This is a genomic window from Bordetella muralis, from assembly GCF_054781015.1.
In genome coordinates this window covers 572995-664545 of the sequence record NZ_BAAGVF010000002.1, presented here as the reverse complement: position 1 = coordinate 664545, position 91551 = coordinate 572995, and the positions used below count along the sequence as shown (strand labels likewise).

The 91551-nt window shown below is 61.1% G+C and carries 83 protein-coding genes and 6 tRNA genes (1 of these 89 only partly in view); 37 read left to right on the top strand and 52 right to left on the bottom strand.

The features are described from left to right. Window positions 1-459: 459 nt before the first annotated feature. The 3 genes from ACYVIT_RS05150 to tkt are packed head-to-tail and all read right to left on the bottom strand — an operon-like array spanning window position 460 to window position 4722. The gene (locus ACYVIT_RS05150) at window positions 460-1653 is read right to left on the bottom strand and encodes a phosphoglycerate kinase (RefSeq protein WP_415808710.1); all 1194 of its coding nucleotides are present in this window, start codon (window positions 1651-1653) and stop codon (window positions 460-462) included. A 6-nt stretch (window positions 1654-1659) separates the two neighbouring features. Further along, complete coding sequence (gene gap, locus ACYVIT_RS05145) at window positions 1660-2670, bottom strand: type I glyceraldehyde-3-phosphate dehydrogenase (RefSeq protein WP_415808709.1); 1011 nt, start codon at window positions 2668-2670, stop codon at window positions 1660-1662. A 15-nt stretch (window positions 2671-2685) separates the two neighbouring features. Then, complete coding sequence (gene tkt / locus ACYVIT_RS05140; RefSeq protein WP_415808708.1) at window positions 2686-4722, bottom strand: transketolase; 2037 nt, start codon at window positions 4720-4722, stop codon at window positions 2686-2688. A 228-nt stretch (window positions 4723-4950) separates the two neighbouring features. On the opposite strand from tkt, the gene ACYVIT_RS05135 reads away from it, so the two are divergent. Beyond that, entirely contained in the window at window positions 4951-5691 is a 741-nt protein-coding gene (locus ACYVIT_RS05135; RefSeq protein ID WP_415808707.1) for a 16S rRNA (uracil(1498)-N(3))-methyltransferase, read from the top strand. A 41-nt stretch (window positions 5692-5732) separates the two neighbouring features. Here ACYVIT_RS05135 and ACYVIT_RS05130 read toward each other — a convergent pair whose 3' ends face one another. The 4 genes from ACYVIT_RS05130 to ACYVIT_RS05115 all read right to left on the bottom strand — a co-directional run bounded on the left by ACYVIT_RS05130 (window position 5733) and on the right by ACYVIT_RS05115 (window position 10916). After that, entirely contained in the window at window positions 5733-6197 is a 465-nt protein-coding gene (locus ACYVIT_RS05130; RefSeq protein ID WP_415808706.1) for a barstar family protein, read from the bottom strand. After that, window positions 6194-7357, bottom strand: coding sequence for a patatin-like phospholipase family protein (locus tag ACYVIT_RS05125; protein ID WP_415808715.1), 1164 nt, complete (start codon window positions 7355-7357; stop codon window positions 6194-6196). The genes ACYVIT_RS05130 and ACYVIT_RS05125 overlap by 4 nt, the downstream gene beginning before the upstream one ends. A 46-nt stretch (window positions 7358-7403) precedes the next feature. Next, window positions 7404-9692, bottom strand: a complete 2289-nt coding sequence (locus tag ACYVIT_RS05120) for an NADP-dependent malic enzyme (protein ID WP_415808705.1) — start codon at window positions 9690-9692, stop codon at window positions 7404-7406. Window positions 9693-9839: 147 nt separating this feature from the next. After that, complete coding sequence (locus ACYVIT_RS05115) at window positions 9840-10916, bottom strand: hypothetical protein (RefSeq protein ID WP_415808704.1); 1077 nt, start codon at window positions 10914-10916, stop codon at window positions 9840-9842. A 31-nt stretch (window positions 10917-10947) separates the two neighbouring features. Between ACYVIT_RS05115 and ACYVIT_RS05110 the strand changes: the two genes are divergently transcribed. The 7 genes from ACYVIT_RS05110 (at window position 10948) to ACYVIT_RS05080 (ending at window position 19054) form a co-directional block, all read left to right on the top strand. After that, on the top strand, window positions 10948-12102 hold the full coding sequence (locus tag ACYVIT_RS05110) for a pyridoxal phosphate-dependent aminotransferase (protein WP_415808703.1): 1155 nt from the start codon (window positions 10948-10950) through the stop codon (window positions 12100-12102). 242 nt (window positions 12103-12344) lie between these two features. After that, entirely contained in the window at window positions 12345-13823 is a 1479-nt protein-coding gene (tcuA, locus tag ACYVIT_RS05105; RefSeq protein ID WP_415808702.1) for an FAD-dependent tricarballylate dehydrogenase TcuA, read from the top strand. A gap of 30 nt (window positions 13824-13853) precedes the next feature. After that, window positions 13854-15230, top strand: coding sequence for an FAD-dependent oxidoreductase (locus ACYVIT_RS05100; protein ID WP_415808701.1), 1377 nt, complete (start codon window positions 13854-13856; stop codon window positions 15228-15230). 5 nt (window positions 15231-15235) lie between these two features. Continuing rightward, window positions 15236-16045: a hypothetical protein gene (locus ACYVIT_RS05095; protein ID WP_415808700.1), complete on the top strand. Its 810-nt coding sequence runs from the start codon at window positions 15236-15238 to the stop codon at window positions 16043-16045. Further along, window positions 16038-17021 carry an electron transfer flavoprotein subunit alpha/FixB family protein gene (locus ACYVIT_RS05090; protein ID WP_415808699.1) on the top strand — a complete coding sequence of 328 codons (984 nt, stop codon included), beginning with the start codon at window positions 16038-16040 and terminating at the stop codon, window positions 17019-17021. Before ACYVIT_RS05095 ends, ACYVIT_RS05090 begins: the two co-directional genes overlap by 8 nt. A 40-nt stretch (window positions 17022-17061) precedes the next feature. Beyond that, a complete protein-coding gene (locus tag ACYVIT_RS05085; protein ID WP_415808698.1) occupies window positions 17062-18057 on the top strand; it encodes a Bug family tripartite tricarboxylate transporter substrate binding protein in 996 nt (331 codons plus the stop codon). A 16-nt stretch (window positions 18058-18073) separates the two neighbouring features. After that, window positions 18074-19054: a Bug family tripartite tricarboxylate transporter substrate binding protein gene (locus ACYVIT_RS05080; RefSeq protein WP_415808697.1), complete on the top strand. Its 981-nt coding sequence runs from the start codon at window positions 18074-18076 to the stop codon at window positions 19052-19054. Here the strand turns inward: ACYVIT_RS05080 and ACYVIT_RS05075 are convergent. From ACYVIT_RS05075 to ACYVIT_RS05060, 4 genes are read right to left on the bottom strand one after another with little or no spacing between them, the layout of a single operon-like run. After that, window positions 19041-19643: a cysteine hydrolase family protein gene (locus ACYVIT_RS05075; protein WP_415808696.1), complete on the bottom strand. Its 603-nt coding sequence runs from the start codon at window positions 19641-19643 to the stop codon at window positions 19041-19043. The genes ACYVIT_RS05080 and ACYVIT_RS05075 overlap by 14 nt on opposite strands. Before the next feature lie 33 nt (window positions 19644-19676). Next, entirely contained in the window at window positions 19677-20441 is a 765-nt protein-coding gene (locus tag ACYVIT_RS05070; protein ID WP_415808695.1) for an SDR family oxidoreductase, read from the bottom strand. A 9-nt stretch (window positions 20442-20450) separates the two neighbouring features. Continuing rightward, the gene (locus tag ACYVIT_RS05065) at window positions 20451-21809 is read right to left on the bottom strand and encodes an MmgE/PrpD family protein (protein ID WP_415808694.1); all 1359 of its coding nucleotides are present in this window, start codon (window positions 21807-21809) and stop codon (window positions 20451-20453) included. 8 nt (window positions 21810-21817) lie between these two features. After that, window positions 21818-23263 (bottom strand): FAD-dependent oxidoreductase, encoded by a 1446-nt coding sequence (locus ACYVIT_RS05060; protein WP_415808692.1) that lies wholly within the window; start codon window positions 23261-23263, stop codon window positions 21818-21820. A 136-nt stretch (window positions 23264-23399) separates the two neighbouring features. Between ACYVIT_RS05060 and ACYVIT_RS05055 the strand changes: the two genes are divergently transcribed. Next, window positions 23400-24353 carry a LysR family transcriptional regulator gene (locus ACYVIT_RS05055; RefSeq protein WP_415808691.1) on the top strand — a complete coding sequence of 318 codons (954 nt, stop codon included), beginning with the start codon at window positions 23400-23402 and terminating at the stop codon, window positions 24351-24353. Here the strand turns inward: ACYVIT_RS05055 and ACYVIT_RS05050 are convergent. Both ACYVIT_RS05050 and ACYVIT_RS05045 read right to left on the bottom strand, forming a co-directional pair. Further along, window positions 24301-25110 carry an aspartate/glutamate racemase family protein gene (locus ACYVIT_RS05050; protein ID WP_415808690.1) on the bottom strand — a complete coding sequence of 270 codons (810 nt, stop codon included), beginning with the start codon at window positions 25108-25110 and terminating at the stop codon, window positions 24301-24303. The two genes, ACYVIT_RS05055 and ACYVIT_RS05050, sit on opposite strands and share 53 nt — an antisense overlap. A 22-nt stretch (window positions 25111-25132) precedes the next feature. After that, window positions 25133-26116 carry a tripartite tricarboxylate transporter substrate binding protein gene (locus ACYVIT_RS05045; protein ID WP_415808689.1) on the bottom strand — a complete coding sequence of 328 codons (984 nt, stop codon included), beginning with the start codon at window positions 26114-26116 and terminating at the stop codon, window positions 25133-25135. 229 nt (window positions 26117-26345) lie between these two features. Here ACYVIT_RS05045 and ACYVIT_RS05040 point away from each other — a divergent pair, with 229 nt between their 5' ends. Further along, window positions 26346-27326: a Bug family tripartite tricarboxylate transporter substrate binding protein gene (locus tag ACYVIT_RS05040; RefSeq protein WP_415808688.1), complete on the top strand. Its 981-nt coding sequence runs from the start codon at window positions 26346-26348 to the stop codon at window positions 27324-27326. Window positions 27327-27340: 14 nt separating this feature from the next. Here ACYVIT_RS05040 and ACYVIT_RS05035 read toward each other — a convergent pair whose 3' ends face one another. Then, complete coding sequence (locus ACYVIT_RS05035) at window positions 27341-28174, bottom strand: lytic transglycosylase domain-containing protein (RefSeq protein WP_415808687.1); 834 nt, start codon at window positions 28172-28174, stop codon at window positions 27341-27343. Window positions 28175-28259: 85 nt separating this feature from the next. Here ACYVIT_RS05035 and ACYVIT_RS05030 point away from each other — a divergent pair, with 85 nt between their 5' ends. Then, window positions 28260-29804: a UbiD family decarboxylase gene (locus tag ACYVIT_RS05030; protein ID WP_415808686.1), complete on the top strand. Its 1545-nt coding sequence runs from the start codon at window positions 28260-28262 to the stop codon at window positions 29802-29804. Between the two features lie 93 nt (window positions 29805-29897). Here ACYVIT_RS05030 and ACYVIT_RS05025 read toward each other — a convergent pair whose 3' ends face one another. The 5 genes from ACYVIT_RS05025 to ACYVIT_RS05005 form a co-directional block, all read right to left on the bottom strand. After that, the gene (locus tag ACYVIT_RS05025; protein WP_415808685.1) at window positions 29898-30308 is read right to left on the bottom strand and encodes a hypothetical protein; all 411 of its coding nucleotides are present in this window, start codon (window positions 30306-30308) and stop codon (window positions 29898-29900) included. A 3-nt stretch (window positions 30309-30311) separates the two neighbouring features. Continuing rightward, the gene (locus ACYVIT_RS05020; protein WP_415808684.1) at window positions 30312-30791 is read right to left on the bottom strand and encodes a phage holin family protein; all 480 of its coding nucleotides are present in this window, start codon (window positions 30789-30791) and stop codon (window positions 30312-30314) included. A gap of 41 nt (window positions 30792-30832) precedes the next feature. Beyond that, on the bottom strand, window positions 30833-31150 hold the full coding sequence (locus ACYVIT_RS05015; protein WP_415808683.1) for an ElaB/YgaM/YqjD family protein: 318 nt from the start codon (window positions 31148-31150) through the stop codon (window positions 30833-30835). Between the two features lie 119 nt (window positions 31151-31269). Further along, window positions 31270-31935 carry a hypothetical protein gene (locus ACYVIT_RS05010; RefSeq protein WP_415808714.1) on the bottom strand — a complete coding sequence of 222 codons (666 nt, stop codon included), beginning with the start codon at window positions 31933-31935 and terminating at the stop codon, window positions 31270-31272. A gap of 263 nt (window positions 31936-32198) precedes the next feature. Next, the gene (locus tag ACYVIT_RS05005) at window positions 32199-33116 is read right to left on the bottom strand and encodes a LysR family transcriptional regulator (RefSeq protein ID WP_415808713.1); all 918 of its coding nucleotides are present in this window, start codon (window positions 33114-33116) and stop codon (window positions 32199-32201) included. Between the two features lie 214 nt (window positions 33117-33330). Between ACYVIT_RS05005 and ACYVIT_RS05000 the strand changes: the two genes are divergently transcribed. Together ACYVIT_RS05000 and cysG are read left to right on the top strand one after the other, a co-directional pair. Beyond that, window positions 33331-34536: an MFS transporter gene (locus tag ACYVIT_RS05000; RefSeq protein ID WP_415808682.1), complete on the top strand. Its 1206-nt coding sequence runs from the start codon at window positions 33331-33333 to the stop codon at window positions 34534-34536. 336 nt (window positions 34537-34872) lie between these two features. Then, on the top strand, window positions 34873-36288 hold the full coding sequence (gene cysG, locus ACYVIT_RS04995) for a siroheme synthase CysG (RefSeq protein ID WP_415808681.1): 1416 nt from the start codon (window positions 34873-34875) through the stop codon (window positions 36286-36288). A 156-nt stretch (window positions 36289-36444) separates the two neighbouring features. Here cysG and upp read toward each other — a convergent pair whose 3' ends face one another. Together upp and dacB are read right to left on the bottom strand one after the other, a co-directional pair. Continuing rightward, a complete protein-coding gene (gene upp, locus ACYVIT_RS04990; protein WP_415808680.1) occupies window positions 36445-37083 on the bottom strand; it encodes a uracil phosphoribosyltransferase in 639 nt (212 codons plus the stop codon). Between the two features lie 186 nt (window positions 37084-37269). After that, window positions 37270-38715 carry a D-alanyl-D-alanine carboxypeptidase/D-alanyl-D-alanine-endopeptidase gene (gene dacB / locus ACYVIT_RS04985; RefSeq protein ID WP_460478158.1) on the bottom strand — a complete coding sequence of 482 codons (1446 nt, stop codon included), beginning with the start codon at window positions 38713-38715 and terminating at the stop codon, window positions 37270-37272. Window positions 38716-38990: 275 nt separating this feature from the next. On the opposite strand from dacB, the gene queA reads away from it, so the two are divergent. The 5 genes from queA (at window position 38991) to secF (ending at window position 44816) form a co-directional block, all read left to right on the top strand. Next, window positions 38991-40043 carry a tRNA preQ1(34) S-adenosylmethionine ribosyltransferase-isomerase QueA gene (gene queA / locus ACYVIT_RS04980; protein WP_415808711.1) on the top strand — a complete coding sequence of 351 codons (1053 nt, stop codon included), beginning with the start codon at window positions 38991-38993 and terminating at the stop codon, window positions 40041-40043. 2 nt (window positions 40044-40045) lie between these two features. Then, window positions 40046-41182: a tRNA guanosine(34) transglycosylase Tgt gene (gene tgt, locus ACYVIT_RS04975; protein ID WP_415808679.1), complete on the top strand. Its 1137-nt coding sequence runs from the start codon at window positions 40046-40048 to the stop codon at window positions 41180-41182. Between the two features lie 292 nt (window positions 41183-41474). Next, window positions 41475-41816 carry a preprotein translocase subunit YajC gene (yajC, locus tag ACYVIT_RS04970; RefSeq protein WP_415808678.1) on the top strand — a complete coding sequence of 114 codons (342 nt, stop codon included), beginning with the start codon at window positions 41475-41477 and terminating at the stop codon, window positions 41814-41816. A 136-nt stretch (window positions 41817-41952) separates the two neighbouring features. Next, window positions 41953-43833 (top strand): protein translocase subunit SecD, encoded by a 1881-nt coding sequence (gene secD, locus ACYVIT_RS04965; protein ID WP_415808677.1) that lies wholly within the window; start codon window positions 41953-41955, stop codon window positions 43831-43833. A gap of 50 nt (window positions 43834-43883) precedes the next feature. Next, the gene (secF, locus tag ACYVIT_RS04960; RefSeq protein WP_415808676.1) at window positions 43884-44816 is read left to right on the top strand and encodes a protein translocase subunit SecF; all 933 of its coding nucleotides are present in this window, start codon (window positions 43884-43886) and stop codon (window positions 44814-44816) included. A 499-nt stretch (window positions 44817-45315) separates the two neighbouring features. On the opposite strand, the gene ACYVIT_RS04955 is transcribed toward secF, so the two are convergent. The 4 genes from ACYVIT_RS04955 to ACYVIT_RS04940 form a co-directional block, all read right to left on the bottom strand. Then, window positions 45316-46674, bottom strand: coding sequence for a c-type cytochrome (locus tag ACYVIT_RS04955; protein WP_415808813.1), 1359 nt, complete (start codon window positions 46672-46674; stop codon window positions 45316-45318). A gap of 10 nt (window positions 46675-46684) precedes the next feature. Beyond that, complete coding sequence (locus ACYVIT_RS04950; RefSeq protein WP_415808814.1) at window positions 46685-48454, bottom strand: GMC family oxidoreductase; 1770 nt, start codon at window positions 48452-48454, stop codon at window positions 46685-46687. Between the two features lie 3 nt (window positions 48455-48457). Then, complete coding sequence (locus ACYVIT_RS04945) at window positions 48458-49156, bottom strand: gluconate 2-dehydrogenase subunit 3 family protein (protein ID WP_415808815.1); 699 nt, start codon at window positions 49154-49156, stop codon at window positions 48458-48460. A 264-nt stretch (window positions 49157-49420) separates the two neighbouring features. Then, window positions 49421-50200, bottom strand: a complete 780-nt coding sequence (locus ACYVIT_RS04940) for a phosphatase PAP2 family protein (protein ID WP_415808816.1) — start codon at window positions 50198-50200, stop codon at window positions 49421-49423. 169 nt (window positions 50201-50369) lie between these two features. Between ACYVIT_RS04940 and miaB the strand changes: the two genes are divergently transcribed. From miaB to lnt, 5 genes are all read left to right on the top strand, one after another. Further along, window positions 50370-51869 carry a tRNA (N6-isopentenyl adenosine(37)-C2)-methylthiotransferase MiaB gene (gene miaB, locus ACYVIT_RS04935; protein WP_415808817.1) on the top strand — a complete coding sequence of 500 codons (1500 nt, stop codon included), beginning with the start codon at window positions 50370-50372 and terminating at the stop codon, window positions 51867-51869. A gap of 8 nt (window positions 51870-51877) precedes the next feature. Further along, entirely contained in the window at window positions 51878-52900 is a 1023-nt protein-coding gene (locus ACYVIT_RS04930) for a PhoH family protein (protein WP_415808818.1), read from the top strand. 134 nt (window positions 52901-53034) lie between these two features. Further along, window positions 53035-53517, top strand: coding sequence for an rRNA maturation RNase YbeY (ybeY, locus tag ACYVIT_RS04925; protein WP_415808837.1), 483 nt, complete (start codon window positions 53035-53037; stop codon window positions 53515-53517). A gap of 149 nt (window positions 53518-53666) precedes the next feature. After that, window positions 53667-54569, top strand: coding sequence for an HlyC/CorC family transporter (locus ACYVIT_RS04920; protein WP_415808819.1), 903 nt, complete (start codon window positions 53667-53669; stop codon window positions 54567-54569). A gap of 120 nt (window positions 54570-54689) precedes the next feature. Further along, on the top strand, window positions 54690-56324 hold the full coding sequence (gene lnt, locus ACYVIT_RS04915; RefSeq protein WP_415808820.1) for an apolipoprotein N-acyltransferase: 1635 nt from the start codon (window positions 54690-54692) through the stop codon (window positions 56322-56324). Between the two features lie 29 nt (window positions 56325-56353). Here lnt and ACYVIT_RS04910 read toward each other — a convergent pair whose 3' ends face one another. The 11 genes from ACYVIT_RS04910 to ACYVIT_RS04860 form a co-directional block, all read right to left on the bottom strand. Beyond that, a complete protein-coding gene (locus ACYVIT_RS04910; RefSeq protein ID WP_415808821.1) occupies window positions 56354-57058 on the bottom strand; it encodes an ABC transporter ATP-binding protein in 705 nt (234 codons plus the stop codon). After that, window positions 57045-57905 (bottom strand): ABC transporter ATP-binding protein, encoded by an 861-nt coding sequence (locus tag ACYVIT_RS04905; RefSeq protein WP_415808822.1) that lies wholly within the window; start codon window positions 57903-57905, stop codon window positions 57045-57047. The genes ACYVIT_RS04910 and ACYVIT_RS04905 overlap by 14 nt, the downstream gene beginning before the upstream one ends. Then, complete coding sequence (locus ACYVIT_RS04900; protein ID WP_415808823.1) at window positions 57902-58954, bottom strand: branched-chain amino acid ABC transporter permease; 1053 nt, start codon at window positions 58952-58954, stop codon at window positions 57902-57904. Before ACYVIT_RS04900 ends, ACYVIT_RS04905 begins: the two co-directional genes overlap by 4 nt. 13 nt (window positions 58955-58967) lie before the next feature. Next, window positions 58968-59840 (bottom strand): branched-chain amino acid ABC transporter permease, encoded by an 873-nt coding sequence (locus tag ACYVIT_RS04895; RefSeq protein ID WP_460478157.1) that lies wholly within the window; start codon window positions 59838-59840, stop codon window positions 58968-58970. A 68-nt stretch (window positions 59841-59908) separates the two neighbouring features. Further along, window positions 59909-61060: an ABC transporter substrate-binding protein gene (locus tag ACYVIT_RS04890; RefSeq protein ID WP_415808825.1), complete on the bottom strand. Its 1152-nt coding sequence runs from the start codon at window positions 61058-61060 to the stop codon at window positions 59909-59911. A 59-nt stretch (window positions 61061-61119) separates the two neighbouring features. Next, the gene (locus tag ACYVIT_RS04885) at window positions 61120-62259 is read right to left on the bottom strand and encodes an oxamate carbamoyltransferase subunit AllG family protein (protein WP_415808826.1); all 1140 of its coding nucleotides are present in this window, start codon (window positions 62257-62259) and stop codon (window positions 61120-61122) included. Beyond that, window positions 62256-62981: an SRPBCC family protein gene (locus ACYVIT_RS04880; RefSeq protein ID WP_415808827.1), complete on the bottom strand. Its 726-nt coding sequence runs from the start codon at window positions 62979-62981 to the stop codon at window positions 62256-62258. The genes ACYVIT_RS04885 and ACYVIT_RS04880 overlap by 4 nt, the downstream gene beginning before the upstream one ends. A 4-nt stretch (window positions 62982-62985) precedes the next feature. Further along, window positions 62986-63492: a (2Fe-2S)-binding protein gene (locus ACYVIT_RS04875; protein WP_415808828.1), complete on the bottom strand. Its 507-nt coding sequence runs from the start codon at window positions 63490-63492 to the stop codon at window positions 62986-62988. After that, window positions 63489-64304, bottom strand: coding sequence for an FAD binding domain-containing protein (locus ACYVIT_RS04870; protein ID WP_415808829.1), 816 nt, complete (start codon window positions 64302-64304; stop codon window positions 63489-63491). The genes ACYVIT_RS04875 and ACYVIT_RS04870 overlap by 4 nt, the downstream gene beginning before the upstream one ends. Beyond that, the gene (locus tag ACYVIT_RS04865) at window positions 64301-66679 is read right to left on the bottom strand and encodes a xanthine dehydrogenase family protein molybdopterin-binding subunit (RefSeq protein WP_415808830.1); all 2379 of its coding nucleotides are present in this window, start codon (window positions 66677-66679) and stop codon (window positions 64301-64303) included. Before ACYVIT_RS04865 ends, ACYVIT_RS04870 begins: the two co-directional genes overlap by 4 nt. Before the next feature lie 8 nt (window positions 66680-66687). After that, window positions 66688-67944 carry an amidohydrolase/deacetylase family metallohydrolase gene (locus ACYVIT_RS04860; RefSeq protein ID WP_415808831.1) on the bottom strand — a complete coding sequence of 419 codons (1257 nt, stop codon included), beginning with the start codon at window positions 67942-67944 and terminating at the stop codon, window positions 66688-66690. A 390-nt stretch (window positions 67945-68334) separates the two neighbouring features. On the opposite strand from ACYVIT_RS04860, the gene ACYVIT_RS04855 reads away from it, so the two are divergent. The 7 genes from ACYVIT_RS04855 (at window position 68335) to ACYVIT_RS04825 (ending at window position 69730) form a co-directional block, all read left to right on the top strand. Then, window positions 68335-68844, top strand: coding sequence for a MarR family winged helix-turn-helix transcriptional regulator (locus ACYVIT_RS04855; protein WP_415808832.1), 510 nt, complete (start codon window positions 68335-68337; stop codon window positions 68842-68844). Between the two features lie 235 nt (window positions 68845-69079). Further along, window positions 69080-69155: transfer RNA gene (locus tag ACYVIT_RS04850), tRNA-Ala, on the top strand. A 33-nt stretch (window positions 69156-69188) separates the two neighbouring features. Beyond that, a tRNA-Glu gene (locus tag ACYVIT_RS04845) sits at window positions 69189-69264 on the top strand. 40 nt (window positions 69265-69304) lie between these two features. Beyond that, window positions 69305-69381 (top strand) — tRNA-Asp (locus tag ACYVIT_RS04840). 60 nt (window positions 69382-69441) lie between these two features. Further along, window positions 69442-69517: transfer RNA gene (locus ACYVIT_RS04835), tRNA-Ala, on the top strand. Between the two features lie 21 nt (window positions 69518-69538). Further along, window positions 69539-69614: transfer RNA gene (locus ACYVIT_RS04830), tRNA-Glu, on the top strand. Between the two features lie 39 nt (window positions 69615-69653). Beyond that, a tRNA-Asp gene (locus tag ACYVIT_RS04825) sits at window positions 69654-69730 on the top strand. 54 nt (window positions 69731-69784) lie between these two features. Here the strand turns inward: ACYVIT_RS04825 and ACYVIT_RS04820 are convergent. Both ACYVIT_RS04820 and ACYVIT_RS04815 read right to left on the bottom strand, forming a co-directional pair. After that, the gene (locus ACYVIT_RS04820; RefSeq protein ID WP_415808833.1) at window positions 69785-70435 is read right to left on the bottom strand and encodes a fused MFS/spermidine synthase; all 651 of its coding nucleotides are present in this window, start codon (window positions 70433-70435) and stop codon (window positions 69785-69787) included. Between the two features lie 215 nt (window positions 70436-70650). Next, window positions 70651-71547, bottom strand: a complete 897-nt coding sequence (locus ACYVIT_RS04815; RefSeq protein ID WP_415808834.1) for a LysR family transcriptional regulator — start codon at window positions 71545-71547, stop codon at window positions 70651-70653. A 163-nt stretch (window positions 71548-71710) separates the two neighbouring features. On the opposite strand from ACYVIT_RS04815, the gene ACYVIT_RS04810 reads away from it, so the two are divergent. From ACYVIT_RS04810 to ACYVIT_RS04800, 3 genes are all read left to right on the top strand, one after another. Next, complete coding sequence (locus tag ACYVIT_RS04810) at window positions 71711-72682, top strand: Bug family tripartite tricarboxylate transporter substrate binding protein (RefSeq protein ID WP_415808835.1); 972 nt, start codon at window positions 71711-71713, stop codon at window positions 72680-72682. A 6-nt stretch (window positions 72683-72688) separates the two neighbouring features. Next, a complete protein-coding gene (locus tag ACYVIT_RS04805) occupies window positions 72689-73891 on the top strand; it encodes a CaiB/BaiF CoA transferase family protein (protein WP_460478156.1) in 1203 nt (400 codons plus the stop codon). 319 nt (window positions 73892-74210) lie between these two features. Then, window positions 74211-75089: an HpcH/HpaI aldolase/citrate lyase family protein gene (locus ACYVIT_RS04800; RefSeq protein ID WP_415808409.1), complete on the top strand. Its 879-nt coding sequence runs from the start codon at window positions 74211-74213 to the stop codon at window positions 75087-75089. A gap of 99 nt (window positions 75090-75188) precedes the next feature. Here the strand turns inward: ACYVIT_RS04800 and ACYVIT_RS04795 are convergent, their stop codons facing one another. Next, on the bottom strand, window positions 75189-76265 hold the full coding sequence (locus ACYVIT_RS04795) for a sensor histidine kinase (RefSeq protein WP_415808410.1): 1077 nt from the start codon (window positions 76263-76265) through the stop codon (window positions 75189-75191). Between the two features lie 186 nt (window positions 76266-76451). On the opposite strand from ACYVIT_RS04795, the gene ACYVIT_RS04790 reads away from it, so the two are divergent. From ACYVIT_RS04790 to ACYVIT_RS04780, 3 genes are all read left to right on the top strand, one after another. Further along, window positions 76452-77141, top strand: coding sequence for a LytR/AlgR family response regulator transcription factor (locus ACYVIT_RS04790; protein ID WP_415808411.1), 690 nt, complete (start codon window positions 76452-76454; stop codon window positions 77139-77141). A gap of 437 nt (window positions 77142-77578) precedes the next feature. Further along, window positions 77579-78544 carry a biotin synthase BioB gene (gene bioB, locus ACYVIT_RS04785; RefSeq protein WP_415808458.1) on the top strand — a complete coding sequence of 322 codons (966 nt, stop codon included), beginning with the start codon at window positions 77579-77581 and terminating at the stop codon, window positions 78542-78544. A 77-nt stretch (window positions 78545-78621) separates the two neighbouring features. Then, on the top strand, window positions 78622-79491 hold the full coding sequence (locus tag ACYVIT_RS04780) for an EamA family transporter (protein WP_415808412.1): 870 nt from the start codon (window positions 78622-78624) through the stop codon (window positions 79489-79491). A gap of 40 nt (window positions 79492-79531) precedes the next feature. Here ACYVIT_RS04780 and ACYVIT_RS04775 read toward each other — a convergent pair whose 3' ends face one another. From ACYVIT_RS04775 to ACYVIT_RS04730, 10 genes are read right to left on the bottom strand one after another with little or no spacing between them, the layout of a single operon-like run. Then, entirely contained in the window at window positions 79532-79858 is a 327-nt protein-coding gene (locus ACYVIT_RS04775; protein ID WP_415808413.1) for an NIPSNAP family protein, read from the bottom strand. A 28-nt stretch (window positions 79859-79886) separates the two neighbouring features. Then, complete coding sequence (locus tag ACYVIT_RS04770) at window positions 79887-80276, bottom strand: cupin domain-containing protein (protein ID WP_415808414.1); 390 nt, start codon at window positions 80274-80276, stop codon at window positions 79887-79889. Between the two features lie 6 nt (window positions 80277-80282). Beyond that, window positions 80283-81188 carry an NAD(P)-dependent oxidoreductase gene (locus ACYVIT_RS04765; protein WP_415808415.1) on the bottom strand — a complete coding sequence of 302 codons (906 nt, stop codon included), beginning with the start codon at window positions 81186-81188 and terminating at the stop codon, window positions 80283-80285. Continuing rightward, window positions 81185-81598, bottom strand: coding sequence for a carboxymuconolactone decarboxylase family protein (locus ACYVIT_RS04760; RefSeq protein WP_415808416.1), 414 nt, complete (start codon window positions 81596-81598; stop codon window positions 81185-81187). Before ACYVIT_RS04760 ends, ACYVIT_RS04765 begins: the two co-directional genes overlap by 4 nt. A gap of 56 nt (window positions 81599-81654) precedes the next feature. Then, on the bottom strand, window positions 81655-82872 hold the full coding sequence (locus ACYVIT_RS04755; RefSeq protein ID WP_094822568.1) for an ABC transporter substrate-binding protein: 1218 nt from the start codon (window positions 82870-82872) through the stop codon (window positions 81655-81657). 47 nt (window positions 82873-82919) lie between these two features. Then, entirely contained in the window at window positions 82920-83627 is a 708-nt protein-coding gene (locus ACYVIT_RS04750; protein ID WP_460478161.1) for an ABC transporter ATP-binding protein, read from the bottom strand. Further along, window positions 83620-85395, bottom strand: coding sequence for a branched-chain amino acid ABC transporter ATP-binding protein/permease (locus tag ACYVIT_RS04745; protein ID WP_415808418.1), 1776 nt, complete (start codon window positions 85393-85395; stop codon window positions 83620-83622). The genes ACYVIT_RS04750 and ACYVIT_RS04745 overlap by 8 nt, the downstream gene beginning before the upstream one ends. Continuing rightward, window positions 85395-86366, bottom strand: coding sequence for a branched-chain amino acid ABC transporter permease (locus ACYVIT_RS04740; RefSeq protein WP_415808419.1), 972 nt, complete (start codon window positions 86364-86366; stop codon window positions 85395-85397). Before ACYVIT_RS04740 ends, ACYVIT_RS04745 begins: the two co-directional genes overlap by 1 nt. Window position 86367: 1 nt before the next feature. Then, on the bottom strand, window positions 86368-87753 hold the full coding sequence (locus tag ACYVIT_RS04735) for an MmgE/PrpD family protein (protein WP_415808420.1): 1386 nt from the start codon (window positions 87751-87753) through the stop codon (window positions 86368-86370). A 31-nt stretch (window positions 87754-87784) separates the two neighbouring features. Then, window positions 87785-88528 carry an SDR family NAD(P)-dependent oxidoreductase gene (locus tag ACYVIT_RS04730; protein WP_415808421.1) on the bottom strand — a complete coding sequence of 248 codons (744 nt, stop codon included), beginning with the start codon at window positions 88526-88528 and terminating at the stop codon, window positions 87785-87787. Window positions 88529-88723: 195 nt separating this feature from the next. On the opposite strand from ACYVIT_RS04730, the gene ACYVIT_RS04725 reads away from it, so the two are divergent. Continuing rightward, window positions 88724-89539, top strand: a complete 816-nt coding sequence (locus tag ACYVIT_RS04725; RefSeq protein ID WP_415808422.1) for an N-acyl homoserine lactonase family protein — start codon at window positions 88724-88726, stop codon at window positions 89537-89539. Here ACYVIT_RS04725 and ACYVIT_RS04720 read toward each other — a convergent pair. From ACYVIT_RS04720 to ACYVIT_RS04710, 3 genes are all read right to left on the bottom strand, one after another. Beyond that, a complete protein-coding gene (locus tag ACYVIT_RS04720; protein ID WP_415808423.1) occupies window positions 89536-90435 on the bottom strand; it encodes an NAD(P)-dependent oxidoreductase in 900 nt (299 codons plus the stop codon). The two genes, ACYVIT_RS04725 and ACYVIT_RS04720, sit on opposite strands and share 4 nt — an antisense overlap. 79 nt (window positions 90436-90514) lie before the next feature. Continuing rightward, entirely contained in the window at window positions 90515-91498 is a 984-nt protein-coding gene (locus ACYVIT_RS04715; RefSeq protein WP_415808424.1) for a Bug family tripartite tricarboxylate transporter substrate binding protein, read from the bottom strand. 51 nt (window positions 91499-91549) lie between these two features. After that, window positions 91550-91551 carry a 2-nt sliver of an MmgE/PrpD family protein gene (locus ACYVIT_RS04710; RefSeq protein WP_415808425.1) on the bottom strand. The gene runs 1381 nt beyond the window's last position, so a 2-nt sliver of its 1383-nt coding sequence is all that appears in the window; its start codon lies beyond the right edge, outside the window; only part of the stop codon is in view: it crosses the right edge, with 2 bases visible at window positions 91550-91551.

Below are 91551 nucleotides of genomic sequence, written 5' to 3'. Positions count from 1 at the left end.
CGCACTCAAGCAGATCTTCCAACCAGGCACCACGCCACCCCTACCGCATGCCCGGACCGATCGCTTGAGGGGGACGCGCAGGGCGTCCCCCGAAAGCAGCACCGCAAGATCTTCCTCTCTACCACCGCGGCTGCAGAAAAACGCCAAGCAAGAAAGTCGTGCCAGCGATGCAGAGAATTCTAGTTGCTGCCAGTCGAGCCGAGGCAATCGGCCCGGCCGGGCGCCTCAAAGTCGAGTGGAGCGGACGTCGAAGGGAGCGCGAACGCGCGGACGAGACGAGCGAACACGGTGTCCGGCGCCCGCGCGCCGGACCGACTTTGTGAAGCCCGGCCGGGCCGATTGCCTCGGCTCGACGACCAATAGAACCCTGAACACCGATCAGCACAAAAAAAAATGCCAAGCACATCACATGCCTGGCATTTCTCCAGCTAACAACAACAGCGACAAGCCATCGAACAATCAGCCAGCACGTTCCTCGAGAATAGCCACAGCCGGCAAGGACTTGCCTTCCAGGAATTCCAGGAATGCACCGCCCCCAGTGGAGATATAGCCGACCTTGTCAGCGATCCCGTATTTGGCGATGGCTGCCAGCGTGTCGCCACCGCCTGCGATCGAAAACGCAGGTGATTCGGCAATCGCTTTGGCGAGGACTTCGGTGCCGTTGGCGAACGCATCGAACTCGAACACGCCCACGGGGCCGTTCCAGACGATGGTGCCTGCCTGCTGCAGAATCCCAGCCAAATGCTGTGCGGTCTGCGGGCCAATGTCCAGAATCAGATCATCGTCAGCAACCGCGTCAGCCGCCTTGACGGTGGCTTCGGCATCAGCGGAAAACGACTTGGCGCACACCACATCCGTCGGGATGGGGACTTCTGCGCCGCGCTTTTTCATGATGTCGATCACGGCACGGGCCTGCTCGACCTGGTCGGGCTCGGCCAGTGATTTACCAATGGACAAGCCAGCCGCCAGCATGAAGGTATTGGCGATACCGCCGCCCACCACCAACTGATCAACCTTGTCGGCCAGCGACTGCAGGATGGAGAGCTTGGTCGAGACCTTGGAGCCGCCGACGATGGCTACCAACGGGCGCTTCGGTTCGTGCAGAGCACGGCCCAATGCGTCCAGCTCGGCCTCGAGCAACGGACCCGCGCAAGCGATCGGCGCAAAACGCGCGATGCCGTGCGTGGTGGCCTCGGCACGGTGTGCCGTCCCGAAAGCATCGTTGACGTAGACGTCGCACAATGCCGCCATCTTGCGCGACAAGGTTTCGTCGTTTTTCTTTTCGCCGGGATTGACGCGGCAGTTTTCCAGCAACACGACCTGGCCCGGATTGACGGTCACGCCGTCGACCCAGTCTTTGACCAACTGCACGGGCATGCCCAGCAGTTGCGACAAACGCTGGCCCACACGGTCCAGCGAGTCGGCTTCGGTCAGTACGCCCTCGGTGGGGCGTCCCAGGTGCGAGGTCACCATGACAGCGGCGCCGCTATCGAGCGCCAGACGGATGCCCGGCACCGAAGCGCGGATACGCGTGTCTTCGCTGATCTGACCCGCGTCGTCAAACGGCACGTTCAGATCGGCGCGGATGAACACCCGCTTGCCATGCAGCGCGCCAGCCTTGGCCAGCGCGGACAGGGTATTGACCTTGGCCATGGCGGATTACTTGGCGGACATCAGCGCGACGGTGGTGTCGAGCATGCGGTTCGAGAAGCCCCACTCGTTGTCATACCACGACGAGACCTTGACCAGCTTGCCCGAGACCTTGGTCAACGTGGAATCGTAGGTGCTGGAAGCCGGGTTGTGGTTGAAGTCAACCGAAACCAGGGGCTCGGTGTTGTAGTTCAGGATGCCTTTCAGTTCGCCTTCGGAGGCGGCCTTGAGGATGCTGTTGACTTCGTCGACGGTGGTTTCGCGCGAGGCCACGAACGACAGATCGACCAGCGACACGTTGATGGTCGGCACGCGGATCGCAAAGCCGTCGAGCTTGCCGTTCAACTCGGGCAACACCAGACCCACGGCAGCAGCGGCGCCGGTTTTGGTCGGGATCATGCTCATGGTGGCCGAACGGGCGCGGCGCAGGTCTTCGTGATAGACGTCGGTCAGAACCTGGTCATTGGTGTAGGAATGGACCGTGGTCATCAGGCCGCTTTCCACACCCAGTTTGTCGTGCAGCGGCTTGACCAGCGGGGCCAGGCAGTTGGTGGTGCACGAAGCGTTCGAGATGACGGTGTCGGTGGCTTTCAGCACGCCGTGGTTCACGCCGTACACAACAGTGGCGTCCACGTCTTTGCCGCCGGGAGCCGAGATGATGACTTTCTTGGCGCCGCCTTTCAGGTGGGCGCTGGCTTTTTCTTTCGAGGTGAAAAAGCCCGTGCATTCCATCACGACGTCGACTTTCAGCTCGCCCCAGGGCAATTCGGCTGGGTTGCGATTAGCCAGGACGCGGATCTTGTCGCCATTGACGATCATGTAATCGCCTTCGACCTCGACCGTGCCGGGGAACTTGCCGTGGGCGGTGTCGTAGCGCGTCAGGTGCGCGTTGGTCTTGGGGTCACCCAGGTCGTTGATGGCAACGATCTCGATGTCGTGTTTTTTACCGCCCTCGTAGTGGGCACGCAGGACGTTGCGGCCGATGCGGCCGTATCCGTTAATGGCGACGCGAATGGTCATGACTAAGAGCTCCTTTTACAAAACTTGCTTGACAGTCTCGGCTACCTTGTCGGCAGTCAGACCGAAGAACTTGAACAAGGCTCCCGCAGGTGCGGATTCGCCGTAACGGTCGATACCGACCACGGCGCCCTCCAGACCCACGTATTTGTGCCACAGCGCCGTGGTGCCCGCCTCGACGGCGACGCGCGGCAATCCCGGCGGCAATACGCTGCGTTTCCACTCGGCATCCTGACGATCGAACACGTCAGTGCTGGGCATGGACACCACGCGTACCGCGATCCCCTCTGCGGCCAACTGCTCTTGTGCAGCCAGCGCGATAGCGACCTCGGAGCCCGTGGCGATGATAACGGCACGCGCGCCTTCTGCGTCTCGCAGAACGTAACCACCGCGGACAATCGCTTTCAGCGTGTCAGCGTCGCGCGGGACGAAAGGCAGGTTCTGGCGCGACAGCAACAGCGCAGTCGGACCGCCATCGTGCACATCCATGCCGATGCTGGCCGGACGCGACACGGCGGTGGCCCAGGCCACGGCTGTCTCCGTGGTATCGCAAGGACGCCATACCGACAGATTCGGAATCAAACGCAGGCTGGAGGCGTGCTCGATCGATTGGTGCGTAGGGCCGTCTTCGCCCAGGCCGATGGAGTCGTGCGTGAATACGTGCACCACACGTTGTTTCATCAACGCGGCCATGCGGATAGCATTGCGCGAGTAATCGGAGAACGTCAGGAACGTCCCGCCGAATGGCAGGTAACCGCCATGCAGCGCGATGCCGTTCATGACGGCGGACATGCCGAACTCACGCACGCCGTAGTTGATGTGGCGGCCAAACTGAATGCCCTGCTCACCGGCGCGCACCGGTGCAACGCCCTTCCAGTCGGTGTAGTTCGAGCCCGTCAGGTCGGCCGAGCCGCCCAGCAGTTCGGGCAATGCAGCAGCCAGTGCCGCAATGGCGAATTGAGAGGCTTTGCGGGTAGCGACCGTCTCGGCTTTTTCGTCGGTGGCCTGGATGAAGGCCTGAAGTTTTTCGGCGATGTCTGCGGGGAGCTCGCCCTTCATGCGGCGGGTGAACTCAGCCGCCTCGGCGGGGTACTGGGCCGCGTAGGCATCAAAGCTGGCTTGCCACGCAGTTTGCGCCTCGGCGCCGGCCTGGCGGGCATCCCAGCCCTCGCGCACGGCTTGCGGCAACTCGAACGGCGCCGCGGTCCAGCCCAACGCCGCACGCGTCGCTGCGATTTCTTCGGCGCCCAACGGTGCGCCGTGCACATTGTGCGTACCCGCCATCGTGGGTGCGCCCTTGCCGATGATGGTGCGGCAGATGATCAGCGTGGGCTTGTCAGACTGCGCGCGCGCCTGGGCAATCGCGGCATCGACGGCAGCCACATCGTGGCCATCGACGCCACGGATGACGTTCCAGCCATAGCCCTCGAAACGCTTGCCGGTATCGTCGCCAAACCAATGTTCGACATGGCCGTCGATGGAAATGCCGTTATCGTCGTACAGGACCACGAGCTTGGAGAGCTTCAGCGTGCCGGCCAAGGAACAGGCTTCGTGGGAAATGCCTTCCATCAGGCAACCGTCGCCCACGAATGCATAGGTGTAGTGATCTACGATCGGCAGGCCAGGCTTGTTGAATTCAGCGGCCAACAGCGCCTCGGCCAGCGCCATCCCCACGGCATTGGCCACGCCTTGGCCCAGAGGACCGGTGGTGGTCTCGACGCCCGGGGTGATGCCAACCTCGGGGTGGCCCGGCGTGCGGGAATGCAATTGACGGAATTGTTTCAACTCCTCGATCGGCAGATCGTAGCCGGTCAGATGCAGCAGCGCGTAGATCAGCATCGAGCCATGGCCGTTGGACAGCACGAAGCGGTCGCGGTTGGCCCAGGCCGGATCGGCCGGATTGTGGCGCAGGTGGCCCAGCCATAGTGCCTGGGCAATTTCCGCCATCCCCATCGGGGCGCCGGGATGCCCCGAGTTTGCTTGTTGGACAGCATCCATGGCTAGAACGCGAATGGCGTCGGCCAGGGCCAGGGGTTGGGCAGTGGATGGGCTCATGCGGAAAAGGCTCGTAGACTCCGGCCAGCCAAAAATGGGGCCAGGTGACAGGAATTGTGAAGCTTACGATTTTAGCATCCGGGGATACCCGGACGCGACGCCGGGCCGAAGCCGGACGATATCGAGACGGGATGCCGTGCCGGCACGCCTGAATTTGGCCGATCAGAGTGGTAGGCTACGCATATTCTTGCCCGCCCGCGCTCTAGAGCGTCCTGTTATTTCATCGCCATGCCGTTGCCGCGTTTTTTCTGCGATACCCCGCTTTCTCCGGGCACCCGCCTGTCTCTGCCCGATGCGTTGGCGCATCATGCCGTACGCGTGCTGCGTCTGCGCGACGGTGCACCCATTGTGCTCTTTAACGGCCTGGGCGGTGAATACCCCGCGACGCTGGGCATTGACGGCAAATCGGCCTGGGCGCAATTGGGCGATCACGACCCTCGCGAAGCTGAGCTCGCAGGCAGTGTCACGCTGGTGCAGGGCTTGCCTTCGGGCGACAAAATGGACTGGGTGATAGAAAAGGCCGTCGAACTCGGTGCGAGCCGCGTCACGCCCATCGCCGCGCAACGCAGTGTGTTGCAACTGAGCGGCGCTCGCCTGGAGAAACGGGTATCCCATTGGGCTCGCATCGCGCAATCCGCCGCGGAACAATGCGGGCGCAATCGGCTCATGGATGTCGATGCGCCGATGGGATTACGGGAATGGCTGGAACAACCTGCCACGGGCCTGCGTCTGCTCTGCCATCCGGATGCGGTTCCAACGCTGGCCGATGCGCTCGCCACGTCAGCTGGACGCGAACCGCTGCAATCGCTCAATCTGCTCGTTGGGCCGGAGGGCGGGTGGTCAGAGGCTGAGCTGGCGCTGGCCGCTCAATATGGCGTTCAATCTGTGCGGTTCGGACCACGTGTGTTGCGCACCGAAACGGCGGGGCTTGCCTTGATCTCGGCGGTGACGGCGATACTCGGCTGGTAATGCAGCGCAAAGTGTTACTCCGGCAGAGCAACACCCCGCGCTCAGCCTTCTCCGTAGCGTGCTGCAGCCACTCCCGGTTCAGGATCCGGATGCTTGCCCGCATGCTCGACGATGTAACTGAACGAACGCCCGTTCTCCTGCGCAAATGTCACTACATCCGCGCACACGGATTCGATCTGCGCTGCATCATCGGCCAACGCGGGATCCCCTGAATGCAGTTTCACCAACCACAACACGAAGCCGGTTTTTTGATCTAAGACCGTGTCACATAAACAGTCATAGAGCGCATCGAAATTCCCGCCAAAATATTCAGGAAAATCGACCGCTTTGGCAATCGCCCGCAATACCGCCGACCGGCTGCGCGCCCGGTCGCACTCGGCCACCATGAACGCTAACCCGAGTTCACGCGCAGCCTCATCCACGGCATCTTTCTGCAGATCGCCATGATCGATCGCGCCACCGCTGCTCAATTGGCGCTGCAACGTAGACTGGCCATTGTGCGTCATGCCTGGCCCTCCTTGAAAAAACCCGCGACATCTTCGCTACGCCGCATCGTATCGGCATACCCCAGTTCAATCAATCGTTGTGTGTAAGCGCCTTCGAACAATAAATAAGACAACAACGCGCCACCACCCGAACGATCAGGGTCGGACGATACACCGAGTACGCGAAAAAGGGTACGGGCTTCGAGAGGCATTTCAGATAAATAATCGAGCGCCAACAGGTCCAACGACTGACTCGGTGTCAAGGTCAGGACGTTCACCCGCCGGACACCCCCACCTACTGCCGGATCATGGCCGATGTAGGTGACCAGTTCGTTAATCCGTTCCAGACGCTCCAAATCCATTGATAAGCCATCTAAAAAGATGCTGGAGAGTACATGTCCGCCCACCTGCGCCAGGCTGGGATAAGGCGGCGAGGCCTCGCGTTTTTCGGGATGCGTCTCATCACGAAAACTGGTGCCTATTACCAACACCCGGGCAGCCCCCAAATGGATCGCCGGACTGATGGGGGCCAACTGTCGCATGGAACCATCACCGCACCACTCGCGCTGGCCCTGCACGTCAACAGGTTGCGCAGGAAAGACAAATGGAATGGACGAGGACGCCATCAGATGCTCGACACCGATGCGTACGGACAGCGCCCGCCGCAATGAACGGTGCCAGGGATCAATCGCGTGGTTCGCCTGATAAAAAGTCAGATGCTCGCCGCTGGTAAACCCCGAGGCGGTAATCGCCAAGGCGTTTAAGGCGTTGTGCTGCAAGTTGGCATGCAAATGCTCGAAATCCAGCACGCGCGTCAACAACTCGGCCAACGGTTTATTGTCCAGCAACGACCGGGGCCGCTCGCGGCCCAGACCGGAAAACATCCATCCCAGGGCCAGCAAGCCCAGCCAACGCACACCGGTCTTGATCAAGCCCGGCGCGTCGGCCCGGTACACCATGCTGGTGTGCAAAGATTCCCAGAGGCGCTGAATGCGTCGCACCGCGAGGTGCGGACGATCGGCACGGCACGCCAAAGCGGTGGCATTGATGGAGCCCGCCGAGGTGCCGCAAATGATGGGAAACGGATTGTGAAAACCCGGACGGGATTCTGGATCAAGAATATCCAACACGGCGCGCAGCGCACCTACTTGGTAGGCCGCGCGCGCGCCGCCGCCTGTCAACACCAGCCCCGTCGGAGAACGAGGCTGGCCGACGGCCTGGGCGATGCTATTTGGGGATGTTGGCATCAACGACGACCAGGGCGGTCATGTTGACGATACGGCGCACCGTGGAACTGGACGTCAAAATATGCACGGGCGCATCGGCCCCCAGCAAGAACGGTCCCACGGCGACGTTGCCGCCCGCCGCTGTCTTGAGCAGGTTGTAGGCGATATTGCCAGAATCCACGTTGGGGCAAACCAACAGGTTGGCGGCGCCTTTGAGGGTCGACGAGGGCAGGATGCGGGTACGCAGCGCCTCGTCCAATGCGCAATCGCCATGCATCTCGCCGTCGATTTCCAGGTCCGGGGCGGCCTCGCGCACCAGGGCAAGCGCTTCGCGCATTTTCGCGCCCGAGGACGAACTGCCCGTGCCGAAATTCGAACGCGACAGCAGCGCGATCTTGGGCGCCAGATTCAGGCGCTTCATTTGCTCGGCTGCGGCAATGGTGATCTCGGCGATCTGTTCGGCCGTGGGATTGTCATTGACGTGGGTGTCCACCAACGCCACCACGCGCTCGTCGAGCAACAGGACGTTCATGGCGGCGTAAACGTTGGCGCCGGGGCGCTTGCCGATCACTTCGTCGATGAAACGCAGATGCTCGGCGTAGGAACTGACCACACCGCAGATCATGCCGTCCGCCTCGCCACGATGCAGCATCATGGCGCCGATCAGCGTCAGGCGGCGGCGCATTTCGACACGCGCCATTTCCTTGGTGATGCCGCGGCGGCACATCATTTCCCAGTACGTGGTCCAGTACTGGTGGAATCGCTCGTCGTATTCGGGGTTGGTGACCTCGACGTCCTCGCCCAGGCGCAGGCGCAGGCCATACTTTTCGATGCGGGCAGCCAGCACTGCCGGGCGTCCCACCAGGATCGGTTTGGCCAGCCCCTCGTCGACCACGACCTGCACCGCGCGCAACACACGTTCGTCCTCGCCTTCGGTAAAGACGACTCGCGCCTTGCCGCCCTCGCGCACCAGGACCTTGGCCGCCGAGTACAGGGGTTTCATGAAGGCGCCCGAGTGGTACACGAACTGCTGCAGTTGCTCGACGTAAGCCTCCAGGTCGGCCAACGGACGCGTCGCGACGCCGCCTTCCATGGCGGCCTTGGCCACGGCCGGCGCGATGCGGGTGATCAAACGCGGGTCGAACGGCTTGGGAATCAGGTATTCACGGCCAAAGCTGATGTCGTACGTGCCATAGGCAGCGGCCACGACCTCGTTTTGCTCTTCCTGGGCGAGTTTGGCGATGGCGTGCACGGCCGCCATTTCCATTTCACGCGTAATCGTAGTGGCGCCCACGTCCAGCGCGCCGCGGAAAATATAGGGGAAACACAGAACGTTGTTGACCTGGTTCGGATAGTCGGACCGGCCGGTCGCCATCACGACGTCGTCGCGCACGGCATGGGCGTCTTCGGGCAGGATCTCGGGATTGGGGTTGGCCAAGGCCAGGATCACTGGGCGAGCCGCCATCGAGGCGACCATCTCGGGCTTGAGCACCCCGCCCGCCGACAGGCCCAGGAACACGTCTGCGCCCTGGATGACCTCGGCCAGCTTGCGCTGTTCGGTTTTTTGAGCAAAGCGGGCTTTGTCGGGGTCCATCAGCGCGACGCGCCCTTCGTAGACTACGCCCTCGAGGTCGGTCACCCAGATGTTTTCAATGGGCACGCCGAGATCCACCATCAGGTCCAGGCAAGCCAGCGCGGCCGCGCCAGCGCCCGAGGTCACAACCTTGACCTGATCGATCGCTTTACCCACCACTTTCAGGCCGTTGATAAAGGCTGCCGACACGCAGATGGCCGTGCCGTGCTGATCGTCGTGAAACACCGGGATTTTCATGCGCTCGCGCAGCTTGCGCTCGACCGTGAAGCACTCGGGGGCCTTGATGTCTTCGAGGTTGATGCCGCCAAACGTCGGCTCCAGCCCCGCAATGATTTCGACCAGCTTGTCGGGATCGGTTTCGTTGATTTCGATATCGAACACGTCCAGGCCGGCAAACTTTTTGAACAGGACGGCCTTGCCTTCCATGACGGGCTTGGACGCCAGCGCACCGATGTTGCCCAGGCCCAGCACAGCGGTCCCGTTGGTGATCACGCCGACCAGATTGCCGCGCGCCGTATAGCGCACCGCATTGACGGGGTCGCTGACGATTTCTTCACAGGCTGCCGCCACGCCGGGGGAGTAAGCCAGCGCCAAATCACGCTGGTTCGACAACTGTTTGGTCGGCGTGACAGCGATTTTGCCGGGGCGGCCGGACTCATGATAATCAAGTGCGGCTTTGCGAAAATTGGCATCCATATTGCGGGCTTACTCGGTTGATCGACGAAAGTGGGGAATTCTAGCTTAGAGAGGCGATTATCTTACTGCCAGATGACACGGGCCTCCGGTAAAAAACGGCAGCGCAAGCACGGCACACCGGACGCAGGATGGGCACGGCGCTCCGGCTCAGTCCCCGTACAGATCCAACGGATCAAATGCGTTTTTCATACGGATCTGCAGCCGTCGGGCGGCATTGGCCACTTTCTCGTCTGACAATGCCTGGCCCTGCATGGCGCCGACACCGGACGGCGTGCCGGCAGGACACGGCGAGGCAACGGGCAACGCCCCCGGATCAGCCATCGCCGGCTCCACTGGCCAGGCGCCGCCAGGATGACTCGGAATCAGTGTGACAGATTCCACCCATGCCAGCGTACCACCGTGTCCCAGTAACAATTGGGCGAGATTGACCTGTGCCGGCGCAGTGGGCTGCAGTGCATCCAATCGATAACGACATGGCCACTGAGGAGCCTCGCGGCATATCACGGCGTCCGGGGACGACGACAATTGAAAGAGCGCAGGCACCAGGCGCTGCACCATCGCTGACCGCAGGGGCCTCACATCGGATGCGCCAAATGCCCCCAGCGACTCGACCGTGCCGTCGGAGAACAGCAGCTCGGCCTGTACCACGCCGCTCATCGCAGTGGCGCCGGGCATCCAGCCGCGAGATCTCGCCAACCAGGCAGCCAAGGTCCATTCAGGCGGCGCGCCGCGGAATTGCAGCAGCCCGGATGCCGCCAGCTCGCCGACGCGGCATCCGGGCTGAGCCACCCATTGCCCGCTCTCGGGGTCATGGGTGACCATGTCCAGGCTGGACGGATCGACCTCCAGCACATCGCCCTGAGCCAGGGCATTTGTATATTTCTGACCAGGTCCGTCAACGGCAGCAGCATCCCACGGGTCTCGCGCACCCGCCTGAGGCACCGCGGATCGCGTGTCATCGGCCAAGCCAGCGAGTTGCAGCACCACGCCGTATTCCGCGCACAACGCCCGCGCTTGCCGCACGTCCTCGCGATGCACGGCGGTCAGGCGGGCGCGATTCGGCACCTCGGTTCCGGGGTTGTGCCCCAGCGGTTGACCGGCCCTCTCTGCCCCGAGGTTGCTCACCCGCCCCTGTACGAGCCGCCCCAGACGCTGCAAAAAGGCGTCCCAGGGCGTGCGTGGCGTTTGCCGGCCAAACAGAAATGCGCGCCGCGATGGCTGCATCTACAATTCCTTTTTCGTTACGAGAACTGCCATGTCGCGCCTTGCCTCACGCGCCCAAGAATTCCTGACCTTTCACGCTGTCGAAGTCTTTAAAGAGGCTCAGGCACTGCAAGCCGCCGGCCGTGACATCGTCAGCCTCGGAATAGGCGAGCCGGACTTTACCGCGCCCGCGCAGGTCGTGGAAGCCCTGGACCGCGCCGCGCGAGCCGGCCTGAGCGGATACAGCGCCCCCGCCGGCCTGGCCGGATTGCGCGAGGCCATTGCCCAATTCTACGCAACTCAGTTCGGCGCCAAGATCGACCCCGCGCGCGTCATCGTCACCGCAGGCGCTTCCGGCGCCCTGTCGCTGGCATGCGCTGCCATGGTGGACACCGGCGCGGAAGTCCTGATGCCCGATCCCTCGTACCCGGCCAACAGCAATTTCATTCTGGCCGCCGGCGGCCGTCCCCGCCTGATCCCCAGTACAGCACAAAAGCGGTTCCAGCTATCGGCGCAGGACGTGCGGGACCACTGGACGCCCGCCACACGCGGGGTGCTGGTCGCCTCCCCCAGCAATCCGACCGGCACCAGCATCGCGCGCGATGAGTTGGCTGCCCTGCTGCATGCCGTGCGCGAGCGCCAGGGCTTTGCCATTGTCGACGAGATTTATCTGGGACTCAGTTACGAAAACGAGGCGCGCTCGGCGTTGACGCTGGACGATGACATCATCGTTATCAACAGTTTCTCCAAATACTTCCACATGACAGGATGGCGGCTCGGCTGGATGATCGTGCCCGAGCGCCTGGCCGGCCCTATCGAAAAAATGGCCGCCAGCCTGGCGATCTGCGCGCCCACCTTGGCGCAGCATGCCGCCCTGGCCTGCTTCGCGCCCGACACGCTCAAGATTTATGAGCACCGCCGCGAGGCCTTTAAACAACGCCGCGACTATCTGCTGCCCGAATTCGAACGGCTGGGTTTACCTGTGCCGGTCAAACCCGACGGCGCGTTTTACATTTATGCGGATATTGCTGCCATGGGCGTAGACAGTTCGGTCTTCGCCAAACGATTGCTGCATGAGGGCGGCGTCGCCGCAGTGCCCGGGCTGGATTTCGGTCCGGCGCATGGGCACCACACGATGCGATTTTCGTATGCGACGGGATTGGACCGCCTGCAAGAAGCCGTGCGACGCATCGGCACAGTGCTGTAGGCATCAAGGTGCAGGGGTTGCTGATTCAAATGCGCATCCCCTTGCGCCGACACACCCGGGTTCGGGCCATCGGCGTCATCTTGGCCGACTAAGTTCAATTAAATCGAAAAAAGCTTTCGACTAGTCGGGATTCCTCACAGAAACACCACCCCGCACAATCGTCCCTGATCTGTTGTCCAGTGTGAACTGGCATTCATACCGACAAGCCGGCGCACGCGACGCCAGCTATCAGGAGACGAAGCGTGGAAACTTTTGATGTAGCCGTCATCGGCGGTGGCAATGCGGCCTTGTGTGCGGCCATTTCAGCCCACGAATCCGGTGCCCGCGTCGTGCTGATCGAACGCGCTCCCAGGGAAAACCGCGGAGGCAACTCTGCGTTTACTGGCGGTGCATTCCGCATCGCCTACGAAGGGAATGAGGACCTCAGGACCCTGATCCCCGATCTGTCACCAGAGGAACTGCGCGACAACGATTTCGGCTCCTATACCGAAACGCAGTTTTTCGAAGAAAGCCTGACCATGAGCGGCTACCGCGCCGATGCCGACGTGCTCGATGTCGTGGTCAAGGAAAGCATGCCAACGATGCATTGGATGCGCGGCCACGGCGTGCGCTTCATTCCGATCTACGGCCGTCAGTCGTTCAAAGTAGATGGCAAAAACAAGTACTGGGGCGGCCTCACCGTAGAGGTATCGGGTGGCGGCCTGGGCTTGATCGATGCGCTCTTTGCCCGCGCCGAAAAGCTAGGCATTGACATCCGCTACGGCGCCCGCGCCCATGGACTGGCCCGCGATGGCGAAACCTGGAACGTGACCCTGCAACAAGATGGCCAGGACAACTCGTTGCGCGCTCACGCTGTGGTGCTGGCCAGTGGCAGTTTCCATGCCAATCTGAAGCGCCGCGCAGAATACCTGGGCCCCAACTGGGATCTCGCCAAGGTGCGCGGCTCGCGCTACAACACCGGCGATGGCATCGACATGGCGCTGAGCGTGGGCGCCGTGGCACACGGCAACTGGACCGGCTGCCATGCCGTGTTCTACGACCTCAATGCCCCGGCCTATGGCGATATCAACCTGCTCAACCAGCAAAAAAACTATTACACACTGGGCATTGTCGTCAATGCGGACGGCCAACGTTTCGTCGACGAAGGCACGGATTTCCGTAACTACACCTACTCTGGCATGGGCGCGCGCGTACTGTCACAACCCGGCGCGGTGGCTTGGCAAGTGTTTGATGCAAAGACGTCGAACCTGCTGCCCGACGAATACCGGGTGCGGCATGCCACACGGCTGGTGTCTGACACGTTGGACGGCCTGGCCGATCAGATGGACGGCATCAACAAGCAGGCCTTTTTGCAAACGGTGTCCGAATTCAACGCCGCCGTAGATCAAAGCGTGCCGTACAACCCTGCCATCAAGGATGGACGCTGCACGCGTGGGCTGGCTATTCCCAAATCAAACTGGGCGTCTCCCCTCGACACTGGCCCCTACGTGGCTTATGCCGTCACCTGCGGCATCACATTCGCCTACGCCGGCGTCAAGGTGAACACGCATGCCCAAGTGCTGGACGACACCGATCTGCCTATTCCAAACCTGTACGCGGCTGGCGAAATGGTAGGCGGCCTGTATTACGTGAAATACGCGGGTGGCATTGGATTGACCGCCGGCTCGGTGCTGGGCCGCAAGGCGGGTGCTCACGCTGCCGCCCGCGCTCGCCAAGCCTGAAATCCCTATGTTCAATCAATCGCAAACACTATGAGCAACAACGATATCCAGACCGACTTGGTCGTGGTCGGCGGCGGCATGGCGGGCTTTGCTTGCGCGCTGCAAGCCGCGCAAGACGGCGCCGACGTGGTCCTGCTGGAAAAGCTCGGAGAGATCGGGGGATCCTCCGCCATGAGCGGCGGCTGCCTGGCGTTTGCCGGCACCGATCTGCAAAAAGCCAGCGGTATTGCAGACTCCAGCGAGCTGCTCTATGCCGACCTGATCGAGGTGGGTAAGCACGAGAACGATCCCGCCCTGGTGCGCGCCTACGTGGACCACCAGCTCGACACCTACGGCTGGCTCAAACAGGCGGGCGTCGAGTTCAGCCCCGTCATGGAAACCTCCTCGGGTCAATCCGTGCCGCGCGTTCATACCGTAGACCCGGCCGATACCGTGCGCGCCCTGGCGGGCCGGGCCAAGGACACGGGCAAGGTGCGGTTGCTGCTGAACACCAGCGCGCAGCGCCTGATTCGAGATGCGCACGGCAAAGTCGTCGGCGTGAGCGCCGAGCGAGAAGGCAAGGCGTTCGTGGCATCGGGAAAGCATGGTGTAGTGCTAGCCAGCGGGGGCTTCTGCAAAAACCCTGAGCTGGTACACCGCTACGCGCCACAGTATGACGACGCCGTGTTCATCGGCGGCGAAGGCAATGTCGGTGACGGACTGAAGATGGCGTTGCTCATCGGCGCCGATTGCCGCGACATGATCTACATCAAGGGCACCTACGGCAAACATCCCACCGACGAGACCAACCATCACAGTCTGCTGGCCGTCTACAAAGGCGCGATCGCCGTCAACCAAGACGGTAAACGCTACGTGGATGAGTCCATCTCGTACAAGCTCCTGGGGGACGCGTGTATCGCCCAGCCCTACGGCGCTACGTTCCAGATTTTCGATCATCCCATCATGCAAAGCGGCGACAACGCCGTGCGCATCCTCGACATCGAACGGCGCCTGGAAGAAGGCCTGGTGATCCAAGCCGATACGCTTGAAGCACTGGCCGAGCAGATTGAGGTGCCAGCACATGTGCTGATAGATACCGTGAACACCTATAACGGCTACGTGGATGCGAGACATGACCCCGACTTTGGCCGAGCGCACCTGGTTCACCAGCACGGCGAACTCGTGCGCATCGAGACCGGCCCGTTCTATGCTTATCCATCCACCGCGGCCGTGTATGGCACCTACTGCGGCTTGTGTGTGGATGCCGCCATGCATGTCCTGGATGTATATGGCGACGCGATTCCCGGCCTGTATGCCGCTGGCGAAATGGTGGGGGGGCTGCACGGTGCCGCATATATGACCGGCTCTGCACTGGGCAAGGCCGCGATTTTCGGTCGAATCGCTGCTCGCAGCGCCACTCGGATCTGATCGCCATGCATATCGCCGTATTACTGGCTGGCGTCGCGGATCCAAAGAAACTGCTGCCCAAGCCTGCTTCAAGCCACTGGCGCGACCTCCCTGCCGACACGGCGGTCTCGTACAAGCTGAGTCCCTTTGACGAAGCCGCATTGGAAATCGCGCTCAAGCTGCGCGACCAAGGCGTCGCGACACGAGTCACCGCCATCGTCACCGACGGCGCCCACGATGCGACGCTGCTTCGCGCCGTGGCGGCACTCAAGCTCGACACGGTTCGTGGTCTCAATCCCCCGCAGCGCCAACGCGGCAACCCGGCGTGGTTGGCGACGCACGCCGCCAGCCTGCTGCGTAAAGACGACACCTGGCCCGACCTGGTGCTCATCGGCCGCGAACATGGCGACCTGGACGATGGCATGACAGCCGCCTATCTGGCCGATGCCTGGCAACTGCCGTATGCAGGCCAAGCCCTGCAAGTACGGCCCTCGCCCGATGGCGGCTGGACCCTGTTGCGCAGCGGAGCGCTGAACGACGAATCGCTGCACTTGCCCGCTCCCGCATTGGCCAGCATCAGCAACGACAAGAGCAACCGACTGCGTCATCCATTGATGAAGAACGTGGCACTGGCCAAACAGATGACGTTCTCACAAACGGCGCCTGATGGCGCCTCGCCCGAGCCAGCCGTCGCCCTGGCCGACGCGGCACTCCCACAGGCCGTCGCGCGTGGGGAGAACGCCTGCCGCATGCTGTCCGGATCCGTGGAAGAACAAGCCGCCGCACTGGCCGCCTATCTGCGCGCGCCCCTCGCACAGGGAAACGACCATGCCTGACAATCGTCCGATCTACGCGCTTATTCCCGCGTGCGGCACCGACACTCACGCCGAACTCGCGCTCATGGCCGAGGCTCGCAAGCTGGCAGATCGGCGCGGCGGTCATGCTCATGTCCTGATGGCAGGATCAGACACGGAACACGCCGTGGCTCAAGCGCGCGCTGCAGGTCTGGATCATGCGTGGCACATGGCCACACCCATTGACCTGCAAGTCCACCAATACGTCGATGTGTTTGCCACGGCGCTGCAGACGCCGGGCCTGGCCGATGGCCTGCGCGAAGCGCTGGTGCTGGTAATCGCCAATCCGGACAACGAGGCTCTCGCTGGCGCGCTGGCCGCACGGCTCGGCGGTGCGCCGTTAGGCCGCTGTACGGGCTTTGTCTTTGACGAGCCAGGCGGCATAGCCGCGCAGCGCAGCGCCTACGGCAATCGCTTGGACATCACACTGTCGGCCAACGCCGGGCCAGCCATTGCCGCGGTGCGTCCCCAAGCGCAGCCCTCGAATCAAGACAGACCGACGGAGATCCATTCACTCGAGGCCTGCGACGCGCGCGCCGCCTATCCAGTGAACACCGTACCACGCACCGAACCGCATGCAGCTCTGGAAGGCGCGAGCATCGTCGTCTCGGGCGGACGCGGCAGTGGCGAGGCGGCCTTTCCCGCGCTGTACGAACTGGCCGCCAAGGTAGGCGGAGCCGTGGGCGCCAGTCTGCCTGCGGTGGATGCGGGCTGGGCGCCAGTCACCCGCCAGATAGGCATCTCCGGCAAATACGTCAGCCCGCACATTTACGTGGCCGTCGGCATTTCCGGCACGCCCCAGCATTTGGCCGGCATCGATCCACATACCCGTATCGTGGCCATCAATAAAGACGCGGACGCGAACATCTTCAACGTGGCGCAGATCGGCGTCGTGGCTGAGTGGCAGAGTCTCATCCCCGCGCTGATTCAGGCACTGGAGATTTCCCCCGCGCGCTAGCGCATCCCCCTCGTCATTAATAACAACACAGGAGACTTCCATGCAGCCCAACCGCGCCATCCGCCGCCGCACGCTACGTGCCCTAGCCGGCGTCATCATCGTCACACCACTGCTGAACGCCGGTCCCGTCCTGGCCAGCGAAACCTACCCTACCAAGCCGATCCGGCTGATCGTCGGCTACCCACCCGGCGGCTCGAACGATATTGCCGCGCGCATCATCGCCCCCGAACTCAGCCAATTGCTGGGCGTATCGGTAGTCGTTGAGAACAAAGCCGGCGCCAACGGCGTGATCGGGGCCGACCACGTCGCCAAAGCGGAACCCGATGGCTACACCCTGCTGCTATCAAGCATGAGTCCCGTGATCCTGGCGCCGCAGACCATGAAGCAGCCGCCCTTCAATACCCTCAAGGACCTCGCGGCTGTCAACATGATGGCGCTCACGCCTGAAGCCATCGCCTTGGGGCCAAAACGCCAAGGCATCAACACACTGCCCGAACTGCTCGATCTGGCCCAGAAAGAGCGCATCACGTTGTCATCATCAGGCTCGGGCGGGCTGCCCCACCTGACCATCGAGTTGCTCAAGAAAGTACGGCCCAATATCGAACACGTCCCCTACAAGGGAGCAGGTCCCGCGCTGACCGACACGCTCGCGGGTCACGTTGACGGCATCGTCATGGATCTGCCGCCGCTTTACAGCCAAATCAAGGAAGGCAAGCTCAAGGCTCTGGCAGTCACCAGCGAGCAACGCGTGAGTTTCCTCTCGCAAGTGCCCACCGCACAAGAGTCCCTGCCCGGTTTCAACGTAGAGAACTGGGTGGGTATTTTCGCCCCGGCCAAGACACCTGCCAACGTATTGACCACGCTCGATCAAGCCGTGCGCAAAGCCGTCACTCAACCCAAGGTGAAGGCCGCATTGGAGGCCGTCGCGCTATCGCCCGTCACACAGGACTCGCCGGCCGCCTTCCAGAAGCAGGTCGCTGACGACTATGTCCGCTGGGGCAAGATCCTGCGCGACGCGGGCGTGGAAATGAACTGAAGCGGAGCACAAGATCATGCATAGCAAATACGGTAAATACACCTTGCGCACGCTGCTGGCCGCGTGCCTGACCTCGGCCAGCCTGGGCGCAGTGGCAGCGACATATCCCACGCACGCCCTCAAGTTCGTCGTGCCCTATAACGCGGGCGGTGGCACCGACGTGCTGGCCCGTGCCGTAGCCCAGGGCACATCCAAAGTACTGAACCAGTCCATCGTGGTCGACAATCGCCCCGGCGCCAGCGGCATGATAGGCGCGGACATGGTCGCAAAGGCTGCGCCAGACGGCTACACGCTGGTGGCCACGGCGTCGGACACGCACACCATCAATCCCCACGTCTACCCCAAGATTCCCTACAACGCACCGAAGGACTTCGTCCCCGTGGCGCGTGTGGGTTACCTGCCTTATGCCATGGTGGTCAACACACGCCTGGGCATCAAAGATATCCAAGGCTATATCGACCTGGCCAAAAAGAACCCGGGCAAACTCACCTATGCCTCATGGGGCGTAGGCAGCTCCAGCCATGTGGCCATGGAAATGCTGAACGTCAACCAACAGCTAGACGTGCTGCACGTACCCTATACCGGTGCAGCGCCCGCCATGACCGCACTCATCGGCGGGCAAGTCGATGCCTTGTTCGTGCCTTTGAGTCTGGCCAAGCCGAACGCCGACGCGGGCAAGGTCATGATCATGGGTCTGGCCGCGCCCAAACGTTTTGTGGACGCGCCCGAGGTGCCCACCATGGTCGAACAAGGCATCCAGGTCATTGCGTCGCCATGGATAGGCATCCTGGCGCCCACCGGGACACCGGCTGACAACATCAACGTGCTGTCCGACGCGATCGTCAAAGCCACTGCCATCCCCGAGGTCGCCGCAGCCCTGACCAAAGGCGGGCTGGAAATCGCCCCACAAAACGCCAAAGATTTTGGCGCCTACCTCGTCGAAGACTACAAGGCCTGGGGCGATACCGTTCACGCAGCCAATATCAAAGCTGAGTAGGATTGGAGAACATCACGGCGTCCGTGGTCTCAGCCTTGCAAAATCTCGCAAGGCTGCCCATAGAATTAGCATGTTCCTGTTCGCTGTGCGCAGCGCATGCGTCCTCCAGGACGATCACTTCATAGTCCCGGTCATGAGCGTCGCGTACCGTAGCCTGCACCACAGCCTGCGTAGACACCCCAGAGCAATAAATACGCTGCACGTTGTTGGCACGCAATTGCGCTTCGAGCGTAGTGGCATAGAACGGGCTGACGCGGTGCTTGGTCACCTGAATGTCGCCGACTCGCTGTTCGAGATCGGGATGGATTTCCGTCCCCCATGCGCCTAACTTGAATATGCCGGCCTTGGGTGCGCCCGAGAACACCTGAGACCCCTCGGGGCACTCGGGGTAGCCTTCTGAGAAGCCCACGCGCACAAACCCCACCAGGACATCGGCCGCACGCGCCTTGGCGATGGCCTTGGCCGTCTTGGCCAGAATCTGGCGGCTTTGTACCTGTTCGCCCAATGGGCTCTTGCCGTTGGGGCCTTCGGCGTGAACGAGATCATTCTGCATATCGAGCACGAGATAGATGGAACGGGGAGCTTTCATATCGAATACCTATGTCAGTTGAAAAGGAAAAAATCAGTCGCACCAGATGCCGCCATTGACGTCCAGCACCTCACCGGTGATGAAACCCGCCTGCGGCGATGCCAGGAACAGCACCGCCGCGGCGACCTCATCTGCGGCTCCCATGCGGCCCACGGGAATCAGATTCTTTAGCGATGGCGGAAAATTAGTGGTCATGGCCGAGGCTACCGGGCCAGGCGCCACGGCGTTTACCGTAATGCCCGACGCGGCCAGTTCCTTGGCCAGAAATGAAGTCATGATGTGCACACCCGCCTTGGATACACCGTAGGCCACGTTGCTGGCACGCTCCTGTTCGGCGGGATCGATCCACGGACGCGGGTTGCCGCCATTTTTGCCGATGACCGAACCCAGATTGATGATGCGTCCACCGCCCTGGCGCCGCATCGGCTCGATGGCAGCCTGGCAGCATAGAAAGGTGCCTTTGAGATTGATGTCAATGACGCGGTCCCACTCGGCCTCCTGCAAATGCTCGGCGCTGCCCATCGACACCACACCAGCCACGTTCACAAGAATATCAAAACGGCCCAGCGTGGCGGTAATGTCCGCCATCACGCGCGCCACATCATCACGCCGGGTCACGTTCAAACGCAGCGTCTGCACGTCGGTACATGCAGGGTCAATCCGGTCGGCGCCATCGAGGTCGGCAGCCACTACGCGTGCGCCATGCGCGGCCAGCGCAGCGGCCACCGCCCGGCCTATGCCACCCGCGCCACCCGTTACCAGCGCCACCTTGCCAGCGTATAAATCAGCCGTAAACATGGAGTCCTCTCATGATGCACAAATGGATGAAAACGCGGATTGGACCTTGCCCTGCATCAACGCTTGCCACAGCGCTTGCGTGTCCCTCTCGCGTCCTGCATGGCGCAGGCAATCGATGAACTTCGCTTGCACGCGCCGCTCGTCGAGTTGCAGGTCCAGCGGATCGAATACGGTTCGATGCAAAGCCCGGGAACCCGATATCAACGTGAGCACAGCCTGCGGATGACCGGGGTTGTCAGGCAGGCCGTCTTCCAGTTCGATGCGATCCGCCACATCCAGTACTTTGTCATCGCGCAACACGTCGTGCGCAAAGCCACTGAGTGTCGGCTCACCATGCACGAGCGCGTAGGCCGTCATGAACGGGATACTGTACTTGGCATCCTGCAACGTGCGTGGACGCCGGCGTTGGGCCAGCGGGCGGCACAAGCGCCCAGCCGATGCGTTTACCGCGACGCGAACATTCGCAGCAGGATGACGTGCGTAACTGTCGCGCGCAGCCAGCGCCACGGCCACATAGGGATGCGACAGGCGGCAACAGGGCCAGGGTTTGATATCGACCTGCGCCGCATGCCACACCGAAAAATCCAACAGCGTGCGGCGTTGCCGGCTGGACAGCGCACCCGCCAGGTAAAGACGGAACATACTCGCCTCGCCATCGAGCGCCCCGGCCGGCCCCGCCACGCCAGCCTCGGCGAGCAGCGCGGCCTGCAGGCCGCCTTGTGCCGCAAAGGCGGGATAGATGCCCCGCGCCGTAGCGCCCGTGCTGAACCCCGCCTCCTTGCCGCCAGCAAGCTGCATATAGGCCAATCCGAAACACGACACCAGCGCTGGCGTGTCCAACCCCAGTACCAGCCCAGCGCCCATGGCCGCGCCCAAATAACCAAATAGCTGCGTGAGGAACCATTCCGAGCCCGGCCCCTCGCCCTGCGGTGCGCAGGCCATACCGAGACGGCACATCAGCTCGTTGCCGATCGCTACAGCGTCAACGACTGCCTCGTCATCCACATCGCGCAACGCGGCGGCGGCCAACACAGCCGGAATCACGCAGGCGGACGGATGCAAACGGCCGGCGTCATGAATGTCGTCGTAATCCTGGATATGAATCAGCGCGGCGTTGACGAACGTGGCAGCCAGCGCCGAAGCCTGGCCGCCACCGATCAAGCCATGACGTCCGTCTCCGGCACCCAGGCGCTGCGCGGCAAGCACTTGCCGCGCCAGCTCCGTATCGTGCGCCGCCAACCCAATTCCCATCGCGTCGGCGATATGCAAACGGGTCTTGGTCCGCATCGACTCCGGTACGCCGGCCCGATACGTTTGCAGCAGCGCATGGGTCAGTTCTGCACTGAGCGAGATAGGCTCATCGACCATGGCTGCCCCTATTGCGCATTCGCGATATGCTGCGCCGCCAAACGGCCGAACACCAATCCCTTGAGGACAGATGTAGCACCGGTATAGTTGGTGTAGTACATACCGACCGTTTCCCCTGCCGCGTAGAGGTTCTTCATCGGATTGCCATCAGTGTCCAGCACCTGGCCCGACGCATCGATCTTCAGGCCGCCAAAGGTAAAGACATTGGCCGAGATGATGGGATAGGCCATGAACGGCCCCTGGTCAATGCGGCGCGACCAGTTCGATTTGACCGGCGACAAGTCCCGGGTCGCCAGGCCATCGAGTTCCAATGGCTTGAAACCTTCATCACCCGGGCAGGCCTCGTTGTAACGCGCCACCGTCGCTTCGAGTTCGCCTGCCGGCATACCCAGTTTCGTCCCCAACGCTGCCAGGCTATCGGCCTCGATGGCGGGTTGATCCGTGCGGATGGCCAAGCGATAGTTCGGCACATCCTTTACGCGCTGATCGAGGATCACATAGGCAATGCCTTCTTCCTGCTCGTAAATTCGCCGCGTCACGCGCTCGTAATAAGCATCCACCGTGCCCGGCGCCTCGTCGGTAAAACGCTGGCCACCCTTGTTCACCAACACCCCATACGGGAAGATAAATATCGAGGGTTCGGACACGCCCGAACGCGGATCCACAGGCTCGGCATGATAGCTCCCGAACTCGCCGCAAGGCGCCGCGCCTGCGTCCAACGCCATCTCGATTCCTTCGCCGCGATTGAAATATGCCCCCTTGCACACCGGACGCAGATACACCGAACGCGGACCCACATAGCGAGCCATCATGGCCGGGTTGCCTTCAAAACCACCGCAGGCCAACACCACCTTGCCCAGGAAACGCACACCGCCTTCGTTGGCGCGATACGCTTGCAGTCCCTGCACCTCGCCGCGTTCGTCCAGCAGCAAATGCCGTGCGGTAGTGTGATAGAAAAACACCGCCCCCAAACTCTCGGCGCGAGCCGCCAATGCCTCTACCAGCGCCTCGCCGCCTCCGACCGGCAACAGACGCGGTTGCGTCTTGGTCAGAAACTGGGTGGGCAGAAAATCGAACTTCACGCCCAACTCCTGCAACCAGCCGATAGTGCCCGGCACCTGATCCGCGAAACTCATGATGAGCTCGGGATCGGGCGAAGCCAGCGCACGCGCCGCATGCGACCACCCTGCACGATCACCGCCCATCTCGGCCGCAAAATCCGGGTCCATATACACGCCGGCGTGCTCGGCCAGGTGCGTCTCGAAATCGTCCGACACCTGATCGATCGCCTTCATCCGCAGATAGGCCTCGGTATAGCGGCTTTGCCCGCCGCGCTCCTCGCGACTGGCCCGCTCCAGCACGGCCACCTTCAGCCCCAGTTCCGCCGCGGTCACCGCGGCCGACAGGCCAGCCACGCCACACCCCGCCACGACTACATCAAAACGTTCTTCCATGCTCTCCACCTTTGTCGTATACCGATGCTTCGCCGTATCATCGTCGTTAAATGCAGCGGCTAGGTTAGGCTTATGGCGGCGCTTGCGTTAGACATCGGCGCCTAATGCGCTATTTAAAAAAATCGAAAGGAGACGTATGGACAAGCTCTGGGCCATGGAGGTGTTTGTGCGAGTGATGGAATGCGGCAGCCTATCTCGAGCCGCCGAGTCTCTCGACTTGGCCAATGCCACTGTCACGTCGAGCCTGCGCAATCTGGAAAAGCACCTGGGCACCACGCTGATACAGCGCAACTCGCGCCACCTGCGCCTCACCGAAGAAGGTCAACTATTCCTACCGCGTTGCCAGGAAATCCTGCGCAACGTGGCGCGTGCCGAATCCGAGATCACGACGCGTACGGCCGACATCAGCGGCCACCTGCGCGTGGAGGCCCCTTTCGCCATCGGTCAGAATCTGCTCTGCCCTGCATTGGTCGAGTTCTCGCATCGTTATCCAGGATTGTCGGTGGCACTGACACTCACCAACTCGCCACACAATCTGATCGAACACGCCACCGACGTGGCCATACGCATGGACAAGGTGGAAGACGCCGATCTGGTTGGCCGCCCTATTTACGAAGCCAAGTATCTCGTGTGCGGCACGCCCGCACTGGTGAGCTCACTGCAAGCCGTCTCGCCAAACGATCTGGACCCTACTCTATGCCTGGGCTTGTTTCCGGAAGGCGGCCATACTCCCAACCCCTGGGTCTTTACGCGAGGTGACGAAGAAGTCGTAGTGCGCCCGCGGGGGCCATTGAGCTTTAACAACACAGAGTCGTTGATCCACTGTGCGCTGCAAGGCCGTGGATTGATATGTGTGCTGGACATTTTTGTTGCCCAACTGATCGACGAAGGCAAGCTCACGCCCATATTTTCGGAATGGGACACCGCCAAACGCACCTTTCACCCCGTCACGGTGAAATCACGCTTCGCGGCGCCTAAAGTGCGGACGTTTGTCGATTTTCTGCTCGAAGTCTTCGACTCGCGCCGCCGTCCTGATATCAAGACGATTGTTCCAATCGGTTCAGACCGTAAAAAGAAAAAATCTCGTTGACCCTGTCTGGATCGGGCAGGCGATGGTAATAGCCCTTGCGGCAGGCCTTGATGCCGCACAGGCGATGCAGGTCTCCTAAAGTCTCCGCCTGCTTGACCCATGTCGCCAGCGAATCCAGCACGGGCACGCCATCGACCTCGGACACCCCATTACGAGCCAACAAGACATTCATGGGCGCCTCGCCGGGAATGATCACATCGGCGCCACGCGCAATCAGTTTTCGCGCGGAGTCACGAAAGGCCTCGATCAACTCTGAAGGATCCTCGAAGGCCGCCAGCACATCGTTGAACGTGAACCCCACCGGCTGCGCGCCCGCGAAGCGCGACTCCAGCCCATGCCGCAGCGCGTTCTCCGTAATGAGCTCGTCCATATCGTCGATGAACAACAACACGCCGAACTTCCGTCCCAGCATGCAGGCCGTCAGCATGGCGGATTCGCCATAACCCACCACGGGGATATCCACCAGCGCGCGAATCTCGCGCAGCGCCGGCTCAGGCAAGGTACTCAGGGCGTACACATCGTAGCCCTCTTGCTGAGCTTTGACCGCCGCAGCCATGAATTGCAGACCATGCACGTACTGAAAGGCCGCGTGTCGAATATCCGAGCCCGGATAGTTGCTGCGGTATGTGCCCGGCTGCATGCCATGCATCACAATCTCGGTATCTGGGCGCGCCACGCGGGCGAAATGCTGCTTGAGGGCGTCGTTGTATGCGCCCAGATCACTCAGAACCGTAAAGCTTTGATGCCAGATTTTCATGATGTCCTATGTCGGAGAGTAGCTAATCGAGTTGCACATTGGCCCGTTTGACCACTTGTGCCCATTTGTCGACTTCGGACTTGAAGAACGCGTCGAACTCGCCCGGTGTCGAACCTATTGCCACGCAGCCCAAGCTGTCGAGCTTGGCTTTCACGTCGGGATCCTGCGCAGCCTGGCGAGCGGCATCGCTGAGTTTTTCCACCACGTCGGTGGGCGTGCCCGCCGGCACAAACAAACCAAACCATGCCGTGGCGTCATAATCCGGCAGACCGGACTCAGCCAGCGTCGGCACCTGGGGCAAGGCTGGCGAGCGCGTTTTGGTACTGATGGCAAGCGCGCGCAATTGCCCGCTCTGGATCAGGGGCAAGGTCGTAACCATGTTGTCGAACGTGATCGGCACGCGGCCGCCCAACACATCAGCCATGGCCGGCGCCGCACCACGGTACGGCACGTGCTGCAGCTTGATGCCGGCCTGCTCGGCAAATAATTCGGTAAACAGATGCGCGCCCGACCCGTTGCCCGCGCTGGCAAAATGCAGCGGCTTATCGCCCGCGGCCTTGGCGGCGGCAACCAGATCGGCGACAGAGCGATAAGGCGTGCTGGTATTGGTCACCAGCATGAAAGGCGTAGAAGCCACCTGCGATACCGCCTCGAGATCCTTGAGCGGGTCGTAGCTGAGGCTGCGGTACAAACTCGGATTCACCGCGAGCGAAATCGTCCCGAACAACACGGTGTAGCCGTCCGGCGCCGCTTTCGCGACGGCGTCCGACGCAATATTGCTGGCCGCGCCAGCTTTGTTCTCGACCACGATAGGTTGGCCCAGCAAGCGGCTCATCTTCTCGGCCACCGCACGCGCCGCCACATCGGATGCGCCCCCGGCAGGGAACCCCACCATCAGCCTGAGCGGCTTTTCAGGATAGCTGGCCAGGCTGGGACTCGTAGCCGCCAGCGCCAACAGGCTGCCAGCCAACAGGACTCGCGCAACAGCGCAACCGATACGACACATAGCAAAGGTCTCCTTCCTCATTTTTCGCCATTTTGCCCATAACAACGCAGGTCAAACATGGCAAGAACATGAAGACAGGATTCACTAATCTTGAAAGTGCCGGCGCTGCGGAGTTTTCGAGATTCTCGAAATCGGCATTCGAACATGCGCCCTTCTTTATGGCACACCCTCCCGCGCACAATGAGTGCCATCCATAAACAAGGGCATCCATGCCCTGGAGGAGATCGACATGAGAACTACCCGGCGCCACTCTCTGGCCTACTTGTGCGCGGCCATCCTGGGCGTGACGATCGCCGGCACATCGGCGCACGCTGCCTATCCCGACAAGCCCATCAAAATCATTGTCCCCTGGGCGCCCGGCGGCAGCACCGACATCCTGGCCCGCAGCACCGCGGAGCGCTTGAGCCAGGCGCTCAAGCAGCCGGTCATCGTGGAGAACCGCGCTGGCGCCAGCGGCAATATCGGCGCCGAGGCGGCAGCGCGTGCAGCGGCCGACGGCTACACGCTGCTCTTTACCAGCACGAACCTCACCCTCAACCCTGCCGTCATTGCACATACCCCCTACGACCCGGTAAAGGACTTCACCGGCATCACGATGGTGGCATTCGCGCCCATGATGCTGGTGACCAAATCAGGCTTTGCCGGCGATACGCTGCAAGGTCTGATGGACTATGGCAAAGCCCACCCGGGCAAGCTCAATTTTTCGAGCAGCGGGGCAGGCGGCGCGCCACATCTGGCAGGCGAGATGTTCAAGCGCGCGGCGAAGCTGGACATGGTGCACATCCCCTACTCCGGCGCGGCGCCAGCGCTGGCCGACGTATTAGCCGGCCAGGTGCAAATGACGTTCACCACCTATATCTCGGCCCAGGGTCAGCTCGCCGCTGGTGCGCTCAAGGCATTGGCCGTAGCCAGCGACCAGCGATTGCCGGTGCAGCCCGACGTGCCTACCTTTGCCGAAAAAGGGCTGGATATCGAGATAGGAACCATGTTCGGCCTGCTGGCGCCCGCAGGCACGCCCGCGTCCGCCGTGGACACGCTGTATCAAGCCCTGAAACAGGCCAGCGCCGACCCTGCTTTTAATGCAAGCATCATCAAACAGGGCGGACGCATGGTGATGAACACGCCACAGGACTACAACGCCTATCTGCGTGAGGACACCCAAAAGTGGAAGAACCTGGTGCAGCAGATCGGCGGCGTGGACACGAACTGAGCGCAGAACGCCGATCAATCGCGTGCCAACGCGATCCCGGCCGCCAAGGCCAACCGGCGACGTTCGGCCTGGACCTTGGCGCCATAGCCGCCATCGCTGGGACCTGTCGCCCCCACGTAGCAAGCCAAACCGCCTTCCACCGATCCGCGACGCGTGATGCAGTCTTTGAGGATGGTGCTGCCGACGCGGATATTCGAAATCGGATCGAGCGCATTGGCGCCCTCGCCCAATTTGTCGAATTTGTCCTGGTGCACGCGCGTCATGACCTGCATCAGGCCTTGCGCCCCCACCGAGCTCTCCGCAAAGGGGTTATAACGGGATTCGATAGCAATGACCGCCAACAGCAATAGCGGATCCAGATCTTTTTCGCGCGCGACACGATACGTCGTGTTAACCAAGACACCGGTCGCGTCATACGCCACGCGGTACTTGCGCGAGATATAGTTGCGCAGCGCCTCGGCCTGGGGGCCGGACACGGCGGTACGTAACACCTTTTTAGGCGGAGCCGGAGGCAGTTCGCTGCGCAGTGGACCCAGAAAGCCGGTGGCGTTACTGAGCGGCGCAGCGGGAATCGCCATGGCTACCACTGAAGGGGTGTCATAGAGAGGGTCGTCGTTGGCATCGGCGAGCGAGCTGGACGGTACGGATGTAGGCGCTAAAGCGGTCAACAAGGCTTTGTGCACCTGCAGGGCCTGGTCGCGCAAACCGGGCAAAGCGAGGCTCATACTTATGGTGACAATGACGGCAATACCCAGATAGGTACAGCAGATACGCAACCATTCAGCAAGACGGTGGTGCACTCCTTGGGCGGACTGACGGAACAGGCCTGCCACTGACGCATCGGGCATGGTGACCTCCTGCGTGATAAAGAAGAGGCCTGGATGTTAACCTCTCTTCTGACTTTAAAATGTAACGAATTGACCTGGATCTGTAGTGAAATACCGTGACCTGAGAGACTTTTTACAGCAACTGGAGCAGCGCGGTGAGCTCAAACGCATTGCCACGCCAGTATCGACACATCTTGAAATAACTGAGATCGCCGATCGCGTTTTACGCGCCGAAGGGCCTGCCTTGCTGTTCGAAAACGCCGTCCACAACGGCACGCGGGCCGAGATTCCGGTGCTGGCCAACCTGTTTGGCACGCCCAGGCGCGTCGCCTGGGGCATGGGAGCCGAGGACGTCAGCGCCCTGCGCGAAACAGGAGAATTACTGGCCTCGTTACGCGAGCCCGAGGCTCCGCGCAGCCTGCGCGATGCCTTCGGCAAAGTCGCCATGCTGAAATCCGCGCTCTGGGACATGGCGCCCAAACGCGTGCGCAGCCCGGCCTGCCAGGAAATCGTCTGGGAAGGCCAGGACGTGGATCTTGGCCGGCTGCCGCTGCAAACCTGCTGGCCCGGCGATGTAGCGCCGCTTTTGACCTGGGGCCTGGTCGTCACGCGCGGGCCGAACGCGCGCCGCCAGAATCTAGGCATCTATCGCCAGCAGCCGATCGCGCCAAACAAACTGATCATGCGCTGGCTGTCGCATCGTGGCGGTGCGCTGGATTTTCGTGAGCACGCGCGCGCCTATCCGGGCACGCCCTTTCCCGTCGCGGTTGCCTTGGGCGCAGACCCGGCCACGATCCTGGGGGCCGTCACACCGGTGCCGGACAGCCTGTCCGAATATCAATTCGCCGGCCTGCTGCGCGGCTCGCGCACAGAGGTTGCCCAGGCCATCGGCAGCGAGCTCTCGGTACCGGCCTGGGCTGAAATCGTCCTGGAAGGCCACTTGTTGCCCGCTACGGATCCGCGCGCCGTTGCACCCACGGTCCCTGACGGGGTCCCGCCGCCACCAGATACAGGCTACGAAATGGCGCTCGAGGGGCCCTATGGCGACCACACCGGCTACTACAACGAGCAGGACTGGTTCCCCGTCTTTACGGTGGACCGCATCACCATGCGCCGCAACCCGGTCTATCACTCGACCTACACGGGCAAACCGCCGGACGAACCGGCGGTTCTGGGGGTGGCGCTGAATGAAGTCTTTGTGCCGCTATTGCGCCGTCAATTCCCGGAAATTGTCGATTTTTACCTGCCGCCAGAGGGTTGCAGCTATCGATTGGCCGTGGTCTCGATGCGCAAGCAATACGCCGGACACGCCAAGCGCATCATGTTCGGCATCTGGAGCGTGCTGCGCCAATTCATGTACACGAAATTCATCGTCGTCGTGGACGAAGACATTGATGTGCGTGACTGGAAAGAGGTCATCTGGGCCATCACAACGCGCATGGACCCGGTGCGCGATACCGTCATGGTCGAGCGCACACCGATCGATTACCTGGACTTTGCCTCGCCGGTATCAGGTCTGGGCGGCAAAATGGGGCTGGACGCCACCAACAAATGGCCAGGTGAAACCGACCGTGAATGGGGCCGACCGATCACCATGGATCAGGACGTCAAACAACGCGTGGATGCGATGTGGGGTGAATTGGGGCTATAACAGCACCGGGAATCGCAGGAGCCAGTGCTCCAAAGCATTGGCTGAACCCGCATCCCGCCGATAATCGGGCGGCAAGCACTCCGGTATCGGGAATCAGTCCTGATCGTCGCGCCTCACCCGCTCACGAGACGGGCTGACGTCATCCTCGACATCAGACGATGACGTCCCACGCGAATCGCGCCAGGCCTTGAAGGCCTGCCACCCCAACAACGCGCCCCCCGCCAGCTTGATCAAACCCGAGCGCTTGCCACGCCCCATGACCAGTGCAGAAAGTGTGGAACTGACAAAAGGATAGCGCCGGGCCAGCGTAAAGCCCTGCCATAACAGTTTGGATAGATTGCCCTGCGTCAAACTCGGCAGCCAACGCTTGACGAGATTACCAGGCCGGAGCGAGCGGGTCGTTGACACGATATCGTGCGCCAGCGATTCTCGTTCGAGCGCAGCCCGAGCACGCAGCAGCTCAATGCGAACGGCACGGTCAACAGCAGTCGTGGGTTTCGCCATAGGTCAGCTCCGTGCCCGTCGAGCAGCGGCCTGCCGGGCACGCGTGGCGCGCGCCTCTTGCTCGGCTCTCTCGTCGCGTTCGTCCTGCTCGGCTTGTTCGGCCTCGTCCTGCGCGGCACGAACACGATCCAGCAGCTCGGCATCACGGCCGAGTTCTTCGACCGTTGCCGCGAAAGGCATCGGACCGAACAGCAACTGACGACGTATGGATAGCAGCAATACGAGACCGACCAAGGCATATACCGCAGCTAACAATCCCAGCGCTACGTAACGATTTTCCGTAGGCCAGAACGCCACCGCGATGGTGACCGTGAACACCAGCACCGCCAACGTCAAAAACAGCAACGCCGCAAATGCCGAGCCCAACAACTTGATCAACCGCGTTTTTTCTTCGGCTGCTTCGAGGGAGAATAATTCCAGGCGCGTACGCAGCATCCCTACCAGGCTGCTGGCCACGCTGGATACAGAAGTCCGCAAGCCCATAATAAGACCAGGCCAGCCTCAAGAAAGGCCGGCCCGTGCCTTTATCGGCGAGCGATCAGCAAACCGAGCAGCAGGCCGGTCACGCCTGCAACGCCGATGGCTTGCCAGGGATTGTCGTGCACATAATCATCGGTCGCGCGTGCGGCCTTGCGACCGCGTTCCAATACGGCGTCTTGCGCGTCGTACAACGCCTCGCGCGTGCGTTTCAGCGAGGCCAATGCGCGATCGCGCAATTCGGAGGCCTTGTCGCCGGAACTGGATGCGGCCTCGCGCAGCAGGTCTTCGGCATCGCTCAGGCTGCTTTTGACGCTATCGATGAGTTTTTCTTTAGCGGCTTCCTCGGAACGTCGTGTAGGCATAAAAGCTCCCTATGAGTAAGGTCGATGACAGGTTCATCATACCAGCCTGCTGCGACTCTCGCAGCCAGGCCGTGACGATATATATGTAAGGCATGTAGCGGGTTTCACAAGCCCTGTTTTTATTTGACCTGGGTAATTTCCACCGCGGATTTCACACCGCCCTGATCGATGTCCTGCCGCATGACCAGATTCACCCCCGGACAAAACCAGTCGGTGACGGTGGTGTTCATACCTGGGATCGGCAAGGTCAGTCCCTTGAACGTCGCCATCGTGGGATCGGTATCGCGCGTATAACGGATCGGCCAGCATGATTGACGTCCCAATGCGGTATCCAGCGTGGATTTGGCGCCGACGGTTTTCTCGCCGATGCGCACCACCGTGCTGGGCTGTCCGCCAACCGGGGCCTCTTTGCCGATATTCAATCGATATGTCGCCCCCGGCATGCGCTGCCCCTGCCCGGTAATAGCGCCATCGTAGGCAAACAGCCCCAGCATGCGCAGATCGAATTGACCCTGCGACGAAGGCTGTTCACCCGCCTGGGCATAACGCACAAAACTCGCTTGCCCCTGCTTGATAGTCATCAGATAGTCGAGTTTGGACTGGCTCGCCGGCAAGCCGGCATAGCTGAACATAGCCGTGCCTTGCACCCGCGCGCGGCAGTTGGCCGAATCTGTCTTGGACACCTCGGCAAACGTCAAATCGGCACCCAGCTTTAAATTGCCGGACCCCGTCAATTGCACCGCCCCACCGTCGTGCATGAAACGCGCATCGCACACGCCAGCCATCGCAGGGGCCGTCACACTGGCGCAACTCGCCAGAATCAGGAAAGAAAGATATCGTGCCGCCACCGGGACTCCAGACGTAAATATGACATCTGGATGCTACACCGTTTGTCTGATTTCGACGTTTCAAGCCGTGTGCAATTCGCGCTGTGTGCAAGGTGGGGTGGATACACAAGCCACTGGCGTCTACGAATCCTCTGCCCCGCTATTCTCTATCCGACTCGCGGGACATTTCCCAGACCTCAGAGACCGCAAAAAGCAAACGCTCAGCCAGCCACCTCACCTGGCGCATCGGCCTTTTCGGCAAAAAGCGACTCGGCCATGAAATCGATGAAAACGCGTAATTTCGGGGCGAGGTGTTTGCTCGACGGCCACAGTAGTCGAAAAGTCCCCTGATGTTCGACATGCGCGTCCAGCACCGTCACCAATTCGCCGCGCTCGATGGCCGACCTCGCCATGAAATTCGGCAAACAAGTAATGCCCAAGCCTGCGATAGCCATATCCATCAAAGGTGATGAGGTGCTGCAGACGCCCCGTATCGGCAGTGTCCATTCCCTTCCGTTTTCTGCCGGTTTCAATGGCCACGGTTCCAGCTTTCCTGTTGTGAAAAACTTGCGCATCAAGCATGCATGATGCGCAAGATCAGCAGGGGTCTCGAGCACGCCATGTCTTGCGAGGTAATCAGGCGAGGCGACCAACTGCAGCCGATAGCTGCCCAACGGCCGGGACATAAGCCGCGAATCAGCGGGCTCCCCCGTGCGTATCACCGCGTCAAAACCATCTTCGATCACGTCCACCAGACGATTCGAAAAATCCACGTCCAACTCAATGGCCGGGTAACGGCGCATAAATGCAATCAGCGCAGGCATGATCAGCACGCGAGCCAGGGGCACGCTGATACGCAACCGGCCGCGAGGCGATTGCTGCGTCTCGGACAATTCCAATTCGGCCGCCTCGATTTCGCACTGGATACGCCGGCAGCGCTCGAGGAACAGCGCGCCTTCGGCCGTCAGCGTAATACTGCGCGTACTGCGATGAAACAAACGCACGCCCAGACGCTCCTCCAGCCGCGACACGCTTTTGCCCACGGCCGACGAGGAAACACCGAGTAGGCGGCCCGCCTCAGAAAAACTGCGGGTTTCCGCCGCCTGCACAAAGAACGCAATGCCGTTGAGCGATTCCATCATTTTCTCTATTTGAGAATTTTTGTCCGATATGTTTTGAACAATAGCATTATTGTCTTTTATAGGTGTCTCTATCACCATGTGCTCATACGTTCCGTCGTGGCGGCCGTCGCCAATCGGCCATCGCCCCACCCGGAAACAATCGGACCGTCAGACAGTCTGGCGGCCACGCCTCATTTCACCGGCCAAGTGCCGACGTTTCCCGAGACTATGTATGACACAGTCAACGACCACCGCGCTGGACTGCGCCCTGGACCGGCCAACAACGCGCCTGCCCTTCACATCACTGCTGGCCTTGGCGCTGGCGGGGTTCATCACCATCCTGACAGAAACGCTGCCAGCAGGCTTGTTGCCGCAAATCAGCGCGGGTCTGAGCATTTCCGAAGCACTGGCGGGGCAACTCGTCACGGTCTACGCCATCGGCTCACTAGTAGCAGCGATTCCACTGACCACCGCCACGCAAAGCATGCGCCGCCGTCCGCTGCTAATGACGGCTATCGTGGGATTTGTTATTGCCAATACCATCACGACGTTTTCGGGTAGTTATATTCTGACGATAGTGGCGCGGTTCCTCGCGGGGATGTCGGCCGGACTCCTTTGGGCGCTGCTGGCGGGCTATGCGGCGCGTATGGTCCCCGATCACCAAAAGGGTCGGGCCATCGCCGTCGCGATGGTGGGGACGCCATTGGCACTGTCGCTCGGCGTACCGGCGGGCACGTTCCTGGGTAACGTCATGGGATGGCGCCTGTGCTTTGGCATCATGAGTATGCTGGCGCGGGTGCTCCTAGTCTGGGTGCGCGCCCGACTGCCGGACTTTGCGGGATCGGTCAGTGCCAAACGGCTGTCTCTGACCGACGTGTTCACGGTCGCGGGTGTGCGTCCAGTGCTCGCCGTCGTATTCACGTTCGTGCTGGCACACAATATTCTCTATACCTACATCGCCCCTTTTCTCGCCGCGGCGGACATGGCAGAACGAACCGACGTGGTGCTCCTGCTCTTCGGTGTCGCCTCTCTGCTTGGGATATGGATCACCGGTATGCTAATTGATCGCCATCTGCGAGGCCTGACGCTGGCCAGCACGGCCGTATTCGGCCTGGCCGCGTTGATGCTAGGCGTGGCCGGCAATATGCCTACCGTCGTGTATATTGCGATCGCCGCCTGGGGTTTTGCGTTCGGTGGCGTACCTACGTTGCTGCAAACGGCTCTCGCCAAAACGGCCGGATCCGCGGCCGATGTCGCGCAGTCGATGCTGGTCACGGCATGGAACCTGGCGATCGCGGGTGGCGGCATCATCGGAGGCATCCTGCTGGAACACCTCAGCGTCGCCGCGTTCGCCCCCGCGTTGCTCGTACTGCTGGCTGCCACACTGATAATCGTGTTGGCGGCGAAGCACCACGGCTTTCCAGCGACGCCGAACTAAAGCTAAAGCGCCAACGATGACTCGGCGTACTGACACGTCTACTCATGCCCTGGTTTGGTGCAACACGGGCCTCATTTAGCACCATATCGGTGCCAGCCATACCACTCATGAGCGCCGTTCGGACAAACAGGCCCTCACGGCAGGGCAGCAGCCGACGGTCATAGGCCACGATCCTGGTGGCACGAGTTTTGCATGAATGCACTACACAGCAGCCGCAAGGCTGACGGCTAATCACTTATAGCTATATCAATCCAATAAATCAAAAGTTGTGGGGCTGTACAGCAGTCCCTATCATCCTTGACATATGCGGGCTCGTCCCGCCAGGCTGATCATTTCATGAAGCTTTTCCCCTTATTTGCCGATCTACAGGGTCGCCGCGTGCTGGTAGTCGGCGGCGGCGAAGTCGCTGCGCGCAAGGTCCAGGTGCTGCTGGAGGCATCGGCCGATGTGCAGGTTGGCGCGCCAGAACTCGTGCCCGAACTGGCCGAGTTGGCCAACCAAGGCCGCATTCGCGTATTCAAGGGCGAGTTTCAAGCTGCATGGCTGGACGAAGCCTGGCTGGTTGTGGCTGCCACCGACGACCGGTCGGTCAATGCGGCAGTGTCCGAGGCCGCTGAAGCCCGGCGCATTTTCAGCAATGTCGTAGACGATGCGGAGCTATCGTCGTTTCAAGTCCCGTCCATCGTCGACCGCTCCCCCTTGATTGTGGCCATTTCGTCGTCCGGCGTAGCGCCTGTACTGGCCCGCCGTTTGCGCGAGCGAATAGAGTCCTTGTTCGATCATTCGTTGGGATCTCTGGCCGCGTTGGCGGCTCGCCATCGTCCGCGCATCCGCGAGCGCCGCCCAGACCTGAAACAACGCCGGCGTTTCTATGACTGGCTGCTCGACGGTCCTGTCGCAAGCCTGCTGCGCCAACAACAACCCGCCGAAGCCGAACGCGTGCTCAAGGCCGAGCTCGACAGTCCGCAACCTGCCAGTCAAGGCAGCGTCGTGCTGGTCGGCGCAGGCCCGGGCGACCCAGGACTACTGACCCTCAAGGCCTTGCGCGCCCTCAACGAGGCCGATGTCATCCTGTACGACCGTCTGGTCAGCCCTTCCGTACTGGCGTTAGCGCGTCGCGATGCCGACCGTATCTCCGTGGGCAAGCTGCTCGGCGAAGACCACAACGCTACGCAATCCCGTATTCATGCCCTGCTGGTCAAACATGCGCAGGCCGGCCGGCGCGTCGTGCGCCTCAAGGGCGGCGACGCCTTCATTTTCGGACGCGGCGGCGAGGAACTGGAATATCTGCGCGCACACCACATCCGCTACGAAGTCGTACCCGGCATCACAGCGGCGCTGGCCTGTGCAGCCTATGCCGGCATCCCTCTCACCCATCGTGACCATGCGCAATCCGTACGCCTGGTCACCGCACATTGCCGCGAAGACGAGGACTCCTTGGACTGGGCCGGATTGGCTCGCGAACACCAGACCCTGGCGTTCTATATGGGCGTCGGGCAATTGGAAACGCTGTCTGCCCGGCTGATCAGCCACGGCCGTTCTGCCGCGACGCCCTTCGCCCTGATCGAAAACGGCAGCCGCCCCGAACAGCGGGTCGTCACAGGCCGCCTGGATGAACTCGCGGCCGTGGCACACAGCCACAATGTACGCGCCCCCGCGTTATTGGTGATCGGCGAAGTCGCCGGGCTCGCCCGCCAATTGCATTGGTTTGGCAGCTACGAAGAGGGTCGCCGCGAAGCACTCGCCGCCTGATATTGACGCTGGCAAGAACGGAAAGCGGCGGAAGGGTCCCGGCCTCTTTCCTCGTACGTATTAAAGTCGCTAACCAGAATCGAGCTAATTGGGATGACCGTGCTCGCGCCCGTGACGGCGGTAAAGCGCCAGGCTGACAACGGCGCCCATCGGGCTTTATTCCGCCTTTTGCTTCGTGCCAAAGATACGGTCGCCCGCATCACCCAGGCCCGGCATGATGTAGCCGTTTTCGTTCAACCCCTGATCGATCGACGCGGTGTAAATATGGACATCGGGGTGACGATCCAACACTGCTTTGATCCCGGTCGGCGCCGCCACTAATACCAACGCCCGGATCTCGCGACAGCCGGCGCGTTTGAGCATATCGATCGTCGCCACCATCGACCCCCCCGTGGCCAACATGGGATCGACGATCAGCGCCAGGCGCTGATCCAACTCCCCGACCAGGCGCTCTAGATATGTGTGCGCCTGCAGCGTTTCCTCGTTGCGGGCAACGCCGACGACACTGACCTTGGCACCGGGAATCAGGCTCAACACGCCATCCAGCATGCCGATGCCGGCGCGCAGAATGGGCACCACGGTCACTTTTTTACCGGCGATTTTCTCGACCTCGACCGTACCGCACCAGCCTTCGACTGTAGAGGCCGCCAAAGGCAGGTCTTTGGATGCCTCATAGGTCAGCAAAGCGCCGACTTCTTGAGACAACTCACGAAAGCTCTTGGTGCTGAGGTCAGCACGACGCATGATGCCGAGCTTGTGGCGAATCAGCGGATGACGGATTTCGTGCACGGGCATGTGCGGAAGTCTCCAAAAACAATGGGGCAGCGAGGCGGCCAAGTCAAAACAGAATGAATTTTAGCGCTACGGCCCGGCGCTGCCGTCCATCCGCTGGCGATTTAGTCGCCCATCCGGCGAAATCGATGGGCGCGGCCCAAGCGCTGAACACGGAATTCGCTCGCCGCCCGCATCGATTCCATCGATTTATTTCGCTGCCAGCCACTCAATCAACGCATCATCGAACTTGCGCACCGCCGCCGCGTTTGGATCGTTAACGATGCTGACTACCACATAGCGCTTGCCACTGGCGCCCAGCACATAGCCCGCCACGGCCCTTACGTCTCGCAAGGAGCCGGTCTTCAGGTGGGCCATACCGACGGTTTCCTCTCCTTTCAACCGCCGGCGCATCGTGCCATCCACGCCGGCAATCGACAGCGAAGAGAGGTATTCGGGCATCAGCGGCGATTGCCAGGCCAAGGTCAACATGGACGCCAGGCTTTCGGCCGACACACGCGCGTCGCGCGACAGGCCCGCGCCGTTGTCCATGACCAGCTCCGGCATATTCAACCCCTGGGAAGACAACACCGATTTGGCCACTGCCTCGCTGGTCTGCGTGGTCGCCGGCCGCGTACCGCGCTCGGCCCCCAGGGTCAACAGGACCGTGCGAGCCATCACATTATTGCTCCGTTTATTGATCTGGCGAATGGCTTCACCTAACGGGGGAGACTCGTGCGAGGCCAGCACCACCGCATCGGCGGGCACCCGGCCGGCACGGATTTTCCCCTTGAACGTCCCGCCCAGTTCGCGCCACAACTGGCGGAATAGGGACTCGGTGAACTCCGGTTGCGACAGCGCCAGGCGGTACAAACTGAATTCCCCGCAAGACCCCGCCACCGTGCCGCCCAGCCGGATGGAAACACCTTGCTGCGTCAGCACGGGATCTGTCGTCACCACAGGAGGGCCGGGACAGCGCGCCGTACTCCAACCCACCTGTCCCTCCAGCCGTATGCCTGGTAGTGGCGGATCGATGATCGGCACCCATTTCTGGGCCGCCTGGTCCGGCGTAAACAGCAGGCGCAAAGCGCCAAATCCCACCATCAACGCATCGGGACTGGCGTTGTAGGCACGATCCGGCGCACCGTCAAATGCGCCCGGATCCGTCGCAACATTGCCGAAAATACTGCGGTCGATCACCAGATCGCCTATCTGTTTGACCCCGCGCAGGCGCAACTCGCGCAACAGGGTCCACATATCCTGTATCAGCAAATAGGGATCTCCCCCCGCCCGCAAATACAAGGGGCCGCGTAACGCGCCATGTGTGTCAGGGCCGGCGCCCGGCTCCAAGAGAAAATCCGTACGCCAGACATAGTTGGGCCCCAGTTCCGACAAGGCGGACCAAGTGGTGACCAGTTTCATGACTGACGCGGGATTGCGAGGCTCGTTGGCATTGATCGCCACGATCCGCTGACCACCGAGCTCTTGTACGACCAGCGACAGCGATGTGCCTGGCAGCCCTGATGCTTTCCAAGCTCGCGTCAGGTCATCAGGCATGACGTCTTGTGCCTGCGCCATGGCCGCCGCCCCCAACAGTGCGCACGCCACGAACCATCGTTTGAGTCGCCCGTGTCGCTTGTCCGCCTGTCCTGTCATGCTATGCCCGCCGCCATGCCGATGATGTTCAAAAACGCAAGCATACCGAACCTGCTTGACAAGTGGCTGTAGCGTCAATACGTCCATGCGAACTGGTGGGATGGCAACAACATCATCGACGCTCGATCAGTGCGTGGCGAACAGCTCACGGAAGGGTCGACGAGAGGGAGTCATTAGAGGATGGGCGGCCAGGCACTTACAATATGGCCCAATCCACGCCCTCCGCCTACCTCAATGGGGCGGCGATCCCTGGCGTTTTACTTGAATTGTTCCGCGTGTCCTCGACCCTCACTGTTTCCGACTTCGATTACGAATTACCGCCCGAGCTGATTGCCCAGACACCTGCGGCAACGCGCGACGGCAGCCGCCTGCTGCATCTGGATGCATCAGGCGCACTGCATGACCGGCGGTTCCCTGATTTGGCCAATCTGCTGCGCCCCAATGATTTGCTGGTGTTCAACGACACCCGCGTCATCAAGGCGCGCCTGACCGGCCAGAAAGCCACCGGCGGCAAAGTCGAGGTCCTGGTCGAGCGTATCGTCGAATCGCACCGTGCGCTCGCCCATGTCCGGGCCAGCAAATCACCCGGACCGGGCACAACGCTGCGCTTGGCCGATGCGTTTGACGTGACAGTACTAGGCCGGGCCGGCGAACTGTTTGACCTGCAGTTTCCCGCACCGGTTCTGGATTTGCTGGATACCCACGGCGCGACGCCTCTGCCGCCCTACATCACTCACGCGGCCGACGCCACCGACGAAGACCGCTATCAGACGGTCTACGCCCGCGAGCCGGGTGCGGTCGCCGCGCCGACGGCTGGCCTGCACTTTGACCAGGACATGCTGGACCGCGTCGCGGAACTGGGCGTCGAACGCGCCTTTGTCACCTTGCACGTCGGCGCCGGCACCTTTCAACCGGTGCGGGTCGACAACATCGCCGATCACATCATGCATGCCGAGTGGTACACCGTCGGCCAACCCGTGATCGACGCCATCGCGCGTACACGGGCGCAGGGCGGGCGTGTGATCGCCGTGGGCACCACCAGCGTGCGCGCCCTGGAATCGGCCGCAGCGCAAAATCCCGCAGGTCCGGACGCGCCATTAACCCCTATTCAGGGCGACACCCGCCTGTTCATCACCCCTGGCTATCGCTATCGGGTCGTGGATGCGCTAGTCACCAATTTCCACTTACCGCAATCGACACTGCTCATGCTGGTGTCCGCCCTGGCCGGCGTCGAGCCTATCCGCCGCGCCTATATCCATGCCGTCGCCCAACGCTATCGCTTTTTCAGCTATGGCGACGCGATGTTCATCGAATCTCCCTCTGCCTGACCATGACTGGACTGAATTTCGAACTCCTGGCGACCGACGGCCAAGCCCGCCGCGGCCGCGTCACCCTGAACCACGGGGTGGTCGAGACCCCCATTTTTATGCCGGTGGGCACCTACGGCAGCGTCAAAGCCATGCTGCCGCACGAGCTCAAGGAAATCGGCGCGCAAATCGTGCTGGGCAACACCTTTCACTTGTGGCTGCGCCCCGGCACTGACATCCTGGATCGTCACGGCGGCCTGCACGGATTCATGCAATGGGACAAGCCGATCCTGACCGATTCTGGCGGTTTCCAGGTGTTCAGCCTGCAAGGCATGCGCAAAATCACCGAGGAAGGCGTGAAATTCGCCTCGCCCATCGATGGCGCCAAGCTGTTCCTGACGCCCGAAGAATCCATGCGTATCCAGCGCTCGCTGAACTCCGACATCGTCATGGTGTTCGACGAGTGCACGCCCTACCAGATCGATGGCCGCCCCGCCACCACCGAGGAGGCAGCCCGCTCGATGCGCATGTCCTTGCGTTGGGCACGCCGCTCGCGCGAGGAATTCGACCGTCTGGAAAATCCCAATGCCCTGTTCGGCATTGTGCAGGGCGGCATGTACGAATCGCTGCGCGACGAGTCCCTGGCCGGCCTGACGGATATCGGTTTTCATGGCTACGCCATCGGCGGCCTGTCGGTAGGCGAGCCTAAAGAAGACATGATGCGCATCCTGGCGCACGTCACGCCGCGCCTGCCCGCGCAGGCGCCGCGCTACCTGATGGGCGTAGGCACGCCCGAGGATCTGGTCGAGGGCGTGTCGCGCGGCGTCGACATGTTCGATTGCGTCATGCCTACGCGCAATGCCCGCAACGGCTGGCTGTTCACCCGTTACGGCGACATCAAGATCCGCAATGCCAAATACCGCGACGACACTCGCCCGCTGGACCCGAGCTGCGCCTGCCACACCTGCGCCCATTTCTCGCGCGCCTATCTGCATCATCTGCAGCGAGCCAACGAAATCACAGGCGCACGCCTGAATACCCTGCATAACCTGCATTTCTACCTGACGATCATGGGCGAAATGCGCGAAGCCATTGCCGCAGGCACCTTCCAGGCGTGGCGCGCCAAGTTTGCGGCCGACCGGGCACGCGGAATTGATTAGCAACGAGCAACATCCCCGTAATAGCCTCGCCCGCCCGGGACAAAACAGCGCTGTCGTCGTTGTACCTCCATCGGGCGAGGCCGGCACCTCGTGGCGCCCCCAGCGCCGCGCTCGCTGACCTGCACAGGTTGGCCCTGTACCGCCCGGTAACACCCTGGATTTCCCCCCTGGCCCTGCCGAGCGCATAACCTCGCTACAATAGTCGGCTTGCCCTGTCCAAGGCTCGCGCGGGGACGGGCGCTACAAAAACCTTTCATAATTCGACCCGAACACCTCATTCAGGAGATTTACCATGTCCGTTATCGATACCGCCGGCATCGTTCTGGCCCAGGCAGCCCCCGAAGGCAGCGCGCTGATGGGCATGCTGCCCATCGTGCTGATGTTCGTGATCCTCTATTTCCTGATGATCCGTCCGCAGATGAAGCGCCAGAAAGAACACCGCAACCTGGTGGCCAACCTCGCCAAGGGTGACGAAGTCCTGACCGCCGGCGGCATGCTGGGCAAGGTCTCCAAGGTCACCGACACCTACATCACCGTCGAAATCGCAGACCTGGCCGACAAGCCCGTGGAAGTCCTGATGCAGAAAACCTCGGTCTCGACCGTGCTGCCCAAGGGAACCATCAAGGCCCTGTAAGCGTCATATCCGGCCCCCTTACCCAAGGGGGCCTTTTTGCCACCGGGCCGCCCCAACGCAAAAGCGCCCCTTTGGGTGTCGCAAGCCGAAGACGCAGCGTGGGGCCTTTCCGTTATCTCGCATGAACTAGCCGCCAATGAACCGCTATCCCCTCTGGAAGTACATCACGGTGCTGGTCGCGGTCATTATTGGCCTGCTGTATACCCTGCCCAATTTCTACGGCGAGTCCCCCGCCGTGCAGGTCTCCAGCGCCAAAGCCACGATCAAAGTCGACGAAGCCATGCTCGGCCGAGTCGAACAAATACTGACTGCCGGAAATATTCCCGTCTCCAGCGTGTACTACGAGCAAAACGGTACGCTGGGTACGATCCGTGCCCGACTGCCGTCCACCGACGTGCAACTGCAAGCACGCGACCTGCTCGACAAGTCACTGAACACCACCCCCGGCGACCCGCAATACACGGTGGCGCTGAACCTGCTGCCCGCCTCGCCGCCCTGGATGCGTGCGTTGGGCTGGTTCGAGCCCAAACCCATGTATCTGGGCCTGGATTTGCGTGGCGGTGTGCACTTCCTGCTGCAAGTCGATATGCAAGGCGCACTGCAAGCCCGCTACGACTCGCTGGCCGCCGACGTACGCACCTCGCTGCGCGATGAAAAAGTCCCCAGCCAAGGGGTCGAACGCTCCGGCTCGTCCGTCGTTGCCACGTTCAGCAACGCCAACGAACGCGATCGTGCGCAGAGTATTCTGCGCAGCCGCCTGCCAGACCTGGAATTCACGACCGGCGAAGACGGCAATCGCGCGACGCTGATCGGCGTGCTCAGTCCTGCGGCCGTCACCCGCGTGCAGGATTCCGCACTGAAACAAAACATCAACACGCTGCACAACCGTATCAACGAGTTGGGCGTGGCCGAACCTGTCATTCAGCAACAAGGCTCGGATCGCATCATTGTCCAACTGCCAGGCGTGCAAGACGTCGCCAAGGCCAAGGAACTGCTGGGTCGTACCGCCACGCTGGAAATCCGCATGGTGGACGACTCTCCGGCCGCGCAGACCGCCCTGATGGGTGGCACGGTGCCCTTTGGCCTGGAACGCTACACCGACCGCGATGGCCGTCCCCTGCTGGTTCGCCGCCAGGTCGTCCTGACCGGTGAAAACCTCCAGGACGCCCAGCCCGGCCGCGACTCGCAGACCCAGCAAGCCGCCGTGCACCTGACCCTCGACGGCAAAGGCGCCCGCATTTTCCGCGATGTCACACGTGACAACGTCGGCAAGCGCATGGCGATCCTGTTGTTCGAAAACGGCAAAGGCGAAGTCGTCACTGCACCGGTCATCCGCAGCGAAATCGCGGGCGGTCAAGTGCAGATCTCCGGCAGCATGACCGCCGAAGAAGCCGCCGATACCGCCCTGCTGCTGCGCGCCGGCGCCCTGGCCGCACCGATGTCCATCATCGAAGAGCGCACCATCGGCCCGAGCCTCGGGGCGGACAACATCTCCAAGGGTTTCCACTCCACGCTGTATGGCTTCCTGGCCATCGCCGTGTTCATCATTCTGTACTACCACTTGTTCGGGGTCTTCTCGACGATTGGCCTGACGATGAACGTGTTGCTGTTGCTGGCGCTGCTGTCGATGCTGCAAGCCACGCTGACCCTGCCCGGTATTGCCGCTATTGCGCTGACACTCGGTATGGCCATCGACTCGAACGTGCTCATCAACGAACGGATCCGCGAAGAACTGCGTAACGGTGCCTCTCCGCAGCAGGCCATTCACCAAGGTTTCGAACGCGCCTGGGGCACGATTCTGGACTCGAACCTGACGACATTGATCGTCGGTCTGGCACTGCTGGCATTCGGCTCCGGCCCGATCCGCGGCTTCGCCGTCGTGCACTGCCTGGGTATCGTGACCTCGATGTTCACCTCGGTGGTAGGCGTACGCGCGCTGGCCAACCTGTGGTACGGCCGCAAGAAAAAACTCGCGAGCCTGTCCATCGGCACCGTCTGGAAACCCAAGGCAAACTGACCTGGTTGGGCGGCCCAGCCGCCCAACATCGATAAGACTCAAGGCGAAACATGGAATTTTTCCGTATCCATCGCACCATCCCGTTCATGCGCCACGCACTGGTGCTGAACATCATCAGCCTGGTGACGTTCCTGGCGGCGGTGTTCTTTATCATCACCCGCGGCTTTCACCTGTCGATCGAATTCACCGGCGGCACGGTCATGGAAGTCAACTACGCACAGACTGCGCAATTGGACAGCGTGCGTACTGCCGTATCCAAGCTCGGCTACTCTGATTTCCAGGTGCAAAACTTCGGCACCTCGCGCGATGTCATGATCCGCTTGCCGTTGACCGAGGGTCAAACCTCGGCAACGCAAAGCGAAACCGTCATGGGCGCTCTAAAGGCTGCGGACGCCTCGGCGAACCTGCGCCGCGTCGAATTCGTCGGCCCTCAGGTCGGCCAGGAGCTCTTGCACAACGGCCTGATGGCACTGCTGTTCGTCGTGCTGGGCATCATGATTTACCTGGCCATACGCTTCGAATGGAAATTCGCGGTCGCCGGCGTGATCGCCAACCTGCATGACGTGGTGATCATTCTTGGCTTTTTCGCGTTCTTTCAGTGGGAGTTCTCCCTATCCGTGCTGGCAGGCGTATTGGCGGTGCTCGGCTACTCCGTGAACGAATCCGTGGTGATCATGGATCGGATTCGCGAAAACTTCCGCAAATACCGTAAAGCGGACGTGCACGAGGTGATCAACGGCGCCATTACCCAAACGATCTCCCGGACCATCATTACTCACGGTTCCACCCAGATGATGGTGCTGGCCATGCTGTTCTTCGGCGGTCCCTCACTGCACTACTTCGCCATGGCGCTGACAATCGGCATCTGGTTCGGTATCTACTCGTCAGTCTTCGTGGCCGCCGCACTGGCCATGTGGATGGGTGTCAAGCGTGAAGACCTGATCAAGCCGGTCAAAAAAGAGGGCGACGCCGAGATCGCCTGATCGCTGATGTGATCCCTCATCCCGCAAAAAAATCGGGCACCTGAAAACTCAGGTGCCCGATTTTTTTGAGCAAACGCAGGCGGCATTTACATGCCAACGCCGACGCCCACACGCCTCAACGCCTCAACGCCTCAACGCCTTTAAAAGTAGAGCACACACCGTCAGGACTGTGAGCGCGTCATTTGCCGTGAGTTTGCCGCAGCCGGGTAGGCGTGGCGGGCGGGCCTGTTGGAGGCTGCCGAGCCCGCGCATCATTGGCGGGGGAAGTCCGGGGGCCATGTTTGAGCGAAGCGAGTTTGGCCCCCGGCCCGCCGATGATGCGCGGGCGAAGGCCGAGTCCCCGTTGAGGGGACGAGTCAGCCGACCGGGCCCGTCCGCCACGCCTACCCGGCTGCGGCAAACGGCTCAAGAACCCAACTCAAACAGACAAAAACACAGCCCCAGACACAGCAAACAGTCCGACCCTACCAACAAAGCAGTAAAGCCAGACCCCTCACACTCAATGCTGCGAACCTGCCGAGCGAACCTTAGCCACCTGGTCCGCCGACACCTCACCGCCCTTGTTGCCCCATCCGGAACGCACAAAGCTAGCCAGCGCCGCGACTTCCTCGTCATTCAAACGATCCGAATACCCCTGCATCACCAGATGCATCGGGCGTCGATCCGTCGACGGAACAGAAGTCCCGTTCAGGATGACCGATACGAGCGGACCAGGATCCTTGCCCTGAATCATCGCATTGCCCTGCAGCTCAGGGAATATCTCCGGAGCTCCCTTGCCAGTGACAAAGTGGCAAGCAGCGCAATTGTCCAGGTACAGACGCGCCCCCAGAGGCATATCAGGCGAAGCAGCCGTCAGCATTTTGGCAGTTGCTTGCCCAGCCTCGTCAGCGGGCGCAGCCGCCATCGGACGGGGACCAGGCGCGGCCACCTGCTTGGGCGCCTCTTGCACCGCCTGACCATCCGCGGACTTGAGGAACACCGCCATCGCATTCAAGTCTTGATCATTCAGATATTGCAATGAATGCTCGATTGCCAATGCCATTTCCCCATTCGCGATGGCGTGTGCATTACGCCCCGTGCCCAGATACGCCGCCAGTTCCGCAGTGGACCATTTCTCGATACCCGAGTTGGGACCTCGCAGCGCAGGAACACTCCAGCCGTCCAACTCACCGCCCGTCAGGAAATTGGCGTCACCCAAGCGCGTGCCATCCTGTGCCATGAAAGCCGTACGCGGACTGTGGCAGGCTGCACAGTGGCCGGCGCCTTCGACCAGATACTGGCCTCGAAGCTGCTGCTCATTGCCGCCCTCCATCGGCTTGAAGGACGAATCGCCACTCAAAGCCAACCAGTTCCAGGCCCGGATGCCAAAGCGCAGATTGAACGGGAACGCCAGTTCCGTCGCTTGCACCTCGTTTTTCACCGGCTTCACATCGTTCATCAGGTACGTATACAAAGCCTGGATATCACTCTCGCTCATAAAGCGATAGTTCTCGTAGGGCATGGCCGGGTACAGGTGCTTACCGTTGACCACGCCATCGACCATCGCGGCGCGGAACTGATCCAGCGTCCAGTTACCGATGCCGGTTTCCTTGTCGGGAGTGATGTTCGACGACCAGATGGTGCCCATGGGGCTTTCGATGCCCCGGCCACCGGCCAAAGGCGAGCCGCCAGTCGCCGTATGGCACGCCATACAGTCACCCGCACGCATGACGTATTCGCCACGGCCGGGTTCGATTTTTCCATCGGCCGCCAAGATCTCCTTGGGCGGAGTGGTTTGGACAGGAACATAGATAAAGGCCAGCAGACCGACAATCGCCAGTACCACCAAGACCCCCAGAATACGGAGCACTTTTTTCATCTTGTTCTCCTCAAACCAGGGGACGGGGATTGCGCAGATACAGCGTACGGATGGCGTTCACCGTCCAGTAGGCCAGGCCACCGACCATACCGGTCGGGTTGTACTGCGTGTTCTGCACAAAATTGCCTGCGCCCATGACGAACACATTGTGCTTGTCCCAGGCCTGGCAATAGCGATTCACCACGCCTTCGAGCGGGCTGTCGGACATGATGTGACCGCCCGTATTGTGCGTGGTCTGATAGGGCCGCACGTCGTACTGCGCGCCGATATCCTTGAATCCCAGCTGCATCAGGTCCGGCTTCATCGCGCGTCCCACCTCTGCGGCCTTGAGCTTCATGTACTGGTTCATCTTGAGATCGTTTTCCTGCCAATTGAAGGTCATGCGCATCAACGGGCGGCCATGCGGGTCCTTGTAAGTCGGGTCCAAATCCAAATGGTTGGCGCGGTACGACATATGCGAACCATGCGAGCCGATCGACATGGAGCGGCCATAATATTCCTTGATGGCTTCCTTCCATTTGCCGCCCCAGGTCGGCGTACCGCTGGGCAAACTCATAGAGCGAATAGGCTGTCCATTAAAGGTACCCGAGCGCCAGTAGGCGCCGCCGATAAAGCCCAGCTTGCCAAAGTCGTTCTGGTTGACGCTGAAGTCATCGATACAGATGCCGTTCGAGCCGTGCCCGATAAAGGGGTTGAAATTGGCATCCTTGAAGAACATGGTCACGCCACCGTTCATCTGATAGGCGTAGTTCTTGCCCGTCACGCCTTCGTTAGTAGCCGGGTCATAGGGTTTGCCAATGCCCGACACCAGCAACAGGTGCACGTTATTCAGTTGGTACGCAGACAGGATCACCAGATCGGCAGGCTGAAAGACTTCTTCTTGATTGATGGCATCGAAGTAAGTCACGCCAGTGGCAGTCTTGCCATCGGCCGCGATTTCTACGCGCAGCACCTCGGCATGCGTGCGATAGGTGAAATTCGGCTTGCGCTTCAGTGCGTCCAGGATGGCGGTCTGCGGCGACGACTTGGAATACTGATAACAACCATAGCGTTCGCAGAAACCACAGAAATTGCACGGCGCCATCTGCATGCCGTACGGATTCACGTAGGCGGTGGACGCGACCCCTGCTGGCGCGGGGAACGGGTGATAACCCATGGCCTTACAGGCGGCCTCGAACTTGGTCGAGTCATAGGTACGCGGCAGGGGCGGCATGGGATAGTCCTCCGATCGCCAGCCCTCAAACGGATTCCCGCCTTCCTGGATCTTGCCTTTGAGGTTACCTGCCTTGCCAGAAATGCCGGCGACGCGGTCAAACTGCGTGAAAAACGGCTCCAGCTCATCGTAGGTCACCGGGTAGTCCATCAAATTCATTCCCTCTGGAATGATGGACTCGCCCCAATTCGCTTTCACGTAGCTGCGCAACTGGATTTCTTCAGGCTGCGGCCGCCACAGCAGACCGTTCCAGTGAGTACCGGCACCGCCCACGCCATTAGCAGGCAGAAATGAGCCCATCGAGCGATACGGCAAAGCGATTTCCGAATCGCGACGGCGAACCGTCACCGTCTGCTGGCTGGGATGCTGCATGTTCTTGAGCCGCACACCATACTTCAGCTCATCGATCTGGTTGGGATACTTGAACTCAGGCACCGTGTTCTGGTCGCGGCCGCGCTCCAGTGCCACGATTTCCAGCCCTTCAGCGGCCAGCTCAATCCCTGCGATGGAACCTGTCCAGCCCAAACCGACGATTACCACGTCCTTCTTTTTTTCAATGCGTGCCATGCTTCAAGCCCTTTCGCCTTTGATGGAAACCGGACCCAGCGGATACTTCACATTGTGCTGGTCCACCCACTCTGTAAAGCCGGCGCGTGCCCCCGGAAACCCGATATAGCTCCAGGATTGCATGCCATAGTTGCCGCCATACATGGGGTCGGCGAAATAGCCTTCTTTGGTATTGCTCAACAACGTGGCAAAGAAGAAGCTGAGTTCCGGCGCCAGCTTTGCTTCGCCTTTTTGCAGCGCGGTGAGCGCCTCGTCCTGCTGTTCGGGGGGCAGGCTCTTGAAATCCTTGTTCCAGCGCGACTCACACCAGGCGTTAAACGCGGGGATCGCCTTGCGGTAGAGTTCCGCAGGATTCAGCGGGCTTTGCCAGCCTCGGTCAGCGCTCGCAGTGGGGTCGTGCGGCCCTTGCATGTACCAATCCTTGGCGCTGCCATACTCGCCCGCCAATTCGCGATCGATAAACACCGGAACGTGAGCTTCCAGCGCGCCAGGGCCGTCGCCCTCAGAGGGGATCAGCCGGGAGGTGGCCGCGAGCACGAAGCTCCACTCATCGGGCGTGAAATAGACGGGCTCGTATTTATCAAGTTGAACTGCGGCTTCTTTGGCATTGGCACGCAGAGGCACGGCCAAGCCAGTAAGTGCCATCCCGGCACTAGAGGCGAGCAGAAAGGTTCTGCGACTGTGAGGACGCAAGTCAGGCATATCGAATTCCTTCTTCCAGAGACCATCGTGAAATGGTCCCCCCGTTTAAATCTTTGCTTTTTTGTGTCAGATTACCCACACTGCTCGGCAGAAAACTCTTATTGGCAGACTGCAAACGAGCGCAGGTATTTTAGCGTTACAAGCAACAGCACCCCGTCCGGGCCCTGAGCGGACCGGTTTGACGGGGTCTGGAAACGATGCGGATAGAGGGGGCGCTCGGCCGAGCCTGAATACACCTCGGCCCCGAGCCAACTCGCAGAAAAACTACTTCCGCCAGGGCTTTCGCAGCATCCAGCGATGCCGCTCATCCAACACATACGGCGCCAGGTAATGCGCCACCATGATGCCAATCGCCGCAGCGGCCGTGACATCCGAAAGAAAGTGATCCCGATTGATCACGCGACTGATCGCCACCAAGGCCGCCAGCAACAACGCCGGCATCCGCCAACGAGGCGCGATCTCACCGATAGCGGCAGCGACCGCAAACGCCGTCAGCGTGTGGCTGGACGGAAAAGAGGTGTAGTCATGACCCCGAGTAAACGGCTCAACCAGGCCGTGCCACCCATCTTCGAGCAACACCTCGGGCCGTGTACGCGCGACCAGTTTTTTTAGAATGAGCGTAATCAAACCACCCACGGCCATCGAGCCGATCACCAGCACGCCATAGCGGGCCAGCCGCTCAAAACCCGCTCGGAACGGGCAGGCCCAGCCACGGCGAATACCGATCAGCGACACCACGTAGACGAACAGCGCCGCGAACAAATACATCTCGCTATCGCCTAGAAAACCAATGTAGTCAAAGACCTCGTTGACCACCGGCGACATATGCTTTTCGATAGCCAGGGTCAACGGCTGGTCGACCCAGCGGCTCATCAATAGCAGCAACAGCGCAAAACACGCGGTCAACAACACGCCACGAAAAGGCCTGCGCGGGAAATCTGCCATAGCATGAGAAATCACATGAGGGGCCGAGACGACCTCGGCCTCGGTCGTGGGAATCGCCTCCACGGGGGAGACAGGAGGCAAACCTTGAGTAGATGTCATGGAGATAAGAGTAGATAGCGAACCATTCACGACCCATCAAGGCGGTGCCGCGCGGTCCACATCGTATACGCCAATTGTCTCCAGACCAAGACTGAAATACCCGCACGCGGTAAAATGATTGTTTCTTTTCCTTTCGCCCCCGGGATCTACACCCGTCACGGCGCACATCATGCAAGAAACCTCACTCAAGCGCGCTGGCGCCCCTGCGCCCGCAGCATCCTCCCCCGCCACCCCGAATCCCCTAGTGCCCGACGCTGGCGTCACGGCGCCCCCGTCCGGGGTCCGCAAGCTCTACATCCGCACCTTTGGCTGCCAGATGAACGAGTACGACTCGGACAAGATGGCCGATGTATTGCGCGGCGACCAGGGCCTGGAGCTCACCAACAACCCCGAAGACGCCGACGTCATCCTGTTCAACACCTGTTCGGTGCGTGAAAAGGCACAGGAAAAAGTGTTCTCCGACCTGGGCCGCGTGCAGCACCTGAAAAAAACCAATCCGAATCTGGTGATCGGCGTGGGCGGCTGCGTGGCCAGCCAGGAGGGTGCGGCCATCGTCAAACGCGCCCCCTACGTGGATGTCGTGTTTGGCCCGCAAACCCTGCACCGCTTGCCCGAACTCATTCAGCGCCGGCGCGACTCCGGAGCATCCCAGGTTGACATCAGCTTTCCCGAAATCGAAAAATTCGACGCCCTGCCGCCTCCTCGGGTGGACGGCGCCTCGGCCTTCGTCTCCATCATGGAAGGCTGCAGCAAATACTGCAGCTTCTGTGTGGTGCCCTATACGCGTGGCGTCGAGGTCTCGCGCCCCTTTGACGATGTGCTGATCGAGGTTGCCGATCTGGCCGATCAGGGCGTGAAAGAGGTCACCCTGCTGGGCCAGAACGTCAACGCCTACCGTGGCCCCATGGGCGACTCGGGCGAAATCGCCGATTTCGCGATGCTGCTGGAATATGTGCACGAAATCCCCGGCATCGAGCGCATCCGCTACACCACCTCGCACCCCAAGGAAATGACGCAGCGCATGGTCGATGCCTACGCTCGCCTGCCCAAGCTGGTCTCCTTCCTGCACCTGCCCGTACAAGCCGGCAGCGACCGCGTGCTGGCTGGCATGAAACGCGGCTATACCGCACTGGAATTCAAATCCGTGGTGCGGCGCCTGCGCGCAGCGCGCCCCGGCCTGACCCTGTCATCGGACTTCATCGTGGGCTTCCCCGGTGAAACCGAAGAAGACTTCCAGAAAACCATGAAACTGATCGAGGACGTGGGTTTTGACACCTCGTTCTCCTTCGTCTATTCACGCCGCCCCGGCACCCCTGCCGCCGACCTGACCGACGACACACCGCAGGACGTCAAGCTGCGTCGCCTGCAGCAATTGCAAGCCCTGATCAACAAACAGGCCGCCGCCATCGCGCAATCCATGGTCGGCACTCGCCAACGCATCCTGGTAGAAAGCCCATCTCGGCGCGACCCTAACGAGATGATGGGCCGCACGGAAAACAACCGGATCGTCAACTTCCCCGCGCCGGCCCGGCTGATCGGCCAGATGGTGGATGTCATCATCACCGAAGCCTATCCCAACTCGTTGCGCGCCCGCGTCGCGGACGTCGAGGGCCCGGATCACGACGTATCGGCGCCTGCCGCGCAACACTCTGCACACAGTCCCGCATAAGGCCACGAATGACCGCACCACGCAGCCGCACCCGACGCACCATGCCGACCATCATCAACCTGGAAGGCGACAACACCCACTTGGCCAATCTCTGCGGCCCGCTCGACGAAAATCTCCGTCAGCTCGCCGATGGCATGGGTGTCACCCTGGCACGCCGCGGCAACCGCGTCACCCTCGAGGGCGAACGCGCCGAACTAGCCGGCCGCGCCCTGCGACGCTTTCACGAACAAGCCGTGCATCGCGCCCTGTCGGTCGACGATATTCAACTCGGCCTGGTCGAAATGGGCGTGGGCCGCAACGAATCGCAGCCGACCGACCCGCGCGGCATCGAGCCGGCCTCGCTGCCTACCGCCAGCGAAGATGGCGGCATCGCCCTGCGGACGCGGCGCAGCGATCTGCGGCCGCGTACCCCTCGGCAGCGTGAATATCTCGAAAACATTCTCAAGCACGACATCACCTTCGGGATCGGCCCTGCCGGCACGGGCAAGACGTGGCTGGCCGTTGCCTGCGCCATCGACGCCATGGAGCGCGATTCGGTGCAACGGCTGGTGCTGACCCGCCCCGCGGTCGAGGCTGGCGAACGCCTGGGCTTTCTGCCCGGCGATCTGGCCCAGAAAGTCGACCCGTACCTGCGCCCGCTCTACGATGCCTTGTACGACCTGATGGGCTTTGACAAAGTCCAGCGCCTGTTCGAAAAACAGACCATCGAAATCGCGCCGCTGGCCTATATGCGCGGCCGCACCTTGAATCACGCCTTTGTGATTCTGGACGAGGCGCAAAACACCACGCCCGAGCAGATGAAGATGTTCCTGACCCGCATCGGGTTTGGCAGCAAAGCCGTGATCACCGGCGACCCGTCGCAGGTCGACCTCCCGCGCGGTCAACAGAGCGGTCTGGCGCATGCCGTGCGGGTACTCGAAGACGTCCAGGGTATCGCGACCACCCGCTTTACGAGCCGCGACGTGGTGCGCCACCCGCTGGTCGCCCGTATTGTGGACGCCTACGACAAAGCCGCCGAAGAGGAATCCTGAGCGACGTGCCAGCCTGGCAATGCGCCGACCAAAACCGGTGCATTAACAGGCCAGCCAACGCATCCGGCCCTTGGGGCCGCCCGCAATAGAACATGAACCCTGACCGGTCTGCGCCTGCCGCTCACACCACCACCATGAACGCCGAGCTGACTCTGCCCGAACTCTCCCTCGCTGTGCAATACGGCATCACCGAGCCGCGCCTGCCGCGCTGGCGCCTGCGCCGTTGGGCGCGCCGGGCGCTGGACGGGGCCGCGCGTGACGGCCTGGTCGACTGCACCCGGGCAGAATTCAGCCTGCGCCTGGTAGGCCAGGCAGAGGGCCGCAAGCTCAACCACGCCTATCGCGAAAGAGACTACGCTACCAACGTACTGACGTTCGAATACGGCACGGATCCGCTCGGCACGGCCCGCGGCGATATCGTCATCTGTGTCCCTGTGCTCGTACGCGAGGCCCGCGAACAGGGCAAAACCCTACTGGACCACGCGGCTCACCTGACCGTACACGGCGTCTTGCACGCGCTGGGCTACGACCACATCAAGGCGCGCGACGCCCGCCGCATGGAGACCCTCGAAACCGAGATTCTCGCCGGCATGCGCATTGCCGATCCGTACGCTTGAGGCACACCTCGGCGGGCCGGGCCAGACCATGAGCCGGCCTCTCCCGCCGCGCAAACCGTCCTCGTTTCCCCTAGCCTCCCCGCCTTCGTAACAAATTTGCAGCCGATATTCGGTTATGCTGACCTTTCTATAACTTGTCCGCTAGGACGATGTCCGACCCTTACCCTACCACCGAGGCGAACGCGACCCGCGCGCCCAAAACCGCAACGAAATCCCTGCTAGACCGCATTCTGGCCCTCGTCCGGCGCGAGCCCGAGGACCGCGAGGGCATTAAAGCCGTCCTGGATGCCGCCCATGATCGAGACCTGCTGGACGTCGAATCGTACGGCATGATCAAAGGCGCGTTGGCCGTATCCGAACGTACCGTCGCCGACATCATGGTGCCGCGTTCGCGCATGGATTTGCTTGACGTATCCCTGCCCCTGCCACAACAGCTGGCATTTATCATCGATACTGCGCACTCGCGCTTTCCGGTCTACGAAGACGATCGCGACAACATCATCGGGATTTTGCTGGCCAAAGACCTGCTGCGCGGCATGCTGGACCCGGATATGGAATTGCGTTCGCTCATCCGTCCGGCCGTCTTTATCCCTGAAGCCAAGCGTCTGAACGTACTGCTGCGCGAATTCCGTGCCAGCCACAATCACCTGGCCATCGTCATCGACGAACACGGCGGGATCTCCGGCCTGGTCACCATGGAAGACGTTCTCGAACAGATCGTTGGCGACATCGAAGACGAATTCGACGAAGAAGACGAGCAAAGCATTTTCCCCGAAGGCGAAAATCAGTGGCGCCTGATGGCCACCACGGAAATCAGTCACTTCAACGAAGCCTTTGCGACGGATTTGCCCGACGACGAATACGACAGCGTAGGCGGATGGCTGGGCGGCCAATTGGGACGCATCCCGCGCCGAGGCGACAGCGCCTCGCACGGCGATATGATGATCGAGGTCATACGGGCCGACGCGCGCCGTGCGCTATGGCTTCGCGCCAAACGCGTCCCAGGCGCTGATGCGAACAGCACCGCTAACGCGGCATCGCCCGCCCTTTGATTGCCCTGGCCCCGATTGGCGAGGGTTGTCACAGGTCGTGATCACCCCCCTTGTGCAGCCTTGCTGCGGTATCCCTTTCCTTCCCGGCATCAATGCCGGTTTTTTTCGGAGCAACAACGGATGACGTTCGGCCGCGCCCCTCTCTGGGCAACACTGGGCCTGGTGGCCGCAGGCGCTGTACACGCCTTGACCTTTGCGCCAAGCCCCTTACCCGCGTGGTCTCTGGCGCTGGTACAGATCCTGGCGCTGGCGTGCGCAGCGCACGCCACCTTGCGAGCGGTCAGCCTGCGGCAGAGCCTGTTGAGAGGTTGGCTGTTCAACTTTGCCAGCTACTCGCTGGGGTTGTACTGGATTTTCGTCAGCCTGCATTACTACGGCGGCCTGGCCGCGCCCCTGGCCGTGGCTGGCGTACTGGCCTTGTCGGCCTTTCTTGCCCTGTTTCCCGCCGCAGCTGGCATGCTGGCGCGCTGGCTGTGCCCGCCAGTGGCCCTCGGCGAACCCAATCCATCACCCGCTCGCCGGCTGCTGGTCACGGCTGCCGCCTGGGCAGCAGCGTGGGCCTTGCTGGAATGGATCCGGGCCACTGTCCTGACAGGATTTCCGTGGCTGAATATCGGCTACGCCCACGTTGATAGTCCGCTTGCCGGCTGGGCGCCCGTGCTGGGCATCCATGGCATGGCATTACTGTCAGCCTTCGCCGCCGCCGCCCTCGCGGGACTGTGGCAGGCCCTGCGCTCGGCCCGCGGGAATATCAAAGCCGGGGACGCGCGCCGCAATCTGGCCTGCGCGCTGGCGCTCTTGCTGGTCATTGCCGGTTGGCCGTTGAGCGGCGTCAACTGGTCGCAGCCCAGCGGGGCGCCTCTGCAAGTGCGGCTCATACAAGGCAACGTCGAGCAGTCTCAAAAATTCGACCCTCAGTTGCTGGAACTGGGCATCCGCCGTCACCTCGAGCTGGCTGCGCTGCCAGCCCCGCCCGCCGAACTGATCATCCTGCCCGAAACCGTACTGCCCATTTTCCAGGACCGCCTGGACCCTGCCGTCTGGGAAGCCTGGCGCACCCTGGCCGCACGCAACTCGGCCACCATCGCCATGGGCGTCCCGCTGCGCACCAAGGGCACCGACGGCAATGACAGCTACACCAACAGCGTCATCGGCTTCAACGCCGACACCCCATTGGAACAACTGCGCCAGGGCACCACAGAACAACGCTATGACAAGCACCATCTCGTGCCGTGGGGAGAGTATGTCCCTCCCGGATTCCATTGGTTTGTCGACATGCTCAGTATTCCCCTAGGGGATTTCGATCGCGGTGAACGCCGGCAAGCGCCGTTTCACGTGCGCGACCAGCACGTCGCCTTCAACATATGTTACGAAGACCTCTTCGGCGTCGAGCTCCTGCCTGCGCTGCATCCCGGCGCCAATGGAGAGCCCGGCGCCACCATCCTGGTCAACGTCAGCAACCTGGGCTGGTTCGGCGATACCTGGGCATTGCGTCAGCATCTGCAGATCGGGCGCTTGCGTACCCTGGAAACCGCCCGTCCCATGCTGGCAGCGACCAACACGGGCATCACCGCAGCCATCGACGCACATGGCGCCGTCGCCGCCCAACTGCCGGCACACCAAGCTGGCATTTTGCCTGTCTCCGTTCAGGGCATGACGGGCCTGACGCCCTACGCGCGTTTTGGTGACAAGCCCATACTCGTCATCATCGCCCTGATCCTCATCGCCGCGGCGGCACTGGGGCGCAGGAGATAAATGCGGGTCGGGGCTGCGCGGTGTGACTGCTAGCCGCCCAGATAGGCTTTCCGTATATCCGGATTGTTCAGCATCTGCTGTGCAGATCCATGAAAAACCACGCGACCGGTCTCCAACAAATACGACCGGTCGCACAGCTCCAGTGCAGCATAGGCATTCTGCTCCACCATCAACACCGTGGTGCCGCCTTTGCGGATATCCGCAACGAGCTCGAATACCTGTTCGACGAAATTCGGTGCCAGTCCTAACGACGGCTCGTCAAACATCACCAACCGTGGCCGCGACATCAGCGCACGCGCGATAGCCAGCATTTGCTGCTCGCCCCCCGACAAGGTCCCGGCAGGTTGTGCAACCCGTTCACGCAAACGCGGAAACTTGTCGAACATGCGTTCGATATCATCACGGATCCGTTGCCGGTCGCTGCGCCGATACGCGCCCATTTCCAGGTTCTCTCGCACCGTCAACTGTGCAAACACGCGCCGGCCTTCCGGGCAATGTGCGATACCGCGCTCGATGATGTTCTGCGCGCTCGCCTGCGCGATCGGATAGCCATCGAACGTGATGGATCCTGACACCACAGGCTCCAGCCCGCTGATCGCTCGCAAGGTACTGGACTTACCCGCGCCGTTCGAGCCGATCAAGGTCACGAACTCGCCTTCTTCCACACTCAGCGATACGTGGTCCACGGCGCGTGTGGCGCCATAATGCACAACGATGTCGTCAACCTTTAGCACGTTTCAGTCCTGATCCTAGATAAGCGCGTATGACTTCGGGGTGTTCCTGGATCGCGCGCGGTCCGCCATCGGCGATACGCACTCCCTGGTTCAACACCACGATGTAGTCCGAGATCGACATGACCATATGCATGTCATGCTCTACCAAGAGAATCGTGACGCCGCTGTCGCCGATGCGGCGGATCATGGCCTTGAAGTCTTCCGTTTCCGAGGGATTCAATCCCGCTGCCGGTTCATCCAGCAGCAACAGCCGGGGCCTGGCCGCCAGGGCAATCCCCACCCCCAACAGACGCTGCTCTCCGTACGAAAGATTCGCGGCGATATCTGCCGCGCGATGCGTCAGGCCCACAAACGTCAGGACTTCATGCACCCGATCCCGCAATGCAAGTTCCTCACGCTTGAAAGACGGCAAGCGCAACAGCGACGACAGCAATCCTGCACGGCCCTGCATGTGCAATGCCATCAAAATATTGTCCGCCACAGAACACTGCCCGAACACACTGGTGCGTTGAAAACTGCGCACCAGTCCGCGGGCTGCAATCTGATTCGGGCTCATGCCCACAATATCGTCACCAAACAGCACCACGCGGCCCGACGTCGGCTTCATGTAGCCCGATATCACGTTGAACGCCGTCGTCTTGCCGGCGCCGTTGGGACCAATCAGGCTGACGATCTGTCCCGGCATCACATCGAAACTGACATTGTTCAGTGCCACCAGGCCCGAAATACGCACGGTAATGTCATGCAATGACAAGACCGGGCGATCCAGAGACGGCTGCAGCATGCCGGACGCGATATTACCCATCGGCCTGACCGGCACTGCAGTATGCGGCATCACCAGGTTCATGCTCGCCCTCCTTCTGATACAGCAGAGCGCACTGCAATCGCAGGCTTTGTATCGATCACCGCATCTGTCTTGCCCCGGCTTTTGAACCATTGCACAGCGCGAGCCCCGGCAGGCACAATGCCTTTAGGCAGGAACAACAGAATCAGAATCATCAACGCGCCGTACAACATCCATTGGACTTCCGGCGGCACCACACCGCGCAAGACCTCCGGCATCAGGCCGAAGATCACTCCCCCTACGACCGGGCCGGCCAAGGTTCCTTTACCGCCTGCCACTACCATGATCACCATCGTGATCGTATAGACGAACAAGAACACATCGGGATCGATAATGCGCACCGTGTGTGCGTACAGCCCGCCCGCTGCGCCGGCAATAGCGGCCGACAACACCGACGCGATCACGAGATATCGCGTCACGGGAATGCCGATGGATTTAGCCAGTGTTTCGTTCTCGCGCAATGCAATCACCGCCCGCCCCGCGCGGCTGTGCACCAGCCGTGCCACCAGCACATACGCCACCACACCGGCGGCAAGCACCAGCCAATACGTAGCTGCCTTGCTGACCAGCTCAATCACGCCCTGCCCGGGCAGCCAGAATGTCAGCGCAGGAATGGCCGTCAACGCCATGGGTCCCTCGGTCAAGTCCACCCAATTCAACGCCACCATGCGCATCACCTGGGCAAAACTGATCGTGACAATCACGAAATAGGCGCCGCGTACGCGAAAAGCCAGCTTGCCCACCAGCCATCCAGCCAGGCCGGCAACCGCAATGCCCATCACGAAGGCAAGCCATACGGGTTTAGGATCAACCACCAATGGACCCCACCCCAGATTCACATCGAAACCCAAAGACAGCAGCGCACTGGTATAGGCGCCTATGCCGAAAAACGCGGCATGCCCCAGACTGAGCTGGCCGGTGAAACCCAAGAGCAGATTCAGGCTGATGGCCGCCACGATCATGATGCCGGCCGCCGAGACCACCGACAACATATACGGGTCGGACCACAGCACAGGCAGCAGTGCGAGTGCCGCTACACAAATCAGAAACACGATACATTTCACGTCAACCCACCCTTTCCTTGACCGCAAACAGGCCTTGCGGACGCATGACCATCACGATCAGAATCACGATGAACCCCAGCGCATCGCGATACGAGGTCGAGATATAACTGGCGCCGAACTCCTCTATCATTGCCAGCGCAAATCCCCCCAACGCAGCACCGCCAATATTGCCCAGCCCTCCCAGAATCACGATCGCAAATGCCTTCAGGCTGGCCAGATCGCCCATCGTCGGACTGACCACAAAGATAGGCGCCAGCAGCGCCCCCGTCACCGCCGCCAGGCACGAGCCCAACGCGAATGTCAGCGTATAAATACTCGAGACATTTACGCCCACGATCTTTGCAGCGTCCTTGTCCTGGAACGTGGCCCGCATGGCCATCCCCAATCTGGACCGTTCGATCACCAGATAAAACACCAGCAGCAACACCGCGGCCGCACACAATACGAACAGCCGTGTCGGCGACAATGCCACGCCGCCCCATATCAACGGCTCTTGCGAAAATGGCGTGGGCACCACCTTGGCCACACCGCCCCATAACATCAGCTCTGCGTTCTGCATGATGATCATTACACCGATCATGATCAACATGACTTCATCGATGTTTTCCAGCTTGCAGCGGCGCAGCAGGACGAACTCGATCACGCTGCCGATCAGAAACCCGGCGACAGCCGAAAACAGCAGGGCACTGAAAAAATCCAATCCCAGCAGCGACACCAGCGCATAAGCCACGTAGGCGCCTAACGCATACAACTCCCCATGCGCGAAATTGACGACGCGCATGATGCCGAACACCAATGTCAACCCTATACCCAGCAACGCGTAGGTCGCGCCCAGCACCAGGCCGTTGACGGCGTGTTGCATGATTTGATCCAAGTCAGAACTCCTGTGTGCTTGCTTTCGGCGCCGCGGCCCTGCAAAGACCGCGGCAACAGCGCCAATCCTTACTGCGCCGACACCACGCCGTCCTTTAACTGCACGATGTAGATATTGGGTTCGTTCTGGCCGCTTTCCTTGCCTGCCGGGCCATCCTTGATGAACGAGACATCGCCATTCACGCCTGCAACCTTGGTTTCCCAGAGCGCTTGGCGGATCGCTTCAGGCTCGGCCTTGCCTGCTCGCTTGATCGCATCGGCTACCGTCAGCACCGCGTCATAACCGCGAAACCCTTCCGTCAAACCCGGAAACGGATAGCCTTTCTGCTTCCAGCCATCCATATAGGCCTTGGCGATTTCGGGGTGCAAGGCCTTGTCGGCCGTCCATGGCGAGAAAAACAGCAGATGCGTGCTGACATAACCCTTCGGCCCCGGATTCTGGATCAGGGGTTCGGGAAACGAACCGCCCGTCGTGATGATGCGCTGCTTCAACCGTTGTTCAGACGCTTGCCGAATTGCCAGCGTCAACTGCTCGACACCCGAGGTCACGATCAAAGTATCACTGCCCGTTTCGCGCAAAGCCGCCAATTGCGCCGACAAGTCAGTTGCATCAGGCGACATCGTTTCCACGCGGCCGACCTCTATCCCGTGCTGTGCAAACACGTTCTTGAATTCCGTCGTAGCGCCCAATCCCCAATCATTGTTCACTGCCAGAAAATCGACTTTCTTGATCGCAGGCGAAAAGGATTGCAGCTGTTTCGCGAATGCCAGCGCCTCCATGCGTGAGGTGGGACTGATACGAAACACCCAGGGATTGCCCGCCGTCGTGATCTTGGACGACGACGCGGTTTCTACCACCATGGGGACACCGTACTCTTGCAGTTTGGGCATGGTTGCCAGCGTGAATGTCGATCCCCACGCCCCTATCATCACGGGCACCTTGTCACGCAATATCAGTTTCTCTGCCGTATTCACCGCCTCACGCGGATTGGACTTGTTGTCTTCGACAATCAATTCGATTTTCTTGCCAAGCACACCGCCTTGCGCGTTCAACTGCTCCGCCGCCAGTCTGGCGCCATTGGCGACATAGGTGCCAGCCGCCGCCACTGGGCCGGTCAACGGCTGCGAGACGCCAATCTTGATGGTTTCCTGCGCCATCGCAGGCGCCGCAAACAGCGTGCCTGCTGCGATCAGGGCATAAAGCCGGTATTTCGTAAACATGGAACACTCCAAAATGAGCAATTGCGAAACGATGACCACCCACGTATGCTTTCGTGGCCCTAACCCTGCAACAACGACGTAAACAACGACACTGGTGGCGCATAGAACCCCCGCCCCGCCAATCCCTGCACTCCGTGCGCTTCGACCATCGCCAGATGCACAATGGGCGACACCCGGCTCTGCGCGATAGATCTCGCACACACCAACCCCGTCTGCTCATTCAGCACATGCCGGGCACGGTTGGCTGCATCCGTGGGCAATTGGTCTTGCCACAAACTCAACAGCGCTGGCGCCAGACTCAATGCCTGACCACCCAATCCACAAAAATCGACCACCGCACTATCGCCGATAGCTCCCAATACCGCCGTGTTTTCAAGACCAGGAATAAAGCAACCAATGGGAGCAGTAGCTGGCACCGTGCGCCAGCAGGACTCGCCTGCCATCCGGACACCGAAATCGACCCCATTGCCGCCGGCTGCCTTGATATCGCCGTCCTGTGTTTCCAACACGCAAGCGCAGGCTGCCATGATCAACGTCAGCACGAAATTGGGATTGCTCGACAACGTGGAAAGCAGTTCGTCGCTCAACGCAGGAAATGCGGCGACCAATGCTTCAATCATCGATTGATTGGCAACGCCGGTGCGTGAATGGCACTCATCCCCCTGCTGCAAGGCAGTGCGCAGCCATGGCGCAACGGCCAACGGAGATGAGCGCAGACAGGGCGCCAGCCCCCCCAGGCCCAAACGGCTGATGACATGTAGTGCCATGACGCACGAGGGGTCCTGCGAGCCAAAACGCAAAGAAGGCACGCCTGCCTCCAATAGCGGCGCATACCGGGCCGTTTCCCCCAGACGCACCTCTGCCATAGGCATGCGCGACGATACGACCTGAGCCAATGGCGTCACCACGCCGTGGTTTTGCGCAGGCTCGAAACGATAGGCCCCCGATGCCAACAGCTGTAGCGCGGCAGGAACATCCGCCGCCGCCCCCTCAAATACCACCGCCTGCGCCGCGGCCTGCATCACCGGCACGGGAACCACGGCATCGGCGGCATACGCGGGCCCTGCGTGCAACAGCACACGGGAATCCAGATCAGGCAACGCATCGCGCAGGCGCACGACGTCTGCCCAATACGCATGCTGCAATGGCGCCAGCATGCGCCCGATATCACGCGTTGGCGCGACAGTGGACGGCATCATGTCGTACTCCGTTTTGCCTGCTTGTCCCGGCCCATCCATTTTTTCCAGGTATCACGCATCATGGCCAGCATGAGAGCAAACAAATTCAGTGCGGGCGCCTCGGCGGGTTGCGGCACGGCTTTAGCCTGACCCATTGACTGCGATGCGGCGTTCCTTGGCATCCTCTCCGAGGACGTGCCGGTTCCGTCCGACGGGATCACTATGGCACCTGACTCGGACGCGATCACTTGAACTGAGCTTGTGCTATGAATGTCATCCGCGGGCGTATTACGCTGAGTGCTCAACATCGCCTGCAAGTTCTGCGCGAACTGCTTCGTCAACTGATCGCCCAATGCACGCACAATTCCCTCGCGGCTGAACTGAGCCAACGATCCGGTGATGCTGAAGTCCACGGTGACATTGACTGTCGTGACGGCGCTATCCTGCGATACGACGCTGAATCGGGCTGCTCCTTTGACACGGCTATTGCTTTTCCCGTCCGTGGCCTGACCGGTCATCTCGCCCGAGTGTCCAGCCTCATCCAGCGACAGCACCCCGAGGCCCGCGAATGCAGCGGCAATCGGCCCCAACTTCACCTTGAAGAGCAACGGCAACTCATCGCCAACAGGTTCGCCCCGCAACGAAGCTCCTGGCAAGCATTGCACCAGCAGCGCAGGCTCATGAAACGCGGCCCATACCGTTGCCAAAGGCATGGCCACGTCAAAAGACTGTTCAATTTTCATGTCTCTATTCCCCCGAGCGATAGGTCGACAACACATGCATCACGGCATCGACAATGCCTTGATATCCCGTGCATCGGCATAGATTTCCAGCCAGTTCATCGCGCACCCGAGCCTCGTCAGCGTGCGGCAGGCGACGGACAATGTCGCGTGCGGTGATCAACATGCCGGGCGTGCAATAGCCGCACTGCAACGCGTGATGCGCTGAAAATGCCGTGCGCAATGCCGCCGTCAACGCATCGTCATCCAACGCCTCGACCGTCGTGACGTGCTTGCCTTCGAAACGCACAGCGGACTGCAGGCATGACCGCTGCGGGGCGCCGTCGACTTCCACCGTACAGGCGCCGCACACCCCATGCTCACACCCGATATGTGTGCCCGTCAGTCCGCAATGCTCGCGCAGCGCATCAGCCAGATGCGTGCGCGGTTCACAATGAATGCGAAAAAGCGCCCCATTGACCGTCAACGCAACGTCAACCTCGTTCACCTCTGGAAAATCGAGAGGCACCGTCATTGCTTTGCTCCCAAATCAGCCACCACACTGGCCAGCAGATCGCCGTGCCAGGCACGACGCTCATACGACAAACCCGACTCCGATGCGTCCAGCAAAGCCGCTCGCGCCGCAGGATCAGCCAGGCGCGCGTATAGATCCGGACCACAGTGAGCCGTTACGGGCCCATCCAACGCGCCCAGCACCAACCGTTCGATGCCACGATCAGGGTCCACCACACCGGTCACGATCGCCAATGCAAACTCACCCGTTTTGCGGCAATGTTTGCGATACGACCAGCGTGCGTTCGCACTGAATCGCGGCACCCGAACCTGGGCCAGGATCTCTCCGGGATTGAGATCGGGCTCGAAGGCCGAACGCACAAACTGCTCGGCGGGCACCCCGCGCGTGCCGTGCGGCCCCACGACGTCGCACGTCGCGCCGATCACGGCCATGGCACTGACCCAATCGGCAGCAGGGTCTGCGTGGCACAAGCTGCCGCCCACCGTACCCCGGTTGCGCACAGCACGATAGGCAATACCATGAGCCACATGGGCCAACATGCCATGTGTCACATCCGGCACCTTGCCATCTTCGATCGCAGCGTGGGTCGTCATCGCTCCCAAAAAGAGCTCATCCCCCTGCACGGTGCTGGCGCGCAGCTCGGCAATCGCATCCAGGTCGATCAGGCGCTCAGGCTGAGCCAATCGCAGATTCAACATGGCACCCAAAGACTGCCCGCCCGCGATGGCTTTGTAGAACTCGTCGCGCGCCAGCGCAGACCAGGCATCGTTCACGCTGCGCACGCGCTCCAACTCATAAGCAACTGCTTTCATCGGGCAGCCTCCGCCTGTTCGATGGCAGCCAACACACGAGGCGGGCTGGCAGGCACGCACAAGACCTCTGCCCCCAGATCCGCCAACGCGTCATTGATCGCATTCACGATCGCCGCCGGCGGTGCGATCGCGCCACCCTCGCCTATCCCCTTTTGTCCGAACTTGGAGAACGGGCTCGGCGTCTGCATATGATCGATACGCACCCGCGGCATTTCACCCGCACCGGGCACGATGTAATCCGCCAACGTCGATGCCAACGGCTGGCCCTGTTCGTCAAACGGCATTTCCTCATACAACGCCGTACCGATACCTTGGGCCAGTCCTCCCAGCAGTTGCCCTTCGACCACCATGGGGTTGAGCAATACACCGCCGTCTTCACACACCACGTAATCCAGCAATTTGACAAAGCCTGTCGCCGTATCGACCTCCACCGCACAAGCATGGCAGGCATAGCTGAACGTGCCGCCATCCGGTTGCATGCGATAGCCCGCCGTGAGCGCCAGGCCGCCGGGATTCACATCTGCCGGCAGTTTCTGCGGCGCGCGATACCACGTGTGGCCAATCTGGGCGTAACTCACGCGCTGCGAACCATCCCGGGACGCGATGCCCCCCTGCACATACACCAGGTTGCTTTCCGGACAGTCCAGCAGACTGGCAGCGATGCGTTTCATCCGCGTGCCGAGTTCCTCGCAAGCCGTCCCTACAGCGCCGCCAGCCATGACCGCACAGCGCGATCCCCAGGTGCCAGTGGAATACGGTGACGTGGCCGTATCCCCATGCAGTACGCGCACATGTGCCGCATCAATGCCCAGCACCGTGTTCGCAATCTGCGCCATGGTGGTTTCCAGACTTTGTCCATGCGAATGCACGCCGATCTGGACCTCCAGGATGCCGTCCGGCGTCAGGCGCACATGACATTGCTCATATCCGGGCACCATGGGAATGCCCCAGCCGTGATACACCGACGTCCCGTGTGCGCCTTGCTCGCAGAATATCGACAATCCGATACCAATGCGGCGTTGCGGACGCGCGCCCGCGGGCTGCCACTGCGCCTGACGCGCGCGCCACTGCGTCCAGTTCAAACCCTCCACCGCTCGATTCAAACAAGACAGATAATCCCCGGAATCGAACGTCTTGCCTGTGATATTGGTGTACGGCATATCCTGCGGCCGCACCAGGCTTTGCTGACGCAATACATAAGGCTCCACGCCCAGCGCACGCGCCGCCATATCCATCATGACTTCTAACGCAAAACACACACCGGTGCGCGCCACGCCGCGATACGGCAGGATAGGAGGCTTGTTCGTAGCGGCCGAGCGAGTACGGCACAGAAAATCATCCATGCGGTATGGCCCCGGCAAAATCGAACCGATCTGCGCGGCCTCCAGACAGGCCGAAAACGGGTACGAGGAATAGGCGCCCGAATCCACGATCGCATCGCACTCGATTCCCGCCAGCCGTCCATCGGCATTCACGGTGACACTGATGTCATAAGCATGTTCGCGGCAATTCGCGTTGGCGCTCAAATGCTCGCGGCGATCCTCCAGCCAGCGCACCGGACGCTTCAGGTGCATGGCCAGCCACGCACAGCAGATTTCTTCGGGCAGCAGAATACCCTTGTATCCGAACCCGCCGCCCACGTCGGGGGAGACAACACGAATGCGCCCTTCGTCCAGGCCCAGACATTCCGCCAACCCGGTGCGATTGATATGCGGCAACTGTGCGGCACTCACCATCACGAGCTGATCCATCCGCGTATCCCACCAACACAAGACCCCGCGCCCCTCCATAGGCATCATGCATTGGCGAGAGGTAGAGAGTTTGCGCGATACCGTCACCGCTCCTGACTGCCGGGCTTGTCCTTCACCACGTTCGACGCGGGTTTCCAGAAATACATTGCCATCCCATTCATCATGGATGCGCTGCGGCGCCACGCCGTTGGCAGCGTCATGCATGTCGGCAATGACTGGCAGCTCTTCATAATCGACCCAGACCTGCGCGGCCAGATCCTCGGCACGCGCCCGCGACGGCGCCACACACATAGCGACCATTTCTCCCACATGGCGCACCTTTTCCATCGCCAAGGGATACTGGACCGACGTGCGAAAACCCGGCAAGCGCGACGCCGCCAGGATGGGCTTTACGCTCTCCATGTCCTGCATCGTATAGACCAGATGCTCGTACCCCTGCGGCTTTTCAATATGGGCCACGCGCGCATGCGCCAGCGGCGAACGCACAAACGCCACGTCCAGCGTACCCGGCATACGCATATCACCCACGTATTGCCCTTGACCACGCAGAAAGCGCTCGTCTTCCTTGCGAGTCAGGCGCGCCCCGATGCCCTGACCCATGATTGGAGGATGTTGCTGCGTCATGGCGGGGCTCAGGCGGCGGCCTTCAGGACAGGCAGGATAGGCGCGTCGGCGTCGTAGCGCACACCCTCGCGCAGACAAAACCGCGGGTTGAGCATGCGCGCGGTCACCGCCTGATTGCCTTCGTTATCGCGTAAGGTCCATTTGCCCCGCTCATCTGACAGGACCGACACATCGGCCACCGCCCCAACGCCCAGGTGGCCGATCTCGCCCTCCATGCCCGCCAGTTTCGCAGCCTCGCTCGTCACCATCGGCACGACCTGCTCCAGCGGCACGCCCAGCGCGAGCATGCTGGTCATCGTCGACACCAGCGAAAACCGGATCGCGCTGGTGAACAGATGGTCGCCCTCGTCGGGATGGATATCGGGCGTGGCCGGAGGATGCGGCACCTTGGTGTTATAGCCATGCATGTCCGCGCCCAGCGTATCCGGCAGAAAGCCCGCCTCCAACACGCGGCGCGCCATGTCGAAACTGAAGTGCGAGCCATGGCCCACATCAATCTTCATCCCGCGCGCCACCGCTTCGCCCAGCAAGGGATGCACTTTGCCGTCCGTTCCGACAAATCCGCCCGGGTGCCTGCTGAACGGATGCGCCAGCACATCGCCGGGCTTGGTCAGCTCCAGCACGTCACGAAAGATCGAATCGGGATCAATATCCAGGCCCGAATCCGGCGAGGGCCATAACTGTCCAAAATGGATGTACACCGGCAAATCCGCCTCGCGGCCGATCTGCGCAGCAATGCGCATGACATCCATGCCCCAGCGCTGAAATCCGCCTAGTTCGGCATGAGCCTTGACGCCACGCACCAGATCTTTGTTGGCCAGCGCCGCCTTGACCGTCGCATCCACATCCAGACAGGACGGGCGATACAACTCGGGGTAATAGTGCCCTTCCAGCCCGCCCACCAGATACGCCGAGATAAAAGACAGCACACGCGAGGTGGCCGGCTCGGCGACGTAATGCCTGAATCCCGGAATCGTGATGCAGCTCGCGCCACCCTGATCGATCAAGGTGGTCACCCCGCTTTTAATCCCGCACGTATCTGCGTCCAAGCCAAAGCGGCCGGTGACATACCGATAGACATGCGCGTGCGTATCGATGAGCCCGGGCAACACCAGGTCTCCCCGGCAATCCACTGTCGTGGCTTCGGCACCATAGGGCACGTCTATGCCAGCAACCCGTCCATCCCGTATCACCAGATCGCCGACGCGATCCACACCGTTGGCGGGATCCATGATGTGCCCGCCCAACAATACCGTTGTAACCATGACTGTTTCTCCCATCTGACCTGTCCGGCCCCGAGAGACAACAAAGCAATATGCATGCCAAATCGGCCGGACAGCCCAGCCGAGTTGCTTTTAAGCCTTTGATAAAACAAGACTATTTTTTTATAAAAATATGTGGTGCACCATCTAATTAAGCGTTTTCCCTTAGCGGGCCGGTGCATCTGGCTCACCAAACCTGCATCGTTACGGCGCCAGATCTGGCACCAGCATGAGGCAGTTTATGTGGTACACCACCTATTTTGGTGCACGACATGCGCCAAACAGCGGCGCATCACCCTTTGTATTTTTCACGGTCAATGACAAATACGTGGTACACCACTTACACTGACAATTCGCCCGTTGACGCATGGCGCATGCGCGCCCAGCCCAGTAATGAATGAACTCAATCAGAATGCCGCACTGCGCGCAGAATTGCAGTCCTACCAAAAACGCACACTACTCTATACCCGCCCAGGTTTTTTGATACGGCGGCTGCATCAAATCCATAGCTGGCTATTTTCCGAAGAAACCAGCGCGTTCAACATCACGCCGGTGCAATACAGCCTCCTGACAGCATTACGCGAGCGGGGTGAACTGGACCAGAATTCCCTGGCTTTGGATATCGGACTGGAACGCAGCAGCGTGGCCGAAGTCCTGCCACGACTGGAGCTACGCGGGTTGATCGAACGCCGCCAGTCACCCGACGACGGCCGAGTCAAGCTGGTCCGTCTGACTCGCGAAGGCCGCACGCTCGTCAAACGCATGCAACCCGCCGTACAAAGGGCGCACGATCGCACCATCGAGCAATTGCCCGAGGAGACCCGCGATCTGTTCATGCTGCAGATGATCCGATTGGTGGAAGCCAATAATTCACATGCGGTGGCGCCGCTTCGGGTACGCTAGACGCCGGCCCCGTCACATAGAGAATTCCTACAAGCCAGCGACCAGTGGGGGCTGGGGCTCGCCCCCAGTAGGGATCGCAGCCGCGACGTAGAGAGGGGTCATCGACCCCATTCACCGTGACTTGCACACGCAAAAAAACTCGTGCATAATCTCGTTTCTTCGCCAACGGCACTGAACAAAACCGGCAACGACAGGGATAAAACCCCGAAAATTGCAGATTTTGGTTTGGAGAAACGGGGGTATAGCTCAGCTGGGAGAGCGCTTGCATGGCATGCAAGAGGTCAGCGGTTCGATCCCGCTTACCTCCACCAGTCGACAGCGAAGTTGCAGTACAGTTAGTCCAAGTCCCCTTCGTCTAGAGGCCTAGGACATCACCCTTTCACGGTGAGTACAGGGGTTCGAATCCCCTAGGGGACGCCAGCTTTCTTAGTTGGTTGCAGTATTAGTGGTACACCGCTGCGGAGCGGTAGTTCAGTTGGTTAGAATACCGGCCTGTCACGCCGGGGGTCGCGGGTTCGAGTCCCGTCCGCTCCGCCACAGAATTCAAGGGCCAGCGCGCTTACGCCGCTGGCCCTTCGCAGTAAAAGTAGGATGTTTGGGGGTATAGCTCAGCTGGGAGAGCGCTTGCATGGCATGCAAGAGGTCAGCGGTTCGATCCCGCTTACCTCCACCAGTTTGCAGTACAGCAGTCCGAGTCCCCTTCGTCTAGAGGCCTAGGACATCACCCTTTCACGGTGAGTACAGGGGTTCGAATCCCCTAGGGGACGCCAGCTTTTTTAGTTGGTTGCAGTTTAGTAGTACACCGCTGCGGAGCGGTAGTTCAGTTGGTTAGAATACCGGCCTGTCACGCCGGGGGTCGCGGGTTCGAGTCCCGTCCGCTCCGCCAAAAAATTCAAAAAAAGCCCTTATTCAAGGGCTTTTTTATTTTCTGCAATACAGCTCAACGGAGGATCAGCGTCGCCTCGATGAGCTTGAAGGTCGGCTGCAACTGCCGCCATGCGTCCTTGCTCATACCGTCGGGTTTCCGCAATGCCGTGCGCAGATCCATATCGTCAAAGCGCTCGCCCTTGCAAGCGAATACGATGCTGTTGGTCATATCGTCGTCGATGACTTCGAACAGCGACGTACCAAACGTCTCGCGCAGGAATGCGAGGCAAACCGGATACGACTCGCTCTCTAAATGCAGATTCACGACCAGAATGCCGTCAGGCAACAACGCTGCATGGCAGTCGTCGAAGAACGTCTGTTCGCACAAGGCCGGTGGCATGCCCTGCCCGTCGTAGGCGTCGATCAGCAAAACATCCACCGGCATAGGGCCGTCATGTAGATAGTCTTTGCCATCCGCGGCAATTACGCGAAAGCGTTCATCGTCTGGGGGCACGTGAAAAGCGTCTCTCAACGCGATGACATCAGGGTCGATCTCGACCACATCGATCGACGTCCGGGGCAGATAACGATGGCAAAACTTGGGCAACGACCCACCGCCCAAGCCGATCATCAATATGTGCGCGGGATCATGATCAAACAGCAGAAAACCCATCATCAGGCGGGTGTACTCGAATTCGAGCGCATACGGGTTCAGCAGGGACATACTGCTCTGCACCGAGGCGGATCCACTGAACTGCAATGTCAGCGCGTCGCGCGTCCAACGCAACCGGGGCTGACCCGAGGAGTCATCTGCGGGTGTAGGTTCAGGCAAGGACATCATGCGTTGAAGAAAGCGAACGGCGATCACGGCATCTTACCGGCTTTCCATTACGCAACAGGCCTGCTATGGCCGGACTGACCTGGGATACGCTGGATTTGCTACCTGCCCGCTCCCAACACCGCCTCGACCACGCGATACACAGCACGAACGGCGGCGTCATTCGCGCGGGGACGATACGTGACAAGATTGATTGTGCGGCTCACCGCCGGGTTCGCGATCGGCGTGATCGCAAGCTCACCATGCTTGATCTCGTCGCCCACCGAATGCGCAGACAAAATGCTCTGCCCCTTTCCTGCAGAGACGAGTTTTTTAATGGCATACGTTGAATCAACATCCAGCATGACATTAGGCGCCCGTCCCACATGTTCTGCAAACGTCCGCTCGATCATCAGCCGCAGCGTTTGCGGAAACGCCGGCAAAATCAGCCCTAAATCGGCAATATCCGCCAACGACACCGTTTCCGGCAACCGCTGTTTGAACGCGGGATCCGTGACCAGGTATAAATCTTCTTTCCCCAGACTGTGCACCGCCAACGGCGTGTTACCCGGCACGTCGTACACCACCGCCAGATCCACCCGGCCGCTTTCCGTCCATTCGAGCAAGGTGCCGCTCATATGCTCGGTCAGCGTGAGTTTGATGTTGGGATAACTCCGAGCCGCCTGCTCCAACACCTCGACACAGAATTTCGTGTTGACCGCCGTAGACATGGCCAACGTGACGCGGCCTATCGGATTGACATCAGAGGATTTGAAATCGTCCTGCACCGAGTCCACCCGGCGCAGGATCTCCAACGCATGGGCTTTCAGATGATGGCCCGCGGGCGTCAACTCAATCCCACGTGGCAATCGCTTGAACAAGACCTGACCGAGCTCTTGCTCCAATTGCCGCAATCGCTGGGAAATCGCCGGCTGCGCCACATGAATTTGCGTCGCCGCGCCAGAAATACTGCCGCATCGGATGATCGCCAGAAAATAGCGCAGTTGTGTCAGCGTCATGATGTCTTTCCGTTACCGGCACAGCCCCTGGAATTCACGATCTGCGCCGCGGCCTGATGGCAAGGCCATACATAATCATCTATACAAACCATATTTTTATACTATTTTACCTATGGCAAATTTACATGAAGAATAGGAGAAAACATTCCGGAGACACCGAACCATGTTCTTCAAGCATTTCGCAGCCAGCCTGGCTGTAACGGCTGGCATCGGCCTGGCCAGCACAAGCGCCTACGCCGCCTACCCCAGCCAACCCGTCAACGTCATCGTCCCGCAGTCGCCAGGCGGCACCAATGACATCGTGGCGCGCCTGATTTCCGACAAACTGGCGCAGAAACTCGGCCAGCCCTTTGTCGTGCAAAACAAGCCCGGTGCGGGCGGCAACATCGGCACGGCACAGGCCGCACGCGAGGCTGCCGACGGATACACCGTACTGTTCACAATCAGCAGCGCCCAGGCCATCAACCCGGCCATCTACAAAAATCCCGGCTTTGATCCGGTCAAAGACTTCGCGCCGGTCGCCGCCGTCGGATCCGTGCCGAACGTGCTATGCGTGCACCCGTCATTCCCCGCAAAAACACTGTCCGAATTCATCACCGAAGTCAAAGCCCATCCCGGCAAATATCAATACGCCTCGGCGGGCAACGGCACGCTCAACCATCTGCTCGGCGCCATGCTGGACGAAAAAGGCGGCCTGAAACTGGAACACATTCCCTATCGCGGCGTCGCCCCCGGCATGACCGATGTCCTCGGCGGACAGGTTCCCATCATCTTTGCCAGCCTGCCCTCGTCCATCGCCACAATCAAAGCCGGCAAGCTGCGTGCCCTGGGCGTCAGCACCAAAGAACGCAACCCTGCACTGCCGGACGTACCGGCCATCGGCGAACAGATCCCCGGCTACAACGGCGAACTGTGGATCGCCATGTACGTGCCCAAGAACACCCCGAAAGACATCATCGACACACTCTACAAAGCCACCGAGAGCGTGCTGGCAGATCCCGACGTCAAGAAAAAATATGCCGACCTGGGCGTTGAACCGTTGAACGACAACCCCGAACAACTCGCAAAACGCCTGGACGACGACCTGAAACTCTGGGGCGCCATCGTCAAATCCACCGGCGCACAAGTGAACTGAACACCCATGACACAGACCGCTCACACTCACGCCTTTACCCCCGGCCAGGACGGCCCGCTCAAAGACATCAAAGTCGTCGACATGTCGCGCCTGGTCGCTGGCAACATGCTGTCCGTATTCCTGGCTGATTTCGGCGCCGACGTCATCAAAGTCGAACGCCCCGAAAAAGGCGATGACCTGCGCCATTGGCGCGAAGGCGGCCAGGCCGTGTACTGGAAAGTCTACGGCCGCAACAAGCGCTCGTTAGCCCTCGATATCAAATCCGAAGAAGGCCTGACACAGCTCAAAAAATTGATCAAATGCTCGCAGGTATTGATCGAAAACTTCGTGCCTGGCGGCCTGGAAAAAATGGGCCTGTCGCCCGACGTCCTGCACGCCCTGAATCCGGCGCTGGTCATCGCACGCGTATCCGGCTGGGGCCAGACCGGCCCCTACAGCCACAAACCGGGATTCGGCACACTGGTCGAAGCCATGTCCGGCTACGCCTATCTGAACGGATTCCCCGACAAGCCTCCTGCCCTGCCCCCGTTAGCCATGGCAGACATGATCGCAGGCATGTATGGCGCAGCAGGCGTCCTGACCGCGTTGCGTAGCGCGGAAAAAACCGGCGTCGGCCAGATCGTCGACCTCTCGCTGTTCGAACCAATTTTTTCCTTGATCTCGTCCGAAGCCGCAAAATTCCAGGCGACAGGCACACCCACCCTGCGCTCGGGCAATCAGTCCGCACACACCGCGCCGCGCAACGTCTACGTCTGCAAAGACGGCAAACACATTGCCATGTCGGGATCCATGCAGTCCATGGCCATGCGCATTTTCGACACCATCGGCATGCCCGAACTCAAGACCGATCCCCGTTTTGAGAACAACGACGTGCGAGTGCAAAACAAAGACCTGTTAGACGAAATCATCCAAAGCTTCGTCTCGCAGCGCAATCAAGACGACAACCTGGCCCTGTTCGAACAAGCCGGCGTCACCGCAGGCCCCGTCTATTCCGTCGCCGACCTGATCGATCACCCCTACGTCACAGGCCGCGAAGCCATCGTCCACGTCCCCGACGCCGACATGGGCAGCGTCCCCATGCACAACATCATCCCCCGCCTATCCGCGAGCCCCGGCGTATTCCGCCGCCCCGCCCCCACCCTGGGCGAGCACACAGCAGACATCCTGGCCGAACTGGAACACATCCACCTGCCCCCCGAATCAAAGTAACGCCCCCCACACGAACAAGAGACCCGCACCCCCAAGACTCGATGACAGCATTAACCGCCAGCAGGGGGCCACCATATAAAGGCCACGCCGGCCCGTAGAGTCCGCCGAACCAAGTGCGCCAGTCGGCTGGGCATGTTTGAGCGGAGCGCAGCGTAGCGAGTTTGCCCAGCCGCCCCGCCTGGCGCACTTGGTGAAGGGCAGTCTGGCCGCGCAGGCGGCCAGACCGGACGATAGGGCCGGCGTGGCCTTTATATGGCGGCCCCCTGCGACTTAAGAACTCCATCCCCAACCGTAAAACACAGCCCCCAAGAGACCCCTCATGAGCAAAGTCTTCACCTGGCGCTCCATGCTTTTCGTCCCCATCGTCAACGACCGCTTCATCCAAAGCGCCCTGAAACAACCCACCGACGCCATCCAGCTGGACCTCGAAGACAGCATCGCCCTCGACCAAAAAGAGCAAGCCCGCGAACGCGTCGCCAGCGTCGCCAAGCTATGCCGTGAGCAAGGAGGCAAAGACGTCATCGTGCGCGTCAATCGCCCCTGGCGTCAGCTGATACGCGACATCGAAGCCAGCATCGGCCCGCACGTACAGGCATTGACCCTGCCCAAAGTCCCCAACGCCGCCTTCGTGCAATCCGTCGCAGAAATCATCGATGAGCTGGAAACCGAACGGGGCATGCCGTTGGGCACCACCCGCCTGATCGTCATGGTCGAAGACGCCGAAGGCCTGCACAACATGCACGACATCGCCGCCGCGCACCCACGCATCTGCGGCCTCATCGTCGGCGCCGAAGACCTCGCCGTCTCCTTGCAAATGGCCGTCACCGCCGACACCCTATACGTACCGAACGTCATGGCCGTGGCCGCATGCCGGCGCGCAGGCATCGCCCCCATTGGCTTCGTCGGCTCCGTCGCGGACTTTGCCGACCGCGACGCCTTCCAGAAAACCGTCGAGCGCGGCGCAGCATTAGGATTCGAAGGCGCCTTTTGCATCCATCCCGCCCAAGTCGCCATCGCCAACGCCGCATTTGCCCCCAGCCCCGAGGCCGTCGCACGCGCCCGCCGCCTCATCGCGGCGTTCAAAGAAGAAGAAGCCAAGGGCCGCTCGGCCTGCACCTTCGAAGGCCGCATGGTTGACGCCCCCGTCGTCAAACAGGCGCAACGCGTCGTAGAAAAAGGCGAAGCATTCGGGATTTGAATACGGCCTGGGCACAGGCGAACGGACTTGCCATATGCCCAGGCCTCGTATTTCAAACAGTCGGCAGCGCATAACCGCCACCCGGCAACCGCCGTACGACTACAACAGCAACGGCTCGCCCTTCATACGAATCTCGGCCACGATCTTGTCCGCACGCTGTTCCAGCGAAAAACTGTGCCGATCCGGGTAACGCAACGCCAGGCGGCGGCACAGATTCCCCAGTCCGCCGCCGCTGCGCGCCAAATCATACGGGGCATGCAACTGCCCCGGATTGTCCACCTCGACAATCAACTCATCTCCCTGCACACGCGTCCTGACATTAATCAGAAAATGATCATATTCAGAACGCATGCCATGCTTGATCGCATTTTCCACCAGCCCCTGCATCGTCATATGCGGCACCAGTAATTCCAGCGACGCTGGATCGACCTGGCAGCGATACTCCAGCCGCTTATCAAAGCGCAGCGCTTGAATGCGGATATACGTTTCCGCTGCTTCGATCTCCTCTTCCAGCCGGCACATCCCGCGCCCGCGCCGATCCAGCGAATAGCGCAGATAGGCCGCCAACCGGCGCGTCATTTCCTCGGCAATCGCCGGACGATCCGTGATTTCCGCCACAATCGTATTCAACGCATTGAATAGAAAATGCGGCTCGATCTGCAGTTTCAGGTATTCCAGTTCCAGCCGCAGCGCCCGAGTCTCGGCCTTCATCTTCGAAATACGCTCAGTGCGCACCGCCAGCTCCGCCGACACGCCAAAGTAGATCAGCGTCCAGATCGACAAGATACCCATGTAGTAGATAAAGCCCAACCGATACTGGTCGACCGGCATCACATACCGGATCTCCGGGCCGAACATCTGATGTATCCCATAAGCGATTCCCGCCAACACCGCCGACGTTGCCAGGCACAGCAACACCGCACTGGCCAGCACCTGGATCGATGCATTCGGCTTGGGATGACGGCCATGAAAAACCGCCACGGCGCTCGTGATCGCAAACGCCAGCGGCTCCACCCCCACAGTCAGCCAAAACGCGACCGTCGCATTGGCAAACACCACCAGCCGTATACAAAAGCCAATGATCGCCAGCACGCACCACCCAACCACCTGGGCGCGCCAGAATGCTACCGACGACTCCCCCAGGCTCAATGCCTGACCGATGGGCACAAAAATCATGAAAACATCCCCTTACACCCTATTGGACGTACCGACTACGGGCCGTTACGGATTTCCGACACGCTGAACATGACCTATATTCAGGCCCTGCTGTGCAGGCGCTGCCCATTTTCGCGCCCTACCCATCCGGTCGCTCGCTGTCCACGCTCAGCTGGCTCGCCATCATCAGGCTCCCAAGGAGAACCAATGTTACGCGTGCTGATCATCGATGACGAAGCGCCCGCGCGCCGCTATCTGCGTCGATTGCTCGAACAATTCCCCACGGTTCAAATCGAGGGAGAAGCCTCCACCGCCGATCAAGCGCAGGCGATGATCCGCGAATTCCGCCCCGATGTCCTGTTCCTGGATATCGAACTGTCCAGCGGCACGGGATTCGATCTGCTGGCCGGGCTGGACCCCGTGCCGGCCGTGGTTTTTGTCACGGCGCACGACGACTACGGTGCGCAGGCCTTCGATATTGCCGCCGTAGACTATCTGCTCAAGCCCGTCAGTCCCGAACGCCTGGCTCAGACACTGACCCGTCTGCAGTCGCGCAGCAGCAGTAGCAACTACCTGACCACCAAGACCAAAAACGGCACGCGGATCATCAAAATCCAGGACCTGACCATCGCCCAGGCACAAGGAGACTACGTCCTGCTGTGCAGCGCCGCGCATGCCAACGAACTGATGCACATCACACTCAAGCGCCTGGTGCCACAATTGCCCACACCCCCATTCTGCGCGGTCTCCCGGTCGATGATCATCAATCTGGACCATATTGCCCACGTCTCCCAACGGCCCGGCGAACAGGCCGAAATCACCTTCACTCACAACAACGTTGCCCCCATCATCCTGGGCCGCACCGCGTCCCTGCGCCTGCGCCGCGCGATGGTGTGACATGGAGGCCATCGTCCCCACGTTCAGGTTGCGCCACGATCTGAGGTTGCGGCCAGATTGACAGTATGCTCAGTGGCAAAAGCCAGCTACTGTTTTTCGACGAATGTGCATAAACCCTCGACGAACTCATGGTCGGACCGGCTTGTGCGCCGCCGTTTCTTTCCCGGGGGGCGCACAAAAATTACAAAATGACACATAAAATCCGGCAAAATTTATCTCGGAAGATCGCGACACGTTAACGAACTCCCACGTGCAACGCACCGCGAACCTCCACCTACTACCGCCAAGACCCTCTCAATTCCAGCCAAAACCCAGGCATTGCCATTCCCGGACGCCGTTCTTACGATCCGCCGCTATTGCTCAGGCTGCCGCCCTTTCCGCGGCAACGTTATCGCTGGAGGATCGTCTTGCAAGTCACTACTGTTCCCGTTTCCGACATCGCCAAACCGCTGCCTGCTCCCACCGAGGTAGCGTGGCCCCACCAAGACATCCTGGCACTGTTCGAATTGCCGTTCATGGACCTGCTCTACCAGGCCCAGCAGATTCATCGCCAACATTTCGACGCCAACGCGATCCAGCTTTCCAGCCTGCTCTCGATCAAGACCGGCGGCTGCCCAGAGGACTGCGCCTACTGCCCCCAATCGGCACACTACGACACCGGCCTCACCGCCGACAAACTGATCCCCTTGGACGATGTCCTGCAGGCCGCCCGTGCCGCCCAGGCGGGCGGTGCGCAGCGGTTTTGCATGGGCGCCGCCTGGCGCAGTCCGAAGCCGCACCACCTGGACCAAGTCGCCGAAATGATCCGCGCAGTCAAAGCCCTGGGGCTGGAAACCTGCGTCACCCTCGGCATGCTGCGAGAGGGCCAGGCAGAGCAACTCAAAGCGGCCGGACTGGACTACTACAACCACAACCTCGATACCTCGCCCGAGTTCTATGGCCAGATCATTTCGACCCGCACCTATCAGGATCGCCTCGACACACTGGACCGTGTGCGCCATGCCGGATTGAACATTTGCTGTGGCGGTATCGTCGGCCTGGGTGAGTCGCGCAACGAACGCGCAGGCCTCATTGCCCAACTCGCGAACTTGACGCCCTACCCCGAATCCGTGCCCATCAACAACCTCGTACAAGTCGAAGGCACTCCACTGGCCGGCACCGACGCCTTGGACCCATTCGAATTCGTGCGCACCATCGCCGTCGCCCGCATCACCATGCCGCGCGCGCACGTGCGCCTGTCCGCCGGACGCGAAACCATGAGCGACACCTTGCAAGCCCTGTGCTTTCTGGCCGGCGCAAATTCGCTTTTCTGCGGCGACATGCTGCTGACGACCGGCAACCCGCAGGTGCAGGCCGACCAGCGCCTGATGGAACGCCTGGGCCTGCATGCCGAGGTCGCTTGATGGCTTATCCCCGAGCTCCCGACCAAGACGCCTGACTCATCTCTCCGGATATCCATCTGACTCTGGAATCGCAGCCTATGCCTCATCTCACATCCGGATTGCTGTATCTGATTGCCAGCGTCGCTTGCAGCGTCAGCGTTGCCGTCCTGCTCAAATTGGCTCGACGATACGACATCGACATACGCCAGGCCATCGCTGCCAACTACGCCGTCACGGCAACACTCAGCGCAATCGTGCTGGGCCCCACGGCGGCCCAAGTCGAATCCGCCATCCGGTCCTGGCCCCTGCTACTGGCGCTGGGCATCATCCTGCCCACCGGCTTCATCGCCATGGCGCAATCCGTGCGCCATGCCGGCATCGTCCGCAGCGACGCCGCACAGCGTTTATCGTTATTCCTGCCTTTGCTGGCGGCCTTCCTGCTATTCGGCGAAAACCTCACCTGGCATAAAGCCGCCGCCATCGCATTAGCCTTTACTGCCCTGTTTTGCGTCCTGCGCCGCCGCGACCTTGCAAACCACGCCGCCGCCGGCCCACATATCTGGATATGGCCATTAAGCGTCTGGACCACCTACGGTCTCGTCGACATCCTATTCAAACAAGTCGCAAAAACCGGTACCGCCTTTGCCGGCGCACTGCTCATCGCCTTCATTCTGGCCGGCATCGCCATGACCGCCTATCTGCTCATCCGCCGCATCACCTGGCACCGCCGTCACCTGCTCGTCGGCGTCATTCTGGGCCTGCTGAACTTCGGCAACATCGTCACCTACATCCGCGCCCATCAATCCCTGCCAGACAACCCCGCCCTGGTCTTCGCCTCCATGAACATGGGCGTCATCGCAGTAGGCACACTAGTTGGGGCGCTCGCCTTTCGCGAGCCACTCAGCCGCATCAACATATTGGGACTATTGATCGCGGCAGCGGCCATTTTCCTGATGATGCCCGCTTGAGCCACGATCGTCTCTTGTCTGCGCGTGTGCCGCCGGTCGATCAACGCATGGGAGAATAATCGGTCGGCACGAGAATGTTGTTTTCGACGCGCTCCACGATGGGCTTCTCGGCTTCGCTGGCGGCCCGTTTGGCGATCCACTCGGGATCGGCTTGAAAGGCATTCCACTTGCGCTCTCGCTCTTCGAGGCTTTCCCATTCCAACAAGTAGGTCAGCGCGTGGTTGCTGGGACCGATCAGCGTTGTCCAGAACCCGATGGGCTTGATACCGTATTTCTTGAAGAAATCCAGCGTCGTCTTGGTAAAGCGCTCGTGCAGCGCTGGCAGACGACCAGGCAAACAATGGTAAATACGCGTTTCGATGATCATGAGGTCTCCTTGTGGTATCGAATGTGACTCAGCGGTGCGCTGCAGGGTACTCGGACTGGAGCAATTCCTCCTGCCAATCGGCCTTGCCCAGCGAAATGGCCAAATGCGTCATAAACGTGTCGGCGGCCGCACCATGCCAATGACGTTCGTTGGGCCGAATCCAGACCACATCGCCCTGGCGGATTTCCTGCGGCTCGTCACCATCGGAACATATCCAGCCGCGGCCGGATGTCACATGCAACACCTGGCCGTACTCATGTGTATGCCAGAACGTGCGCGCGCCCGGCGAAAAAAATACGTGATTGATGCCAACGTTGTCTTCCGGAGGCATGACCGGATCAGCCCACACAACCCCTGTGAACGTCGCACCGCGTTGCTCCGAGGGCTTGCCCTGATCCCTGCCGTGAAATACTTGCATGACCTTTTACTCCTCTGTTGACGCGCTTTTCAAACGAACGCCACCCGACACGTCGCCGATGGCGTCCACCACACGATTGCTGATCTGGTCACCATAACCCAACGCAGTGGCCAGGCCAAAGCAGGCGGCAGGACCTGCGGCGTTCAGCGACGCTACGCCCAGCTCGCGCACCATGTCCACATACAGCACCACGTCCTTGGTCATCAGTTTGCTGGTCAAACCGCCTTCGAGGTAGTTGCCATCGATGATGAATGGAAAGCGATTCAGCGAAGCAAAATTCACGCCGCTGCTGCTGTTGATCACCTCGAGCAGACGATGCAGATCGAGGCCCGCTTTCTTGCCGGCGACCATGACTTCGGCGGTCGCCGCCAGACTGACGGCGTTCAGGAAATTGTTGAGCAGCTTGGTAGTATGGCCAGCCCCACTGCCACCCATGGTCACGACCTTGGCGCTGATGGGCGCGAACACCCAGGCGATGGCATCGATAGTGGCACGGTCCCCTCCCAACATCAACGTCAGTTTGCCCTGTTCCGCAGCGGCCGCTCCGCCCGATATGCCGGCGTCGACGTATTGCACACCGCGTTGCGCGAAGCGCGCATTCAGGCGCACAGTGGAGCTGGCAGCCGCCGTGCTCAGATCGACCACGACCTGACCGGGACGACAATGCTCCAAGATACCTCCGGCCCCTTCAATCACGGCCTCTATTACCTTGCTGTCGGGCAGCGATAACAGTACGACGTCAACGCCATCGATGGCCTCGGCAATGGTCGCGGCAGTCTGAGCGCCAGCCGCCATGGCGCGCGCCGGGTCTGTGTCATAGCCCTGCACCGCGATGCCGGCATCGACCAGGCGGCGCGTCATGCGCGCGCCCATATTGCCCAGGCCGATAAAGCCTACTCGCGTCCGGATCATTGCTTGTCCCCCTTGGCCTGCGCCGCGGTCTCCGCCTCGTATGCCCGTATGGCCTCGGAGGCTACCCGGAATGCCGCCAATCCCAGGGGCGCTCCACAATAAACCGCCGCCTGCGTCAGCACAGCGCGAATTTCCTCCGTGGTGACACCGTTGCGCAGAGCCCCTCGCACATGCACGGCCAGTTCGTGATGCTGGCTCATGGCGGTGAGCATGGCCAGATTGACCATACTGCGCACCTTGAACGACAACGTATCGTCCCCCCATACCTCACCCCAACAATACTCCGTCACCAGGCGCTGCATGGGCCGATTGAACTCATCGGCGGCTGACCACGATTTCTCGACATGATCCGCGCCGAGGACCGTTTTGCGATTCTCGAAACCCTCGAAAAACCGATCTGATTGCTGCATGAAATACCCTCCAACGTCATCAATGCGCAGTTATGCGCCGCCCTAGCGAGAACCTGTTATTTGCCGGGCCAAATGGGCTGGGCGACGGCCTGTTCCTGCGGGAATACGGTCACCGGCACACCGTCCTGCCACTGAATCACGGTGAGCGTCGCGCCGACGCGGTGGCCCGCCTCATCAAACTTGATCTCACCCCCAGGAAAATACCGGCTGGGACCTTCATCCAGGGTGTGCATCGCCTGCCCGACTGCCTCGCGATCGGCCTTGCCAGCGCGTTCCAAGGCCGCCTTCATGATCCACATATCACCATAGGTCGAAATGGCGTTCTGCGTCATCCACGGCTCTTTGTATTCGGTCTTCATCCGCTGGATCAGCGCTTCCTGGCCCTTGGCTCCCCAATTACCCACGGCCGACATAACGCCATTGAGCAACGCCGGACTAACGGTGTTCAGCACTTCGGGCTCGGCGATGGCGATGCCAAAAGAAATCACCGGCACCTTTACATTGGTCTCGTTCATCTTTTCAAGGATGAGCTTGGCATCGGAGATCACGGTGGGCAGGAAAAACAGCAGATCGGGACGCCGCGAACGCACGCGCTGGATCAAGGACGATGCATCCGCCAGTGGCGGCGTGAAGGTCTCGTCGACAACGAGCTCCAAGCCATTCTTTTTCAACAGACCGTCTTTCAGGGCCTTGACCGTCGACAGCGAGGCGGCGGTATTGTCGGTCACGATGGCCACCGTCTTGGGCCGCTTGCCCGAGGCCTGCTGCGCCAGGTCCAGGATGCTGGGCAGCGCGATCTCGGCCTGCTTGCCGGCAGGCGCCGAAGTCTGAAACACGTACTTGAATCCGCGCGAGGTGATCAGGTCGGAATACGACAAGGTCAGCATCGGCAGCTCGGCACGCTCGGTCACCTCGGTTGCTGCCAAAGTGAATGAGCTCAGGTAGGCGCCCGTCGCAGCGACCAGGCCGGGATAATCGGCCACCATTCGTTCCGCCGCGCTTTTGGCCTTTTCGGTGGAGTCGCCAGAATCCACCACTATCAGCTTCAGTTTGGCGCCGCCCAGCGCCTTGATTCCGCCCTGGTCGTTAATGTCTTTGACGCCCATTTCAGCGCCCATACGCATGACTTGGCCATAACGCGCATAAATGCCCGACATGGGTGCGATCAGTCCGACGCTCACGGGGGCCGGTTCGGCCAGGGCGCCGCCGCCGAGCAACAAACTGGCGCCCAAGGCCATGCTCACGACACTGGCCACCATGGATTGCTTTTTCATGTTGATCTCCTCGCTTTTATTCCGCCGTGGTTCGGGCGGCATGTGTGCTACATCCCAAGATAGGCGCGACGCACCCGGTCATCAGCCTGCAATGTTTGATGCGTGCCTTCCAACACCACGCATCCGGTTTCCAGCACATAGCCCCGGTCGGCATATTGCAGCGCTTCCGCTACACGCTGCTCCACTAACAGGAGGGTCAGATTCGCCTCTCGGCGAATGTCGATCAGGCGCTCAAAAATAAAATCGGCGATGGCGGGCGACAGCCCCATCGACGGCTCATCAAGCATCAACAAGCGTGGCGACGATGCCAGTCCGCGGCCGATGGCCACCATTTGCTGCTCGCCTCCCGACAGCGTGCCCGCCAATTGCCGGCTGCGCTGTTTGAGCACGGGAAACCACGCATAGATGCGCTCCAGGTTGCTTTCCCAATCGCGCCGGCCGGCCTCGGTATAAGCACCCATTTCCAGGTTTTCCAACACACTCATCGAGGCGAACACTTGCCGTCCCTCGGGCACATGGGCGATGCCCAAGTGAGGCCGCCGATCGCTGGGCACGGTCAGCAGATCCCGTCCATCGAAGCGAATGCTCCCCGAACGGGCCGACACACTGCCGGAAATGGTCTTGAACAAGGTGCTTTTGCCCGCACCGTTTGGGCCGACAACGGAGACGAACTGCCCCTCGCCAACCACCACCGACACCCCTTTGAGCACCGGCACCGCGGAATAGCCGGCCGTCAATTCATTGATTTCAAGCAGCATGTTGCGCGCTCCACTTCTTGCCCAGATAGGCCTGCACCACCTGCGGATCCTGCGTGATCGATTGTGGATCGCCACGGGTCAGCACCTGCCCATGATCCAGCACCAGGAACTCATCGACCAGATGCACCATGGTCTGCATGGTGTGCTCGATGATGACAATCGTGACGCCCTCGGCCGCGAGCGCGTGGATCGCATCGACAATGTCATCGACCTCGCCGTGTCCCAGGCCCGCCAGGGTTTCATCCAACAGCAACAACTCGGGTTGCCCGGCCACCGCGCGAGCCAGCTCCATCAGTCGCAATTCACGGGTAGTCAGCAGTGCGGCGATCTTGCCGGCGCAATCGGACAGGCCGACCCGCGCGATGGCCTGCGCCGCGAACGCCTCGGCCTGCGCCTCATTTTTGGCGCGCACGTAGGCGCCCACCTTGACGTTCTGCGCCACCGTCAGCCGCATAAAAGGCCGCATTATCTGGAAAGTGCGCCCCACCCCGGCCGCACACAATACATGCGGTTTGCGGCCCGCCATATCCACACCATTGACGATCACCTTGCCCGTATCCGGCTGCAGAAAGCCATTGAGCAGATTAAACAGCGTGGTCTTTCCCGCGCCATTGGGGCCGATAATGCCCAGGATCATGCCTCGGCGCACCGAAAAGCTGACATCCTGCACGGCCTTGAGCCCGCCAAAGCTGCGCGACACAGACTGCACGTCGAGGATAATGTCGTCGGCCGATATCGTCGGCCGCACCGGCCGCGGCGGCTTGGCGGGCCGTTGCGCAGACGCGGTCTGTTCTAACGGCGTAGCCGGCGTTGGCGCGCGATGGCGCCGTTGCAACATGTCGCGCAACTTCCAGAACACGCCTTCCGGCGCTACCAGAATCACCGCGATGATGGCTACGCCCAGGATCACGCCCTGAATACCCGGATAACTCGAGCCCAGCTCGGCATGCAGGATCTCGCCCAAGGGGACCAGAATGGCGGCACCGATGATTGGCCCCCACACAGACCCCACACCACCGAACATCGATACGGTAAGCGCCTGCGCCGACACCAGCATGCCAAACACCGATACCGGCGTGACCACCAACAGCACCACGGCGTAAAACGCCCCCGTGATGCCGGCAATAGCGCCGCTCAATGTGATGGCGCGCAATTTCCAGCGCAGCGTGTCGATACCGGCGGCTTCAGCTGCTGCTTCGTTTTGCTTGATGGCGATGAGCGCCATACCAAATCGCGTTCGCTCCACATACAGGGTGACCTGCACGAATACCAGCAGCATGATCAGGCCAACCACCGTGTAGTAACGCCGGTCAGCAAACTGCATATACAGCCCGGGATGCTCGCGTTGCATCGGAAAGGTCACTTCCTGCAACCCCAGCCACTCGAACACATATAACAATGCCAGTGGATACGCCAACATCGCCAGCGCGAAATAATGACCGCGCAAGCGGAACGTCGGCAGCCCCACCAGAATTCCGGCCACCGCGCCGATCACACCTGCCAGCGGCAACATCACCCACGGCGACAGGCCCAGATAGACTTGTCCCAATACCGCCGCGTAGGCCCCCAGACCAAAAAATGCGGCATGGCCAAACGAGACCAGGCCCGTATAACCGCTCAGCATGTTCCACGACAAGCCAAAGCACGCCCACACCAGCACCAGCGTAAAAATCAGTTGATGGTACGCATTGCTCGCCAGCAACGCGGCGGCCAAGTAGATCGCGGCAACCAGCAGCAACGTCAAGGAAGTCGGCAATCGTTTCATCAGGTCCGCTCCGACACGCGGCCGAATAGTCCTTGCGGCCGCAACATCACGATCAACAGAAAGAACACGAAAATCGCCGCGTTCTGCAATTGCGTGGGCAACACCAGCGACGACAACTGCTGCACCAGTCCGATCACCATGCCTCCCCAGAACGCGCCAAAGATGCTGCCTATGCCGCCCAGCACCACGCCGGCGTACATGATGATCACGTACTCCAGGCCGACAAAAGGATGAAACGGAAAGTTTGTCGCCAAGAGTCCACCGGCCAGCGCGGTCACGCAGGTGCCCAACGCAAAAGCGATGCGGTACGAACGGTTGACGTCGATGCCCATGTAGGAGGCGGCGACCGGATTGTCGGCCGAGGCGCGCAAGGCCTTGCCAAGCCGGCTGCGCGTAATCAATGCGCCGAGCACCACAATGGCGGCCACAGAAATCAACGCCGCCACTGCCCGGCCCTTGTTGGCGAACACGCTGACGTAGTCTCCCCACAGCGGTCCGATTTCCCAGGCACTGCTCGACAGCGGCGTGCGCAACGACACCAGTTGCGGACCGAACACCATCATGCCGCCGTTTTGTAAAATCAGGGCGATGCCCAGCGTCAGCACCAGTTGAGCGTAGTGACCATCGCCATCCAGCGCCGCACCGCGCCGGCCCGTGACGCGCGAAATCAAGAGCCGGTGCGCCAGATAGCCCACCCCGAACATCACGGGCACCGCGAGCAACACCGAGATATAGGGCCCCAGCACAGAGCCCGCCATCCAGTGCGAGCCCAACAGAATGAAAAAGTAGTACGTCACATACATCCCGAGCATCATGAAATCGCCCTGGGCGAAATTGATGACCCGCATGATGCCGAAGATCATTGCCAATCCGACGCACATCAATCCATATAGCCCTCCCACCAGCACGCCAGCGGTGAGCGCCTGCAAGAATGCTTCGAGATGAATTTGCAGTTCTGTCATGTCCATCATGTCAGGCCTCGTTCCAGGTCTGTGTCGTATCCAGCCGCAAAGCGCACAAACGCGCCAGCAGACCCGCATCGGGCTCACGCTCGTAGCCATCGACCATGGCCTCGATACGCTCAGCCCTCTCGTCCCCCAGCACCGCTTGTGCGGCGCGGCGCAAGCGCGCGCGGATGAGCGCCTCATCGGCTGCCACCACGTCGTCCAGTTCAGCTCGCGCGTGCGCCCCATCATCCAGGAGCAGGACGACGCGAGCCCCCTGCCGAGCCGGAAAAGCCGCCGTATAAGCATCGTCCGGCACGAGTTCGGTGTGTGCGATCAAGCGCGCGATCTCGGCGTCATCAAGCCGGTGGTAGTTGTCCTCCTCGATCGCGCCTCGGGCCAGCACCGCCGCCACACCGAAAGCGATACTCATCTTGGCTTGCAGTGCATGGTCAAACGGCCCCTTGGCACTACACCCCGGATACGCCAACGCGGCCCGCGTGGTCTCGACTCGCACCGCGACGATGCGTCGGCCGCGGGGCACCGTCCGCCACGCTAGCAAGGCTGCCTGGCACGGCGATTGGGCAAAATTGCAGGCTGGCGCCGGCTTGTTGAAAACGTTCAGGATGTCGGCCTCGCCCCGCGGGAACAAAGTAATCCGTCCCGGCATGGGCGCACGCGCATAGGCCTGGAACAAGCCCGCCTCCCCTTCCAGAATGGACGGCGAGGCGTGCGCGCCCTGACGCGCCAGTTCGAGACAGGTCATCGCATTGCGGACCACAAAACCCGGATGGAAGTACATCTCGCTGCCACCCGTATGCGCCCATTCGTTCAATCCCACGCAGGCATTGCCCGCCAGCGCAAAAGCGTTCAGCGCCTGATCCTCGTCCAGACCCAAAAGGTGCGCGCCGGCCATGGCGCTGGCGAAAGGCCCCACCAACCCGGTGGGCCGAAACAAACGCGCCAAAGACGGCGTAATCAACGCCCGGCCAATACGCGCGCCTACCTCGTAACCGACGACAGCCGCGCTCAACACCCGCGCGCCCGGCACCGCATGACGCTCGGCCAGCGCCAACACGGTAGGCCACACCACGACCCCGAGGTGTGCCACGCTCGCCGCGTGCATGTCTTCCCGTACGAGACCATGGCCCGCGACGGCATTGGCAAAGGCCGCGTCGGCCGGCACATACGTACCGGCTCGCCCGATCTGATGTGCGCCACGTGCGTCGGGCGCGGCCAACCGGGCGGCCTGTTCGCTCCATGGCAACGACCGTGCCTCGAATGCGCATGAAAGATAATCGAGCAGACATCGCTTGGCCGACGCCAACACCACATCCGCTAGTGGTAACTCGCTCAACGCGGCGCGCACGATTGCCCGCGCTGCGCCCGCGCCTTGTCTGTCAGGATGCGTCATCCTGCTCCCCTTGGGAACCTGCGAATCCGCGTTAGTAGCCGAGAACGGTCATCGCGCCGTCCACTTTGAGCGTGACCCCCGCCACCGTCGCGCTGGCCGGCGAAGCCAGAAACACGGCGACTTCGCCAATATCCTCGCCGGTCGACAACCGATTCAGCGGCGTGCGGCGGCGACGCGTGGCCCAGCCTTCCTCGGAAATCACCGAACTTGCTCCCGGCGTGATCACGGGCCCGGGCGCCAGCGCATTGACGCGAATACCGTAGCCGCCCAATTCGACGGCCTGCTGCCGGGTCAGGGTGTCCAGAGCACCCTTGATAGCGCTATAGACCGCCGCGTTCTTGATCGACACCGACACGGCCACCGATGAAAGATTGATGACAGAACCCCCGCCCCGTGCGATCAGGTGCGGCGTGGCCGCCTGCAACGACCACAGCGCACCCTTCAGTCCCACGTCGATCATCTTGCAGACCTGATCCTCGGGCATTTCCACCAGCGGCGCGTAGTAGAAATAGGCCGCGTTGTTCACCAAAATATCCAACCCGCCCGATTGATCTGCATAGGCATCGATCACGCGCTGCACTTGCGCGCGATCAGATACATCGCAAGGCAGCGCCTGGACGTTCGCGAGCTCCTGCTCGGCCTCGGCCAGCAATTCCGCGTTGATATCCAGTAATCCCACTTTGGCGCCCTCGCGGGCATAGGCTCGCGCGATAGCTCGGCCGATGCCGCCCCCGCCACCGGTGATGATCGCGACTTTTCCTTCCAGCACTCCCATACCATCGTCTCCTTTTTCCGCGCGCCGGCCACAACGTGGGCGACATATCGTGGGCTTCATATATTTTTGTATTCTTGTACTATAGACTGATTGTATGATTGAATGGCAAATAAATTACAATTTTGCTTTAGGATTTACCCTGACCCGCTCGACGCGGCCCGATCCCGGCAAACCACCTCACGAGAGGAGACAACAGTGATCAACATTCCCAACCTCGAACCATTCGAGGTCTATGCCATCCGCTACGCGCATCACGCCAATCGGCGAGCCTCGGACAACTATCTGGGCACGGTCGATTTCCATGATGCCGAATCCGGCCTGGACTACTTCGTATGGGTCCTGCGCCGTGACCAGGAGGTTTATCTCGTCGATACCGGGTTCGGCGAAGAGGCCGCCACCCAGCGCGGACGCCAGTTGCTGCTGCGCCCAGCGCAGGGGCTGGCGCTGCTGGACATCGACGCAGCCTCGATACGCGACATCATCATCACGCATTTGCACTATGACCATGCCGGCACGCTGGGCGATTTCCCTGCCGCCACCCTGCATGTGCAGGACGCGGAAGCCGCCTATGCGACCGGCCGCTGCATGTGTCACGCAGCGATGCGCCACCCTTACGACATCGAGGACGTCGTCACCTTTGTCCGCAAGGTTTATGCCGAGCGCGTGAAATTTCATCGTGGCACCGTTGAGCTGACGCCCGGGCTGACGCTGCACCTGGTGGGTGGCCACACCGCAGGTCTGCAGATCGTGCGCGTCTGGACGCAGCGGGGGTGGGTCGTACTGGCGTCGGACGCCTCGCACCTGTACGGCAACATCGGGCGCAACGCGCCTTTTCCGTTAGTACACAACGTGGCCGATATGCTGGAGGGCTATGCCATCGTTCGCGCCATGGCAGACTCCGAGGCGCATATCGTGCCGGGCCACGACCCCATGGTGATGCAACGCTATCCCGCCCCCAGTGCGGACCTGGAAGGCAAGATCGTGCGGCTGGACGTCGCGCCTACTGCCTAGGATTTCGCACGCACTTTCACGCCGGCCCAATCCTCCACGACGCGGGCCACATCGGTATAGTCCGCGTCGTGGCCGCAGATAGCGGTAGTCATCACCAGCATCTCGCGCACCGATGAACCCACTACCATCGGCACGCCGTGGCGCTCGGCCTCTTCCAGGCACAGGCGCACATCCTTGTGTGCCAAGCGGACCGCAAAGCCCACGTTGAACGTGCCGGTCAGCACCGCCTTGGGGAATTTTTCCATGGTGGCAGAGTTGCGGCCGGAGCCCGCATTGATTACGTCGATCATGACGCTCGGATCCAAGCCCGCCTTGACGCCCAGCGCCATGGCCTCCGACGTAATGGCAACGGCGGTCGCCGACAGCAGATTGTTCGCCAACTTCATCACCTGAGCCTGACCCGCCTCGGCGCCGAGATAAAACGGCTTGCCGAAATGGCCCAACACCTGCGTCAACGCCTCGTAGCGCGCCGGCGCGCAAGCGACCATGACTGCCAGCGTGCCGCGTTCGGCTCCAGTTGGGCCGCCGCTGATGGGCGCATCGACGTACTCGATGCCCTGCGCGGCCAGAATGTCGAAAGCACGCTGCGCCGCCACGGGGCCAATGGTCGACAAATCCACCACGCACTTGACGCGATTCGCCCGCGCCAATCCCTGCTCGCCACTCAGCACGCTCTCGACCACCTTGCCATCGGGCAAGCTCAGGAATACCACATCGGCCGCGCGGCCCACGTCCTGCGCGTTGTCGTGGGCCACGGCGCCGCAGGCCGCCAGGCGGTGCATCACCGCCGGGTCGCTATCGGTCACGTGAAGCACGTTGCCCGCCTCGAGCAAGCGTCTCGCCATGGGGCCACCCATATTTCCCAATCCGATGAATCCGTAAATCGTCTCACTCATGTCTGTTCTCCAATTGTGGGACGCGGAAAGCCGCGTCCACGCTATGCCGTCGAGTTGCTGCGCCGTCGCGGGGATTGGATCAGCGAGGTTCCAGGCCGATCTGCTTGGCCAGCTCGGCGAATTGCTTCTGGTCGCGTTGCAGGGTGCGCGCAAACCCCGCGGGACTGCGTTCGTCATCCGCGGGAATCTGCGCGGCGAGCGTATCGATACGCTCGCGGAACGCTGGTGTCTGCACCGCCTTGGTCACTGCCTCGGAAAGTTTCTCGACCACATCCTTGGGCATATCCTTGGGCCCGACCAAGCCGTTCCATATCTGCAGATCGAACTGTGGCAGACCGCCCTCGGCAAAAGTCGGCACGTCCGGCATCTGCGGCAAACGCTCCTTGGACGCCACAGCGATGGCCTTGATCTGTTTGCCTTTGTGCAGCGGCAGCATGGTGACTGTCTGATCCAGCACTGACTGAATGGTGCCGCCCATCAAATCGGTAATCGCCGGCCCCGAACCGCGATACTGCAGCAGTTCGGCCTGCACATTGGCCATGCGCAAGAACAACGCCTCAGCCAGATGCGCGGTCGTGCCCGGGCCGCCCGAACCAAAATACAGCTTGAGCGCACCACTACGCATGCCCGCCAACATCGAAGGTAGATCCTGGATACCACTCTGATTGCTCACACTGAGCACCATGGGAACATTGGCGACTGTGCCGATCGCTGTCGTGTCCTTGACGATGTTCAAACCGGCCTTGGGATAAAGCAAAGGGATCAGGACCATGGATTGATTACTGAACATCAGCGTGTAGCCATCAGGCGCCGATCGAACCAGCCGCTGAAAACCCAACAGCCCGCCCGCGCCGGTGACGTTTTCCACCACAAAGGTGTTATTCGTGACTTTTCCAAGCTCTGTGGCCAACAACCGGGCCAGGGCGTCCAGGCTACCGCCGGGAGCCACGCCCACGATGATAGTGACCGGTTTGGAAGGAAAGGCGTCATCGGCCAGGGCCGCGTGACTCACGCCAAGGCACAAAGCAATACTGGCAAGCGCGGATGCGATGCGTCGTTTCATGTTGTTGTCTCCTTGCATGATGGCCTTTGCGGCCTTCTTCAAAAAAAAACCTC

What these genes read in the sequence shown, in the direction of transcription:
- ACYVIT_RS04790 (WP_415808411.1), top strand. Translation starts at nt 76,452, where the DNA reads ATGTTACGCGTGCTGATCATCGATGACGAAGCGCCCGCGCGCCGCTAT.
- ACYVIT_RS05070 (WP_415808695.1), bottom strand. Translation starts at nt 20,441, where the DNA reads ATGTTTACGGCTGATTTATACGCTGGCAAGGTGGCGCTGGTAACGGGT.
- ACYVIT_RS05010 (WP_415808714.1), bottom strand. Translation starts at nt 31,935, where the DNA reads ATGGCTGGCGTGTGCGATGCGCGTTTCATGCACGACGGTGGGGCGGTG.
- ACYVIT_RS05005 (WP_415808713.1), bottom strand. Translation starts at nt 33,116, where the DNA reads ATGGAATCGCTCAACGGCATTGCGTTCTTTGTGCAGGCGGCGGAAACC.
- ACYVIT_RS05120 (WP_415808705.1), bottom strand. Translation starts at nt 9,692, where the DNA reads ATGGATGCCAATTTTCGCAAAGCCGCACTTGATTATCATGAGTCCGGC.
- ACYVIT_RS04810 (WP_415808835.1), top strand. Translation starts at nt 71,711, where the DNA reads ATGTTCTTCAAGCATTTCGCAGCCAGCCTGGCTGTAACGGCTGGCATC.
- cysG (WP_415808681.1), top strand. Translation starts at nt 34,873, where the DNA reads ATGAAGCTTTTCCCCTTATTTGCCGATCTACAGGGTCGCCGCGTGCTG.
- ACYVIT_RS04885 (WP_415808826.1), bottom strand. Translation starts at nt 62,259, where the DNA reads ATGATGCCGTCCACTGTCGCGCCAACGCGTGATATCGGGCGCATGCTG.
- ACYVIT_RS04740 (WP_415808419.1), bottom strand. Translation starts at nt 86,366, where the DNA reads ATGATGGACATGACAGAACTGCAAATTCATCTCGAAGCATTCTTGCAG.
- upp (WP_415808680.1), bottom strand. Translation starts at nt 37,083, where the DNA reads ATGCCCGTGCACGAAATCCGTCATCCGCTGATTCGCCACAAGCTCGGC.
- miaB (WP_415808817.1), top strand. Translation starts at nt 50,370, where the DNA reads ATGCAAGAAACCTCACTCAAGCGCGCTGGCGCCCCTGCGCCCGCAGCA.
- ACYVIT_RS04800 (WP_415808409.1), top strand. Translation starts at nt 74,211, where the DNA reads ATGAGCAAAGTCTTCACCTGGCGCTCCATGCTTTTCGTCCCCATCGTC.
- ACYVIT_RS04795 (WP_415808410.1), bottom strand. Translation starts at nt 76,265, where the DNA reads ATGATTTTTGTGCCCATCGGTCAGGCATTGAGCCTGGGGGAGTCGTCG.
- ACYVIT_RS05020 (WP_415808684.1), bottom strand. Translation starts at nt 30,791, where the DNA reads ATGGGCTTGCGGACTTCTGTATCCAGCGTGGCCAGCAGCCTGGTAGGG.
- ACYVIT_RS05040 (WP_415808688.1), top strand. Translation starts at nt 26,346, where the DNA reads ATGAGAACTACCCGGCGCCACTCTCTGGCCTACTTGTGCGCGGCCATC.
- ACYVIT_RS05035 (WP_415808687.1), bottom strand. Translation starts at nt 28,174, where the DNA reads ATGCCCGATGCGTCAGTGGCAGGCCTGTTCCGTCAGTCCGCCCAAGGA.
- ACYVIT_RS05130 (WP_415808706.1), bottom strand. Translation starts at nt 6,197, where the DNA reads ATGACGCACAATGGCCAGTCTACGTTGCAGCGCCAATTGAGCAGCGGT.
- ACYVIT_RS05060 (WP_415808692.1), bottom strand. Translation starts at nt 23,263, where the DNA reads ATGGAAGAACGTTTTGATGTAGTCGTGGCGGGGTGTGGCGTGGCTGGC.
- ACYVIT_RS05025 (WP_415808685.1), bottom strand. Translation starts at nt 30,308, where the DNA reads ATGGCGAAACCCACGACTGCTGTTGACCGTGCCGTTCGCATTGAGCTG.
- ACYVIT_RS04780 (WP_415808412.1), top strand. Translation starts at nt 78,622, where the DNA reads ATGCCTCATCTCACATCCGGATTGCTGTATCTGATTGCCAGCGTCGCT.
- ACYVIT_RS04805 (WP_460478156.1), top strand. Translation starts at nt 72,689, where the DNA reads ATGACACAGACCGCTCACACTCACGCCTTTACCCCCGGCCAGGACGGC.
- secD (WP_415808677.1), top strand. Translation starts at nt 41,953, where the DNA reads ATGAACCGCTATCCCCTCTGGAAGTACATCACGGTGCTGGTCGCGGTC.
- ACYVIT_RS04875 (WP_415808828.1), bottom strand. Translation starts at nt 63,492, where the DNA reads ATGACGGTGCCTCTCGATTTTCCAGAGGTGAACGAGGTTGACGTTGCG.
- ACYVIT_RS04930 (WP_415808818.1), top strand. Translation starts at nt 51,878, where the DNA reads ATGACCGCACCACGCAGCCGCACCCGACGCACCATGCCGACCATCATC.
- ACYVIT_RS04940 (WP_415808816.1), bottom strand. Translation starts at nt 50,200, where the DNA reads ATGACATCTACTCAAGGTTTGCCTCCTGTCTCCCCCGTGGAGGCGATT.
- ACYVIT_RS04855 (WP_415808832.1), top strand. Translation starts at nt 68,335, where the DNA reads ATGAATGAACTCAATCAGAATGCCGCACTGCGCGCAGAATTGCAGTCC.
- ACYVIT_RS04730 (WP_415808421.1), bottom strand. Translation starts at nt 88,528, where the DNA reads ATGGGAGTGCTGGAAGGAAAAGTCGCGATCATCACCGGTGGCGGGGGC.
- ACYVIT_RS05050 (WP_415808690.1), bottom strand. Translation starts at nt 25,110, where the DNA reads ATGAAAATCTGGCATCAAAGCTTTACGGTTCTGAGTGATCTGGGCGCA.
- ACYVIT_RS04735 (WP_415808420.1), bottom strand. Translation starts at nt 87,753, where the DNA reads ATGACGCATCCTGACAGACAAGGCGCGGGCGCAGCGCGGGCAATCGTG.
- secF (WP_415808676.1), top strand. Translation starts at nt 43,884, where the DNA reads ATGGAATTTTTCCGTATCCATCGCACCATCCCGTTCATGCGCCACGCA.
- ACYVIT_RS05055 (WP_415808691.1), top strand. Translation starts at nt 23,400, where the DNA reads ATGGACAAGCTCTGGGCCATGGAGGTGTTTGTGCGAGTGATGGAATGC.
- tgt (WP_415808679.1), top strand. Translation starts at nt 40,046, where the DNA reads ATGACTGGACTGAATTTCGAACTCCTGGCGACCGACGGCCAAGCCCGC.
- ACYVIT_RS04720 (WP_415808423.1), bottom strand. Translation starts at nt 90,435, where the DNA reads ATGAGTGAGACGATTTACGGATTCATCGGATTGGGAAATATGGGTGGC.
- ACYVIT_RS05095 (WP_415808700.1), top strand. Translation starts at nt 15,236, where the DNA reads ATGCATATCGCCGTATTACTGGCTGGCGTCGCGGATCCAAAGAAACTG.
- yajC (WP_415808678.1), top strand. Translation starts at nt 41,475, where the DNA reads ATGTCCGTTATCGATACCGCCGGCATCGTTCTGGCCCAGGCAGCCCCC.
- ACYVIT_RS04820 (WP_415808833.1), bottom strand. Translation starts at nt 70,435, where the DNA reads ATGTCCCTGCTGAACCCGTATGCGCTCGAATTCGAGTACACCCGCCTG.
- ybeY (WP_415808837.1), top strand. Translation starts at nt 53,035, where the DNA reads ATGAACGCCGAGCTGACTCTGCCCGAACTCTCCCTCGCTGTGCAATAC.
- tkt (WP_415808708.1), bottom strand. Translation starts at nt 4,722, where the DNA reads ATGAGCCCATCCACTGCCCAACCCCTGGCCCTGGCCGACGCCATTCGC.
- ACYVIT_RS04815 (WP_415808834.1), bottom strand. Translation starts at nt 71,547, where the DNA reads ATGACGCTGACACAACTGCGCTATTTTCTGGCGATCATCCGATGCGGC.
- ACYVIT_RS04890 (WP_415808825.1), bottom strand. Translation starts at nt 61,060, where the DNA reads ATGTTTACGAAATACCGGCTTTATGCCCTGATCGCAGCAGGCACGCTG.
- ACYVIT_RS05110 (WP_415808703.1), top strand. Translation starts at nt 10,948, where the DNA reads ATGTCGCGCCTTGCCTCACGCGCCCAAGAATTCCTGACCTTTCACGCT.
- ACYVIT_RS04865 (WP_415808830.1), bottom strand. Translation starts at nt 66,679, where the DNA reads ATGACGCAGCAACATCCTCCAATCATGGGTCAGGGCATCGGGGCGCGC.
- ACYVIT_RS04860 (WP_415808831.1), bottom strand. Translation starts at nt 67,944, where the DNA reads ATGGTTACAACGGTATTGTTGGGCGGGCACATCATGGATCCCGCCAAC.
- ACYVIT_RS04870 (WP_415808829.1), bottom strand. Translation starts at nt 64,304, where the DNA reads ATGAAAGCAGTTGCTTATGAGTTGGAGCGCGTGCGCAGCGTGAACGAT.
- ACYVIT_RS05080 (WP_415808697.1), top strand. Translation starts at nt 18,074, where the DNA reads ATGCATAGCAAATACGGTAAATACACCTTGCGCACGCTGCTGGCCGCG.
- ACYVIT_RS05115 (WP_415808704.1), bottom strand. Translation starts at nt 10,916, where the DNA reads ATGCAGCCATCGCGGCGCGCATTTCTGTTTGGCCGGCAAACGCCACGC.
- ACYVIT_RS05015 (WP_415808683.1), bottom strand. Translation starts at nt 31,150, where the DNA reads ATGCCTACACGACGTTCCGAGGAAGCCGCTAAAGAAAAACTCATCGAT.
- ACYVIT_RS04880 (WP_415808827.1), bottom strand. Translation starts at nt 62,981, where the DNA reads ATGAAAATTGAACAGTCTTTTGACGTGGCCATGCCTTTGGCAACGGTA.
- ACYVIT_RS04755 (WP_094822568.1), bottom strand. Translation starts at nt 82,872, where the DNA reads ATGAAAAAGCAATCCATGGTGGCCAGTGTCGTGAGCATGGCCTTGGGC.
- ACYVIT_RS05135 (WP_415808707.1), top strand. Translation starts at nt 4,951, where the DNA reads ATGCCGTTGCCGCGTTTTTTCTGCGATACCCCGCTTTCTCCGGGCACC.
- ACYVIT_RS04715 (WP_415808424.1), bottom strand. Translation starts at nt 91,498, where the DNA reads ATGAAACGACGCATCGCATCCGCGCTTGCCAGTATTGCTTTGTGCCTT.
- ACYVIT_RS04770 (WP_415808414.1), bottom strand. Translation starts at nt 80,276, where the DNA reads ATGCAAGTATTTCACGGCAGGGATCAGGGCAAGCCCTCGGAGCAACGC.
- ACYVIT_RS04760 (WP_415808416.1), bottom strand. Translation starts at nt 81,598, where the DNA reads ATGCAGCAATCAGATCGGTTTTTCGAGGGTTTCGAGAATCGCAAAACG.
- ACYVIT_RS04945 (WP_415808815.1), bottom strand. Translation starts at nt 49,156, where the DNA reads ATGCCTGACTTGCGTCCTCACAGTCGCAGAACCTTTCTGCTCGCCTCT.
- ACYVIT_RS04950 (WP_415808814.1), bottom strand. Translation starts at nt 48,454, where the DNA reads ATGGCACGCATTGAAAAAAAGAAGGACGTGGTAATCGTCGGTTTGGGC.
- ACYVIT_RS04745 (WP_415808418.1), bottom strand. Translation starts at nt 85,395, where the DNA reads ATGAAACGATTGCCGACTTCCTTGACGTTGCTGCTGGTTGCCGCGATC.
- ACYVIT_RS05090 (WP_415808699.1), top strand. Translation starts at nt 16,038, where the DNA reads ATGCCTGACAATCGTCCGATCTACGCGCTTATTCCCGCGTGCGGCACC.
- ACYVIT_RS04955 (WP_415808813.1), bottom strand. Translation starts at nt 46,674, where the DNA reads ATGAAAAAAGTGCTCCGTATTCTGGGGGTCTTGGTGGTACTGGCGATT.
- ACYVIT_RS04905 (WP_415808822.1), bottom strand. Translation starts at nt 57,905, where the DNA reads ATGAACCTGGTGATGCCGCATACTGCAGTGCCGGTCAGGCCGATGGGT.
- ACYVIT_RS05085 (WP_415808698.1), top strand. Translation starts at nt 17,062, where the DNA reads ATGCAGCCCAACCGCGCCATCCGCCGCCGCACGCTACGTGCCCTAGCC.
- lnt (WP_415808820.1), top strand. Translation starts at nt 54,690, where the DNA reads ATGACGTTCGGCCGCGCCCCTCTCTGGGCAACACTGGGCCTGGTGGCC.
- ACYVIT_RS05150 (WP_415808710.1), bottom strand. Translation starts at nt 1,653, where the DNA reads ATGGCCAAGGTCAATACCCTGTCCGCGCTGGCCAAGGCTGGCGCGCTG.
- ACYVIT_RS04920 (WP_415808819.1), top strand. Translation starts at nt 53,667, where the DNA reads ATGTCCGACCCTTACCCTACCACCGAGGCGAACGCGACCCGCGCGCCC.
- ACYVIT_RS05045 (WP_415808689.1), bottom strand. Translation starts at nt 26,116, where the DNA reads ATGTGTCGTATCGGTTGCGCTGTTGCGCGAGTCCTGTTGGCTGGCAGC.
- gap (WP_415808709.1), bottom strand. Translation starts at nt 2,670, where the DNA reads ATGACCATTCGCGTCGCCATTAACGGATACGGCCGCATCGGCCGCAAC.
- ACYVIT_RS04765 (WP_415808415.1), bottom strand. Translation starts at nt 81,188, where the DNA reads ATGATCCGGACGCGAGTAGGCTTTATCGGCCTGGGCAATATGGGCGCG.
- ACYVIT_RS05000 (WP_415808682.1), top strand. Translation starts at nt 33,331, where the DNA reads ATGACACAGTCAACGACCACCGCGCTGGACTGCGCCCTGGACCGGCCA.
- ACYVIT_RS04775 (WP_415808413.1), bottom strand. Translation starts at nt 79,858, where the DNA reads ATGATCATCGAAACGCGTATTTACCATTGTTTGCCTGGTCGTCTGCCA.
- dacB (WP_460478158.1), bottom strand. Translation starts at nt 38,715, where the DNA reads ATGACAGGACAGGCGGACAAGCGACACGGGCGACTCAAACGATGGTTC.
- ACYVIT_RS05075 (WP_415808696.1), bottom strand. Translation starts at nt 19,643, where the DNA reads ATGAAAGCTCCCCGTTCCATCTATCTCGTGCTCGATATGCAGAATGAT.
- ACYVIT_RS05100 (WP_415808701.1), top strand. Translation starts at nt 13,854, where the DNA reads ATGAGCAACAACGATATCCAGACCGACTTGGTCGTGGTCGGCGGCGGC.
- ACYVIT_RS05065 (WP_415808694.1), bottom strand. Translation starts at nt 21,809, where the DNA reads ATGGTCGATGAGCCTATCTCGCTCAGTGCAGAACTGACCCATGCGCTG.